The organism is Pseudomonas sp. GW822-FHT04C11, assembly GCF_058800905.1.
The window spans coordinates 1-114,016 of record NZ_JBXAMS010000001.1 but is presented as its reverse complement, the minus strand read 5'-3'; the positions used below and the strand labels follow the sequence as shown (position 1 = coordinate 114,016).

At 58.8% G+C, this 114,016-nt stretch carries 109 protein-coding genes, 2 tRNA genes and 3 pseudogenes (1 of these 114 cut by a window edge); 61 read left to right on the top strand and 53 right to left on the bottom strand.

The genetic code is table 11. The features are described from left to right. The 9 genes from argS to AC1RJ3_RS00530 form a co-directional block, all read left to right on the top strand. Positions 1–1,100: the 3' portion of an arginine--tRNA ligase gene (gene argS, locus AC1RJ3_RS00570; protein WP_493076943.1), read on the top strand. 637 nt of this gene lie to the left of the window's left edge; only the last 1,100 of its 1,737 coding nucleotides appear in the window; its start codon lies off the left edge, out of view; the stop codon is at positions 1,098–1,100. 1 nt (position 1,101) lies between these two features. Continuing rightward, the gene (locus AC1RJ3_RS00565; RefSeq protein ID WP_054595220.1) at positions 1,102–1,803 is read left to right on the top strand and encodes an SPOR domain-containing protein; all 702 of its coding nucleotides are present in this window, start codon (positions 1,102–1,104) and stop codon (positions 1,801–1,803) included. Between the two features lie 287 nt (positions 1,804–2,090). Beyond that, positions 2,091–2,621: an ATP-dependent protease subunit HslV gene (gene hslV, locus AC1RJ3_RS00560; protein WP_054595219.1), complete on the top strand. Its 531-nt coding sequence runs from the start codon at positions 2,091–2,093 to the stop codon at positions 2,619–2,621. A gap of 57 nt (positions 2,622–2,678) precedes the next feature. Next, positions 2,679–4,019, top strand: a complete 1,341-nt coding sequence (gene hslU / locus AC1RJ3_RS00555; RefSeq protein WP_054595218.1) for an ATP-dependent protease ATPase subunit HslU — start codon at positions 2,679–2,681, stop codon at positions 4,017–4,019. Positions 4,020–4,237: 218 nt separating this feature from the next. After that, the gene (locus tag AC1RJ3_RS00550) at positions 4,238–4,618 is read left to right on the top strand and encodes a gamma-butyrobetaine hydroxylase family protein (protein WP_493076940.1); all 381 of its coding nucleotides are present in this window, start codon (positions 4,238–4,240) and stop codon (positions 4,616–4,618) included. A gap of 259 nt (positions 4,619–4,877) precedes the next feature. After that, the gene (phaC, locus tag AC1RJ3_RS00545) at positions 4,878–6,557 is read left to right on the top strand and encodes a class II poly(R)-hydroxyalkanoic acid synthase (RefSeq protein ID WP_347928670.1); all 1,680 of its coding nucleotides are present in this window, start codon (positions 4,878–4,880) and stop codon (positions 6,555–6,557) included. 112 nt (positions 6,558–6,669) lie between these two features. Further along, a complete protein-coding gene (phaZ, locus tag AC1RJ3_RS00540) occupies positions 6,670–7,527 on the top strand; it encodes a poly(3-hydroxyalkanoate) depolymerase (RefSeq protein WP_054595215.1) in 858 nt (285 codons plus the stop codon). A 114-nt stretch (positions 7,528–7,641) separates the two neighbouring features. Further along, positions 7,642–9,324, top strand: coding sequence for a class II poly(R)-hydroxyalkanoic acid synthase (gene phaC / locus AC1RJ3_RS00535; protein WP_493076937.1), 1,683 nt, complete (start codon positions 7,642–7,644; stop codon positions 9,322–9,324). 62 nt (positions 9,325–9,386) lie between these two features. Then, positions 9,387–10,007, top strand: a complete 621-nt coding sequence (locus AC1RJ3_RS00530; RefSeq protein ID WP_145016640.1) for a TetR/AcrR family transcriptional regulator — start codon at positions 9,387–9,389, stop codon at positions 10,005–10,007. Positions 10,008–10,241: 234 nt separating this feature from the next. Here AC1RJ3_RS00530 and AC1RJ3_RS00525 read toward each other — a convergent pair whose 3' ends face one another. The 3 genes from AC1RJ3_RS00525 to AC1RJ3_RS00515 all read right to left on the bottom strand — a co-directional run bounded on the left by AC1RJ3_RS00525 (position 10,242) and on the right by AC1RJ3_RS00515 (position 11,969). After that, on the bottom strand, positions 10,242–11,042 hold the full coding sequence (locus AC1RJ3_RS00525; protein ID WP_054595212.1) for a phasin family protein: 801 nt from the start codon (positions 11,040–11,042) through the stop codon (positions 10,242–10,244). A gap of 10 nt (positions 11,043–11,052) precedes the next feature. Next, on the bottom strand, positions 11,053–11,475 hold the full coding sequence (locus AC1RJ3_RS00520) for a phasin family protein (protein WP_054595211.1): 423 nt from the start codon (positions 11,473–11,475) through the stop codon (positions 11,053–11,055). Positions 11,476–11,693: 218 nt separating this feature from the next. After that, complete coding sequence (locus AC1RJ3_RS00515) at positions 11,694–11,969, bottom strand: polyhydroxyalkanoic acid system family protein (protein WP_427529255.1); 276 nt, start codon at positions 11,967–11,969, stop codon at positions 11,694–11,696. A 155-nt stretch (positions 11,970–12,124) separates the two neighbouring features. Here AC1RJ3_RS00515 and ubiE point away from each other — a divergent pair, with 155 nt between their 5' ends. The 11 genes and pseudogenes from ubiE (at position 12,125) to AC1RJ3_RS00460 (ending at position 20,331) form a co-directional block, all read left to right on the top strand. After that, complete coding sequence (gene ubiE, locus AC1RJ3_RS00510; RefSeq protein WP_007989286.1) at positions 12,125–12,895, top strand: bifunctional demethylmenaquinone methyltransferase/2-methoxy-6-polyprenyl-1,4-benzoquinol methylase UbiE; 771 nt, start codon at positions 12,125–12,127, stop codon at positions 12,893–12,895. After that, positions 12,895–13,518, top strand: a complete 624-nt coding sequence (locus tag AC1RJ3_RS00505) for a ubiquinone biosynthesis accessory factor UbiJ (protein WP_216742883.1) — start codon at positions 12,895–12,897, stop codon at positions 13,516–13,518. Before ubiE ends, AC1RJ3_RS00505 begins: the two co-directional genes overlap by 1 nt. Further along, positions 13,515–15,119 (top strand): ubiquinone biosynthesis regulatory protein kinase UbiB, encoded by a 1,605-nt coding sequence (gene ubiB, locus AC1RJ3_RS00500; protein WP_054595208.1) that lies wholly within the window; start codon positions 13,515–13,517, stop codon positions 15,117–15,119. Before AC1RJ3_RS00505 ends, ubiB begins: the two co-directional genes overlap by 4 nt. Positions 15,120–15,200: 81 nt before the next feature. Next, positions 15,201–15,599: a phosphoribosyl-AMP cyclohydrolase gene (gene hisI / locus AC1RJ3_RS00495; protein ID WP_054595207.1), complete on the top strand. Its 399-nt coding sequence runs from the start codon at positions 15,201–15,203 to the stop codon at positions 15,597–15,599. Further along, positions 15,592–15,924 (top strand): phosphoribosyl-ATP diphosphatase, encoded by a 333-nt coding sequence (locus AC1RJ3_RS00490; RefSeq protein WP_018929162.1) that lies wholly within the window; start codon positions 15,592–15,594, stop codon positions 15,922–15,924. The genes hisI and AC1RJ3_RS00490 overlap by 8 nt, the downstream gene beginning before the upstream one ends. Before the next feature lie 25 nt (positions 15,925–15,949). Then, positions 15,950–16,231 carry a twin-arginine translocase TatA/TatE family subunit gene (locus AC1RJ3_RS00485; RefSeq protein WP_054595206.1) on the top strand — a complete coding sequence of 94 codons (282 nt, stop codon included), beginning with the start codon at positions 15,950–15,952 and terminating at the stop codon, positions 16,229–16,231. Between the two features lie 10 nt (positions 16,232–16,241). Beyond that, positions 16,242–16,688: a Sec-independent protein translocase protein TatB gene (gene tatB / locus AC1RJ3_RS00480; protein ID WP_103317086.1), complete on the top strand. Its 447-nt coding sequence runs from the start codon at positions 16,242–16,244 to the stop codon at positions 16,686–16,688. Next, positions 16,685–17,479: a twin-arginine translocase subunit TatC gene (gene tatC / locus AC1RJ3_RS00475; protein ID WP_054595204.1), complete on the top strand. Its 795-nt coding sequence runs from the start codon at positions 16,685–16,687 to the stop codon at positions 17,477–17,479. The genes tatB and tatC overlap by 4 nt, the downstream gene beginning before the upstream one ends. Then, the gene (locus tag AC1RJ3_RS00470; protein ID WP_054595203.1) at positions 17,476–18,183 is read left to right on the top strand and encodes a 16S rRNA (uracil(1498)-N(3))-methyltransferase; all 708 of its coding nucleotides are present in this window, start codon (positions 17,476–17,478) and stop codon (positions 18,181–18,183) included. Before tatC ends, AC1RJ3_RS00470 begins: the two co-directional genes overlap by 4 nt. 231 nt (positions 18,184–18,414) lie before the next feature. Then, a pseudogene (locus AC1RJ3_RS00465) lies at positions 18,415–19,473 on the top strand (methyl-accepting chemotaxis protein); the annotation flags it as partial. Next, positions 19,459–20,331 carry a methyl-accepting chemotaxis protein gene (locus AC1RJ3_RS00460; protein WP_371917726.1) on the top strand — a complete coding sequence of 291 codons (873 nt, stop codon included), beginning with the start codon at positions 19,459–19,461 and terminating at the stop codon, positions 20,329–20,331. The pseudogene AC1RJ3_RS00465 and the gene AC1RJ3_RS00460, both read left to right, overlap by 15 nt. A gap of 154 nt (positions 20,332–20,485) precedes the next feature. Here AC1RJ3_RS00460 and AC1RJ3_RS00455 read toward each other — a convergent pair whose 3' ends face one another. The 19 genes from AC1RJ3_RS00455 to hutC all read right to left on the bottom strand — a co-directional run bounded on the left by AC1RJ3_RS00455 (position 20,486) and on the right by hutC (position 44,315). Beyond that, a complete protein-coding gene (locus tag AC1RJ3_RS00455) occupies positions 20,486–21,220 on the bottom strand; it encodes an amino acid ABC transporter ATP-binding protein (protein WP_054595201.1) in 735 nt (244 codons plus the stop codon). Further along, on the bottom strand, positions 21,213–22,172 hold the full coding sequence (locus AC1RJ3_RS00450) for an amino acid ABC transporter permease (RefSeq protein ID WP_493076930.1): 960 nt from the start codon (positions 22,170–22,172) through the stop codon (positions 21,213–21,215). Before AC1RJ3_RS00450 ends, AC1RJ3_RS00455 begins: the two co-directional genes overlap by 8 nt. 195 nt (positions 22,173–22,367) lie before the next feature. Next, a complete protein-coding gene (locus AC1RJ3_RS00445; protein WP_493076928.1) occupies positions 22,368–23,165 on the bottom strand; it encodes a transporter substrate-binding domain-containing protein in 798 nt (265 codons plus the stop codon). A gap of 212 nt (positions 23,166–23,377) precedes the next feature. After that, positions 23,378–25,948 (bottom strand): glucans biosynthesis glucosyltransferase MdoH, encoded by a 2,571-nt coding sequence (mdoH, locus tag AC1RJ3_RS00440; protein WP_054595198.1) that lies wholly within the window; start codon positions 25,946–25,948, stop codon positions 23,378–23,380. After that, positions 25,941–27,716 (bottom strand): glucan biosynthesis protein G, encoded by a 1,776-nt coding sequence (locus AC1RJ3_RS00435; protein ID WP_493076926.1) that lies wholly within the window; start codon positions 27,714–27,716, stop codon positions 25,941–25,943. The genes mdoH and AC1RJ3_RS00435 overlap by 8 nt, the downstream gene beginning before the upstream one ends. Before the next feature lie 435 nt (positions 27,717–28,151). Continuing rightward, positions 28,152–28,589: a D-aminoacyl-tRNA deacylase gene (gene dtd / locus AC1RJ3_RS00430; RefSeq protein ID WP_427529238.1), complete on the bottom strand. Its 438-nt coding sequence runs from the start codon at positions 28,587–28,589 to the stop codon at positions 28,152–28,154. Further along, positions 28,586–29,557, bottom strand: a complete 972-nt coding sequence (gene pip / locus AC1RJ3_RS00425) for a prolyl aminopeptidase (protein WP_054595195.1) — start codon at positions 29,555–29,557, stop codon at positions 28,586–28,588. Before pip ends, dtd begins: the two co-directional genes overlap by 4 nt. Positions 29,558–29,661: 104 nt before the next feature. After that, positions 29,662–30,597 carry an alpha/beta hydrolase gene (locus AC1RJ3_RS00420; protein WP_493076923.1) on the bottom strand — a complete coding sequence of 312 codons (936 nt, stop codon included), beginning with the start codon at positions 30,595–30,597 and terminating at the stop codon, positions 29,662–29,664. A gap of 235 nt (positions 30,598–30,832) precedes the next feature. Beyond that, positions 30,833–31,780: a choline ABC transporter substrate-binding protein gene (locus AC1RJ3_RS00415; RefSeq protein ID WP_493076921.1), complete on the bottom strand. Its 948-nt coding sequence runs from the start codon at positions 31,778–31,780 to the stop codon at positions 30,833–30,835. Positions 31,781–32,058: 278 nt separating this feature from the next. After that, on the bottom strand, positions 32,059–32,859 hold the full coding sequence (gene hutG, locus AC1RJ3_RS00410; RefSeq protein ID WP_054595192.1) for an N-formylglutamate deformylase: 801 nt from the start codon (positions 32,857–32,859) through the stop codon (positions 32,059–32,061). A 10-nt stretch (positions 32,860–32,869) separates the two neighbouring features. After that, positions 32,870–34,075: an imidazolonepropionase gene (gene hutI, locus AC1RJ3_RS00405; RefSeq protein ID WP_103317063.1), complete on the bottom strand. Its 1,206-nt coding sequence runs from the start codon at positions 34,073–34,075 to the stop codon at positions 32,870–32,872. A gap of 16 nt (positions 34,076–34,091) precedes the next feature. Then, a complete protein-coding gene (locus AC1RJ3_RS00400; RefSeq protein ID WP_493076918.1) occupies positions 34,092–35,498 on the bottom strand; it encodes an amino acid permease in 1,407 nt (468 codons plus the stop codon). A 107-nt stretch (positions 35,499–35,605) separates the two neighbouring features. Beyond that, positions 35,606–37,138: a histidine ammonia-lyase gene (gene hutH, locus AC1RJ3_RS00395; protein ID WP_347928657.1), complete on the bottom strand. Its 1,533-nt coding sequence runs from the start codon at positions 37,136–37,138 to the stop codon at positions 35,606–35,608. Between the two features lie 217 nt (positions 37,139–37,355). Further along, complete coding sequence (locus tag AC1RJ3_RS00390; RefSeq protein WP_054595188.1) at positions 37,356–38,180, bottom strand: quaternary amine ABC transporter ATP-binding protein; 825 nt, start codon at positions 38,178–38,180, stop codon at positions 37,356–37,358. Further along, positions 38,177–39,028 (bottom strand): ABC transporter permease, encoded by an 852-nt coding sequence (locus tag AC1RJ3_RS00385; protein ID WP_145016663.1) that lies wholly within the window; start codon positions 39,026–39,028, stop codon positions 38,177–38,179. The genes AC1RJ3_RS00390 and AC1RJ3_RS00385 overlap by 4 nt, the downstream gene beginning before the upstream one ends. 170 nt (positions 39,029–39,198) lie before the next feature. Continuing rightward, complete coding sequence (locus tag AC1RJ3_RS00380) at positions 39,199–40,665, bottom strand: purine-cytosine permease family protein (protein ID WP_493076915.1); 1,467 nt, start codon at positions 40,663–40,665, stop codon at positions 39,199–39,201. Positions 40,666–40,816: 151 nt separating this feature from the next. Further along, on the bottom strand, positions 40,817–42,520 hold the full coding sequence (gene hutU, locus AC1RJ3_RS00375) for a urocanate hydratase (RefSeq protein WP_347928656.1): 1,704 nt from the start codon (positions 42,518–42,520) through the stop codon (positions 40,817–40,819). 529 nt (positions 42,521–43,049) lie between these two features. Further along, entirely contained in the window at positions 43,050–43,622 is a 573-nt protein-coding gene (locus AC1RJ3_RS00370; protein ID WP_054595184.1) for a HutD/Ves family protein, read from the bottom strand. Positions 43,623–43,646: 24 nt separating this feature from the next. After that, the gene (gene hutC, locus AC1RJ3_RS00365) at positions 43,647–44,315 is read right to left on the bottom strand and encodes a histidine utilization transcriptional repressor HutC (protein WP_232252242.1); all 669 of its coding nucleotides are present in this window, start codon (positions 44,313–44,315) and stop codon (positions 43,647–43,649) included. A 187-nt stretch (positions 44,316–44,502) separates the two neighbouring features. Between hutC and AC1RJ3_RS00360 the strand changes: the two genes are divergently transcribed. After that, positions 44,503–45,867 (top strand): formimidoylglutamate deiminase, encoded by a 1,365-nt coding sequence (locus tag AC1RJ3_RS00360; protein WP_216742862.1) that lies wholly within the window; start codon positions 44,503–44,505, stop codon positions 45,865–45,867. 160 nt (positions 45,868–46,027) lie between these two features. Here AC1RJ3_RS00360 and AC1RJ3_RS00355 read toward each other — a convergent pair whose 3' ends face one another. Beyond that, entirely contained in the window at positions 46,028–46,597 is a 570-nt protein-coding gene (locus AC1RJ3_RS00355) for a lipocalin family protein (protein ID WP_054595182.1), read from the bottom strand. A 31-nt stretch (positions 46,598–46,628) separates the two neighbouring features. Continuing rightward, positions 46,629–46,883: a hypothetical protein gene (locus AC1RJ3_RS00350; protein WP_054595181.1), complete on the bottom strand. Its 255-nt coding sequence runs from the start codon at positions 46,881–46,883 to the stop codon at positions 46,629–46,631. Positions 46,884–47,164: 281 nt separating this feature from the next. On the opposite strand from AC1RJ3_RS00350, the pseudogene AC1RJ3_RS00345 reads away from it, so the two are divergent. From AC1RJ3_RS00345 to AC1RJ3_RS00330, 4 genes and pseudogenes are all read left to right on the top strand, one after another. Further along, positions 47,165–48,199: pseudogene (locus AC1RJ3_RS00345) on the top strand (HAMP domain-containing protein); the annotation flags it as partial. 93 nt (positions 48,200–48,292) lie between these two features. Further along, entirely contained in the window at positions 48,293–49,057 is a 765-nt protein-coding gene (locus AC1RJ3_RS00340; protein WP_371917725.1) for a methyl-accepting chemotaxis protein, read from the top strand. A gap of 99 nt (positions 49,058–49,156) precedes the next feature. Next, entirely contained in the window at positions 49,157–49,429 is a 273-nt protein-coding gene (locus AC1RJ3_RS00335) for a type II toxin-antitoxin system Phd/YefM family antitoxin (protein ID WP_103320423.1), read from the top strand. Continuing rightward, positions 49,426–49,758 (top strand): type II toxin-antitoxin system RelE/ParE family toxin, encoded by a 333-nt coding sequence (locus tag AC1RJ3_RS00330; RefSeq protein WP_103320421.1) that lies wholly within the window; start codon positions 49,426–49,428, stop codon positions 49,756–49,758. Before AC1RJ3_RS00335 ends, AC1RJ3_RS00330 begins: the two co-directional genes overlap by 4 nt. 14 nt (positions 49,759–49,772) lie before the next feature. Here the strand turns inward: AC1RJ3_RS00330 and AC1RJ3_RS00325 are convergent, their stop codons facing one another. The 5 genes from AC1RJ3_RS00325 to AC1RJ3_RS00305 all read right to left on the bottom strand — a co-directional run bounded on the left by AC1RJ3_RS00325 (position 49,773) and on the right by AC1RJ3_RS00305 (position 59,437). Next, positions 49,773–50,375, bottom strand: coding sequence for a DUF924 family protein (locus AC1RJ3_RS00325; protein ID WP_347928653.1), 603 nt, complete (start codon positions 50,373–50,375; stop codon positions 49,773–49,775). A 3-nt stretch (positions 50,376–50,378) separates the two neighbouring features. After that, entirely contained in the window at positions 50,379–51,389 is a 1,011-nt protein-coding gene (locus AC1RJ3_RS00320; protein ID WP_054595177.1) for a class 1 fructose-bisphosphatase, read from the bottom strand. 299 nt (positions 51,390–51,688) lie between these two features. Next, on the bottom strand, positions 51,689–53,053 hold the full coding sequence (locus tag AC1RJ3_RS00315; protein WP_347928652.1) for a DUF3999 domain-containing protein: 1,365 nt from the start codon (positions 53,051–53,053) through the stop codon (positions 51,689–51,691). Continuing rightward, positions 53,050–56,643, bottom strand: a complete 3,594-nt coding sequence (locus AC1RJ3_RS00310) for a DUF2339 domain-containing protein (RefSeq protein WP_493076910.1) — start codon at positions 56,641–56,643, stop codon at positions 53,050–53,052. Before AC1RJ3_RS00310 ends, AC1RJ3_RS00315 begins: the two co-directional genes overlap by 4 nt. 343 nt (positions 56,644–56,986) lie before the next feature. Next, entirely contained in the window at positions 56,987–59,437 is a 2,451-nt protein-coding gene (locus AC1RJ3_RS00305; RefSeq protein WP_347928650.1) for a glycogen/starch/alpha-glucan phosphorylase, read from the bottom strand. A gap of 253 nt (positions 59,438–59,690) precedes the next feature. Between AC1RJ3_RS00305 and AC1RJ3_RS00300 the strand changes: the two genes are divergently transcribed. Then, the gene (locus AC1RJ3_RS00300; protein ID WP_019691319.1) at positions 59,691–60,128 is read left to right on the top strand and encodes a YkgJ family cysteine cluster protein; all 438 of its coding nucleotides are present in this window, start codon (positions 59,691–59,693) and stop codon (positions 60,126–60,128) included. Positions 60,129–60,353: 225 nt separating this feature from the next. On the opposite strand, the gene typA is transcribed toward AC1RJ3_RS00300, so the two are convergent. Together typA and thiI are read right to left on the bottom strand one after the other, a co-directional pair. Then, complete coding sequence (gene typA, locus AC1RJ3_RS00295) at positions 60,354–62,174, bottom strand: translational GTPase TypA (RefSeq protein ID WP_054595173.1); 1,821 nt, start codon at positions 62,172–62,174, stop codon at positions 60,354–60,356. A 139-nt stretch (positions 62,175–62,313) separates the two neighbouring features. Beyond that, the gene (thiI, locus tag AC1RJ3_RS00290; protein ID WP_054595172.1) at positions 62,314–63,768 is read right to left on the bottom strand and encodes a tRNA uracil 4-sulfurtransferase ThiI; all 1,455 of its coding nucleotides are present in this window, start codon (positions 63,766–63,768) and stop codon (positions 62,314–62,316) included. Between the two features lie 330 nt (positions 63,769–64,098). On the opposite strand from thiI, the gene glnA reads away from it, so the two are divergent. The 6 genes from glnA to ntrC all read left to right on the top strand — a co-directional run bounded on the left by glnA (position 64,099) and on the right by ntrC (position 70,235). Further along, positions 64,099–65,505: a glutamate--ammonia ligase gene (gene glnA / locus AC1RJ3_RS00285; RefSeq protein WP_019691316.1), complete on the top strand. Its 1,407-nt coding sequence runs from the start codon at positions 64,099–64,101 to the stop codon at positions 65,503–65,505. Between the two features lie 135 nt (positions 65,506–65,640). Continuing rightward, entirely contained in the window at positions 65,641–66,219 is a 579-nt protein-coding gene (locus AC1RJ3_RS00280; protein ID WP_493076906.1) for a chorismate mutase, read from the top strand. Positions 66,220–66,335: 116 nt separating this feature from the next. Next, positions 66,336–66,842: a DUF4124 domain-containing protein gene (locus tag AC1RJ3_RS00275; RefSeq protein ID WP_493076904.1), complete on the top strand. Its 507-nt coding sequence runs from the start codon at positions 66,336–66,338 to the stop codon at positions 66,840–66,842. Further along, positions 66,839–67,465, top strand: a complete 627-nt coding sequence (locus AC1RJ3_RS00270; protein ID WP_493076902.1) for a DUF4124 domain-containing protein — start codon at positions 66,839–66,841, stop codon at positions 67,463–67,465. Before AC1RJ3_RS00275 ends, AC1RJ3_RS00270 begins: the two co-directional genes overlap by 4 nt. A 251-nt stretch (positions 67,466–67,716) precedes the next feature. After that, the gene (gene glnL, locus AC1RJ3_RS00265) at positions 67,717–68,802 is read left to right on the top strand and encodes a nitrogen regulation protein NR(II) (RefSeq protein ID WP_054595169.1); all 1,086 of its coding nucleotides are present in this window, start codon (positions 67,717–67,719) and stop codon (positions 68,800–68,802) included. Beyond that, positions 68,799–70,235 carry a nitrogen regulation protein NR(I) gene (gene ntrC / locus AC1RJ3_RS00260; RefSeq protein WP_054595168.1) on the top strand — a complete coding sequence of 479 codons (1,437 nt, stop codon included), beginning with the start codon at positions 68,799–68,801 and terminating at the stop codon, positions 70,233–70,235. Before glnL ends, ntrC begins: the two co-directional genes overlap by 4 nt. A 476-nt stretch (positions 70,236–70,711) precedes the next feature. Here the strand turns inward: ntrC and AC1RJ3_RS00255 are convergent, their stop codons facing one another. Next, on the bottom strand, positions 70,712–71,152 hold the full coding sequence (locus AC1RJ3_RS00255) for a hypothetical protein (protein ID WP_103320401.1): 441 nt from the start codon (positions 71,150–71,152) through the stop codon (positions 70,712–70,714). Between AC1RJ3_RS00255 and AC1RJ3_RS00250 the strand changes: the two genes are divergently transcribed. Continuing rightward, the gene (locus AC1RJ3_RS00250; RefSeq protein ID WP_054595166.1) at positions 71,151–71,606 is read left to right on the top strand and encodes a tRNA (cytidine(34)-2'-O)-methyltransferase; all 456 of its coding nucleotides are present in this window, start codon (positions 71,151–71,153) and stop codon (positions 71,604–71,606) included. The genes AC1RJ3_RS00255 and AC1RJ3_RS00250 overlap by 2 nt on opposite strands. An 81-nt stretch (positions 71,607–71,687) precedes the next feature. Here the strand turns inward: AC1RJ3_RS00250 and secB are convergent, their stop codons facing one another. Genes secB through AC1RJ3_RS00235 form a run of 3 tightly spaced genes read right to left on the bottom strand, consistent with a single transcriptional unit; the run spans position 71,688 to position 72,896 of the window. Then, complete coding sequence (secB, locus tag AC1RJ3_RS00245) at positions 71,688–72,170, bottom strand: protein-export chaperone SecB (RefSeq protein WP_493076899.1); 483 nt, start codon at positions 72,168–72,170, stop codon at positions 71,688–71,690. A 56-nt stretch (positions 72,171–72,226) separates the two neighbouring features. Next, entirely contained in the window at positions 72,227–72,481 is a 255-nt protein-coding gene (grxC, locus tag AC1RJ3_RS00240) for a glutaredoxin 3 (protein ID WP_019691307.1), read from the bottom strand. A 1-nt stretch (position 72,482) separates the two neighbouring features. Continuing rightward, positions 72,483–72,896: a rhodanese-like domain-containing protein gene (locus tag AC1RJ3_RS00235; protein WP_054595164.1), complete on the bottom strand. Its 414-nt coding sequence runs from the start codon at positions 72,894–72,896 to the stop codon at positions 72,483–72,485. A 151-nt stretch (positions 72,897–73,047) separates the two neighbouring features. On the opposite strand from AC1RJ3_RS00235, the gene gpmI reads away from it, so the two are divergent. The 4 genes from gpmI to AC1RJ3_RS00215 all read left to right on the top strand — a co-directional run bounded on the left by gpmI (position 73,048) and on the right by AC1RJ3_RS00215 (position 78,263). After that, the gene (gpmI, locus tag AC1RJ3_RS00230; RefSeq protein ID WP_493076896.1) at positions 73,048–74,577 is read left to right on the top strand and encodes a 2,3-bisphosphoglycerate-independent phosphoglycerate mutase; all 1,530 of its coding nucleotides are present in this window, start codon (positions 73,048–73,050) and stop codon (positions 74,575–74,577) included. Between the two features lie 255 nt (positions 74,578–74,832). Further along, a complete protein-coding gene (locus AC1RJ3_RS00225; RefSeq protein WP_347928644.1) occupies positions 74,833–76,128 on the top strand; it encodes a murein hydrolase activator EnvC family protein in 1,296 nt (431 codons plus the stop codon). 34 nt (positions 76,129–76,162) lie between these two features. Continuing rightward, the gene (locus tag AC1RJ3_RS00220) at positions 76,163–77,482 is read left to right on the top strand and encodes a S41 family peptidase (protein ID WP_054595161.1); all 1,320 of its coding nucleotides are present in this window, start codon (positions 76,163–76,165) and stop codon (positions 77,480–77,482) included. A 1-nt stretch (position 77,483) separates the two neighbouring features. Then, positions 77,484–78,263: a divergent polysaccharide deacetylase family protein gene (locus AC1RJ3_RS00215; RefSeq protein WP_054595160.1), complete on the top strand. Its 780-nt coding sequence runs from the start codon at positions 77,484–77,486 to the stop codon at positions 78,261–78,263. A gap of 164 nt (positions 78,264–78,427) precedes the next feature. Here the strand turns inward: AC1RJ3_RS00215 and AC1RJ3_RS00210 are convergent, their stop codons facing one another. From AC1RJ3_RS00210 to AC1RJ3_RS00180, 7 genes are all read right to left on the bottom strand, one after another. Beyond that, entirely contained in the window at positions 78,428–79,183 is a 756-nt protein-coding gene (locus AC1RJ3_RS00210; RefSeq protein ID WP_347928642.1) for a substrate-binding periplasmic protein, read from the bottom strand. Positions 79,184–79,249: 66 nt separating this feature from the next. Beyond that, a complete protein-coding gene (hisF, locus tag AC1RJ3_RS00205) occupies positions 79,250–80,020 on the bottom strand; it encodes an imidazole glycerol phosphate synthase subunit HisF (protein WP_054595158.1) in 771 nt (256 codons plus the stop codon). Positions 80,021–80,029: 9 nt separating this feature from the next. Continuing rightward, on the bottom strand, positions 80,030–80,767 hold the full coding sequence (gene hisA / locus AC1RJ3_RS00200; RefSeq protein ID WP_054595157.1) for a 1-(5-phosphoribosyl)-5-[(5-phosphoribosylamino)methylideneamino]imidazole-4-carboxamide isomerase: 738 nt from the start codon (positions 80,765–80,767) through the stop codon (positions 80,030–80,032). 42 nt (positions 80,768–80,809) lie between these two features. Next, positions 80,810–81,067 carry a DUF2164 domain-containing protein gene (locus AC1RJ3_RS00195; RefSeq protein WP_046815284.1) on the bottom strand — a complete coding sequence of 86 codons (258 nt, stop codon included), beginning with the start codon at positions 81,065–81,067 and terminating at the stop codon, positions 80,810–80,812. Further along, positions 81,067–81,705 carry an imidazole glycerol phosphate synthase subunit HisH gene (gene hisH, locus AC1RJ3_RS00190; protein WP_347928641.1) on the bottom strand — a complete coding sequence of 213 codons (639 nt, stop codon included), beginning with the start codon at positions 81,703–81,705 and terminating at the stop codon, positions 81,067–81,069. Before hisH ends, AC1RJ3_RS00195 begins: the two co-directional genes overlap by 1 nt. Continuing rightward, the gene (gene hisB / locus AC1RJ3_RS00185) at positions 81,705–82,298 is read right to left on the bottom strand and encodes an imidazoleglycerol-phosphate dehydratase HisB (RefSeq protein ID WP_019691294.1); all 594 of its coding nucleotides are present in this window, start codon (positions 82,296–82,298) and stop codon (positions 81,705–81,707) included. Before hisB ends, hisH begins: the two co-directional genes overlap by 1 nt. A 239-nt stretch (positions 82,299–82,537) precedes the next feature. Then, positions 82,538–84,199 carry an OFA family MFS transporter gene (locus AC1RJ3_RS00180; protein WP_054595155.1) on the bottom strand — a complete coding sequence of 554 codons (1,662 nt, stop codon included), beginning with the start codon at positions 84,197–84,199 and terminating at the stop codon, positions 82,538–82,540. A 272-nt stretch (positions 84,200–84,471) separates the two neighbouring features. Here AC1RJ3_RS00180 and AC1RJ3_RS00175 point away from each other — a divergent pair, with 272 nt between their 5' ends. The 5 genes from AC1RJ3_RS00175 (at position 84,472) to AC1RJ3_RS00155 (ending at position 88,696) form a co-directional block, all read left to right on the top strand. Further along, positions 84,472–84,870: an acetyl-CoA sensor PanZ family protein gene (locus AC1RJ3_RS00175; protein WP_054595154.1), complete on the top strand. Its 399-nt coding sequence runs from the start codon at positions 84,472–84,474 to the stop codon at positions 84,868–84,870. 82 nt (positions 84,871–84,952) lie between these two features. Continuing rightward, positions 84,953–87,184, top strand: coding sequence for an AsmA family protein (locus AC1RJ3_RS00170; protein WP_493076891.1), 2,232 nt, complete (start codon positions 84,953–84,955; stop codon positions 87,182–87,184). Further along, positions 87,181–88,248 (top strand): A/G-specific adenine glycosylase, encoded by a 1,068-nt coding sequence (gene mutY, locus AC1RJ3_RS00165; protein ID WP_493076889.1) that lies wholly within the window; start codon positions 87,181–87,183, stop codon positions 88,246–88,248. The genes AC1RJ3_RS00170 and mutY overlap by 4 nt, the downstream gene beginning before the upstream one ends. Beyond that, complete coding sequence (locus tag AC1RJ3_RS00160) at positions 88,245–88,517, top strand: oxidative damage protection protein (RefSeq protein ID WP_054595151.1); 273 nt, start codon at positions 88,245–88,247, stop codon at positions 88,515–88,517. The genes mutY and AC1RJ3_RS00160 overlap by 4 nt, the downstream gene beginning before the upstream one ends. 103 nt (positions 88,518–88,620) lie before the next feature. Further along, positions 88,621–88,696: transfer RNA gene (locus AC1RJ3_RS00155), tRNA-Phe, on the top strand. 80 nt (positions 88,697–88,776) lie between these two features. Here AC1RJ3_RS00155 and AC1RJ3_RS00150 read toward each other — a convergent pair. Next, the gene (locus tag AC1RJ3_RS00150) at positions 88,777–89,232 is read right to left on the bottom strand and encodes a carboxypeptidase regulatory-like domain-containing protein (RefSeq protein WP_493076887.1); all 456 of its coding nucleotides are present in this window, start codon (positions 89,230–89,232) and stop codon (positions 88,777–88,779) included. 244 nt (positions 89,233–89,476) lie between these two features. Between AC1RJ3_RS00150 and AC1RJ3_RS00145 the strand changes: the two genes are divergently transcribed. The 5 genes from AC1RJ3_RS00145 to vapC all read left to right on the top strand — a co-directional run bounded on the left by AC1RJ3_RS00145 (position 89,477) and on the right by vapC (position 92,185). Further along, on the top strand, positions 89,477–90,442 hold the full coding sequence (locus AC1RJ3_RS00145; RefSeq protein WP_493076885.1) for an alpha/beta hydrolase family protein: 966 nt from the start codon (positions 89,477–89,479) through the stop codon (positions 90,440–90,442). A gap of 37 nt (positions 90,443–90,479) precedes the next feature. Beyond that, positions 90,480–90,896: a hypothetical protein gene (locus AC1RJ3_RS00140; RefSeq protein ID WP_493076883.1), complete on the top strand. Its 417-nt coding sequence runs from the start codon at positions 90,480–90,482 to the stop codon at positions 90,894–90,896. A gap of 6 nt (positions 90,897–90,902) precedes the next feature. Beyond that, positions 90,903–91,355 (top strand): hypothetical protein, encoded by a 453-nt coding sequence (locus AC1RJ3_RS00135; protein ID WP_493076881.1) that lies wholly within the window; start codon positions 90,903–90,905, stop codon positions 91,353–91,355. Between the two features lie 192 nt (positions 91,356–91,547). Further along, positions 91,548–91,778 (top strand): type II toxin-antitoxin system VapB family antitoxin, encoded by a 231-nt coding sequence (vapB, locus tag AC1RJ3_RS00130; protein WP_054595147.1) that lies wholly within the window; start codon positions 91,548–91,550, stop codon positions 91,776–91,778. Next, positions 91,778–92,185 carry a type II toxin-antitoxin system tRNA(fMet)-specific endonuclease VapC gene (vapC, locus tag AC1RJ3_RS00125; protein ID WP_054595146.1) on the top strand — a complete coding sequence of 136 codons (408 nt, stop codon included), beginning with the start codon at positions 91,778–91,780 and terminating at the stop codon, positions 92,183–92,185. Before vapB ends, vapC begins: the two co-directional genes overlap by 1 nt. A gap of 69 nt (positions 92,186–92,254) precedes the next feature. Here the strand turns inward: vapC and gabP are convergent, their stop codons facing one another. Next, a complete protein-coding gene (gabP, locus tag AC1RJ3_RS00120) occupies positions 92,255–93,646 on the bottom strand; it encodes a GABA permease (protein ID WP_347928635.1) in 1,392 nt (463 codons plus the stop codon). Between the two features lie 556 nt (positions 93,647–94,202). Here gabP and AC1RJ3_RS00115 point away from each other — a divergent pair. The 7 genes from AC1RJ3_RS00115 (at position 94,203) to AC1RJ3_RS00085 (ending at position 99,718) form a co-directional block, all read left to right on the top strand. After that, a complete protein-coding gene (locus AC1RJ3_RS00115; protein WP_103319701.1) occupies positions 94,203–94,976 on the top strand; it encodes an ABC transporter ATP-binding protein in 774 nt (257 codons plus the stop codon). Positions 94,977–94,989: 13 nt separating this feature from the next. Next, the gene (locus AC1RJ3_RS00110) at positions 94,990–95,745 is read left to right on the top strand and encodes an ABC transporter substrate-binding protein (RefSeq protein ID WP_103319702.1); all 756 of its coding nucleotides are present in this window, start codon (positions 94,990–94,992) and stop codon (positions 95,743–95,745) included. A 78-nt stretch (positions 95,746–95,823) separates the two neighbouring features. Beyond that, complete coding sequence (locus AC1RJ3_RS00105; RefSeq protein WP_347928633.1) at positions 95,824–96,519, top strand: ABC transporter permease; 696 nt, start codon at positions 95,824–95,826, stop codon at positions 96,517–96,519. Further along, positions 96,516–97,205, top strand: a complete 690-nt coding sequence (locus tag AC1RJ3_RS00100) for an ABC transporter permease (RefSeq protein WP_071552393.1) — start codon at positions 96,516–96,518, stop codon at positions 97,203–97,205. Before AC1RJ3_RS00105 ends, AC1RJ3_RS00100 begins: the two co-directional genes overlap by 4 nt. Next, on the top strand, positions 97,186–98,415 hold the full coding sequence (locus tag AC1RJ3_RS00095; RefSeq protein ID WP_493076877.1) for a methyltransferase: 1,230 nt from the start codon (positions 97,186–97,188) through the stop codon (positions 98,413–98,415). Before AC1RJ3_RS00100 ends, AC1RJ3_RS00095 begins: the two co-directional genes overlap by 20 nt. Positions 98,416–98,977: 562 nt before the next feature. Further along, positions 98,978–99,505 (top strand): serine acetyltransferase, encoded by a 528-nt coding sequence (locus tag AC1RJ3_RS00090; RefSeq protein WP_493076875.1) that lies wholly within the window; start codon positions 98,978–98,980, stop codon positions 99,503–99,505. A 137-nt stretch (positions 99,506–99,642) separates the two neighbouring features. Further along, a tRNA-Thr gene (locus tag AC1RJ3_RS00085) sits at positions 99,643–99,718 on the top strand. A gap of 59 nt (positions 99,719–99,777) precedes the next feature. Here AC1RJ3_RS00085 and AC1RJ3_RS00080 read toward each other — a convergent pair. Next, complete coding sequence (locus tag AC1RJ3_RS00080; protein WP_493076873.1) at positions 99,778–100,008, bottom strand: tyrosine-type recombinase/integrase; 231 nt, start codon at positions 100,006–100,008, stop codon at positions 99,778–99,780. 171 nt (positions 100,009–100,179) lie between these two features. Between AC1RJ3_RS00080 and AC1RJ3_RS00075 the strand changes: the two are divergent. Beyond that, positions 100,180–101,076 (top strand): annotated as a pseudogene (locus tag AC1RJ3_RS00075) (phage baseplate assembly protein V). A gap of 98 nt (positions 101,077–101,174) precedes the next feature. After that, the gene (locus AC1RJ3_RS00070; protein ID WP_493076871.1) at positions 101,175–102,263 is read left to right on the top strand and encodes an acyltransferase family protein; all 1,089 of its coding nucleotides are present in this window, start codon (positions 101,175–101,177) and stop codon (positions 102,261–102,263) included. On the opposite strand, the gene AC1RJ3_RS00065 is transcribed toward AC1RJ3_RS00070, so the two are convergent. The 3 genes from AC1RJ3_RS00065 to AC1RJ3_RS00055 form a co-directional block, all read right to left on the bottom strand. Next, complete coding sequence (locus tag AC1RJ3_RS00065) at positions 102,229–102,534, bottom strand: hypothetical protein (protein WP_493076869.1); 306 nt, start codon at positions 102,532–102,534, stop codon at positions 102,229–102,231. The genes AC1RJ3_RS00070 and AC1RJ3_RS00065 overlap by 35 nt on opposite strands. 719 nt (positions 102,535–103,253) lie before the next feature. Further along, positions 103,254–104,003: a hydroxypyruvate isomerase family protein gene (locus AC1RJ3_RS00060; RefSeq protein ID WP_347928630.1), complete on the bottom strand. Its 750-nt coding sequence runs from the start codon at positions 104,001–104,003 to the stop codon at positions 103,254–103,256. Further along, the gene (locus AC1RJ3_RS00055) at positions 103,996–104,697 is read right to left on the bottom strand and encodes an arylsulfatase (RefSeq protein WP_347928629.1); all 702 of its coding nucleotides are present in this window, start codon (positions 104,695–104,697) and stop codon (positions 103,996–103,998) included. The genes AC1RJ3_RS00060 and AC1RJ3_RS00055 overlap by 8 nt, the downstream gene beginning before the upstream one ends. 154 nt (positions 104,698–104,851) lie before the next feature. On the opposite strand from AC1RJ3_RS00055, the gene AC1RJ3_RS00050 reads away from it, so the two are divergent. The 5 genes from AC1RJ3_RS00050 (at position 104,852) to AC1RJ3_RS00030 (ending at position 110,928) form a co-directional block, all read left to right on the top strand. Next, positions 104,852–105,754: a GntR family transcriptional regulator gene (locus AC1RJ3_RS00050; protein ID WP_493076866.1), complete on the top strand. Its 903-nt coding sequence runs from the start codon at positions 104,852–104,854 to the stop codon at positions 105,752–105,754. Between the two features lie 230 nt (positions 105,755–105,984). Continuing rightward, positions 105,985–108,441 (top strand): membrane-bound PQQ-dependent dehydrogenase, glucose/quinate/shikimate family, encoded by a 2,457-nt coding sequence (locus AC1RJ3_RS00045; RefSeq protein WP_493076864.1) that lies wholly within the window; start codon positions 105,985–105,987, stop codon positions 108,439–108,441. Between the two features lie 326 nt (positions 108,442–108,767). Continuing rightward, positions 108,768–108,932, top strand: coding sequence for a hypothetical protein (locus tag AC1RJ3_RS00040; protein ID WP_347928626.1), 165 nt, complete (start codon positions 108,768–108,770; stop codon positions 108,930–108,932). A gap of 274 nt (positions 108,933–109,206) precedes the next feature. Beyond that, complete coding sequence (locus AC1RJ3_RS00035; RefSeq protein WP_347928625.1) at positions 109,207–109,944, top strand: TSUP family transporter; 738 nt, start codon at positions 109,207–109,209, stop codon at positions 109,942–109,944. A gap of 30 nt (positions 109,945–109,974) precedes the next feature. Further along, on the top strand, positions 109,975–110,928 hold the full coding sequence (locus tag AC1RJ3_RS00030; protein WP_347928624.1) for a TauD/TfdA family dioxygenase: 954 nt from the start codon (positions 109,975–109,977) through the stop codon (positions 110,926–110,928). 205 nt (positions 110,929–111,133) lie between these two features. Here AC1RJ3_RS00030 and AC1RJ3_RS00025 read toward each other — a convergent pair whose 3' ends face one another. From AC1RJ3_RS00025 to AC1RJ3_RS00005, 5 genes are all read right to left on the bottom strand, one after another. Continuing rightward, positions 111,134–111,379, bottom strand: coding sequence for a hypothetical protein (locus AC1RJ3_RS00025; RefSeq protein ID WP_347928623.1), 246 nt, complete (start codon positions 111,377–111,379; stop codon positions 111,134–111,136). Between the two features lie 43 nt (positions 111,380–111,422). Then, positions 111,423–111,821, bottom strand: coding sequence for a carboxymuconolactone decarboxylase family protein (locus tag AC1RJ3_RS00020; RefSeq protein WP_054595137.1), 399 nt, complete (start codon positions 111,819–111,821; stop codon positions 111,423–111,425). Between the two features lie 248 nt (positions 111,822–112,069). Then, the gene (locus AC1RJ3_RS00015) at positions 112,070–112,780 is read right to left on the bottom strand and encodes an SDR family NAD(P)-dependent oxidoreductase (protein WP_493076861.1); all 711 of its coding nucleotides are present in this window, start codon (positions 112,778–112,780) and stop codon (positions 112,070–112,072) included. Between the two features lie 59 nt (positions 112,781–112,839). After that, a complete protein-coding gene (locus AC1RJ3_RS00010; protein WP_493076859.1) occupies positions 112,840–113,478 on the bottom strand; it encodes a DsbA family oxidoreductase in 639 nt (212 codons plus the stop codon). Beyond that, positions 113,475–113,690, bottom strand: coding sequence for a tautomerase family protein (locus AC1RJ3_RS00005; RefSeq protein ID WP_019691259.1), 216 nt, complete (start codon positions 113,688–113,690; stop codon positions 113,475–113,477). Before AC1RJ3_RS00005 ends, AC1RJ3_RS00010 begins: the two co-directional genes overlap by 4 nt. Positions 113,691–114,016: the final 326 nt, after the last annotated feature.

Sequence of the window (114,016 nt, the reverse complement as noted above, 5' to 3'; positions counted from 1 at the left end):
GTGGCCTGGTGGTCAAGCTGCAAGCCGGTGACCCGGACTGCCTGGCGCTGTGGACCAAGTTCAAAGACATTTCCCTGTCCCACTGCCAGAAAATCTACGAACAGCTGAACGTCAAACTGACCATGGCCGACGTGATGGGCGAAAGTGCCTACAACGACGACCTGATCAACGTGGTCAACGACCTCAAGGCCAAAGGCATGCTGGTCGAGAGCAACGGCGCCCAGTGCGTGTTCCTCGACGAATTCAAGAATGCCGATGGCGACCCGCTGCCGGTAATCATCGTCAAGGCTGACGGCGGCTACCTCTACGCCACCACTGACCTGGCGGCCGTGCGCTACCGTAACGGCGTGCTGAAAGCCGATCGAGTGCTGTACTTCGTCGACCAACGTCAGGCCCTGCACTTCCAGCAAGTATTCGAAGTGGCTCGCCTGGCCGGTTTCGTGACCCATCCGATGGAAATGGAGCACATGGGCTTCGGCACCATGAACGGCGCCGATGGCCGTCCGTTCAAGACCCGTGATGGCGGCACCGTGAAGCTGATCGACCTGCTGAACGAAGCCAAGGAACGCGCCTACACGCTGGTGAAGGAAAAGAACCCCGAGCTTGCCGAAGCCGACCTGCGCAACATCGCCAAAGTCGTGGGCATTGGCGCGGTGAAATACGCCGACCTGTCCAAGCACCGCACCAGCGACTACAGCTTCAACTTCGACCTGATGCTGAACTTCGAAGGCAACACCGCGCCGTACCTGCTGTACGCCTACACTCGTGTGGCCGGCGTGTTCCGCAAACTCGGCAAGGACTTCAGCGAAGTCGAAGGGCAGATCGTCCTCGAGGCCACTCACGAACACGAACTGGCCGCCAAGCTGGCACAGTTCGGTGAAGTGCTGAACAACGTCGCCGAAAAAGGTACGCCGCACATCCTCTGCACCTACCTGTACGATGTTGCCGGCCTGTTCTCCAGCTTCTACGAGAACTGCCCGATCCTCAGCGCCGAAACTCCGGCACAAATGCAAAGCCGCTTGCGCCTCGCCGCATTGACCGGTCGCACCCTCAAGCAAGGCCTGGAACTCTTGGGTCTGGAAACTCTGGAGCGTATGTAAGTTGGCTGCCAAGAAAAAACCAGCACCAAAGCGTGGCGCCAGCCGTTACCAAGCTCCTGCAAAAAAGCCGATTCCGGGATGGCTGTGGATGGCCATCGGCCTGACCGTGGGCGCCTTCATCGTGTTCTTGATGAAGCTGGAGCCGGGTAAAGGCAGCGAAAGCGTCAAGCGCGAGAAGGTCGAACAACAGAAAGCCAGCAAGATCGCCGAGGCCAACAAGACCCCGCCGAGCCCGACGCAACCGGTGAAGCCGAAATACGACTTCTACACCTTGCTGCCGGAATCGGAGGTCATCGTGCCGCCGGATGCCGTGCCGGAGAAAACCCTGCCGACGCCGCAGACTGCCCCCGTTGCACCGGTAACCCCGGCAGAAGCGGCGAAGATCGACACCGCGCGTGCGCAGGCAGCCCTGAGCGGCGTTACCCCGCCGCCAGCGCCACCCGTGGCGAAAGCGGCGCCGGTGACCAAGTTCTTCCTGCAGGCTGGCTCGTTCCGCAAGGAAGCCGACGCCGACAAGGTTCGTGCGCAGATCATTCTGCTCGGCCAGGCAGTTTCGGTGGAGTCCGGCACGGTGAAGGACGAGACCTGGTACCGCGTGCTGGTCGGCCCGTTCAGCAACCGCGAACAGCTGACCACCGCCCAGAAACAACTGGCTGGCAGCGGTTTCAGCAACCTGTTGTTACAACAACGCCAAAGCCGCTGACTTCTGATGATTGCTCCCCCATTTGCGGGAGCAATCTGCTTTTGTGGCGAGGGGGCTTGCCCCCGTTCGGTTGCCAAGCGACCGTAAATCGCTATCCCGGCTCGACCTGAAACGGCGTGGTGGCTGATTACCGGGCCGCTTCGCGCCCCAACGGGGGCAAGCCCCCTCGCCACACGCTTGATGTACACCGCTCATCCCCTCCTGCGCCCCGCAGTTGAAAAACGCCTCACCACCCCCATATGAGTTGGGATAAGGCATTTTCGCCCCGCTGCGTGGAGACTCTTCCCTTGACCACCATCGTTTCAGTTCGCCGCCACGGCAAAGTCGTCATGGGCGGCGACGGCCAGGTTTCTCTCGGCAATACCGTGATGAAAGGCAACGCGAAGAAAGTTCGCCGCCTGTACCACGGTCAGGTCATCGCCGGGTTTGCTGGCGCCACCGCTGACGCCTTTACCCTTTTCGAACGTTTCGAAGGCCAGCTTGAAAAGCACCAGGGCCACCTGGTTCGCGCCGCCGTCGAACTCGCCAAAGAATGGCGCACCGACCGCTCCCTCAGCCGCCTCGAAGCGATGCTTGCAGTCGCCAACAAAGACGCCTCTCTGATCATCACCGGTAACGGCGATGTGGTCGAACCCGAAGAAGGCCTGATCGCCATGGGTTCCGGCGGCGGTTACGCTCAGGCCGCGGCCAGCGCCCTGCTGAAGAAAACCGATCTGTCGGCCCGTGAAATCGTCGAAACCGCTCTGGGCATCGCCGGCGACATCTGTGTTTTCACCAACCACAACTTCACCATTGAGGAGCAGGATCTCAGCGAATAAGCCTGTTTCGGCCATCACGCCACGGCATTCATTTTTGCTTGAGGACCACCCATTACCATGCCAATGACTCCCCGCGAAATCGTCCATGAACTCAGTCGCCATATCATCGGCCAGGACGATGCCAAGCGCGCCGTCGCCATCGCCCTGCGTAACCGCTGGCGCCGGATGCAACTGCCTGAAGAGCTGCGCGTTGAAGTAACACCCAAGAACATTTTGATGATCGGCCCGACCGGTGTCGGTAAAACCGAAATCGCCCGTCGCCTGGCCAAACTCGCCAATGCGCCATTCATCAAGGTTGAAGCGACCAAGTTCACCGAGGTCGGCTATGTCGGCCGTGACGTCGAGTCGATCATTCGTGACCTCGCCGATGCAGCGATCAAGTTGCTGCGCGAACAGGAAATGACCAAGGTTCGCCATCGCGCCGAAGATGCCGCCGAAGAGCGCATCCTCGATGCACTGCTGCCACCGGCACGCATGGGCTTCAGCAACGAAGACTCCGCGCCGGCCCAGGATTCCAACACCCGCCAGCTGTTCCGCAAGCGCCTGCGCGAAGGTCAGCTGGATGACAAGGAGATTGAAATCGAAGTCGCCGAAGTGTCCGGCGTCGATATCTCCGCGCCACCGGGCATGGAAGAAATGACCAACCAGTTGCAAAGCCTGTTCGCCAACATGGGCAAGGGCGCGCGCAAGAGCCGCAAGCTCAAGGTCAAGGAAGCGCTGAGACTGGTGCGCGACGAAGAAGCCAGCCGCCTGGTCAATGATGAAGAACTCAAGGCCAAGGCGCTGGAAGCGGTCGAACAGCATGGCATCGTGTTCATCGACGAAATCGACAAGGTCGCCAAGCGCGGCAATACCGGCGGCGTCGACGTATCCCGCGAAGGCGTACAGCGCGACCTGCTGCCGCTGATCGAAGGCTGCACGGTCAACACCAAACTGGGCATGGTCAAGACCGACCACATCCTGTTCATCGCTTCCGGTGCGTTCCACCTGAGCAAGCCAAGCGATCTGGTGCCCGAGCTGCAAGGCCGCCTGCCGATCCGCGTCGAACTCAAGGCCCTCACACCGGAAGACTTCGAGCGCATCCTCAGCGAGCCGCATGCCTCGCTCACCGAGCAGTATTGCGCCCTGCTGAAAACCGAAGGCGTGACGATCGAGTTCCAGCCGGACGGCATCAAACGCGTGGCGGAGATCGCCTGGCAGGTCAACGAGAAGACCGAGAACATCGGTGCCCGTCGCCTGCACACCCTGCTTGAGCGTCTGCTCGAAGAGGTGTCGTTCAGCGCCAGCGATCTGGCCAGCACCCACAGCGAAGAGCCGATCCGCATCGACGCTGACTACGTCAACAGCCACCTCGGCGAATTGGCGCAGAACGAAGACCTGTCCCGTTATATCCTGTAGGTCACATTCTGTGTGAGCGGGCCCCTGTGGCGAGGGAGCTTGCTCCCGCTGGGTCGCGAAGCGACCCCAAAATCAGCGAATGCGGTCTGTCAGGCAGACCCCATTCGCCGGTTTACGACTGCTGCGCCCGAGCGCGGACCGGCCGAGCGGGAGCAAGCTCCCTCGCCACAGGATCACCCGCCGACACAGGGCCTTCATATAGACGGACGACCGGCCCCATGACGACTCCACTCCCCACCGCCATCAAACTGCACAAAGCCTCGAAAACCCTGGAGCTGCAATACGCGCCCGATGAGGTCTATCACCTGAGCGCAGAATTCTTGCGCGTGCACTCTCCTTCCGCCGAGGTCCAGGGCCACGGCAAACCCATCCTTCAATTTGGCAAGATCGGCGTAGGCCTGACCAAGGTAGAACCGGCCGGTCAGTACGCACTGAAATTGACCTTCGATGACGGCCACGACAGCGGTCTGTTCACCTGGGAATATCTCTATCAGTTGGCGCGACGATATGACGCACTCTGGGACGATTATCTTGCCGAGCTCAAAGCCGCCGGAAAGACCCGCGATCCAAACGAGTCTGTCGTCAAGCTGATGCTCTAGCTCAAGGCCCGCGCTCTTTAGAGGGCATTTTCTAATTTCATCTGTTTGAATGCTGGGCTGCGGTGCCGAGGATCGGCCTGCTTGCGAAAAAAATTAAACTCGGGTAACCAATGGATCTGGCAAGTTCTGTGCAGCGCGCCTCCTGAATGAAAAAGTCAGCGATGTACAACTAACGGTCACCCGAGCGTGTACCCGGCATTTGCTGTGTGACTACACAGCAGGACTCAGGTACTCGCCTCAGGACAATGGAGCGTCGTAGATGAGTAACAAGAATAACGATGACCTGAAACTTCAAGCCTCGGAAAATACCCTGGGGCTTAATCCGGTCATCGGCTTGCGTCGAAAGGATCTGCTTACCTCTGCCCGCATGGTGCTGACCCAGGCCATCAAACAACCCATCCACAGCGTCAAGCATGTCGCGCATTTTGGCATTGAGCTAAAGAACGTGATGCTCGGTAGATCCGAGCTGCAACCGGAAAGCGATGACCGTCGTTTCAACGATCCGGCGTGGAGTCAGAACCCGCTCTACAGACGTTATCTGCAAACCTACCTGGCGTGGCGCAAGGAACTCCACGACTGGATTGGCGAAAGCAATCTGTCCACCCAGGACATCAGCCGCGCACACTTCGTGATCAACCTGATGACCGAGGCCATGGCCCCGACCAACAGCGCAGCCAACCCTGCTGCCGTCAAACGCTTCTTCGAAACCGGCGGCAAAAGCCTGCTCGATGGCCTCTCGCACCTGGCCAAGGATCTGGTGCACAACGGCGGCATGCCGAGCCAGGTCAACATGGGCGCCTTCGAAGTCGGCAAGAGCCTGGGCACCACCGAAGGCGCGGTGGTTTTCCGCAACGATGTACTGGAGCTGATCCAGTACCGGCCAATCACTGAACAAGTGCACGAACGCCCACTGCTGGTGGTGCCACCACAGATCAACAAGTTCTACGTTTTCGACCTGAGCCCGGACAAAAGCCTGGCGCGCTTCTGCCTGCGCAACAATGTGCAGACCTTCATCGTCAGCTGGCGCAACCCGACCAAGGCCCAACGCGAATGGGGCCTGTCGACCTACATCGAAGCACTCAAGGAAGCGGTCGATGTGGTTACCGCGATCACCGGCAGCAAAGACGTGAACATGCTCGGCGCCTGTTCCGGCGGCATCACCTGCACCGCGCTGCTGGGCCACTACGCGGCGATTGGCGAGAAGAAGGTCAACGCCCTGACGCTGCTGGTCAGCGTCCTCGACACCACCCTTGATTCCCAGGTCGCGCTATTCGTCGACGAACAAACCCTGGAAGCCGCCAAGCGTCATTCCTATCAGGCCGGTGTGCTTGAAGGTCGCGACATGGCCAAGGTCTTCGCCTGGATGCGCCCCAACGACCTGATCTGGAACTACTGGGTCAACAACTACCTGCTGGGCAACGAGCCGCCGGTCTTCGACATTCTGTTCTGGAACAACGACACCACCCGCCTGCCGGCGGCGTTCCACGGCGACCTGATCGAACTGTTCAAAAACAACCCACTGATCCGTCCTGATGCACTGGAAGTGTGCGGTACGCCGATCGACCTCAAGCAGGTCACGGCAGACGTCTACTCCCTGGCGGGCACCAACGACCACATCACACCGTGGAAGTCGTGCTACAAATCGGCGCAGCTGTTCGGTGGCAAAGTCGAATTCGTGTTGTCCAGCAGCGGCCATATCCAGAGCATCCTGAACCCGCCGGGCAACCCGAAATCCCGTTACATGACCAGCTCCGACATGCCGGTCCATGCCAACGACTGGCTGGAAAACTCAACCAAGCACACTGACTCCTGGTGGCTGCACTGGCAGGCCTGGCAGGCCGAGCGTTCGGGCAAGCTGAAAAAAGCCCCGACCGTGCTCGGCAACAAGACCTATGCGGCAGGTGAGGCATCACCGGGGACTTATGTGCATGAACGTTAACTGACCACAAACCTGCAGAAGCCGAGCCTGCTCGCGATGGCGACCTCAAGAACGCCATCGCCGGCAAGCCGTGCTCCTACAGGGATAACGATCCACCCACAGGGCTTGAAGCATGCCGCAACCGTTCATATTTCGTACTGTCGACCTGGATGGTCAAACCATCCGCACCGCGGTACGCCCCGGCAAGCCTCACTTGACGCCCCTGCTGATTTTCAACGGCATCGGCGCCAACCTTGAGCTGGTGTTTCCGTTCGTCCAGGCGCTCGACCCGGACCTGGAAGTGATCGCCTTCGATGTCCCCGGTGTCGGCGGTTCATCGACGCCTACCCACCCTTACCGCTTTCCCGGACTGGCCAAGCTGACCGCTCGGATGCTCGACTACCTCGATTACGGGCAAGTCAACGTGGTCGGTGTTTCCTGGGGCGGGGCACTCGCCCAACAGTTCGCTTTCGACTACCCCGAGCGCTGCAAGAAACTGGTGTTGGCGGCGACGGCGGCGGGCATGGTGATGGTGCCGGGCAAACCGAAAGTGCTGTGGATGATGGCCAGCCCCAGACGCTACATCCAGCCATCCCACGTGATTCGCATTGCGCCGCTGATTTATGGCGGTTCGTTCCGTCGTGATCCGAACCTCGCGGCGGAGCACGCCAGCAAAGTGCGTTCGGCGGGCAAGCTTGGCTACTACTGGCAGCTGTTCGCGGGCCTGGGCTGGACCAGTATTCACTGGCTGCACAAAATCAATCAGCCGACCCTGGTGCTGGCCGGTGACGATGACCCGCTCATTCCGCTGATCAATATGCGGGTACTCGCCTGGCGTATTCCCAATGCCCAGCTACACATAATCGACGACGGCCATTTATTCCTGATCACTCGGGCTGAAGCCGTCGCTCCGATCATCATGAAATTTCTCCAGGAAGAACGCCAACGGGCGGTGATGCATCCGCACCCGGGGTCGTTCGGCGGCACATAACGTACTGCGTATGTCGACAGGCGTGTCGAAAGCCGCAAGGGAGGTCCGAAGCGACTATGGTGTCTATTCGGAATTGATGTACTTGTTGATGGCTTGACGAAGGAGTGTTGACTCATGCGAGACAAAAAAGCGCCGGGCGCCTTTCCTCCACCCGCCGCATTCATCAATGCCCAGAGTGCGATCACCGGTCTGCGCGGCCGGGATCTGTTCTCGACTCTGCGCAGTGTCGCCGCTCACGGCTTGCGTCACCCGGTACAGAGTGCCAAGCACGCACTGGCGTTGGGTGGCCAGCTGGGCCGGGTACTACTGGGCGAGACCCTGCATCAGCCCAACCCTTCGGACAACCGCTTTGCCGACCCGAGCTGGGCCCTCAATCCGTTTTACCGACGCGGCCTTCAGGCTTACCTGAGCTGGCAGAAGCAGATCAAAAAATGGATCGATGAAAGCGGTATGCCCGCCGATGACCGTGCACGTGCGCACTTTGCCTTTACCCTGCTCAACGACGCCGTCTCGCCGTCCAACACTTTGCTCAACCCGCTGGCGATCAAGGAGCTGTTCAACACCGGCGGCCAAAGTCTGGTGCGTGGCCTCAGCCATCTGTTCGACGATCTGATGCACAACAATTGCCTGCCCAGCCAGGTGACCAAGCACGCCTTCGAAGTCGGCAAAACGGTAGCCACCACCACCGGTGCCGTGGTGTTTCGCAACGAACTGCTGGAGCTGATGCAGTACAAGCCGATGAGCGAAAAGCAGTACGCAAGGCCGCTGCTGGTGGTACCGCCGCAGATCAACAAGTACTACATTTTCGACTTGAGCCCGCACAACAGCTTCGTCCAGTTCGCGTTGAAGAACGGCCTGCAGGTGTTCATGGTCAGCTGGCGCAACCCGGATGTCCGTCATCGCGAATGGGGTCTGTCGAGTTACGTCGAGGCCGTGGAAGAAGCGCTGAACGTCTGCCGGGCGATCAGCGGCAGCCGCGAGGTCAACCTGATGGGCGCCTGCGCCGGCGGCCTGACCATCGCCGCCCTGCAAGGACATCTGCAAGCCAAGCGGCAATTGCGTCGGGTCTCGAGCGCGACCTATCTGGTGAGCCTGCTCGACAGTGAACTGGAAAGCCCGGCAACCCTGTTTGCCGACGAACAAACCCTCGAAGCAGCCAAGCGTCGCTCCTACCAGAAAGGCGTGCTCGAAGGTCGCGACATGGCCAAGGTATTCGCCTGGATGCGCCCCAACGACCTGATCTGGAACTACTGGGTCAACAACTACCTGCTGGGCAAAGAGCCGCCTGCCTTCGACATTCTCTACTGGAACAACGACAACACCCGCCTGCCAGCCGCTTTTCATGGCGACCTGCTGGACTTCTTCAAGCACAACCCGCTGACCCATCCTGGCGGACTGGAGGTCTGCGGCACGCCGATCGACTTGCAGAAGGTCAACGTCGACAGCTTCAGCGTCGCCGGGATCAACGATCACATCACCCCTTGGGATGCGGTGTACCGCTCGACACTGCTGCTGGGCGGTGAGCGGCGCTTCGTGCTGTCCAACAGCGGCCACGTGCAGAGCATTCTCAACCCACCGAGCAACCCCAAGGCCAACTATGTCGAGAGCCCGAAACTGAGCAGCGATCCACGCGCCTGGTACTACGACGCCAAACACGTCGACGGCAGTTGGTGGAACCAGTGGCTGAGCTGGATTCAGGAACGTTCCGGCACTCAGCGCGAAACGCTGATGGCCCTTGGCAACCAGAACTATCCACCGATGGAGGCGGCGCCAGGCACCTACGTGCGCGTACGCTGAACTCTCCCCGCGCCACGGCCGGAAGTGTCGGCCGTGGCCTGACGAATCACTAAGAAGACTGGATGAAAACCCGCGACCGGATTCTTGAATGTGCCCTGCAGTTGTTCAACCAAAAGGGCGAGCCCAATGTCTCTACCATGGAAGTTGCCAATGAGCTGGGGATCAGCCCCGGCAACCTCTACTACCACTTTCACGGCAAGGAGCCGCTGATTCTCGGGTTGTTCGAGCGCTTCCAGAGCGAATTGACGCCCTTGCTCGATCCGCCGTCGGACGTGCAACTGGCACCGGAGGATTACTGGCTGTTCCTGCACCTGATCGTCGAACGCCTGGCGCACTACCGCTTCCTGTTCCAGGACCTGTCGAACCTGGCCGGACGTTTGCCGAAACTGGCCAAGGGCATCCGTAATCTGCTCAATGCCCTCAAGCGCACATTGGCCTCGTTACTGGCGCAGCTGAAGGCTCAGGGGCAACTGGTCAGCGATACCCAGGCACTCGGGCAACTGGTGGAACAGATCACCATGACCTTGCTGTTTTCCCTGGACTATCAACGGATTCTCGATCGCGAAGGCGAAGTGCGAGTGGTGGTCTACCAGATCATGATGCTGGTGGCGCCGCATCTGCCGCCGTCAGCGAAACTCGCAACCGAGCAGTTGGCGTTGCAGTATCTGGAAGAACACGACTGAAGGAGCAACACCGAGCCTGTAGCGGCTGACGAAGCCTGCGTTCGAGTGCGCAGCAGTCGCAATCCGGATAGCACAACCTACCTGATAAAACCGGGTGACCGATTTACGACGACTTCGTCGCCGAACGCAGCCTTCGGCAGCTGCTACACCGGTTGGCGAACCACTCAGTTTTTGCGGCACAAACAAAAACGCCCGACCTTCGCAGGCCGGGCGTTTTTGCGTGCCCTGGGTTAATCAGGACTGACTGGTTGGCGCCGATGGGGTTGGCGCTACAGTCGGGGTCACAGCAGGGGTTGGCGCCGCGGCGGAGTTCGCCGGGCTGACCGGTGCTGCCGGTTTGGCGGCAGCCACTGCCGGTTTCGCTGCGGCCACTTTCGGGGCTGCAGGCTTTTTGGCTACTGGCTTCTTCGCAGCAGCAGGCTTGGCGGCGGCTTTGGCAACTGCCGGTTTGGCTGCTGGCTTGGCCGCTGCAGGTTTGGCTGCCGCGGTTTTAGCTGCCGGCTTGGCTGGCGCTTTAGCCGCTGGTTTGGCAGCCGTTTTTGCGGCAGCTTTGACCAGGGGTTTGGCGGCAGTTTTAGCGGCCGGTTTGGCTGCTGCCGTTTTAGCGGCAACAGGCGCAACCTTGGCACCGGTGAGTTTTTCAATTTGCTTGGTCAGGGTATCGACCTTGCTGTGCAGCGCTTTGACTTCATTGCGGCTTGGCACGCCAAGACGCGAAATCGCGCTGTTCAGACGCTTGTCGAAAGCCCCTTCCAGTTCATCCCACTTGCCCAGCGCACGATCTTTGACACCACTGATACGCGACTTGGCCGACTGAGCGGAGTCTTTGGCAGCGTCGACAGTTTTGCCGACAGCGCTCTTGGTGAGCTTCTCGGCTTTCTCGCCATCTTTGACCAATGACTCGAAGAGTTTGCTGCCGTCAGTGTCGATCTTCGAGTACACGCCTAAACCAGCAAGCCAGATTTTGCGGGAGTAGTCTTCGACTTTCCCAATCCACGAGCTGCCTTCTTTCTCGGTGTTCTTTTTGCCAGCCATCCCGTTCTCCTTAATGTTTACGCGCGACGCGTTCGAGCAATGCCGTCAGCTCATCGAGCTTAGCAGAGAGTGTCTCAACGTCATGTTTAGACGGAATGCCGATACGATTCAAGGCACTTGCGACACGCGTGTCGAAAGCCTTCTCGACTTTGTCGAGCTGAACTTCGACTTTGCCTTTGAAGGTACTGACTTCACTCTTGGCTTCATCAATCTCGGCGTTGGCCGCTTCAAGCTTCTCGGCAACGACTTTTTTGCCTTTCTTTTCAACAGTTTGACCAGCCTTGATCAACTCCTGAAAGTACTCACTGCCTTCCTGACCGACCTTGGTGTAGGCACCCAGGCCTGCCAGCCAGATCTTGCGGGCATAGGATTTCACTTCGTTCAACGCAGTCGGCTGAACGTCAGTTTTTTTCTTCAAAGTAACTTTGGCCATGGTGCACCTCACGCGCAGAAGGTTTGAGGAACTGCCCGTCAAGCGTCGGGCTCAGGCACAACGTAGTGAGAAAAATTAGAAACAGCACCCTAACAACCGCAACAATTGAGTGGTGCCTCAAACCTGTAGGAGCAAAGATTGCTCGCGATGAACGATAACGTGGCGTGCCTGGTATACCGACTCGCGGGCAAGCCTTGCTCCTACAAAAACAAGGGCGATCAGACCAGTGCTTTATCGAGGGCTCTTTCGATTTCCGACTTGATGGTGCCGCTCATGGCTGACATCAACAGGCCGAGTTCGACATCGACCCTGATCGAGGTGTCGCCCACATACACCGCGCCTTTTACTCCGGAACGCTTGAGGTTCAGGGTGTCGCCCGACCACTGAGGTTCCAGGCCATATTGCGCCGCCAGTTTTTCCGCCAGTTTGTCCGCCTTCTCGCGGGCTGCTTCCTTACCCAGGCCGTGGGTACGCTCAACACTAATATGGGCCACTGAATGACTCCTGTTTTATCGGGACTTGCCTCACGCATTCTGACCCCTGCTGCGTCAAAACGTCCGGGCGGTTGCCTATCTTACCTTCAGCCTTGCCAAGACAAAGCATGCCTGCGGGATTAGAATGTCGCGCATTCTCTTTTGGTGACAGCGATATGACTGATCAGCGCAAAGGCAGCGATGCCGAACCCACCACTCACTTCGGCTTCAAAAACGTTCCGGAAAGCCAGAAAGCGGAAAAAGTCGCTGAGGTTTTCCACTCGGTAGCCGCCAAATACGACCTGATGAACGACCTCCTGTCGGGCGGCATGCATCGTTTGTGGAAGCGTTTCGCGATCGAACTGTCGGGCGTTCGCACCGGCAACCGCGTGCTGGACATCGCCGGTGGCACCGGCGACCTGACCAGAAAGTTCTCGCACCTCGTCGGTCCGACCGGCCAGGTCGTGCTCGCCGACATCAACGAATCCATGCTCAAGGTCGGTCGTGACCGCCTGCTGGATCTGGGCGTGGCCGGCAACGTCGAGTTCGTTCAGGCCGACGCTGAAAAGCTGCCGTTCCCGGACAACCACTTCGACTGTGTGACCATCGCGTTCGGCCTGCGCAACGTCACCCACAAGGAAGACGCCCTGCGCTCCATGCTGCGGGTGCTCAAACCGGGCGGGCGCTTGCTGGTGCTGGAATTCTCCAAACCGACCAACGCACTGATGTCCAAAGCCTACGACGCCTACTCGTTCGCCTTCATGCCGTTGATGGGCAAGCTGATCACCAATGACTCGGAAAGCTATCGCTACCTGGCCGAATCGATCCGCATGCACCCGAACCAGGAAACCCTGAAGTCGATGATGGTTGAAGCCGGTTTCGACCGCGTGACCTACCACAACATGACCGCAGGCATCGTCGCCCTGCACCGCGGCATCAAACCCTGATGTTGCTCGCCGGCCTGCTCGCCAGCGTCGAACTCGGCCTCAACCGGGTGTTGCGGCTCGACAGCACGGCGCTGCCGCGCCTGGCGCATTTGAGCGGCAAGGTGATTGCCGTCGATTGCCGCAGCCCGGCGTTGCAGATGTTCATTGTGCCCAGCGACGAAGGCCTGATGCTGGCAGCACACTGGGCCGCGGACGCCGACTGCACCTTGCGCGCACCGGCGGCAAGCCTGCTCAAGCTGGCCCTGAGCAAGGACAAGACGGCGGTCCTGCATGCTCCTGAAGTTGAACTCGACGGCGACAGCGGCGTGCTGCTGGAACTCGCGGCAGTCCTTCAGGACCTGGAGCTGGACTGGGAATACGAACTCTCGCGCTGGCTGGGCCCGGTCGCCACGCAACTGCTGGGCGGTCACTTGCGCAGCCGCGCACGCTGGTATCAGCAAGGTTTCGCCAGCCTGAACCAGAATCTTGCCGACTACCTCGCCGAAGAATCGCGGGCCCTCGTCGGCCAGCGCGAAGCCGAAGCGCGGTTTAGTGAACTGGACCAGATCAAACTTGATCTGGAACGTCTTGAGGCGCGCTTCGAGCGTCTTTCCCGATCCCTTGATTCAAGCGATAACGCATGAAGCTGCTTGCCGTCCGCCGTTTGTTGCGCATCCAGCGCGTCGTGATCCGCTACCGCCTCGATGACCTGCTGTTCGCCCTGCCACTGCCGTGGTTCCTGCTGGGGCTGCGTTATGCGCTGCCATGGCGCTGGTTTCCGCGTAAAACCCTGGACTTGAGCCGGGGCGCGCGCCTGCGGCTGGCCTTGCAGGACCTGGGACCGATTTTCATCAAGTTCGGACAGATTCTTTCGACCCGCCGCGACCTGCTGCCCGAAGACATCGCCGATGAGCTGATGCTGTTGCAGGACCGCGTGCCGCCGTTTGACTCGCAGGTAGCGGTCAAGCTGATCGAAGAACAGCTGGGCAAGAAAATCAGCGATGTGTTCAGCCGATTCGACATCGAGCCACTGGCTTCGGCTTCGGTGGCGCAAGTTCATGCGGCGCAGTTGAAGAGCGGCGAAGAAGTGGTGGTCAAGGTCATACGCCCGGGCCTCAAACCGGTGATCGCGCAAGACCTGGCCTGGCTGTTCATCCTCGCCCGTGCAGCGGAAAAACTCTCCGCCGACGCCCGCCTGCTGCACCCGGTGGAGGTGGTCAGCGACTACGAAAAGACCATCTTCGACGAACTCGACCTGTTGCGCGAAGCGGCTAATGCCAGCCAACTGAGGCGCAACTTCGACGGCTCGCCGTTGTTGTACGTGCCGCAAGTCTACTGGGACTGGTGCCGACCAAAAGTGTTGGTGATGGAGCGCATCTACGGGATTCAGGTCACGGACCTGGCGACCCTCGCCGACCAGCGCACCGACATGAAAATGCTCGCCGAACGTGGCGTGGAGATCTTCTTCACCCAGGTGTTCCGCGACAGCTTCTTCCACGCCGACATGCACCCCGGCAACATCTTCGTCAGCACCGTGCAGCCGTGGAGCCCGCAGTACATTGCGATCGACTGCGGGATCGTTGGCAGCCTGACGCCTGAAGACCAGGACTATCTGGCACGCAACCTGTTCGCCTTCTTCAAGCGCGACTATCGCCGGGTCGCCCAACTGCACATCGATTCGGGCTGGGTGCCGGCGGAAACCAAACTCAACGAATTCGAAGCGGCAATCCGTACGGTCTGCGAGCCGATCTTCGAAAAACCGCTAAAGGATATTTCCTTCGGCCAGGTGCTGATGCGCCTGTTCCAGACGGCGCGGCGCTTCAACATGGAAGTGCAGCCACAACTGGTTCTCTTGCAGAAAACCCTGCTCAACATTGAAGGCCTGGGCCGTCAGCTGTACCCGGAACTGGACCTGTGGAACACCGCCCAGCCGTTCCTCGAACGCTGGATGCGCGAGCGCGTCAGCCCGAAAACCTTGCTCGGCAACCTGCACAACCAGGTCGAGCAACTGCCGCACCTGGCCAACATGACCCGTGACCTGCTCGAACGCATGTCGCAGCCGCACGTCGTTAACTCGCCAGCGGCCTGGCATCGCCGCTCGGACGACTGGTTCCTGCGCCTGCTCGGCACCGCGCATCTGGCGGGTGGCGCGATCCTGCTGGCCGGCGGCCCTCTGGACGGACTGGGCCATTGGCCCGGCGCGATCATGGTGGCCGTGGGCTTGTATCTGATCGTTCGACGATAGCCAGCCGCGCTGCACGCTGGCACACTGTTCCAACGCCAGGGTTCCACTACTGAAGTGTCGAGCCCGCTGTCGGAGTCGAAGATGAAAGATTGGCTGGACGAGATCAAATGGGACAGCGACGGCCTGGTGCCGGCGATCGCCCAGGACCATAAAACCGGGCGCGTGCTGATGATGGCCTGGATGAACCGCGAAGCGCTGGAACTGACCGCTGCCGAGAACCGCGCCATCTACTGGTCACGTTCGCGTGGCAAGCTGTGGCGCAAGGGCGAAGAGTCCGGGCATGTGCAAACCCTGCATGAGATGCGCCTGGACTGTGACGCCGACGTGATCATTCTGATGGTCGAGCAGATCGGCGACATTGCCTGTCACACCGGCCGCCAAAGCTGCTTCTACCGCGTCTATGAAAACGGCGACTGGAAAACCGTCGACCCGGTGCTCAAGGACCCGCACGCCATCTATTCGGACCACAAACATGACTGACACCCTGACCCGTCTGGCCCAAGTGCTGGAAGAGCGTAAAGGCGCTGCCGCCGACAGCTCCTATGTCGCCAGCCTTTACCACAAGGGCTTGAACAAGATTCTGGAAAAAGTCGGCGAAGAATCGGTCGAGACGATCATTGCCGCCAAAGACGCTGCCATCAGCGGAGATTGCAGTGATGTAATCTACGAAACCGCTGACCTGTGGTTCCATAGTATGGTCATGCTCGCCCAACTGGGGCAGCATCCGCAGGCTGTCCTCGATGAGCTGGACCGCCGCTTCGGCCTGTCCGGTCACGTCGAGAAAGCCTCGCGCCCGTCCGCCTGAATAACGATTAGAGAGGAGCAGCAACATGGGCATTTTTGACTGGAAACACTGGATCGTCATCCTGGTGGTTGTGGTACTGGTGTTCGGCACCAAGAAACTGAAAAACCTCGGCACCGACGTCGGTGAATCGATCAAGGGCTTTCGCAAAGCCATGAACGATGAAGAGAAGCCTGCCGAACCCGTCGTGCCGCCGACCACTGCACAGCCAACAGCGCCGGTGCAGCCACAGGCCTCGACACTGAACGAGCCGCACACCATCGACGTGCAGGCCCATAAAGTCGAAGAGCCGACCCGCAAAGACTCGTGAGCGCAGACTAATGTTCGGTATCAGCTTCTCTGAACTGCTGCTTGTCGGCCTCGTTGCCCTGCTGGTGCTGGGCCCTGAGCGTCTGCCAGGCGCTGCGCGCACCGCCGGCCTGTGGATCGGACGCCTGAAGCGCAGCTTTAACGCGATCAAACAGGAAGTTGAACGTGAAATCGGGGCCGACGAGATTCGCCGGCAACTGCACAACGAGCACATTCTGTCGCTGGAACAAGAGGCGCGCAAAATCCTCAATCCAGCCCAGCAGCCGACGCCAGTCGAGACGGTAGCCGAGCAGACGGTCCAGGCGCCTGCGCCTGCTGCCGAAACTGCAGCTGTCGCAACACCGGTCGAGCCGCCTCCAGCGGTCGTTGCCGCACCACCGACAGCCCCTGTTACTCCTGCGGCGGCAACCACTGCGCCGGCTCCCCACGACCCAACACTGCCGCCGCGAGCCCCATGAGCGATATTCCAGAGAACGACCAGCACATGCCGCTGGTTTCGCACCTCACCGAGTTGCGTACTCGCCTGCTGCGCTGCGTCGCGGCGATTTTCCTGATCTTCGCCGGGTTGTTCGCCTTCACCCAGCAGATCTACACCTTCGTCTCGATACCGCTACGCCAGTATTTGCCGGCCGGCGCGACGATGATTGCCACCGACGTGTCCTCACCATTCCTGACGCCGTTGAAGCTGACCATGATGGTCTCGCTGTTCCTGGCGATCCCGGTGATCCTGCATCAGATCTGGGGCTTCATCGCGCCGGGCCTGTACAAGCATGAAAAGCGCATCGCGGTGCCGCTGCTGGTCTCCAGCATCCTGTTGTTCTACACCGGCATGGCGTTCGCCTACTTTCTGGTGTTCCCGCTGATCTTCAAATTCTTCGCCTCGGCCACTCCGGCGGGCGTGGAAATGATGACCGACATCACCAGTTACCTGGATTTCGTCATGACGCTGTTCTTCGCCTTCGGCGTGGCGTTCGAGATCCCGGTGGCCGTGGTGCTGCTCGTGTGGATCGGCGTGGTCGACGTCAAATACCTGAAGAAGATCCGCCCGTACGTGGTCATCGGCTGCTTCGTGGTCGGCATGATTCTGACCCCGCCGGACATCTTCTCGCAGACCCTGCTGGCCGTGCCGATGTGGCTGTTGTTCGAGATCGGCATAGTGTTTGGCAGCCTGGTCAGCAAACGCGAAAAACCGGCGGATGACCAGCCGGCGGACGATCACAACGACCAGCCGCCAGCGACTCAACCGTGAACCTGCTGCTCCTCGAAGAGGCCGACTTCATTGCGGCCGACCGGGTGATCCTGCGCGATCGCCGACTCACTCACATGCAGGAAGTCCACCGCTGTGAAGTCGGCGACAGCCTGCGGGTCGGGCGGATTGGCGGATTGATGGGCTCGGCCGAAGTGCTGCGCCTGGAAGCCACCGAAGCCGAACTGCGCGTCACCCTCGACCAGCCACCACCGGCCAAGCTGCCGCTGACCCTGCTGCTGGCCCTGCCACGGCCGAAGATGCTGCGCAGAGTGTTCCAGACGGTCGCCGCAATGGGTGTGCCGCGAATCGTGCTGGTGAACAGCTATCGGGTCGAGAAGAGCTTCTGGCAGACGCCGTTCCTCGAACCCGAGGCCATCCGTGAGCAACTGATCCTCGGTCTCGAACAGGCTCGCGACAGCGTGTTGCCCGAGATCGTTATCGAGAAACGCTTCAAGCCCTTCGTCGAAGACCGTCTGCCGGCCATTGCCGACGGCACCCTTGGGCTGGTCGGCCACCCCGGCCAGTACCCGCCCTGCCCTCGAGGGCTGGACGAACCGGTAACCCTGGCGATCGGCCCGGAAGGCGGCTGGATCCCCTACGAAGTCGACCTGCTGAGCAAGGCCGGCCTGCAACCGGTACAGCTCGGCGACCGCATCCTGCGGGTCGAAACCGCCGTCACGGCCCTGCTGTCACGCCTTTTCTAACACAGCCCTGTGGCGAGGGAGCTTGCTCCCGCTTGGGCGCGAAGCGGCCATCGCTTTTTTCGAGCAAGAACGCATCCACCGACTTTACGACTGCTTTGCAGCCGAACGGGAGCAAGCTCCCTCGCCACAAGTGACTGCCGACCCAGACATTGCGGCGGCCTACAGATCTCCATCTTCCGGCCGATAGTCTCTCTATAAATCCAATTAACGTGGTCGTAGGGAGTCCGCAGCATGTACCGATGGTTAGCCGAACACCTGGGAAATGTGAGCGTCAATCGCAAGCTTGGCATCGGCTTTGGCCTGGTGTTGCTCCTGACCCTGCTGATCACTGTGGATGGCTGGACGGGCATGAGCGGCATCATCAGTCGCGGCGACAAGCTCGGGTATATTTCCAGCCTCAATGAGCTGACCAAAGACCTGCGTATTGCTCGCCTGGACTATGAAATGCGTCGCGGTGAACAAGGCCCGGCGGCGGTCAGCGACTTGTTGGGCAAGCTCGACTCAGGCCTGCAAGGCGCCCTCAAGATGATCGAGCAGCCAGCCGATGTGGCGATGCTCAATCAGCAGATTGAAGCCGTCAGCAAGTACAAGCACGCCTTTACCGACATGACCCAGGCTACCGCCAACCGCGAAGCGGCCCGTGCCAAACTCGGTGCCAGCGCCGACAACGCCGTAGCCCACGTGGCGGAAGTCGAAGCCGCCCTGCTGCAAGGTGACAGCGTCGCCCGGTTCAACAGCGTCATCGAGCTGAGCAAGTTGATCCAGCAGGCACGCTTCCAGGTGCGCGGCTACACCTACAGCGGCAAGGTCGAGGCTGAGCAACCGGCGCTGGACGCCATCGACAACGCCTTGAAGTACCTCAAGACCCTGCCGGAAAAACTCCCGGAACAGCACACCGCCAACCTGCAACAAGCCACCGACATGTTGATCGCCTACCGCGCTGCCGTCAGCCAATACCGCGATTCCCAGGTGGCCAGCGCCACCGCCCTCAAGGACATGGCCCAGCAAGGCGACCTGCTGTTCGACCTGAGCAAGAAACTCACCACCGCCCAAACCGTCGTGCGTGATAGCGATGCCACCGCAGCCAAAAACACCTTGCTGCTGGTGACCGCGCTGGCACTGGCATTCGGTCTGCTCGCTGCCTGGGCAATCACCCGGCAGATCATCATCCCGTTGAACCAGACTCTTAAAGTTGCTGAACAGGTGGCTGCCGGCGACTTGACTCACAACCTCGTTTCCCAGCGACGCGACGAACTCGGCCAGCTGCAACGCGCGATGCAGAGCATGACCGTCGGCCTGCGCGAACTGATCGGCGGCATCAGCGAAGGCGTGACACAGATCGCCAGCGCCGCCGAAGAACTTTCAGCCGTGACCGAGCAGACCAGCGCCGGGGTCAACAACCAGAAAATTGAAACCGACCAGGTGGCCACCGCCATGAACGAAATGGCCGCCACCGTACAGGAAGTCGCACGCAACGCCGAGGAAGCATCGGAAGCCGCCGTCGCCGCTGACCAGCAGGCCCGCGAAGGCGACAAGGTGGTCGGCGAAGCCATCGCCCAGATCGAACGCCTGGCCACCGAAGTCGGCAACTCCACTGAAGCCATGGGGCATCTCAAGCGTGAGAGCGACAAGATCGGCAGCGTGCTGGATGTGATCAAGTCCGTGGCCCAACAAACCAACCTGCTGGCCCTCAACGCGGCCATCGAGGCTGCACGGGCCGGTGAGGCCGGACGTGGTTTTGCCGTGGTTGCCGACGAAGTGCGCAGCCTGGCGCAACGCACCCAGAAGTCCACCGAAGAGATCGAAGAGCTGATTGTCGGCCTGCAAAGCGGTACTCAACAGGTCGCCAGCATCATGGACAACAGCCGCAGCCTGACCGACAGCAGTGTTGAACTGACCCGCCGCGCTGGCGGTTCGCTGTCCAACATCACTCGCACTGTCTCGGCAATTCAGGCGATGAACCAGCAGATCGCCGCAGCCGCCGAACAACAGAGCGCCGTGGCCGAGGAAATCAACCGCAGCGTGCTGAACGTGCGCGACGTTTCCGACCAGACCTCGGCCGCCAGCGAAGAGACCGCGGCCTCCAGCGTCGAGCTGGCGCGGTTGGGCACCCATTTGCAGATGCTGGTGGGCAAGTTCAGGGTTTGAGGTGATGCAGATACCTCGGTTCGCTTGGGACCGAGGCGATGCCATCGCGGGCAAGCCTTGCTCCTACGAACCCATGTTTGCCACAAGATTCGGGCACAACATAAATCTGTAGGAGCAAGGCTTGCCCGCGATAGCGGTCTGACAGGCGCTGAAGTTATAAAACCTGCCGCAAAAACGCCTGTGCTCGCGGGTCCTTCGGCGCATCGAAGAATTCGGCCGGCGAGGCGTCTTCGAGCAATTTGCCGTGATCGAAGAACAGCACCCGATCCGCGACTTCCCGCGCAAAGCCCATTTCGTGGGTCACGCAGACCATGGTCATGCCTTCCACGGCCAGGGTCTTCATCACGTCCAGCACTTCGCCGACCATTTCCGGGTCCAGCGCCGACGTCGGCTCATCGAACAACATCACCTTAGGCTCCATGGCCAGCGCCCGGGCAATCGCTACGCGCTGTTGCTGACCGCCGGAGAGGCGTGACGGAAACTCGTGGGCCTTCTGCGCGATGCCGACCTTTTCCAGCAGTGCCAGAGCCTTGGCCTCGCGCTCCTGCTTGCCGCGCTTGCGCACGACTTTCTGCGCCAGGCAGAGGTTTTCCAGCACGGTCATGTGCGGGAACAGGTTGAAGTGCTGGAACACCATCCCGACTTCACGGCGGTAAGCGTTGACGTCGGTTTTCGGGTCCGCCAGTTGCAGACCGTCGATGCTCACCGAGCCCGAGTCGAATGCTTCCAGACCATTCAGGCAGCGCAGAAAGGTCGACTTGCCGGAACCCGACGGCCCAATCACCACCAACACTTCGCCCTTGGCCACTCGAGTGGTGACGTTATCCACCGCACGGACCACTTGGCCGCGGGTGTCGAAGACTTTTACCAGATCGCGGACTTCAATCACTTTGCGCGAGCCTCCGCTCAAGCCGGCTGGCGATTTTCGACAGCGGCAGGTTGATCAACAGGTACAGACCCGCCACGCAGAACAGGATTTCGAACGGCGAGAACGAGGTGGTGATGACTTCACGGCCACTCTTGAGCAACTCGGTGATGGCGATCACCGACACCAGCGAGGTGTCCTTGACCAGACTGATGAATTGCCCGGCCAACGGTGGCAGCACGCGCTTGAACGCTTGCGGCAACACCACGTGGCGCATCGACTGACCAGCGCTCAAACCCAGCGAACGGGCGGCTTCGTTCTGCCCACGGGCAATCGATTGCACGCCAGAACGAATGATCTCGGCCACATAGGCACCGGTGAACAGCGACAGTGCGGCGATCCCGGCAAATTCGCGGGACAGGTTGAGCACCGTGCCGATGAAGAAGTAGAAGATGAATATCTGCACCAGCAGCGGCGTACCGCGCACCAGCTCGATGTAGACGGTCGACAGATCACGCAGGGTCGGGTTATTCGACAGCCGGCAGAGGCCGGTCGCCAGGCCGATCAACAGCCCGAGCACGCCCGACACCAGCGACAACCACAACGTTGTCCACAGGCCCCACAACAGCGGTCCTGCCGCCCAATGCCGGGTCACGCCGACCACATCGCCTTCCGCCACGTCGTCGCCACGGGCCACTTGCAGGCTGTTGTCATCAACGCTCAGCAGCTGTTCGACACCGGCGTCATTGCGCAGAGTCACTTCAGCCTTGCTGCCAGTGCGCACCAGCTCACTGACGGTGGAAATGTCAGCGGCACGCTGGGTTTCTTCGGCCTGATAGGCGAAATACTGCGGCACGCGATTCCAGCGCCATTCGTAAGACATCAGCGAGGTGGCGTAATACAACGCACCAGCCATGCCGATCAGCACCAGCACGGTCAACACGTGCCAGGGCCATTGGGCTTTTTTCTGTTTCATTTGTCAGCAAATCCATAACGATCAGGGCGCGCGCTCCCCCTGTGGCGAGGGAGCTTGCTCCCGTTGGGGTGCGAAGCAGCCCTGAAATCAGCCACCGCGCATCTTCGGGTAAAACGTGTAAAGCGGTTTACGGCTGCTGCGCCCGAGCGCGGACCGGCCGGCGGGAGCAAGCTCCCTCGCCACAAAAGTCAGGTGTTATTCCATGTCCTTGAGCCAGGCGGAGTCTTTGAACCACTTGTCATGGATGCGATCGTAGGTGCCGTCTTCGTGGATCTGGTGCAGGAAGTTGTTGATGAAGTTGATGCTGTCGTAGTCACCCTTCTTCAGACCGAAGGCCAGCGGCTCGTAGGTGAACGGCTTGTCGAGGAACACCAGTTTGCCGTTGCCGACCTTGTTCACCGCCACGACGTTGTAAGGCGCGTCGTAGATGAAGGCGTCAGCCTTGCCGTTGACCACGTCGAGCACGGCTTCCTGCTCGTTGTCGTAGCCGTGGTACTTGGCTTTCGAGATCAGCTTCTTCGCGACCATTTCGCCAGTGGTGCCGAGCTTGGAAGTAATGCGGTAGTCGGCAGTGTTCAGGTCTTTATAGGAGGTGATGGTGCCTTCCAGTTCCTTGCGGATCAGCAATGTCTGGCCGACCACGATGAACGGTTCGCTGAAATTCAGACGCAGGTTGCGTTCCTGGGTCAGGGTCATGCCACTGCCGATTATGTCGAACTTGTCGGTCATCAGGGCCGGGATGATCCCGTCGTAGCCGGTGGAGACCATCTCCAGCTTGACGCCCATGGCCTTGGCCATGGCTTTGAGGATGTCGACTTCGAAGCCGATGATCTCGCCGCGCTTGTTGGTCATTTCAAACGGCATGTAGGTCGGGTCCATGCCGACTTTCAGCGTGCCACGCTTGACTGCGTCGTCGATGGCGCCGGCGTGCGCCGCGTTGAGGGCAACCAGTGCCGTGACGCCGAGCAGCAGCCTCGAGAGATACTTCTTCATCATCAACTCCCCTAACCCATAGTGTTGTCAGGCGCGCAAAAAGCCGATTTTCTTTTTAAAACCGACAGTTACGGACAGAAAGTTGTCCGGGCGCACCAAAGAGGGGAGCGATGCTAACGCACTCGTCCGTTTGCACAAGGGGGTGGCAGGGGATTTGTTGTTTGCTGATCACTCACGCAAAAAAAGCCCCGCTCGGTAGCGGGGCTTTTTCATCAGGCCGGTTGTGCCTGTGTGCTCAGTGGTTTGAGCGGCAACAACGGTGCGTGAGGATCGGCTTTCACCGACGCTCGCCAGGCATCCAGCCACTCGGCGTGACTGTCGCTCCAGACCTGCTCATGCAGGCGACCCAGTGCTACAGGGTCGCTCAGCAGTTGCAGACGCTCATGGTTGTTCAACCCGGCAGGGCCGGCTTTCAGCGCATGACGAACCCGTTCGATACGCAGCCACTCAATCGGCTCGGCCTGACCGTGACGCGAAGTCGCCAGCGCGCACGCCAGGGCATTCTGCTGCGGATCGACCACGGCGCGGATGAAGCCGTCGTTCAGTGCGTGCCAACGGTTTTCGTGGGTGTACTGATCGGTTGCCAGCAAGGCCTGCGGCGGTGCGTATTCCTCAGGGATCAGGAACAGGCTTTCGTCGCGGGACTTGAGGCCCAGCTTCACGCGGCTGGAGATCACCGACACCGGGATCGACAGCATCAACGAACCGACGATCGGTACCAGCCACCAGAGGAAACTCGGGTTCAGCCAGACCACCAGCAAAGCCCAGAAAAAGCCCAGCAAGGTTTGCGGACCATGGCGGCGTACCGCTTCGCTCCACGGTGTCGAGTCGTCGTCACGTTGTGGCGAGTTCCAGGTCGCTGCCCAGCCGAGGAACGCGGCGAGTACGAAACGGGTGTGGAAGATCATCCGCACCGGCGCCAGCAGCATGGAGAACAACATCTCCAGCAGCATCGACAGGGTCACCTTGAACTTGCCACCGAACTCTTTCGCGCCCTTGGCCCAGATCAGGATGATGCTCAGCAACTTCGGCAGGAACAGCAGCACGATGGTCGTCGAGAACAGCGCAACGGCCTTGTCCGGATGCCATTGCGGCCACAACGGATACAGCTGTCGTGGCTCCATGAAGTACTGCGGTTCCATCAGCGTGTTGACCGCCAGCAGCGCCGTCGACAGCACCAGGAAGAAGAACCACAGCGGCGCCGACAGGTACGACATCACGCCGGTCAGGAACACCGCGCGGTGCACCGGGTGCATGCCCTTGACCAGGAACAGCCGGAAGTTCATCAGGTTGCCGTGGCACCAGCGACGGTCACGCTTGAGCTCGTCGAGCAGGTTCGGCGGCAGTTCTTCGTAGCTGCCGGGCAGGTCGTAGGCAATCCACACGCCCCAGCCGGCTCGGCGCATCAGCGCCGCTTCAACGAAGTCGTGGGAAAGGATCGCCCCCGCAAATGCGCCTTTACCGGGCAACGGCGCCAGGGCGCAGTGCTCGATGAACGGCTTCATGCGGATGATCGCGTTGTGGCCCCAGTAGTGGGATTCGCCCAACTGCCAGAAGTGCAGGCCGGCGGTAAACAGCGGACCGTAGACCCGTGTGGCGAACTGCTGCATGCGCGCATACAGCGTGTCCATGCCCGAGGCACGTGGCGCGGTCTGAATGATCCCGGCATCCGGCGTAGCTTCCATCAAGCGCACCAGACTGGTCAGGCATTCGCCACTCATCACGCTGTCGGCGTCGAGTACGACCATGTACTTGTAATCACTGCCCCAACGACGGCAGAAGTCGTCGAGGTTACCGCTCTTGCGTTTCACCCGACGGCGACGACGGCGATAGAAGATCTTGCCAAAGCCCTTGGCTTCGCGGCAGACGTCCAGCCAGGCTTGCTGCTCGGCAACGCAGATATCGGTGTCGTTACTGTCACTGAGGACAAAGAAGTCGAAGCGATCCAGGTCACCGGTGGCGGCGACCGACTCGAAGGTCGCGCGCAAGCCGGCGAACACCCGCGGTACGTCTTCGTTGCAGATCGGCATCACCAACGCGGTGCGAGCGTCCTTGGGAATCGGCTCGTTGCCGGCGCTGGCGCCGGAAATGCGGTATTTGTCGTGCCCGGTGAGCAACTCGAGGAAGCCCATCAGTGCGGTCCAGAAACCGGCCGATACCCAGCAGAACAGAATCCCGAACAGAATCAGGATGCTGGTTTGCAAGGCATAGGGCAGCACTTGCGTGGCCGTCTGGAGCAGCGGTTGGTGCAGGACTTCGTTGAGGTCGACGAACGACCAGCCCTGGTACGGCATGATGCCTTTCATGTACCAGCCCGCGACGATGGTCTGGCCCAGCATCAACACCAGCAGAATGTAGCGGCGGATCGAACCGACGGTGCGCCAGCGAGCCGCCGGCAGCACGCGCTCATCCTTCGGCGGTGCCGGAGGATTGGTGCGACCGGTCAGGCGACGCCAGCCACGCACCAGGATATTGGTACGCCATGGCTCGGGCACGACCTTGGTTCGACGAATCGGCGGGGTTGCCTTCAGGCACACCCGACCGCTGGCGTCGAGCGCCAACATCTCGGCCTCCTCCAGCTCCTCGGCGGAGTTGAGGGTCAGCCGGCGACCGACCGAAGCCTGGTTCGCTTCGCCCGGTGCGTCGAAGGTCTTCGACGACAGGCGCTCATGCAGTTCGCTGAAAGATGTGCAGCCCGCAAGTTCTGCGCGCTGCTCATCGGTCATTGGCAGGTGCGCCAGATACTCGTTGAGAGTTTCTGGCTGTACTTGGGAATTACTCATCGGCTGGCAACTGGTAGCTCCAGGTCTCGGTCAGCACTTGTTCAGTCTTGGCTGCATCCGGGGCAGGAGGTGTGGCAGGGGCTGCTTCGGCAGCGGCAGGCTGCTTGGCATCTTTGTCTTTCGCGTCCTTGGATTCCTTTTCTTTCTTCTCGAGTTGCTTGGCGGCGATCTTGTCGGCCTTGGCAATGGAAGAATTGGCGTATGGCACCGAGGCCTTGGCCGGCTCAGGGGAGGCGATGTCCTTGACCAGCGCAGCACGCATTTCGGTGGATTTGCCTGGGTCCTTGATCTTCATGCGCAGGGTCAAACGCCAGCCCTGGGTTTCAGGGTTGTAGCGCACGCTGTTCTCGACCACTTCGGCGTTGTCGCCAACGCTGACCTGGCTGTGAACCGGTGCATCTTCCGGCAGTGCCTTGAGGGACGGGCCGGTGAAATCCACCAGGTAGGCAACGCTGCCATCTGGCTGACGAATCAGGTTGGACTGTTTCACGTCACCGGTGGAACGCAGGGTCTGTTGAACCCAGGCGCTGTCTGCCGAATGCAGGGCTGCTTCGTCGATGGTCCAGTGCAGACGGTAGGCGAAGTCCAGCGGCTGACCAGGCTCAGGCAGTTTTTCCGGGCTCCAGAAGGCAACGATGTTGTCGTTGGTTTCGTCGGCAGTCGGGATCTCTACGAGGTCGACGGTGCCTTTGCCCCAGTCGCCCTGTGGCTCGATCCAGGCGCTTGGACGCTTGTCGTAGCGGTCATCGAGGTCTTCGTAGTGGCTGAAGTCACGACCACGTTGCAGCAGGCCGAAACCACGCGGGTTCTCAACCGAAAAGTTGCTGACAGCCAGGTGTTTCGGGTTGTTCAACGGGCGCCAGATCCACTCGCCATTACCGGCATGGATCGACAGGCCGCTGGAGTCGTGCAGTTCGCGACGGTAGTTGAGCACTTTCGACGGCTGGTTGGCGCCGAACAGGAACATGCTGGTCAGTGGCGCGATGCCCAGTTTGCTGACCTTGTCACGCAGGAACATCTGCGCCTTGACGTCGACAATGGTGTCGCTGCCTGGACGCAGGGTCAGGCGGTAGGCGCCGGTGGCACGCGGCGAGTCCAGCAGGGCGTAGATCACCAGGTGCTTGTCGGTCGGCTTGGGTTGCTCGATCCAGAACTCGGTAAAGCGCGGAAACTCTTCACCGGACGGCAACGCAGTGTCGATCGCCAGGCCACGGGCGGACAGGCCATAGGTGTGGCCTTTGCCGACGACGCGGAAGTAACTCGCGCCGAGCATGGTCATGATTTCGTCTTGCTTGTCGGCCTTGTTGATCGGGTACAGCACGCGGAAGCCGGCATAACCCAGCTTTTCGGTGGATTTAGGATCGAACTTCACGTCGCCGAAATCGAAACGACTTGGGTCGTACTTGATCTCTTCAACGTTGTTGGCGGTGATTTCGTTGATCTTCACCGGCGTGTCGAAGTGCATGCCCTGGTGATAGAACGACAGCTTGAACGGGGTTTTCTGGTCGGCCCATTCGGCTTTTTCGGTCAGGAAACGAATTTTCTGATAATCCGCGAATTTCATCTCACGGAATTCGTTCGGCAGATTGCTGCGCGGAGCTTCGTATTTCTGCCCGGCCAGCTCTTTTGCCTTGACCGACACATCATCCAGATTGAATGCCCAAAGCTGGCCAGCGCTGAGCAGGCAAAGCAAAGCAGAGCCCGTCACCAGTGCGTTTCGTAACCGTTTGGCAGACAATTTTGGTGCATTACAGGGACTAACAATCACGAGCAACCCTCGCCGAAAACAGATCAAAAAACCAACGGCCAGACTAGGCGGTCTGTGTGGTCGGTTTTGTGAGCTTACTTCGGCGTCAGGTAACCAGATACTGCGTTGCTGCTTCTCGCCATAGCGGGCTATGACTCGTCGCAGCGCCTTGTTTCTGGCTACCTGACATCCGAAATAATGCTCACAAAACCAACCGTACAGACCACTCATGCCAGGTTGGCGAGCATTGTTCCGACTCCGATGGGGCTAAATGATTCCCCAAACGGTTGCGGACAAGTCTCTACCTAAGTCAAAAATGGGCCAACGAACGCTGATCCCCGTAGCGCGGGATTATCTAGTAGGCCGCGTTACAACGCATCAGGGGTAACAAAGTATTTATCGCGAAAAACCCCTGTTTTCGACCGAAACACGCCTGAAAAGATGTTTCAAGCGTCTTCAGGTCTGTAACAGGAAGGTTACCGGGCCATCATTGACCAGATGCACCTGCATGTCTGCGCCAAATCTACCTGATGCCACTTTGCCATGTAACTGCTGCGCTTTGGTCAATATATAGCCAAAAAGCTCTTCTCCGAGTGCCGGTGGGGCCGCGGTAGAAAAGCTCGGACGCAAACCATTTTTGGTATCGGCGGCCAGGGTGAACTGCGAGACCAACAGCAAACCACCGCCGACATCGGCCAGGGACAGATTCATCTTGCCCTCGGCGTCACTGAATACCCGATAGTTAAGCAGCTTATGCAGAAGTTTGTCGGCACTGGCCCGTGTGTCTTGCGGCTCGACCGCCACCAGCACCAGCAAACCCTGGTCTACAGCGCCAACAACCTCCCCCGCCACTTCGACGCGTGCACTTCGCACGCGTTGCAACAGGCCCTTCATGCTTCTTCAGGCGGCAGATCAAGCAAACGCCGGGCCATCTGGCTGGCCGCACGCACCAATGCATCGGTGATACCCGGCTCGGACGCCGCGTGCCCGGCATCGCGGATCACCTGCAGTTCGCTGTTCGGCCAGGCCTGATGCAGTTCCCAGGCATTATCCAGCGGGCAGATCACATCGTAACGGCCGTGGACGATGACGCCAGGCAAATGGGCGATCTTGCCCATGTCGCGAATCAGTTGGTTCGGCTCCAGGAACGCGTTGTTGGTGAAGTAGTGGCATTCGATCCGGGCAATCGACAGCGCGCGCTGTGGCTCGGAGAAGCGGTCGACCACCATCGGGTTCGGCCGCAAGGTAGCCGTGCGGCCTTCCCAGGTCGACCAGGCCTTGGCCGCGTGCATCTGGGCAATCTGGTCGTTGCCGATCAGGCGCTTGTGGAATGCGCTGAGCAGGTCGTCGCGCTCGTCCAGCGGGATCGGCGCGATGTAGTCCTGCCAGTAATCCGGGAACAGACGGCTGGCGCCAGCCTGATAGAACCATTCGATTTCCTGAGGGCGGCAGAGAAAGATCCCGCGCAGGATCAGACCGTGCACACGCTCCGGGTGGGTTTGTGCGTAGGCCAGGGCCAGGGTCGAACCCCAGGAGCCGCCGAACAGCACCCATTTGTCGATCCCCAGGTGCTGGCGAATCCGCTCAAGGTCGGCGACCAGATCCCAGGTGGTGTTGTTTTCGAGGTTGGCGTGGGGCGTGGAACGACCGCAGCCGCGCTGATCGAAGGTAACGATGCGGTACAGGTTCGGATCGAAGTAGCGCCGACTCTGCGCATCACAACCGGCCCCCGGGCCGCCGTGAATGAACACCACCGGCAAACCTTCCGGTGAACCACTTTCGTCGACGTACAGCGTGTGTATTGCATCGACGGCCAGATCGTGCCGGGCGTAGGGTTTGATCTGCGGGTACAAAGTCTGCATTGCGCGCTCCGTAAGGGGTCGAGTTCATCCCTGGGGGGACTTCAATTATTCTGCCGTCCGGCATCATAAACCCGAATTACCTGAATGAGCATGCCCACAAAAAATCAGACTTCGCTTACAAGAAACCGATGCAAATATGCCAACAGGTTTTCATAGAGCAGATCCACTTCCGCGACCTCGCCCCGGCCCCGCAAACACCCGTGAATCAGCCCTTTGCCTGAATACAGGTTGACCTCGCCCCCGGCGGCTTCAAGTCGCCGGGCATAACTGACGCCGTCGTCGCGTAGCGGGTCGAACTGTGCGACGGCGATCATTGCCGCTGGCAAACCGCTGAAATCATCAGCGAGCAATGGCATGGCGTAGGCCGGCGGCTGCCGCGTACCGCGCAGGTACAACGCGTGATAGCAGTCCAGGTCGCTGCTGCTGAGTAGCGGCGCATCAGCACATTCGCTGCGCGATGGAAGACTGGCGTCACCGCCCAGTCCTGGGTAAATCAAGACTTGTGCGCAGGGCAAGCGCTCGCCCCGGTCACGCAATGCCAGGCACAACGCGGCGGCAAGATTGCCGCCGGCGCTGTCACCGGCCACCAGCATCCGCGTCGCGTCCAGCGCAAACGGGCTCGCTCCCGCGCACAACGCTCGCCAGACGCTCAGGCAGTCATCGAACGCCGCCGGAAAGGGATGTTCCGGTGCCAGTCGGTAATCGACGGCTATCACCAGCACGCCCAAAACCGCCGACAACTCGGTGCAGATGAAGTCGTGCGAGTCCAGATCCCCCACCACCCAGCCACCGCCGTGCAGATAAAGGATGCACGGCCAACCCGAATCCGGCGGTGCCACCGCTGGCTGGTAGGACCGGGCACGAACGCCTTCCAGCGTGAAGTCGGCGACCTCCAGCCCGTCCGGGCGAGCTGGGGTAAATGCCCGGCACATTTGACTGTAAGCCTGACGCAGCCCGTCCAGGCTGCTGTCAGGGCTGTTGAAGCTGAGGGTTTTCTCGACAAAGGCCGAGAGCTGCGGTGAAAGCGGGTATTCGGACATGCTGGGAAGGCCTGGGTAGCAACGGGTTCAGACGATTCAGACGATTCAGCGTCTGCGCGTACCCTGTGGCGGGCGGGCTTGTCAGAACGCCGCACCGCCCCGCTCGGCTGCGTAGCAGTCGTAAAACCAACGGATGCGTTCTGTCTGAAAGACCACGATTGCCGGTTTCAGGGTCGCTGCGCAACCCGGCGCGGGCAAGCCCGCTCGCCACAGGTTCTTGTGTTGGCCTTGAGGCCTATTTCAGGCTGGCTTGTACCGCCGCCACTCCATCCTTCTTGCCATCGAAACTGCTGACTCCCGCCAACCAGCGCTGAAGATCCTCGGGATGGTCACGCAGCCATTGGCGGGCAACTTCCTGTGCGGTCTTGCGCTCCATGATCGGCACCATCAACTGGCTTTCCTGAGCGGCGGTGAACGTCAGGTTTTCCAACAGGCGGTTCACGTTCGGGCAACGTTGGGCGTAGTCAGGCGCGGTCACGGTCGATACCGTCGCCGCACCTTCGTTAGGACCGTAGACATCTTCGCTGCCGGTCAGGTAGTTGATCTTCATGTTGATGTTCATTGGATGCGGGGTCCAGCCGACGAACACCACGAACTCCTTGCGATTGATTGCCCGCTGCACGGCGGCCAGCATGCCGGCCTCGCCGGATTCGATCAGCTTGAAGTCCTTGAGACCAAAGTGATTGGTCTCGATCATGGTTTTGATCGTGGTGTTGGCGCCGCTGCCCGGCTCGATGCCGTAGATCTTGCCACCCAGCTGGTCTTTGAATCTGGCGATATCGCCGAAGGTTTTCAGGCCCGCTGCCGCGACATAGTCAGGCACTGCGAGGGTCGCCTGCGCGTCAGACAGGCTGGGCTTGTCCATGACTTTGAGCTGATTGGCGGCGATGAACGGCGCGATGTTCTTGTCCATCGCGGGCTTCCAGTAGCCGAGGAAGATATCCAGGCGTTTGTCGCGGATGCCGGCGAAGATGATTTGCTGCACGGCGCTGGTTTGCTTGCTTTCGTAGCCAAGCCCGTTGAGCAAGACTTCGGCCATGCCACTGGTGGCGATCACGTCTGTCCAGTTGACCACGCCCATGCGCACGGATTGGCAGGACGCCGGTTCGCTGGCGAAGGTGTTGGCGCTCAGGAGTGCGGTGCCGGTAAGGATTAACAGACAGCGGTTGAACAGTCGTTTCATCGGGAAGGCTCGCTCGGCAGCTGGTTATTGTGGGCCCGGTGTCTTCGTGCACCGTGCCCACAACGTTACTCAGCGTCTGAGCGACAAAAACGCCCTGAGGCGACCGTGTCTTGCACGGTGGCGACCGCAGCGATCGTTGTGGCGAGGGGGCTTGCCCCCGCTGGGCCGCGAAGCGGCCCTGAAAACAGCCACCTCTCAGTATCTGCAAGATCCGACTGGCAGGCTTTGCAACTGCTGCGCAGTTGAGCGGGAGCAAGCTCCCTCGCCACAAGATAGTGTCAGGCGTAGTGTTTCTGCCCCCAGGCCAACAACCCTTGCAGCAACTCCTTGAGCACCACCTGCGTCGGTGCCGCCAGGTCAGGCCGATAGCGGAACGGTTCGACCTCTTCCATGTAAGTGCACTGCCCCAACTCCAGCTGCACCGCATGGATGTTTTCGGCCGGGTTGCCGTAATGACGGGTGATGTGGCCGCCCTTGAAGCGCCCGTTGAGCACATGGCTGTAATCCGTGTGCCGGGCGCAGATCGCTTCGAGCTGGCTGGCCAGCTGCGGATCGCAACTGGCGCCGTTGAACGTGCCGAGGTTGAAGTCCGGCAGCTTGCCGTCGAACAGGTGCGGGATCACCGAACGGATCGAATGCGCATCGAACAACAACGCATAACCGAACTCGGCCTTCAGCCGCGCCAGCTCTTGCTGCAGGGTGCTGTGGTACGGCGTCCAGACCTTTTCCAGGTAGCTCGCACGTTCCTCAGCCGACGGCTCCAGCCCTTCGCGGAACAACGGCACGCCGTCGAACAATGTCGCCGGGTACAGGCCCGTCGTGGCACCGACATACATCGGTTTGTCGTCAGACGGCCGGTTGAGGTCGATGACGAACCGCGAATACTCGGCGGCCAGGGTGCTGGCGCCCAGCTCGGCGGCGAACTCGTAGAGCGTGGGTATATGCCAGTCGGTGTCCGGCAGGCTTTTTGCCTCGGGAATCAAACCGGCTTCAACCGCAGGCGTCAGACGCACGCCAGCGTGAGGCATGCTGATCAGCAGCGGCACCCGGCCTTGTTTGAAGTTCAGAACCTTATCCACAACCGTTCTCCTATAACTCGACTTCAACGCCGTGACGCACGACGCGTTTTTCCAGGTCACCGCCCAACCAGTACGACAGGTCGGCTGGACGATCGATTTGCCAGGCCACGAAGTCGGCGACTTTGCCGACTTCAAGCGAACCGTGGGTACGCTCCATGCCCAATGCCGTCGCGGCGTGAATGGTCGCGCCGGCCAGGGCCTCTTCCGGGGTCATGCGGAAGCAGGTGCAGGCCATGTTCAACATCAACCGAACCGACAACGCCGGCGAAGTGCCAGGGTTAAGGTCGCTGGCGATGGCGATTTTCACCCCATGCTTGCGCAAGGCATCCATCGGCGGCAACTGGGTTTCCCGCAGGAAGTAGAAGGCTCCTGGCAGCAACACGGCAACGGTCCCGGACGCTGCCATGGCGATGGCGTCCTCTTCGGTCATGAACTCCAGATGGTCGGCCGACAGCGCGTGATAACGCGCTGCCAGGCTGGAGCCGTGCAAGGACGACAGTTGCTCGGCATGCAGCTTCACCGGCAAACCGAGCTTCTGCGCGGCGACGAACACCCGCTCGACCTGCGCTGGCGAAAACGCCAGGTATTCGCAGAACGCATCCACCGCATCCACCAGGCCTTCGGCAGCCAGCGCCGGCAGCATTTCGCTGCAGATATGTTCGATGTAGTCGTCGGCGCGGTCGACGTACTCTGGCGGCAAGGCGTGAGCGGCCAGGCAGGTGCTGCGCACACTGATCGGCAGTTCGGCGCCGAGACGACGGATCACCCGCAGGATCTTCCGCTCACTGGCGAGGTCGAGGCCATAACCGGATTTCATCTCGATGCTGGTCACACCGTCACGCATAAGGCTTTTCAGACGCTTCTTCGCACTGGCGAACAGCTCGTCCTCGGTCGCCGCACGCGTGGCGCGCACGGTGCTGGCAATGCCGCCACCGGCCGCGGCGATTTCTGCGTAGCTCACGCCTTGCAGGCGTTGCTCGAACTCGCCGCTGCGGTTGCCGCCGAACACCGTGTGGGTATGGCAGTCGATCAGGCCCGGGGTGACCCAGGCCCCCGCGAGGTCATGGACCTCGGGGTATTCACCGGACGGCAGCTCGCTACGTGGGCCGATCCACTCAATGTGCGCTCCTGACGTCACGATGGCGGCATCCTCGATGATCGAGTAAGTGCCCTGCGCCATGCTTGCAACGTGGCAGTGTTGCCAGAGAGTTTTCATCCGAGGCCTCCGTTAGTTATCGATTAGAAAAAGAAGGATCACGCGCGACCAGGGCCGCCTGCCCTGCCGCCGGTTTGACCCACATCAGATAGGCCAGTACCAGCAACACAATCCAGACCACGCCGACGATCAGCGCCGCTTGGGTATCCGGGAAATAACCCAGCACGCCGAAGACAAACAGCATGAAGGCAATCGCCGCCATCGGCGCATACGGCCAGAACGGTACCGGGAATTTCAGCTGCGCCACTTGCTCAGGCGTCATGGAACGACGCATCGCCACCTGAGTGAACAGAATCATCAGCCAGACCCAAACGGTAGCAAAGGTCGCAATGGACGCGATCAGCAGAAACACGTTTTCCGGGATCAGGTAGTTCAGCAACACGCCCAGCAGCAGCGCAACGCTCATCACCACCACGGTCATCCATGGCACGCCATTGCGCGACAGGTGGGCGAAGCCCTTCGGTGCGTGCCCTTGCTGGGCCAGACCGAACATCATGCGGCCAGCGCCGAAGATGTCACTGTTGATCGCCGAAATCGCCGCCGTAATCACCACAATATTAAGGATGGTGGCCGCCGAGCTGATCCCCAGCTTATCGAAGATCTGCACGAACGGGCTGCCCTGGCTACCGATCTGCTGCCAAGGAAAGATCGACATCAGCACCAGCATCGTCAGCACGTAGAACAGCAGAATCCGCAACGGTACGGCGTTGATTGCACGAGGCAGCACGTGCTGCGGGTCTTTGGCCTCACCGGCGGTGACGCCAATGATTTCAATACCGCCAAACGCAAACATCACCACTGCGAACGAAGCGATCAGACCGCCCATGCCATTAGGCATGAAGCCACCTTGGGTCCAGAGGTTGCTGATGTCGGTCACCTGGCCTGGGGCCGTGCTGATACCGAACAGCATGATGCCGAAGCCCCCGAGGATCATCGCAACGATGGCGGCGACCTTGAGCAGCGACAGCCAGAACTCCATTTCACCGAAGACTTTGACGTTGCACAGGTTCAAGCCGCCGACGATGGAAACGACGCCCAATACCCAAATCCAGCGAGAGACTTCCGGGAACCAGAAGCCCATGTAAATACCGAACGCAGTGACGTCGGCCATGCCGACGATGACCATTTCGAATGCGTACGTCCAACCGAGGATGAAGCCTGCCATCGGTCCCAGGTAAGTACTGGCGTATTGACCGAAAGAACCTGCGACCGGGTTGTGCACAGCCATTTCGCCAAGGGCGCGCATGACCATGAACACCGCTGCGCCACCAATCAGGTACGCAAGCAGCACCGCAGGACCGGCCATCTGGATGGCCGAGGCAGAACCGTAAAACAGCCCGGTGCCGATCGCCGACCCCAGTGCCATAAAGCGAATATGTCGGGCCGATAGCCCGCGTTTCAAGCCGTTTGCTGGCTTTTGCATTTCTCGTCCTTAGTTATTTTTATCGGCGGAAATGATTGTTCCCCCATGACACTGATCGTTCCCACGCGGGAGCGTGGGAACGATCAGTGTGGGAACGATCATCAGACTTACAGGCTAGGCAACAACTTCGCCATCACCAGCTCATTCAGGCAACGCGAAGCCAGCAGCTCGCTCGCGGCGTTGATGTCCGGTGCAAAGAAACGGTCCTTCTCGTAGAACGGTACTTTGGCGCGCAGGGTGCTGCGAGCTTTTTCCAGTTTCGACGAAGTCTTCAGACCGTCGCGCAGGTCCAGGCCCTGGCAGGCAGCCAGCCACTCGACAGCCAGAACGCCGCGAGTGTTTTCAGCCATTTCCCACAGACGCTTGCCAGCGGCCGGGGCCATGGAAACGTGGTCTTCCTGGTTGGCGGACGTCGGCAGGCTGTCGACCGAATGCGGATGCGCCAGTGCCTTGTTTTCGCTGGCCAGAGCCGCCGCAGTCACCTGAGCGATCATGAAGCCGGAGTTCACGCCACCGTTGGCCACCAGGAACGGCGGCAGTTGCGACATGTGCTTGTCCATCATCAGCGAGATGCGACGCTCGCTCAGGGAACCGATTTCAGCGATGGCCAGGGCCATGTTGTCAGCTGCCATGGCAACCGGCTCGGCGTGGAAGTTACCGCCGGAGATCACGTCACCTTCAGCCGCGAAAACCAACGGGTTATCCGACACGGCGTTGGCTTCGATCGCCAACACCTCAGCGGCCTGACGGAACTGAGTCAGGCAAGCGCCCATGACTTGTGGCTGGCAGCGCAGCGAGTACGGGTCCTGAACCTTTTCGCAGTTCTGGTGCGAATCGGAGACTTCACTACGCTCGCCCAGCAGGTCGCGGTAAGCGGCGGCGGCGTCGATCTGGCCTTTTTGACCACGAGCAGCGTGAATCCGCGCATCGAACGGCGAGCGCGAGCCCAGTACGGCTTCAACGGTCAGACCGCCAAGGGCCAGGGCGCCAGCGAACAGGTCTTCGCCTTCGAACAGGCCACGCAGTGCGTAAGCGGTGGACACCTGAGTGCCGTTAAGCAGCGCCAGGCCTTCTTTGGCCGCCAGGGTCAGCGGTTGCAGGCCTGCGACTTTCAGCGCTTCAGTTGCTGGCAGCCATTCACCTTTGTAACGGGCCTTGCCTTCGCCCAGCAGCACCAGCGACATGTGGGCCAGAGGCGCCAGGTCACCGGAAGCACCGACCGAACCTTTCAATGGAATGTGCGGGTAAACCTCAGCGTTGATCAAGGCGATCAGCGCGTCGATCACCACCCGGCGAATGCCGGAGAAGCCACGGCTCAGGCTGTTGACCTTGAGCACCATGATCAGACGCACCAGAGCGTCGCTGATTGGCTCGCCAACACCGGCAGCGTGAGACAACACCAGCGAGCGCTGGAGGTTTTCCAGGTCTTCGCTGGCAATGCGGGTCGAAGCCAGCAGGCCGAAACCGGTGTTGATGCCGTAGGCGGTACGGTTTTCCACGAGGATCTGTTCCACGCAGGCAACACTGGCTTCGATCTGGGCGGAGGCACTGTCGTCGAGACGGACGTTGACCGGTTGCTGATAAACAGCGCGCAGTTGGGCAAGACTCAGTTGGCCAGGGATAAGATTCAGAGCAGTCACATTTATTCTCCTTTTGAGAGTTTTTTATGCTCTTTATATAAGAGCAGTTAACTAACCAGACGCTCCGGATGATTCCGTTGTCCGTCGCTGCCCGCTTCTTGAGGGGGTGGCGCCTTGGCACGCTGGCTTTTGTAGAAATCAGTACAGCTTGGGTAACGCGGTTTACAGCAGTATCGGGTCTTTCAAAATCAATTCAGCCTGGAACAGGGCATCTCTCCTAAACCACCGCCGCACGCCGCTGGACAAACCGGTCGACGTATTCATCGGCCGGCGAGTGAAGGATCTCTTTCGGCGTGCCGACCTGAATCAACTGCCCATCCTTGAGAATCGCAATCCGGTTACCGATGCGCACGGCTTCATCGAGGTCATGGGTGATGAACACGATGGTCTTGTGCAAGGTCTGTTGCAGTTCAAGCAACTGGTCCTGCATCTCGGCGCGGATCAGCGGGTCAAGGGCACTGAAGGCTTCATCCATCAGGATGATGTCGGTGTCCGCCGCCAAGGCGCGAGCCAGGCCCACACGCTGACGCATACCGCCAGACAGCTGATGCGGGTATTTGTTTTCGTAGCCTTGAAGGCCCACGGTGTTGATCCAGTGCTGCGCGCGCTCGGCGCACACTTGCTTGCTTTCACCACGCACTTTCAAACCGTAGGCGACGTTGTCCAGTACGTTCTTGTGGGGCAACAGGCCGAAGCTCTGGAACACCATGCTGATCTTGTGCCGACGAAATTCGCGCAGGGCTTCCATGTCGTATTGCAGGATGTCCACGCCATCCACCAGGATCACGCCGCTGGTCGGGTCGATCAGGCGGTTGATGTGCCGTACCAGTGTCGACTTGCCGGAACCCGACAGGCCCATGATCACGAATATCTCGCCGGTAGCGATGCTCAGTGACAGATCATTCACGCCAATCACACAGCCGGTCTCGGCCAGTACCTGATCCTTGCTCTTGTTCTGTCGGATCATGTCCAGCGCGTCTGCCGAACGGTCACCGAAAATCTTGAAAACGTTTTTGACTTCGATCTTGGCGGCATTGCTCATTGGCTCACCTCATGCCGCGGACGACCGTAGGCCTGGGTAATGCGGTCAATGACCACCGCCAGAATCACGATCGCCAGACCGGCTTCAAGACCGCGTCCGACATTAAGGGTCTGGATCCCCACCAGCACGTCTTCACCCAGGCCACGCGCACCGATCATCGAGGCGATCACCACCATCGACAGGGCCATCATGGTGGTCTGGTTGATCCCGGCCATGATGCTCGGCAGCGCCAGCGGCAGTTGCACGCCGAACAGTTGCTGCCAGCGGTTGGCACCAAAGGCATTGATTGCTTCCATGACTTCGCGATCGACCTGGCGAATGCCCAGATCGGTCAGGCGAATCAGCGGCGGTACGGCGTAGATCACCGTGGCGAAAATCGCCGGGACCTTGCCCAGACCGAACAGCATCAGCACCGGGATCAGGTACACGAAGCTGGGCATGGTCTGCATGATGTCGAGCAGCGGCATCAACACTGAACGCAGGCGATTGCTGCGTGCCGACAAAATGCCCAACGGAATGCCGATCAACACCGAAATAACCGTCGCCACCAGCATCAGTGCCAACGTTTGCATGAGCTTGTCCCAGAGGCCGACAGCGCCCACCAGGAACAGCAAACCAACGATCACCGCCGTCGTCACCAGCTTGCGGGTCGCGTGCCAGGCAATGCCGGCAACGATCACCAGCATCAACCACCACGGCGCCGCGCGCAGCAGGCCTTCGAGGTTGACGATGGCCCAGAGCAAGGTGTCGGAGATGTGGCGGAACACATCCCCGTAGTTGACGACCAGCGAATCAACCCAGACGTTGACCCGGTCGGCGATGGAAAAGGTGAAGCTTTCGGGAAACATAAGAGACTCTCAATCAAGTGGATGTAGCGAACGTCCCGGCCAGCCTCTCGGTTAGCCGGGAGGTATCTGCCTACAGTTCCGCGTTGATTTTCCTGGCAGTGTCGGTGGTGACCCGCAACTGCCAGATCTCAGGATGTGCCTTCACGAAGATCTTCGCCAGTTTCGTCCAGTCAGATTGCTGCAACGCTATCCGCCCCGCTTGTTTTCACTTTTGCAGCCTCGTCCTGCTCTACCGGCAGTATCAGCCGATCAGGTACTGCGCTATGCCACTTCTTGGCTGCGAAGTAATACATCGCCGCCGGGACCACCAGGCCGATGATCCACGAGATGTCGGTATCACCGAGGCTCGCGACCAGAGGGCCGGTGTAGAAGTGAGTGGAAATGAACGGCATTTGAATCAACACGCCGAACACGTAAATGCTGATGCCCATGATGTTCCAGCGACCATAGCGACCCTCGGGGTTGGACAGTGCCGGAATGTCATAACGCTCTTTGGTGATGCAGTAGAAGTCCACCAGATTGATCGCGCTCCACGGCGTGAAGAACGCCAGCAGGAACAGGATGAACGCGGAGAATTCCTTGAGGAACGAGTCCTTGCCAAGCAATGCCAGAGCCGCGGCAAGCGACACCATGATGAAGATATACAGCAGGCGTACGCCGCTTCCAATGTGGCGGCTGCCACGGAAGCCGCTGATGATCGTCGCGATCGACATGAAGCTGCCGTAGGCGTTCAAGGTGGTCACGGTGACTTTGCCGAAAGCCACGGCGAAGTACAGCAGCGCCGCGACAATCCCGGTACCGCCCAGGCTGACGATGAACGACACCTCGTGGTGAGCGAACTGCGAACCGGCCAGGGCTGCGGCGAACACACCGAAGACCATCGACGCCTGCGCACCGATTACCGAACCCAGGCCAACAGCCCAGAAGGTTTTCTTAGCCTGCGTGCTGCGCGGCAAGTAACGCGAGTAGTCCGCCACATAAGGGCCGAACGCGATCTGCCAGGACGCCGACAGCGACACCGCCAACAGGAAACTCGCCACCGAGAAGTGCTTGTTGCCCAGCAATGCGCCGATGTCGTTACCGGCCAGCAGTTTGTAGAACAGGTAGATGAACGCCACCACGCCCAGCACACTGGCGACCCGGCCGATGCCGTGGATCACCCGATAGCCGAAGATGGTGAAGACCATGATCGAGCCGGCGAACAGCGTGATACCGACCCAGTCTTCGACGTGCAGCAACTGCGCAACTGCCTGCCCTGCCAGCAAGGATCCGCTGGCCGAGAAGCCGATGTACATCAGGCACACCAGCACCAGCGGAATCACCGCCCCATACACGCCAAACTGCACGCGACTGGAGATCATTTGCGGCAAGCCGAGTTGCGGACCTTGTGCGGCGTGCAGCGCCATGACGCCACCGCCGAGCAATTGGCCGATCAGCAAACCGACCAACGACCAGAACACATCCCCGCCCAGTACCACCGCCAATGCACCCGTCACAATCGCGGTGATTTGCAGGTTGGCACCCAACCACAGGGTGAACTGACTCAATAGACGACCGTGTCTTTCCGCTTCCGGGATGTAGTCGATCGAACGTTTCTCGATCAACGGCTTACTGCGTGCACGATCATCATTAGCCATGGGTCAACCTCTTTGGATTGTTCGTGGAATTCAATCTGTCCCTGTAGGAGCTGAGCTTGCTCGCGATGGCGATGTACCTGACACACCGCGTCATCGTTCATCGCGAGCAAGCTTTACTCCTACAGGTTCGCATCAGGCCGAGGCCCGTTTTTTATTTACCGGTGATCATCGGCAGGTTCAGGCCCTGCTCCTTGGCACAATCGATAGCGATCTGGTAACCGGCATCGGCGTGACGCATGACACCGGTGGCCGGGTCGTTGTGCAGCACGCGAGCAATACGCTCGGCCGCTTCGTCAGTACCGTCGCAGACAATCACCATGCCCGAGTGCTGGGAGAAGCCCATGCCGACGCCGCCGCCGTGGTGCAGGGAAACCCAGGTCGCGCCGCTCGCGGTGTTCAGCAGAGCGTTGAGCAGTGGCCAGTCGGACACGGCATCGGAACCGTCCTGCATGGATTCGGTTTCGCGGTTAGGACTTGCCACCGAACCGGAGTCCAGGTGGTCGCGGCCGATCACGATCGGCGCCGACAGCTCGCCGCTGCGGACCATTTCGTTGAACGCCAGGCCCAGCTTGGCGCGCAGACCCAGGCCCACCCAGCAGATACGTGCCGGCAGCCCCTGGAAGCTGATGCGCTCGCGCGCCATGTCCAGCCAGTTGTGCAGGTGGGCGTCGTCCGGGATCAGTTCTTTGACCTTGGCGTCGGTTTTGTAGATGTCTTCAGCGTTGCCCGACAGTGCAGCCCAACGGAATGGACCGATACCACGGCAGAACAGTGGACGGATGTAAGCCGGTACGAAGCCCGGGAAGTCGAATGCGTTCTCGACGCCTTCTTCTTGCGCCATCTGACGGATGTTGTTGCCGTAGTCGAACGTCGGGATGCCTTGCTTCTGGAAGTCGAGCATCGCTTTGACGTGCACGGCCATCGATTGCTTGGCGGCTTTGATCACAGCAGCCGGCTCGGTCTTGGCGCGAGCGCGGTACTCTTCCCAGGTCCAACCGGCTGGCAGGTAACCGTTGAGCGGATCGTGGGCGCTGGTCTGGTCGGTGACCATGTCCGGACGCACACCGCGACGGACCAATTCCGGCAGGATTTCTGCCGCGTTACCCAGCAGGGCGATGGAAATCGCTTTGCCTTCTTTGGTGTATTTGGCGATGCGCGCCAGCGCGTCGTCGAGGTCTTTGGCCTGCTCGTCGACATAACGGCTTTTCAGACGGAAATCGATGCTCACTTGTTGGCATTCGATGTTCAGCGAGCACGCGCCGGCCAGGGTCGCGGCCAGTGGTTGAGCGCCGCCCATGCCGCCCAGACCGGCGGTCAGGACCCAGCGACCGGTGAGGTTGTCGTTGTAGTGCTGGCGACCGGCTTCAACGAAGGTTTCGTAGGTGCCTTGAACGATGCCCTGGCTGCCGATGTAGATCCAGCTGCCGGCAGTCATCTGGCCGTACATGGCCAGGCCTTTGGCGTCGAGTTCGTTGAAGTGCTCCCAGCTCGCCCAGTGTGGTACCAGGTTGGAGTTGGCGATCAGCACGCGTGGGGCGTTGCTGTGGGTCTTGAAGACGCCGACCGGCTTGCCGGATTGCACCAGCAGGGTTTCGTCGTCATTCAGGTTGGTCAGGCTCTCGACGATCTTGTCGTAGCATTCCCAGTTACGCGCCGCGCGACCGATACCGCCGTAAACCACCAGTTCTTTAGGGTTCTCGGCAACTTCCGGGTCGAGGTTGTTCATCAACATGCGCAGCGGCGCTTCGGTCAGCCAGCTTTTGGCGGTCAGCTTGTTGCCGCGAGCAGCACGGATTTCAACGTCACGGTGCTTAGTAAAAGTAACGGGGGTCGGTTTCTGGGTATTGTCAGTCACGAAAAAAGCTCCTCAGCAATCAATCCAAACCAGCCCAGGCAGTGGGCGAGCAAGCCAATGTGCAGATGGTGCACACCGGCGAATCAGTGGACGATGGTCGAGTCTTCGTGACTCATACGCATACGTCTTTACTTGTACATACAAGCATATGCAATCAAGCGGCCAACTTTCTGGATGGCGCTTCAACAAAGTGCTGAACCTGGCTGAAAAGCCCTTGGGACAAGGGTTTTGCGGCTGTCGATATTTTTTGGGGAAGGATTTTTTCGAGGAGTGACAGTTGTTACCTGAGCGCGGTTTTGCGCCACGCTGGGGCGTTCGGTAACAAAACTGGTGCGCACAGGGAAACGCTGGAGGTTGGTTTTTGTGGCGAGGGAGCTTGCCCCCGTCGACCGGTCCGCGCTCGGGCGTAGCAGTCGCAGAATCGGAGATTCAATACAGGGGACAGGGTAGGCATGCAGCCATTGGGGCGGCTTCGCCACCCAGCGGGGGCAAGCCCCCTCACCACAGAAAAGCTCCCGGAATAGGGAGCTCAGAGTGCTGTCAGTTCAATCACGCAGCACTGGCCATTGACGGAAACATCCAGCAGCCCAGTGTTACCGCCCAGTTGCAGACAATCATGACGACCCAGCACTTGGGCCGCACTGCCATTGATTCGAACTTCAAGCGCATCAGCCACGCTGAAAACCAGCAGCGTTCCGGCAGAACTGAAAAACCGTTGCTCGCCCTTCAGCCACTGCAACCGCGCCTGGTAGCGATTTGGCGCATAAATCAGGTTGAAGTCGCGGATCGCACCGCCAAGCAGGGTGCAGGAAACATGGCTTTCGCCACTGAACGCAAACGGGTCCAGTGGTAACAGGGGCCGCGTGTTCTGGCCGTCGACCGTCAAGGTCATGCCTTCACCCTGCAGCACGGTGATGACCCGCTCGTAGCCTGCAAAGGTCGAGAACCCGCCCGACTCACCGATATCGGCAATCGACAGGCGCCAGCCAAAGCCATCCAGGCCGGTGCCTGCATCGCGGGTGATTTCTTCGGTGCTGCCGCCGCCGTTTTTCCACGGCATGCGCGGATAATTGGCCGCGCGCAAAACGTTCAACTGGCCCATTTATGTCTCTTTATTGATGGCTCTTTATTTGTGGAACCGCCCTTCCAGACGATGGCGGGAACCGGGATGAATCAGACGAGCGGCCGTCACTGGCTGACGTCCGGACCAGGTCCGACGACGGATCAGCAGGCATGGCTCGCCTTTTTCGATCTGCAGCAATTTGCATTCGGAAGGCTCGGCAAGAATCGCCTCGACCACGTGCTCGCCTTCGGTCAATGGCGCGACCTGATTCAGATAGGCATAAGGCGTTTGCAGGGTGAAGTCTTGCTTGAGGTATTCCGGCGCGACCAGGGCATTGACGAAACGGTCCTCGATTTGCACGGGAATATCGTTCTCGAAATGCACGATCAGCGAGTGGAAGACCTTTTGGCCTTCACGCATGTCCAGTGCCAGGGCGCGCTCGGAACCGGCGGCCTCTTCTTCCAGAGTAATCACCTTGCACGTGTGGCGATGGCCACGGGAGGCGATTTCGTCGGCAATGTTATGCACTTCGAACAACGCGGACTGGCTCTTGGGTTCGGCGACAAAGGTCCCGACGCCTTGCATGCGCACCAACAGGCCGTCAGCCGTCATCTCGCGCAGGGCGCGATTGATGGTCATGCGGCTGAAACCCAACTGACTGACCAGCTCGCTTTCCGACGGCACGCGGTAATGCGGCGGCCAGTTTCCACTGTCGATTTGCTGGGTGATCATCTGTTTGACGCGAGCGTACAAGGGCGCCGGACTGTCGCCCAGATTGGCACTCAGCGGTGAAACTACAGGCGGAGTCGGCACAGGAAATCCTTGTTCGTTGATGAAAGTCGCTAGCTTGCCGGAGTTTACCGAGCAGGCAAACGTCTGTATATGTATATACAAATAACACACGATGGGGTACTGAACCATGTCCGCCTTCTTTGCCGAACGCGCGCTTTTGCCTAGTGGATGGGCCAACAATGTACGTCTTGAGGTCAGTGCCGATGGCCTGCTGACCCACATCCAGGCCGATGCCAGCGCTGAAGGCGCCGAACGGCTGAGCGGTCCGCTGCTGCCGGGCATGCCGAATCTGCACTCCCACGCCTTCCAGCGGGCGATGGCCGGACTGGCCGAAGTAGCGGGTAATCCGAACGACAGTTTCTGGACCTGGCGCGATCTGATGTATCGCCTCGTCGGAAAAATCAGTCCGGAACAACTCGGGATCATCGCCCGTCAGCTCTACATCGAAATGCTCAAGGCCGGTTACACCTCGGTCGCCGAATTTCATTACGTGCACCACGACCACAACGGCCATCCGTACGCGGACCCGGCCGAACTGTCGTTGCAAATCAGTCAGGCCGCCAGCGCCTCCGGCATCGGCCTGACCTTGCTGCCTGTACTCTACAGCCACTCCGGTTTCGGTGGCCTGGCGCCCAATGAAGGCCAGCGACGCTTCATCAACAGCACTGAAAACTACCTGAAGCTACAAGCCCGCTTGCAGCCGCTGCTGGCGCAGCAACCGGCGCAACAACTGGGCCTGTGCTTCCACTCGTTGCGTGCCGTGACCCCGCAGCAAATCAGCGAAGTGCTGGCAGCCAGCGACAAGCACTGCCCGGTGCACATCCACATCGCCGAGCAACAAAAGGAAGTCGACGACTGCCTGACCTGGAGTGGTCGCCGTCCGCTGCAATGGCTGTATGAAAATACCGACGTCGATCAGCGCTGGTGCCTGGTCCACGCGACCCACGCCAACCCGGAAGAAGTCAGCCTGATGGCCAAGAGTCGCGCCATCGCTGGCCTGTGCCTGACCACGGAAGCTAACCTGGGCGACGGGATTTTCCCGGCCGTGGACTTCCTCGCCCAAGGCGGGCGCATGGGCATTGGCTCGGACAGCCATGTGTCGCTGAGTGTGGTGGAAGAACTGCGCTGGCTGGAATACGGCCAGCGCCTGCGCGATCAGCGACGTAACCGTTTGTATGGCGCCGATCAGCCGATGGTCGGGCGCACCCTGTACGACGCCGCACTCGACGGTGGCGCACAGGCGCTGGGCCAGCCGATTGGCGCATTGGAAGTCGGCAAACGCGCTGACTGGCTGGTGCTCGACGGCAACGACCCTTACCTGGCAACCGCCAGTGGCGACGGGATTCTGAACCGTTGGCTGTTTGCTGGTGGCGACCGCCAGGTGCGTGACGTGCTGGTGAATGGCAAGTGGGTGGTACGCGACGGGCATCACGCTGGCGAAGAAGACAGTAACCGGGCGTTCACCCAAGTACTGCGCGAGCTGTTGGGCTGATCACCGCTTCTGTGGCGAGGGAGCTTGCTCGCGCTGGGTTGCGAAGCGACCCCAAATCAGCAAATGAGCTCTTTCAGAAAGATCTCATCAGCTGAGTGACGACTGCTGCGCAGCCGAGCGGGAGCAAGCTCCCTCGCCACGGAGTCCAACCGCACGCCGCTTATTTCGAGGTCTGGGCCATTTTGGTGTCCGACACCCGCCAGATCAGGCGTGTGGTGTCGTAACCCTGCTGACGCGCCCTGCTCAGCAGTTCCTCGCGGGTATCGGCGTTGACTTCCGGCTTGCGTGACAGCAGCCACAGGTTGCGCCGATTGGGGCTACCGACTATCGCGGTCTGGTAGTCATCGCTGACATACAGCACCCAGTAATTACCCTTGCTCATGCCTGGCAACAACCGGGTAAACCAGTTATCGAAATTCACCCACAGCTTGTCGTTCTTGCCGGGAATCTGCGGCGTTGCCGTGCCCTTGGCCTCTTCCCATTTCCACTCTGGGGTCAGGCAACGGTTCAACACTTCCATGTCGCCATCGGTCTTGAGGGTGTAATGGGCTTCGGATTGCGCGCAGTTACGCTGGAAGTACATCGGCATGCGCGCCAACTCGTACCATTTACCCTGGTAACGCTTGAGGTTGACGCTATTGACCGTTTTCGGCGCGAGCGCATCATCGCCAGAAGTGGCGCAGCCGGCCAACAACAGACCGGCCAAAAGAACTATTACTAACCGCATCATTATTTTTCTCCCGAGGGCGTTTGGCCCCGGTTTACTTCAGGCCTTGCCCGGAAAACATCAGCACTTTGTCACCGGCGTACTGCACGCTGATAAAGCTGTTCTTGTCGCCCCAGGTACAGCTGGACATGCCCAACGCGCCTGAACAATCGGCAGGTTTACCCAACAAGGCTTCGACCTCGGCCTTGGGCATGCCCGTCGAGAGTTTCGAATAGTTTTCCTGGTTGATCTTGCTGCACGCAGCCAACAGCACGCAAAACGACAACAAGGCGATAGATCGCAGCGACATGGTGTAACTCCTGGTAAAGAGGGGGAGGCATGGCTGCCAACCAGAAGCTTAGAAGAGAAAACCCCCTTCTGGTTCCCACCCGTACCGGGTATTTCTTGAAGGGTAAAATCGACATTTCGCACCAAAATCAGGCATTTTTTTGCGCTGATCGGTATTTCGTCGGTTTTCGTCAAACCCGCCTAATCTTTGGCGCTTCCCTGTCGACATAGAAGCAGCGCCAAGCCTGCCCTGTGGCAATTTGACGCTCCTCGTTGATCAGTCCTCCCGCGGTAGCGCCTTTAATGACCAGAAACATGAAGTTCAGCCACAAGATCCTGCTCGCCGCTGCCCTTGTGGTCGCGGTAGCGTTCGCCTGTTTCATTCTGTTCAACGACTACCGTCAGCGCCAAACCCTGCGCAACAGCACCGAGTCCTCGATGCAGGAACTCGGCAGCCTGACCACCAGCAACATCCAGACCTGGCTGGAAAGCCGCATCCAGTTGCTGCAATCGCTGGCCCAGCAAGTGGCCGTCGACGGTCCGGCGCTGGACAACCTGAAACGCGCGGTCGGCCTGCCGGCGTACACCAGCAACTTTCAGTTGAGCTACTTCGGCGGTGCCGACGGCGTGATGTTCTCGGTGCCGGCCGGTAATCGCGCGGCGGACTACGACCCTCGTGCCCGTGGCTGGTACAAAGCCGCCAACAGTGCACAGCAGACCATCGTCACCGAACCCTACATTGCTGCGTCCTCAGGCAAGCTGGTGATCACCGTCGCTACCCCGGTGCAGCATCAGAACCAGATGATCGGCGTCGCCGGTGCAGACATCGACCTGAGCAGCATCAGCACCATCATCAACTCGCTGAACTTCGGCGGCCACGGCCACGCATTCATCGTCAGCAGCGAGGGCAAGATCCTCATTCACCCGGACAGCAAACTGGTGCTCAAAAGCCTCACCGAGGCTTATCCCGCGGGTGCGCCGAAGGTCAGCCCCGGCATGAAGGAAGTCGAGGTGGACGGCAAGACGCAGTTCATCTCGTTCACCCACGTCAACGGCGTGCCGTCGGCTGACTGGTACGTGGCCCTGGTGCTCGACCAGGACACCGCATTCTCGATGCTCAGTGAGTTCCGCACCTCGGCGATCATCGCCATGGTGATTGCCGTGGTGATCATCATCACGCTGCTCGGCATGCTGATCCGCGTCCTGATGCAGCCGTTGCTGACCATGGGTCGCGCCATGCATGACATCGCCGAGGGTGAAGGCGACCTGACCAAGCGCCTGACCATTCATGGCCAGGACGAATTCGGGGCGCTGGGCACTTCGTTCAACCGCTTCGTCGAGCGTATTCACACTTCGATCCGCGAAGTGTCATCGGCCACCGGCCAGGTCAACGAAGTCGCCCTGCGTGTAGTCAGCGCGTCCAACTCGTCGATGTTCAATTCCGACCAGCAGGCCTCGCGCACCAGCAGTGTGGCCGCGGCGATCAACCAGCTGGGCGCCGCCGCCCAGGAAATCGCCCAGAACGCCGCCCTCGCCTCGCAACATTCCAGCGACGCCCGCAGCCTGGCTGAAGACGGTCAGCAAGTGGTGGATAAGACCATCGCGGCGATGCAGCAACTGTCGGCCAAAATCAGCGACTCGTGCGGCAACATCGAAACGCTGAACAGCAACACGGTGAATATCGGGCAGATTCTCGAAGTCATCACCAGCATCTCGCAGCAAACCAACCTGCTGGCTCTCAACGCCGCGATCGAAGCGGCGCGCGCGGGTGAGGCCGGACGTGGTTTCGCCGTGGTTGCCGACGAAGTGCGCAACCTCGCGCATCGCACCCAGGACTCGGCGCAGCAAGTGCAGAAGATGATTGAAGAGCTGCAAGTCGGCGCCCGTGAGGCGGTCGCCATCATGACCGACAGTCAGCGCCAGAGCGAAAGCAGCGTCGGCATCGCCAACCAGGCCGGTGAGCGCCTGGGCAGCGTGACCCAGCGCATCGGCGAAATCGACGGCATGAACCAGTCGGTGGCCACCGCCACCGAAGAGCAAACCGCCGTGGTCGAATCGATCAACGTCGACATCACCGAGATCAACACCCTGAACCAGGAAGGCGTGGAAAACCTGCAATCGACCTTGCGCGCCTGTGCCGATCTTGAGCAGCAAGCGGCGCGGTTGAAGCAGTTGGTGGGTAGTTTCAGGATCTAAAACCAAACGGCGCACTTTGAGTGCGCCCGTCTGGTGAATCTGACGCAGGACTGAATTCAGACTAAACTCAGTCCTGCTCACCAGAAGGAGATCAATCTTATGAAGCTTTCCTCTCAAATCAAACCCATCAGCTACCTGAAAAGCCATACTGCCGAAATCGTCAAGACGATCACCGAAAGCCGTGAACCCTTGGTTATCACCCAAAACGGTGAAGCAAAACTGGTGGTCATGGATGTGAAAAGCTTCGAAGAGCAAGAAGACACAATGGCCCTTCTCAAGCTACTGGCAATGGGCAATCGTGAAATTGAGGAAGGAAAATTCCGGGGTGCGGAGGACGTCTTCGCAGAGCTTGACGAGGCCGAGCATCAATGAGCTTCAATGTCGTCATTCTTCAGTCCGCAGAAACAGACCTCAAAGAGCTCCGCAGCTACCTTACCCAACAGTTCTCTGCCCACACATGGCAAAACACCTATGCCACTTTGAAGGCAGCCATCCGTCATTTGGCGACACAGCCTTATGCAGGCTCAATCCCGGAAGAAATCAAGAGACTCAATATCAGCCAGTATCGGCAAGTCCTGTCAGGGATGAACCGGGTCATTTATGAAGTCAGGGAAAAGACTGTCTACATCCACATCATTGCCGACACACGAAAAAATCTGCCGACACTGTTGATGAAACGACTTCTGCAAGTGAACACATGAGATCAATGCCGTAGTTAAAACCGTGCGCCGGGCCCACTCAAAAATACCATCTCTTCAGGCGTACTTTCCCGCCCAAGAATCGCATTGCGATGGGGAAAACGTCCAAACCGGGCAATGATTTTCTGATGCCGTTCGGCGTAATCGAGGTTATCGGCAAACACCGCACGATCCGCCTCGGGTTGCTCAGCCAGCAAGTCGGCAAAACGTGAGACGGCTTCGTTTTGCACCGCCAGATGCTCGCAATGCTCGAATACCAGATAGATGAACACTCGCTGGATAGGCCGCAGTTGCCGATCGAAATCCGCGGCAATACCTTGCGCCACCAGCGCCTGGGCTCTCAAGTCGCCGGCAAAGGATTTGGGGGTTTCGCGAAAGATCATCCGCGGTAACTGATCAAGCAATAACACCAGGGCCAGCCAACCTTCGGGACATTGCGTCCACTCGGTCAATCCGCCGGCCAGTGCCTGTTCCACCAGATCCCCGAAACGCGTGCGCGCTTCGAGGTCCTGGCTGTCACGCTTACCGAACCATAACTTGCCCTTGTCAGCCGCTACGTCATTAGGTGCTTCGGCTGAACCGAACCACCATTCGAGTAACGGCTGCCAGGGCGCGGTCATGGTTTATTCCTTGTGGTAAGCCGTGGCGCGTTCGACTTCTTCTTTCGAGCCCAGGAACACCGCTACACGCTGGTGCAGGCCTTCAGGCTGGATGTCGAGAATACGCTGGTGACCGTTAGTGGACGCGCCGCCGGCCTGTTCAACCAGGAACGACATCGGGTTGGCTTCGTACATCAAGCGCAGTTTGCCCGGTTTGGAGGGCTCGCGGCTGTCACGTGGGTACATGAACAGGCCACCACGGGTCAGGATGCGGTGCACGTCGGCCACCATCGCGGCGACCCAGCGCATGTTGTAGTTCTTTTTCAGCGGGCCTTCTTCGCCAGCCAGCAGTTCGCCGACGTAGCGTTGTACCGGCGCTTCCCAGTGACGCTGGTTGGACATGTTGATCGCGAATTCCTGAGTGGAGGACGGGATCTTGATGTCTTCATGGGTCAGTACGAAACTGCCCATTTCACGGTCCAGGGTAAAGCCTTTCACGCCATCACCGAGGGTCAGCACCAGCATGGTTTGCGGGCCGTAGATGGCATAACCGGCGGCTACCTGTTGGGTGCCTGGCTGCAGGAACGCCTTTTCGTTCAAGGGTTCGTTCTGGCTCAGGTATTCGTTCGGGCAACGCAGCACGGAGAAGATAGTACCGACCGGCGCGTTGATATCGATGTTCGACGAACCGTCCAGTGGGTCGAATACCAGCAGGTACGCGCCCTTCGGGTATTTGCCCGGGATCTGGTAGGCGTTGTCCATTTCTTCGGACGCCATGCCGGCCAGGTGACCGCCCCATTCGTTGGCTTCGAGCAGGATCTCGTTGGAGATCACGTCGAGTTTCTTCTGGACTTCGCCTTGCACGTTTTCAGTGCCCATGCTGCCCAGAACGCCGCCCAGGGCGCCTTTGGAAACGGCGTGGCTGATTTCCTTGCAAGCACGCGCCACTACTTCGATCAGAAAGCGCAGATCGGCAGGAGTGTTGTTGCTACGGGTCTGCTCAATCAGATAGCGACTCAAGGTAACGCGGGACATGGAAGGCTCCGAAGGAATGGGGGCTAAAAACCCGCGCAGTTTAACGCGAGTCGGTGCGCAATTCCTCTTATCAGACGAGATTCACTGAATAGAGTTCATGCGCGAGGTTGAGCGTAGCTGCAAATGCACATAACTGTGGCGAGGGAGCTTGCTCCCGCTGGGGCGCGAAGCGGCCCCAAAACCATACGGCGCGGCGCTTCAAATAGATCGCATCCGTAGGTTTACGACTGCTACGCCCGAACGCGGACCGGCCGGCGGGAGCAAGCTCCCTCGCCACAAAAGAGAAAACTGCGCCAGCCTCAGGATTTGACGGGTGGCTTGCGCAGCAAACTGAACGCCATCCCTGCCAAGCCTGCCACTCCTAGCAAGAGCACCGCCCACAAGCCGATCTTCTTCCAGTTCATGCCCGGGACAATCGGCACCACTGCTGTCGCCGGCGAAGTCACCACCGCCGCACCATCGACCTTGGCCTGGCCTAACGTTGCCAGACGCTTGGGACTGTAATCGGGAATCAGCGTCGACAGCGGCAAACTCGCCGCTTTAACCGTCGCGCTACCCAGCGCCAGTGTGTACGGCCCCACCCCGCGAGCGAGGAACACCACTTGGGTCGAGCGCACGGCATAGCGCACTGTCGGAGCCTGTGCGCCCAAGCCGCCGCCACGCTCATCGACGGTCAGTTTCAACTGCTGCACCACATGGCCAGGCAGCTGCAATTGGTTCTGCACCACGTCCTGACCATTTTGCGTCAGCCGATAGAGCAAACCACTGCTCAAGGGCTGCCACGGCAAACTGCTTTCGCGACGTCCCGACAGGGTCACCGGCGCCAGGCTGTTGGCCTGGCTCAACTCGACCTGCAAGCGCTCCACGCTCAAACCCATCGGCAATTGCCAGGTGTATTCACCGGCCCTGGTGCTGCTGCCGGCCAACGGCTCGGACCAGACCAACGGCTGCGGCAGGTAGCTGGAACTGGTGCTTTGCAGTTGCGCCGAGGTCAGCGCGGGCGCCGCTTGCGGGGTTTTCCACAGCAAGCGCAGATAACGCGCGCTCTGCCCCGGCAAATCGACGTCATGCTGTTCGACGCGTTCGTCGGCAAACGACAGCCGCGCTACCTGACCTTCGCCCCAAGGCTGCCAATGCTGCAAATCATCACTGGCTTCGATGCTGAAACGCTGGAAGCCGTCGCGCTCGCTGCTCCAGTCGAGGATCAACTGCTGCAACGGCGCCTTGATCGCGCTGGCGTCCAGTAACCAGCCGCGCAGTACTTCTTTGCCAGCCTTGAGCGGATTCGATGGCTGGACCTCCACCAGCGTGCCGCTGGCATTCGACTGCACGCGCACACTTGGCACCGCCTCGCTGGCAGAGGCCGAGTCGTAAATCGGGAACCACTTGACGTTATTCACCACCAGACTTTCGCGACTCTGCGCCTGTTCCCGCGCCAGCGAATAGGCCTGCACTTCACCGGCTGCGTTGAATACCCGCACGTCGCTGAGATCGGTCTGGCGCGCATTCAATTGCACCGCCAGCGGCAATTCGAGGCGATACCACGGCCCCTCGCCGCTCAGGCTCAACGGCACCTGCGTGGTGAAGTCTGCCGGTGCTTCCTGAGCCGCGGCCGACAACGCCACACAGAGTCCAACAACGCCCAGCGACCACTTCCGATTCAAGATGACACTCCTTCAGATTCATTGGCCGGTTTCTCAGGCCCGGGCGTTGGTTCGGCGCGTTTGGGCGGCAGCGGTGCGAAATAGCCCACCACCAGCAGCAACACGCCCACACCGATAAACGACACGATCCGCGCCAGACCGCCACGGTTACTCAGTTCGACAAAGACCAGTTTGGCGACCACCAGCGCAATCAACCCTGCGCCGACCAGCCAGACTTCCCGACGATGGCGCAAATGCCCGCCGATCATCAGGCTCAGGGCAATCAGGGTCCAGACGATCGACAAGCCCGCCTGCACCAGCATCGACTCCAGCAACGCATCCAACTCAAACGGCACGCCAGCCCAATGGTGAGCGCTGCGCATCACCAGCGCGGTGAAGAAGGCAAACAGCGAGACTCCGGCCACGACTTGCGTGGCACCCTCAGCGTAATCGGCACGAATCGCCAATTGGCTGACTGCACTGCGCGACCACATATAAACGCCGAACAAGGCAAACAGCAGGCCGATGTCCAACGGGTTGAGCAACGGCAGATAAGGCAACGGTTCGGCGGTGCCGTCGCTGGCAATGTTCGCCAGCCAGAACCAGCCGAGCATCAACAGCGCCAGCGGTAGCGCGGCGTACACGCGGTACTCGCGGGCATACGTCGATACCGGCCACGGCCAGGCGCGCGGTGCGGCCATCAGCACCAGATACAGGCTCGGCAAGATCGCCCAACCCAGCCAGCGCCAAGCGTTGTATTGCTCGGACAACACCAGCAAGCCGTAACGCAGCTCCAGCGCCAACACGCCGATCAACAGCCAGCAACCCACCACGTGAGCAGCGCTCAATACTCGCGCGGGGAGCATCGGCGCCAGGCGCCGCAGCGAGATGAAATGCATCCCGAACACCATCGCCCACGCCAGCCAGCCGAAATTCGCTGCAGGGTGATAACGCGAATACCAGGCCGCGACCAATACCAGCGCCGCCGCTGGAATCAGCAACGTGCAGAGCACGCCCAGTGCCGGCCATTGCAGTCGTCGGGACAACAACGTCCACACTGCGACGCTCAGCGCTGCGAGGCCCAGCAACAGCGTGGCTTGCAGGTTCAGCGGTGCAAACCGCAGCACTTCGCTGATCAGCGCCAGCGCCCACCAGGCGGCGCCCCACACCAGCAGCAACTCGGACAAGCGCTGCAAACTCAAGGCATCGAACGCACTGGCATGATTGCCAAGCTGCAAGCGCCAGGCACCGACCATCGCCGCCAGCCCGAGCACCATCGGCGTCCAGAAACCGCTGTGGCCCAGTGGCCGCAGACCTTCGCTGGCGAGCGGCCCGAGCAGTTCGGGGCCAGCGATCAGGAACGCCGCGCCGCCGATCACCTGCAACAACAAGCCAAAGACAAAACTCACCCGCTGCTGCAAGTACAGGCTCAGCCAGATGATCAACAGACCGCTGGCCGCCCACACCGCGCTCGCCGTTTGCCACGGCAACACGAACAGCACCGCCAGATTGATCAGCACCAACCCGGCCAGCAACACCACCGACAACCCACGCAGCAATCGTGCGTCACTGCGCACCATGTCGTCGCGAGCGGCGAACAGCATTCCGCCGATCAACGCCAGGCCAATCAACGATGCGGTGAGCAAACCGCTCCAGCCAGCACTGAACACCGCCGCCTCCTCACCGCTGGCGCCTTGCAGCCGCAGCAGGAACAACACACCGCCCAGCAGTTGCACCCCAAACGCCGTAAACAGGAAGGTCCGCGATTGCAGGCGCAAGCCGACAAACAACGTCACCAAACCGGCCAGCGCCCAACTGATCGCAGTACCGTGGGTGAAGAAGGACAACGGCGCCAACAGATAAAGGAACGTCAGTCCTGCACAGGCCAACACCGGCAAGCCCTTGCGTTCCCAGGCCGAGGTTTGCTCAGGGGAAGCGTTGCGCAAGTGGTAGAAACTGAACAGCAACGCCACGCCGAGCATCAGCGCACCAAGCGCTGAACCATCGAGCAGACTGCTGTCGCCCAGGCTCAGTTTGCTGAGGAACGCCAGCGCCGAACCCAGCTGCAACAGCAAGGCAAAAGCCCGCGCCAACGGCCGATGCTGACGCAAGCCAAGCCAGAAGATTCCCGCGCCCTCCACCGCCCAGGCGGCCGCCGTCCAGCGCGCATCGAGACCCAGCGGGATCGCCAGGCTGGCGAAAATCACCCCCAGCGCCAGGCAGGTTTCCGCCAGCAGCAGGGCTCGACCGCCGCTGAGAAAACGCGCCAGGCCCATGTACACGATGCCCAACGCTAGCGCGCTGAACGCGGCAGCGAACTCAAAATGATGAATCAGCGCGAACTGCATGCCAAAGCCCACCAGTGGTGGACCGAAGAGCATCGTGCCGTCGACGTAGTCGCCCTTGCGCGCCGACCAGCGCAACAGCGCGTCACGGCTGTCATCCTCCGGCGCGTCAGTCATCTCGAGCAGTTTGCGGCGGGTGAACAACAAGCCGATCGCCAGGTACATGAGGAAGAACAGGATCAGGAACGGCTCGGTGCTCCACAGCAGTTCCGGCGTATAGGAACGCACGCCCCAGGCGAAACCGATGCCGAAGGTGCCGGCGAAGCCAATCAGGTTCAGCGGGCGCCAGGCCTTGAACCAGGCAATGGCGAGGATGCCGGTGTTGAGCAAGGCGAAGTAGCTGAACAGCGCGACATGGTTGCCGGCACCGGTGGAGGTCAGGATCGGCGCGGCGAACCCGCCCAATGCCGCCGCGCAGGCCAGCGCGAGCGAGTCCTGGGTGATCGCCAGAATCGCCGAGAAGATCGTCACCGCCACCAGCAAGCCCAACGCCGCCGTCGGGTCGAGCAACGGGTGCAGGCGCATGGCGGCGAACACCGTCAGGTACAGCACGGCAATGCCGGTCCCCTGCAGGATCAACGCGTAGTTGGTGTTGCGCAGTCGCAACCACCAACCCAGGCCCAGCAACGCCAACGCGGCCGCAGCGACCCCGGCGTAACGCAATTCAATTGGCACCACCATGCCTTCGGTGGCGTAGCGCAGCAAAAACGCCAAACCGAAGAACAACAGCACCACGCCGACCCGCAGTACGGTGTTGCCACCGAACAGCCAATTGCGTGCGGCGGTAATACCGCGCTCGATCAGATTCGGACCACGGGGTTCGGCCGGTTGTGGTGGTTCGCTGGGTTGCGGGGCCCAGAGATCAGCAGGCTCAGGTGTGATGCTCGCGTGTACCGGTTCGAATTCGGGCGGCAATTCCCAAACCAGTTCCTGCGCGGCAGACAACGGCGCCGGGCCAGGCTCGGGCGCTTGGTCAAAGACGATATCAGGAGAAATAGTCGGCTCGCTGGCCGTTGTCGACTCAGGGACCGGAGCTGCCTGGACGCCACGGGTTTCCAATAACGCCAGCCGCTGCTCGACCACGTCGAGGGCAACCTGCGCCTGCTCCAGTTGGCGACGCTGTTCGTCCGTTTGTGAATTCAGGCGCCTGAGCACAATCGCCTGCCCCGCACCCAGGCCGATCAACGCGCCAATCAGCGCATCACTGAATGACTCATCGAGCACCCAGCCCAGCACCAGCCCTATCAGCATGAACATCCATTGCATGGTCGATATCCCTAAGCGGTTCCCACAGTCCGTTGAAACCGAGCATATCTACCATTGAAAACACTGCTCTTCGTAGCAGCTGGCGAAACCTGCGTTCGGCTGCGAAGCAGTCGCAATCCAGACACCTCAGTCTCTCTTCAGAAACGAGGTATGGCATTTACGACCGCTGCGCGCTCGAACGCAGGCTACGCCAGCTGCTACGGACGGTGTTCCAACCTGACAGGGCAGATACCAAACGCACAGACGGACAGATCCGAGCCACTCATGGCCCGGTAAAACTGCTGCCTAGTATATCGATCCGGCCCTACAACCGCTGGGCCTTGCTCGCAATTATTGCTAAAAGTTACTCCAGCGCTTTCCAGATATCCGTGGCGTACTCGCGGATGGTCCGGTCGGACGAGAACCAGCCCATGCGCGCGCTGTTGAGCACCGCCGAGCGCCACCACTCCTTCGAGTCGTGCCAATGCTCTTCAACCCGCACCTGGGCATTCCAGTAGGAATCGAAGTCGGCGCAGACCAGGAAGCGGTCATATTCGATCAACGAATCGATCAACCCGGTGTAACGCGACGGCTCATCGGGCGAGAACACACCGCCACGAATCGCTTGCAGTACATCCCCCAATCGACGGGAGGCGGCGATGTCCGGTGCGGCATAGAACTCGTGATTCTGCTTGCGCGCCTCAACCTGCTGCGCGGTCAGTCCGAAAATGAACATGTGCTCGACGCCAATGCGCTCGCTCATTTCCACGTTGGCACCGTCCAGGGTGCCGATGGTCAGCGCGCCATTGAGGCCAAACTTCATGTTGCTGGTACCGGAAGCCTCAAAGCCAGCCGTGGATATCTGCTCCGACAGGTCGGCCGCCGGAATGATGCTCTCCGCCAGGCTGACGTTGTAGTTGGGCAAGAACACCACTTTCAGTAAACCGCGCACGGTCGGGTCATTGTTGACCACCCGGGCGATGTCGTTGGTCAGTTTGATGATCAGCTTGGCCTGGTGATAACTCGCGGCAGCTTTGCCGGCAAAGATCTTCACCCGCGGCACCCAATCGACTTCCGGCTCGGCGCGGATCGCCTGATACAGCGCCACGGTGTGCATCAGGTTGAGCAACTGGCGCTTGTACTCGTGAATCCGTTTGACCTGCACGTCGAACATTGCCGCCGGATTGACCGCGATCCCCAATCGTTCATGAATCAGATAGGCCAAGGCTTTTTTACTGTGCAAGCGCTGCTCGGCGAACTTGTTGCGGAATGCCGCTTTCTCGGCAAACGGCTCCAGGCCGATCAGTTTCTGTTCCGGGTTATCCAACAGATCCGGGCCCAGCGCATCGACCATCATCGAGGTCAGTTCCGGGTTGGCCTGATAGAGCCAGCGGCGGAACGTAATGCCGTTGGTCTTGTTGTTGATTCGCTCCGGATACAGCTTGTGCAGCTCGGAAAACACCGTGCTGCGCATCAGCTGGGTGTGCAGGGCGGACACGCCATTGACACTGTGGGAACCCAGAAACGCCAAGTTGCCCATGCGCACCCGGCGACCGTTGTCTTCCTCGATCAGCGACACCGCGCGCAATACGTCAAAGTCATGCATGCCTTTGGCGCGCAGCGAATCGATGTGATGGGCGTTGATCAAATAGATGATCTGCATGTGCCGTGGCAGCATCCGCTCCATCAAACCGACTGGCCAGGTTTCCAGCGCTTCGGGCAAGAGTGTGTGGTTGGTGTAGGAAAGCGTATCGACGGTGATCTGCCAGGCCGCGTCCCACGCCACGTCGTACACATCGACCAGTTGCCGCATCAATTCGGCCACGGCGATCGAGGGGTGCGTGTCGTTGAGCTGGATCGCTGCGTGATCGCCCAGGGTCAGCACCGAGGTGTGCATATTGCGGTGACGGCGCAGCAGATCCTGCAAGGACGCCGCGACGAAGAAGTACTCCTGACGCAGCCGCAGTTCCTGACCGGCCTCGGTGCTGTCGGCGGGATAGAGCACGCGGGAGATGCTTTCCGCGCGGGCCACTTCGGCCACCGCACCCAAGTGGTCGCCGGCGTTGAAGCGCTCCAGGTGCAAATCCTCCATGGCGCGTGCACGCCAGAGGCGCAAGGTGTTGACGCTAGCGCCACGCCAGCCGACGACTGGCGTGTCGTAAGCAATCGCTCGAACGGTTTCCGCCGGCGACCAGACTTGTTTGGAGCTGCCGGTCTCATCGGTCACGGTTTCAACGCTGCCGCCAAAGCCGATCGGGTAAGCCACTTCCGGCCGCTCGAATTCCCAGGGGTTGCCGAAATCCAGCCAGTTTTCGGTTTGCTCCTGCTGCCAGCCATCGACAACCGCCTGGCGGAACAACCCGTGTTCATAACGAATACCGTAGCCATGGCCGGCGATGCCGAGCGTCGACATGCTTTCCATGAAACACGCTGCCAGGCGACCGAGGCCGCCGTTACCCAGTGCGGCGTCCGGCTCCAGCAGGCGTATGCGTTCAAGGTCGACGCCCAGCTCGGTCAGCGCTTCACGAGCCACGTCGAGCAGGCCAAGGTTGCTCAGGCTGTCGTAGAGCAGGCGGCCGATGAGGAATTCCAGCGAGAGGTAGTAAACGCGCTTCTGGCCTTTGCGGTAGATCTGCCGCGTGTGGTCCATCCAGTGCTCGACCATGTGATCGCGCGCCGCCAAGGCAATGGCTTCAAACCAGTCATGGTCAAAGGCGTGATCCGGATCCTTGCCCACTGCATAGGTAAGTTTGGTCAAGACGGCGTCGCGAAATGCGGCCACTTCAGCTTCGCGAACTAGTGGTTCTTGAGTCATCGATAGGACCTCGGACGAGCATGAAATTGACTGAGCCTAGTCGGTCTGACATGAGATAAATGCACTCGTTCGGCGTTTTTTTCAATCGCCTGAATCGAGCCTATCCCCTTGCCGATACACGCTGAAAAGATGCAGATGCCATGCCGATCCCTCGAAAAATTCAGTGTAGCCATAAAAAAACCGGCAAATGGTCGTTCAAAAAATCACCAGTCCCGGTATGATCGCGCGCCCTGATGCACGCTGGTAATTCCACATGATGAAGCCGAACCTGATCGCCGCCGCGGAGATCGACCGTCTCGATACCTGGGCCAAGTACTCCGCCCCGATGTGCGGCTCGTGCGTGTCCAGCTGCTGCACGCTGCCGGTCGAGGTCAAGATCAAAGACCTGATCCGCATCGGCATCGTTGACGAATTCGAACTGGGCGATCCGCCCAAGAACATCGCCAAGCGCTTGCAGAAGGAAGGGATTGTCGAGCGCTACAACCAGAAGTCCGAGATCTTCACGCTCCAACGCATGAGCAACAACGATTGCCTGTATCTGGATCGTAAGAGCCGTTTGTGCACTATTTATGAAAAGCGCCCGGATACTTGCCGCAACCACCCGAAAATCGGTCCGCGGCCTGGGTATTGCGCGTACAAGCCGAAAGAAGTCGTGCGCGAGAGCAATCCGCGGACCCTCGACAAGTTCTGATCAAAGCCACTATTTCGTAGCAGCTGCCGAGCCCGCGAGGCTGCGTTCGGCTGCGAAGCAGTCGTGAATTCAAACACCGCAGTGCATCAGATACACCATATTTACCGGACTACGACTGCTGCGCAGCCGAACGCAGCCTCGCGGGCTCGACAGCTGCTACAGGCAGACAAACAAAAACGCCCCCGGCCTTTCGACCGGGGGCGTTTTCATTCAGCCTGAGTTAACTCAGTTCTTGGCTTTCTTGGCAGCGCGGGTACGCTCGCCTTCGTCCAGGATCTTCTTACGCAGGCGGATCGACTTAGGTGTCACTTCGCACAGCTCGTCGTCCTGGATGAATTCCAGAGCCTGTTCCAGGGTGAAGCGAACAGGTGGAACCAGGGCGATGGTTTCGTCTTTACCCGAAGCACGCATGTTGTCGAGCTTCTTGCCTTTGGTTGGGTTGACGCCCATGTCGTTGTCACGGCTGTTCAGACCAACGATCTGACCGTTGTAGATCTCTTGACCGTGTTCAACGAACAGCTTGCCACGCGCCTGCAGGGTTTCCAGGGAGTAGGTCAGCGCCTTGCCGGTTTCTACCGATACCAGAACACCGTTCTGACGGCCGGACATGTCGCCGGACTTCATGGTGTCGTAGCGATCGAAGATCGAGGTCAGGATGCCAGCACCGTTGGTCAGGGTCAGGAACTGGTTACGGAAACCGATCAGACCGCGAGCAGGGATGTTGTATTCCAGACGAACACGGCCTTTGCCATCCGGCACCATGTTGGTCAGGTCGCCTTTACGCAGGCCCATCTCTTCCATGACCTTGCCCTGGGATTCTTCAGGGGTGTCGATGGTGACGTTTTCGAACGGTTCCTGCTTCACGCCGTCAACCTGACGGATGATCACTTCCGGACGACCAACGCCCATTTCGAAGCCTTCGCGACGCATGGTTTCGATCAGTACCGAGAGGTGCAGCTCACCACGGCCGGAAACCTTGAACTTGTCAGCCGAGTCGCCTTCTTCAACGCGCAGTGCAACGTTGTACAGCAGCTCTTTGTCCAGACGTTCCTTGATGTTACGGGAAGTCACGAACTTGCCTTCTTTACCGCAGAAAGGCGAGTCGTTTACCTGGAAGGTCATGGAAACGGTTGGCTCGTCAACGGTCAGAGGCTTCATCGCCTCGACAGTGTCCGGGTGGCACAGGGTGTCGGAGATGAACAGCGAGTCCATACCGCTGATGCACACGATGTCGCCTGCCGCAGCTTCTTCAACGTCGATACGGTGCAGACCGTGGTGACCCATCAGCTTCAGGATACGACCGTTACGCTTCTTGCCGTCGGCGCCGATAGCCACGACCGGAGTGTTCGGCTTGACGCGACCACGAGCGATACGGCCAACGCCGATAACACCCAGGAAGCTGTTGTAGTCCAGTGCCGAGATTTGCATCTGGAATGGACCGTCACGGTCAACTTTTGGAGCTGGAACGTGGTCAACAATCGCCTGGTACAGCGGGGTCATGTCTTCAGCCATGTCGGTGTGGTCCAGACCGGCAATACCGTTCAGGGCCGAAGCGTAGACGACTTGGAAGTCCAGCTGTTCTTCGGTAGCACCCAGGTTGTCGAACAGGTCGAAGATCTGGTCCAGAACCCAGTCCGGACGTGCGCCTGGACGGTCAACCTTGTTGATGCACACGATCGGACGCAGGCCGGCTTCGAAGGCCTTCTTGGTCACGAAACGGGTTTGCGGCATAGGGCCGTCTTGAGCGTCAACCAGCAGCAGAACGGAGTCAACCATCGACATTACGCGTTCAACTTCACCGCCGAAGTCGGCGTGGCCCGGGGTGTCCACGATGTTGATGTGGTAGCCGTTCCAGTTGATGGCGGTGTTTTTCGCCAGAATGGTAATACCGCGCTCTTTCTCCTGGTCGTTGGAGTCCATCACGCGCTCGTCGTTGAGCTCGTTGCGCTCCAGGGTGCCGGATTGACGCAAGAGCTTGTCTACCAGGGTGGTCTTACCATGGTCAACGTGAGCAATGATGGCGATGTTGCGTAGATTTTCGATCACTTGTGTATCTCGATCAGAGGATTCGGTGTGCTGACAAGTCTTGGCAGCGATTTACAGTAGAGTCAGGCCTTGCCGTTACAGCTTGACGGCGGCGTCGGGGGGCCGGTGACGCAGGCCACAGGCAAACAGCCCCGGGCTCTTAGCTCGGTCGATAAACGCGCACATTGGCATGCCCCTCACTGAGCAAATGGTGGGCATGCAGGCGACTCATCACGCCTTTGTCGCAATACAGCAGGTACTGGCGAGTAGGGTCCAGTTCCTTGAAACGAGCGTTCAGAGCATAAAACGGCATCGCTTGTACCTCGATGCCAGCAAGCTCCAGCGGGTCGTCTTCGGCGGCATCCGGGTGACGGATGTCGATGATGATCTGACCGGCCAGCGCCTCACTGACTTCTTCAACCTGCACATCCTGGCCCAATTCGTCGATCACCCGATCGATCGGCACCAGCTTGGCGTTCTCGAGCGCACGCTCGAGCACTGCCATATCGAATTCTTTCTCTTCATGCTCCACGCGCGGACGCTTGGCGTGGGTCTTGGGGTTCACCGAAATGACCCCGCAGTACTCCGGCATGTGCTTGGCGAAATCGGCGGTGCCGATTTCGTTGGCCAGGTCGATGATGTCCTGCTTGTGACTGGCGATCAGCGGACGCAACACCAGCTTGTCGGTCACGCAGTCGATCACGGACAGGTTCGGCAGCGTCTGGCTGGAAACCTGGGAAATCGCTTCGCCGGTGACCAGCGCCTCGATGTCCAGTCGATCAGCGATCCGGGACGCAGCGCGCAACATCATACGCTTCAATACTACGCCCATATGACTGTTATCGACTTTGCCGAGAATTTCTCCCAGCACTTCCTCGAACGGCACACTGACAAATAACACGCGCTGGGAGCTGCCGTACTTCTTCCAGATGAAATGCGCGACTTCCATTACGCCCAATTCGTGGGCACGCCCGCCGAGATTGAAGAAGCAGAAGTGGGCCATCAGCCCGCGGCGCATGATCTGGTAAGCCGCGACGGTGGAATCGAAACCGCCGGACATCAGCACCAGGGTCTGTTCCAGCGCGCCGAGCGGGTAGCCGCCGATGCTGTTGTGCTGGCTGTGAATCACGAACAACCGTTTGTCGCGAATTTCGATGCGAACTTCGATTTCAGGCTGTTTAAGCGAAATCCCGGCGGCGCCGCACTGACGACGCAGCTGGCTGCCGACGTATTTCTCGACGTCCATCGAGCTGAATTCGTGCTTGCCGGCACGCTTGCAGCGCACCGAAAAGATCTTCCCGGCCAGCGAATCACCATAGTGCTGCTTGCACTTGGCAACGATGTCGTCGAAGTCGCCCAGCGGGTACTCGTCGACCTGCAGGAAATGCGCGATGCCCGGCATGCAGCTCAGGCGCTCGGTCATGTCCTTCAAGGCCTTGGGGTCACTGACGTGCGTTTCCAGCTCGAGGTTGTCCCACACGCCGTTCACCACCACGGCCGGGTCCAGGTCGCGGAGCACAGCACGGATGTTCTTGGCCAATTGACGGATGAAACGCGTCCGTACCGGGCGGCTCTTGATGGTGATCTCGGGGAAGACTTTTACGATTAGTTTCATGAAAACAGCGCGCGCAGGGCCAGCCGAAAAAGGGGGGCGCGGATTATAGCGGAAATTGCTCAAGGTTTAACCAGTTAATGTGCAGATGGTTTTCAATGCACCAAAACAGGTCATTTTTGAAATTGAACGCTACATTAAGGGGCGAGATTTCCTGTTTTAAAGCGCGTTACACCTTTATAAGCGTGATATTGGGGCAATAAACCCAAGTCGGGGCACTGGCATGCAATTTGCTCCCTTGTGAGGCAGGTTGCCAAGGCAGAGTATTCGCGCCGGCATCACCCACATTCTAAGGGCATCCATTACTAAGCCCGAAGCCACCCGGAGGACACTATGTCGAAGTCGGTTCAACTCATCAAAGATCATGACGTCAAGTGGATTGATCTGCGCTTCACGGACACAAAAGGCACTCAGCACCACGTGACCATGCCGGCTCGCGATGCGCTGGATGAAGCTTTCTTCGAAGAAGGCAAAATGTTCGACGGTTCCTCCATTGCTGGCTGGAAAGGCATCGAAGCTTCCGACATGATCCTGATGCCGGACGACACCACTGCCGTTCTGGACCCGTTCACCGAAGAGCCGACCCTGATCCTGGTTTGCGACGTGATCGAGCCTTCGACCATGCAAGGCTATGACCGTGACCCACGTGCCATCGCCAAGCGCGCCGAGGAATACCTGAAGTCCACCGGTATCGGCGACACCGTTTTCGTCGGTCCAGAGCCTGAGTTCTTCATCTTCGACGAAGTGAAGTTCAAGTCCGACATCTCCGGCTCGATGTTCAAGATCTACTCCGAACAAGGTTCGTGGATGTCCGACCAGGACGTGGAAGGCGGCAACAAAGGCCACCGTCCAGGCGTCAAAGGCGGCTACTTCCCGGTTCCGCCGTTCGACCATGACCACGAAATCCGTACCTCCATGTGCAACGCCATGGAAGAAATGGGCCTGGTCATCGAAGTTCACCACCACGAAGTGGCGACTGCCGGCCAGAACGAAATCGGTGTGAAGTTCAACACCCTGGTCGCCAAGGCTGACGAAGTTCAGACCCTGAAGTACTGCGTACACAACGTTGCCGATGCATACGGCCGCACCGCGACCTTCATGCCTAAGCCGCTGTACGGCGACAACGGTTCGGGTATGCACGTTCACCTGTCCATCGCCAAAGATGGCAAGAACACCTTCGCTGGCGAAGGTTATGCCGGCCTGTCCGACACCGCCCTGTACTTCATCGGCGGCATCATCAAGCACGGTAAGGCCCTGAACGGCTTCACCAACCCGTCGACCAACTCCTACAAGCGTCTGGTCCCAGGCTTCGAAGCTCCAGTAATGCTGGCTTACTCGGCTCGCAACCGTTCCGCTTCTATCCGTATTCCTTACGTGTCGAGTCCTCGCGCTCGCCGTATCGAAGCACGCTTCCCGGATCCGGCAGCCAACCCATACCTGGGCTTCGCTGCACTGTTGATGGCTGGCCTGGACGGCATCCAGAACAAGATCCACCCAGGCGATGCGGCTGACAAAAACCTGTACGACCTGCCGCCTGAAGAGGCGAAAGAGATCCCACAAGTTTGCGGCAGCCTGAAAGAAGCCCTGGAAGAGCTGGACAAAGGTCGTGCGTTCCTGACCAAAGGCGGCGTTTTCAGCGACGACTTCATCGACGCTTACATCGCCCTGAAAAGCGAAGAAGAAATCAAAGTACGCACCTTCGTACACCCACTGGAATACGAGCTGTACTACAGCTGCTGATCCAGTAACGCCCGCGCAAGCGGCGTAACAAAAAAGAGGCCTCCTTCGGGAGGCCTTTTTTGTGGGCGAACACTTATTATCAGGCCTACTGTTATAGGCATCATGCCCTTCCACGGAATGAAGAAGAGACGTCCCATGTACCTACGCTTGAGCCTTGCACTGTTCACCGTCCTGCTCGCCAACACTGCCTGCGCTGCCACCACTGCCACTCATGCTCCAGCTCCAACCCCGGCACCCGCGGCCCTCGCCCCGCTGCTCAGCACCATTCAGGAGCGACTGGTGATTGCTGACAAGGTCGCGCTGAGCAAGTGGGACAGCGGCAAGCCTGTCGAGGACCGTCAGCGTGAACGTGAAGTCATTGCCGATGCTATTGCCGAAGCGCCCTACTATAAATTGAGCAATGAAGCCGTTGAGCAGTTCTTCTCGGCGCAGATCGAAGCCAACAAGTTAGTGCAGTACGCGCATTTGTCCGACTGGCACGCACAAGGCAAAGCGCCCAACGACCCTCGCCCCGACCTCGTTGGCCTGATCCGCCCGCAACTCGACCTGCTGCAAACACGCCTGCTGCAGCAATTGGCCGATTTCACCCCGTATCGCAATGATCCGCACTGCCCGTCATGGCTGGCCAAAGCCAATAAAGCCGCGACCCAAGTGCCGCTGCGTGAGCTTGCGCTGGTACGCGCCACTGCCGAATTGTGCGGCGCCCATCCGTAGGAGCCGCATTTGAGCGAGATTTATTGATCTTTCGTGTCAGGGTGTTAGTGAATTGGGCCAACACTTAACCCTGGCCTATGCTGCAAACCAACGTTATCGATTATTGGGCGTTTTTCATGGGTCGTGGTTTTCTGTTCATCTTGTTGCTGATCGCCCTGCCCGCCCCCGCGCAGATCTACCGCTACACCGACGCCAGCGGCAATACCGCCTACAGCAATCAGCCGCCCGATGGCGTGAAGAGCCAGGCCGTCGAGTTGCCGCCACTCAACAGCATCGAACACCAACCACCGATGACGCCCGAACAACCACCCTCGCACGCAGACAAAAACGCCGTGTATTCAGTGCTGGAACTGACCGATCTGCCCAGCGATGAAGCCCTGCGCGCCAATAACGGCACCTTCACCGTCGGCGTGCAGATTCAGCCACGACTGCAAGGATCACATGTATTTAGATTGCTGCTGGACGACCAACCCTACGGCGAGCCAAGCAACGTGCCGCGCTTGCAACTGGTGAACATCGATCGCGGCGAACACCATCTCGCGGTGCAGGTGCTCGCCGGAGAAAGCCTGGTGCAGCAAAGCCCGACTCTCACCTTCACCGTGCAGCGGGTACACCTCCCGTGAGGTGCTGGATAATCACCCTGTGCCTGTGGCTGATCGCTGTGCCGGCGCAGGCCGAGGTCTATACCTACATCGACGCCCAAGGCAATCGGGTCTTCACCGATCAACCCCGCCCCGGAAACGCCAAGCGAGTCACACTGGCGCCAGGTAATCGCATGTCGGCCAATCCCGGCGGGGCAATATCGCAAGCAGCCCCCAAGAAGCCTGAGGAAAAACCACTGTTTCACTACGACATGCTTCGCGTACTCGTACCGGAACCGGACGCTTCGGTGCGCAGCAGCGCGGGGGAAGTGATCGTCAGTGTCACCAACGAACCCACCTTGCAACGCGGCCATCGCTATCGGTTGTTACTGGACGGCCAACCGACTGCCGATCCCGGCCCCAGCCCGGTGTTCGCCTTGAGCAATATTGATCGCGGCCCCCATCAACTGGCAGTGGAAATCCTCGACGAACACGGGCGGATTGTCGAACGCACAGCCAATCAGCCATTCCATATGCTGCGTATCTCCCTGGCGCAGAAGCGCCAGATCAAGCCCTGCACCCTGACCGATTACGGCCAACGCCCGGAATGTCCGCTCGCGGATAAGCCAGAAGAAGAAAAAGTCGGGATTTTTTCTTTCTTCTGAACCTTGTTCAGGTTTACGCACTATATTGGTGCATTCGGCTGCACCCTACCCATATTCCAACCCATTTTGGTTCGAAAATACCCGCAAAGGCCGGCAGAACGCCACGCAATCGCGCTTAAAACGCCTGTTTCAGGGCCTGAACGCTTCTTTTCGGAGCCTTGGTTTGGTTTTTGCATTTTCCTCGTATCAGCGCCCAGTTCACGCGCGCGATTCAGCCCCGCCTGAGCCGCCACGCTCCAAAAGAGGTCCTAATGACCATCAGCGACGCACTGCACCGCTTGCTACTCGACAACCTGACGACCGCCACCATTCTGCTCAACGCCGACCTGCGCCTTGAGTACATGAACCCCGCGGCGGAAATGCTCCTGGCCATCAGCGGCCAGCGCAGCCATGGGCAATTCATCAGCGAGCTGTTCACCGAGTCGACCGAAGCCCTTAACTCTCTGCGCCAGGCGGTCGAACAAGCGCACCCGTTTACCAAGCGCGAAGCGATGCTCACCGCGCTGACCGGCCAGACCCTGACCGTCGACTATGCGGTGACGCCGATCCTTAGCAACGGCGACACGCTGCTGCTGCTCGAAGTCCACCCGCGGGATCGCTTGCTGCGCATCACCAAAGAAGAAGCGCAGCTCTCCAAGCAGGAAACCAGCAAGATGCTGGTGCGCGGCCTCGCTCACGAGATCAAGAACCCGCTCGGCGGGATTCGCGGCGCCGCTCAGTTGCTGGCCCGCGAGCTGCCGGAAGAAAGCCTCAAGGACTACACCAACGTCATCATCGAGGAAGCAGATCGCCTGCGTAATCTGGTTGATCGCATGCTCGGCTCGAACAAACTGCCGTCGCTCGCCCTGTGCAACGTCCACGAAGTGCTGGAGCGCGTCTGTCATCTGGTGGAAGCCGAAAGCCAAGGTTGCATCACTTTGGTGCGCGACTACGACCCAAGCATTCCGGACGTGTTGATCGACCGCGAGCAAATGATTCAGGCCGTGCTGAATATCGTGCGTAATGCGATGCAGGCCATCAGCACCCAGAACGAGTTGCGCCTGGGCCGCATTACCCTGCGCTCGCGTGCCATGCGCCAGTTCACCATCGGCCACGTGCGCCATCGCCTGGTGACCAAGCTCGAGATCATCGACAACGGCCCGGGGATTCCGGCAGACCTGCAGGAAACCATCTTCTTCCCCATGGTCAGCGGCCGCCCGGACGGTACCGGGCTCGGCCTGGCCATTACCCAGAACATCATCAGCCAGCACCAGGGCCTGATCGAATGTGACAGCCATCCAGGCCACACCACATTCTCGATCTTTCTGCCACTGGAACAAGGAGCCACATCGACATGAGCCGTAGTGAAACCGTGTGGATCGTCGATGACGACCGTTCTATCCGTTGGGTCCTGGAAAAAGCCTTGCAACAGGAAGGCATGACCACGCAAAGCTTCGACAGCGCCGATGGCGTGATGAGCCGCCTGGCGCGCCAACAACCGGACGTGATCATCTCCGACATCCGCATGCCCGGCACCAGCGGCCTGGACCTGCTGGCACGGATTCGCGAGCAACACCCAAGGTTGCCAGTGATCATCATGACCGCGCACTCCGACCTGGACAGCGCTGTCGCGTCCTATCAGGGCGGTGCGTTCGAGTACCTGCCCAAGCCGTTCGACGTCGATGAAGCAGTGTCGCTGGTCAAGCGCGCCAACCAGCATGCCCAGGAACAGCAAGGCCTGGAAGTGGCGCCAATCCTGGCCCGCACCCCGGAAATCATCGGTGAAGCGCCGGCGATGCAGGAAGTGTTTCGCGCCATTGGGCGTTTGAGCCACTCCAACATCACCGTGCTGATCAACGGCGAATCCGGTACCGGTAAAGAACTGGTGGCCCACGCCCTGCACCGCCACAGCCCGCGCGCGGCGTCGCCGTTTATTGCGCTGAACATGGCGGCAATCCCCAAGGACCTGATGGAGTCCGAGCTGTTTGGTCACGAAAAAGGCGCGTTCACCGGTGCGGCCAACCTGCGGCGCGGACGGTTTGAACAAGCGGATGGCGGCACACTGTTCCTCGATGAAATCGGCGACATGCCGGCCGACACCCAGACGCGCTTGCTGCGGGTACTGGCCGATGGCGAGTTCTATCGCGTCGGCGGTCATGTGCCGGTCAAGGTCGATGTGCGCATCATTGCCGCGACCCACCAGAACCTGGAAACCCTGGTGCACGCCGGGAAATTCCGTGAAGACCTGTTCCACCGCCTGAACGTGATCCGTATCCACATTCCGCGCCTGTCAGACCGTCGCGAAGACATTCCGACCCTGGCCAAGCATTTCCTCGCCCGCGCCGCACAAGAACTGGCGGTGGAGCCGAAGCTGCTGAAAAGCGAAACCGAGGAATACCTGAAGAACCTGCCATGGCCAGGCAACGTACGGCAGCTGGAAAACACCTGCCGCTGGATCACGGTGATGGCGTCGGGCCGCGAAGTGCACATCAGTGACCTGCCGCCAGAGCTGCTGAGCTTGCCGCAGGATTCGGCACCGGTGACCAACTGGGAGCAAGCGCTGCGTCAGTGGGCCGATCAGGCGTTGGCGCGTGGTCAGTCGAGCCTGCTCGACAGCGCCGTACCGAGCTTCGAGCGGATCATGATCGAAACCGCCCTCAAACACACCGCCGGACGCCGTCGCGACGCTGCCGTATTACTGGGCTGGGGCCGCAACACCTTGACCCGCAAGATCAAGGAACTGGGGATGAAGGTCGATAGCGGCGATGACGATGAAGGGGATGAGGGTTAAGCCGCCTATAGATCTTCGCTGATCTGCAGATCCAATCGCGGGCAAGCCTTGCTCCTACCGTTTTGTGGTGAATCACACATCGATGATTCAACCCCGAACCTGTAGGAGCAAGGCTTGCCCGCGATGCTTTTAGAGGCTGCGTGCACCGCCTCAATGCACCGTGAACCGCAATCGCGCACTCCACGGCAAGCAAAATCCCGCCTCCAGCAACACGAAAAACCATTGCACAAAAAACACAAAGCCCCGGAATACGGGGCTTTCAGCGCTTCATGCGGGCTTTTTGTTGCTACCTATAAAAACCTGGCACGCCCCCTGCAATGGTCCAATCAGTGATTCGATTCACTACCCAGTTTCGGGGGCCTTGGTACAGGCAGGCCGGGGATTCCCCTCTTTACATCCGGGTTCATCACGCAGACCGCGACGAACCCCTCCCGTTTTGGGGAACCTTGGTACAGGCAGGCCGGGGATTCCCTCTTTTATTGCTCCTGGAGATGGACCTCCAACCGCCAGCGGTCATTGACCTCGCTACCGGCCCACTCCCCCTTCAAGGGGCGGGCCGCCACCAGCGTCAGCAACAAGCCCTTATCACTCAATCGCACCCGCCAGTTCACGTCCTTGCCGTTGAGCTTCAACTGGCCGTTTTGCGCCTTGCCCTCAGCCTCGAACAGCAACGCGACGCTACCGTCGATGAACTCGCCGTGGGTCTTCGGTTCATTGTTGAACCACACCACCAAACCATCCGGTTCGACCTCAACCTGCTGTAATACAGTAGGGTCCGGCTCGGTCAGGCGACCGATCATCATCCCGACCATGACGCCGACAATCGCCAATGAGGCCATCACCCGAGGGAATAGCTTCGGTCTCGGGTCCTCTTCAGGCGTAGAATGCCGTCCATCTTTACCTTCGGAGCCGTGCATGTTTCACGTCATCCTTTTTCAACCAGAAATTCCGCCGAATACCGGCAACGTTATCAGGCTGTGCGCCAACAGTGGCTGCCACCTGCATTTGATCGAACCGCTGGGCTTCGAGATGGACGACAAGCGCCTGCGCCGGGCCGGCCTCGATTACCACGAGTATGCCACTTTGCAGCGCCATGCTGATCTCCCAAGCTGCCTGGAAAGTCTTGGTCATCCGCGCGTGTTCGCCTTCACCACCAAGGGCTCCCGGCTGTTCCACGACGCCAGCTTCGCCGAGGGTGATGCCTTCCTGTTCGGACCGGAAAGCCGTGGCCTGCCAGCCGAGGTGCTGGACGCCCTGCCTGCCGAACAGCGCCTGCGCCTGCCGATGCGCGAAGGGTGCCGCAGCCTGAATCTGTCCAACACCGTGGCGGTGGCCGTGTACGAAGGCTGGCGCCAGCTAGGCTTCAAATAACCCCACTCGGCAGCTGCTACGACTCGACAACCATAAAAAAAGCGCCTGTTACGGCGCTTTTTTCGTTGCGGCATCGAACGCTTATTGAACGGTCTGTACGCCGTCTTGCTGCATGCGTTGCATTTCTTGCGCGTACAGGGCGTCGAAGTTCACCGGGGCCAGCATCAGGGCCGGGAACGAACCGCGGGTCACCAGGCTGTCCAGGGCTTCGCGAGCGTACGGGAACAGGATGTTCGGGCAGAAAGCACCGAGGGTGTGGCTCATCGAGGCTTCGTCGAGGTTCTTGATCAGGAAGATACCGGCCTGTTGAACTTCAGCGATGAACGCCACTTCGTCACCGTTTTTCACGGTAACCGACAGGGTCAGCACCACTTCGTGGAAGTCGGCTTCCAGCGATTTCTGACGGGTGTTCAGGTCCAGACCAACGCTCGGCTCCCACTGCTGGCGGAAGATCGCCGGGCTTTTCGGAGCTTCAAAGGACAGGTCACGCACATAAATGCGCTGCAAGGAGAATTGCGGTGCAGTTTCTTCTTCAGTAGCAGCAGTGTTCTGTTGGTCAGTCATCTCAGATCCTTTCTGATCTTGGGGTCTTGTAGGGTTTGCTGATCTTAAGGGTTCAGTCAGGCCGTGAGCAGCGCGTCGAGCTTGCCGGCGCGGTCCAGGGCAAACAAATCATCACAACCACCAACGTGGGTGCTGCCGATCCAGATCTGCGGCACGGACGTACGTCCGGCTTTCTGGGCCATCTCGGCACGCACCTGCGGCTTGCCATCGACCTTGATCTCTTCGAAGGCTACGCCCTTGTTCTCGAGCAGGTACTTGGCTCGGGAGCAGTAGGGGCAGTAATCGCTGGAGTAGACGACGACGTTTTTCATATCACTTCACCAGCGGCAGATTGTCGGCTTTCCAGCTGGAGATCCCGCCGGACAGCTTGGCTGCGGTAAAACCGGACTTCAACAGCTCGCGAGCGTGAGTACCGGAATGCTGGCCCAGGGCGTCGACCAGAATGATGGTCTTGGCCTTGTGCTTTTCCAGTTCGCCAACGCGAGCGGTCAGTTTGTCCTGCGGAATGTTCAGCGCGCCAACGATGTGACCGGCGGCGAAATCCTTGGTGGTACGGATATCGACAACCACGCCCTGGTCCTTGTTGACCAGCGCAGTCAGCTCAGCGGTGCTGAGGCTACGGCCGCCACGGCTCATCTCGCGAGCGATCAACAACGCCAGCAGTACGACGAAGATACCGACGAGCAGATAGTGGTTAGTGGCAAATTCAATCAGGTGAGCAACCATCAAGGAGGTTCCAGGGCGTTAAAATGTCGGCCAGTATACACAGCCACTATGGTGGGCCAAACCCCGTCCGGCGGTGACGCGGTCTGAACTTCGCTTTAAACTGCCACTCCCTTTTTCCATCGCACCTTTAACTTAAGCCAGAGTGGAATCCATGACTACCACGCCTAAACCTTTGGTCCTGATTATTCTCGACGGCTTCGGTCACAGTGAAAGCCAGGAATCCAACGCCGTGTTCACGGCCAAAAAGCCGGTCCTCGACCGTTTGTACGCCACCGTACCGAACGGCCTGATCTCGGGTTCGGGCATGGACGTCGGCCTGCCGGACGGGCAAATGGGCAACTCGGAAGTCGGCCACATGAACCTCGGCGCAGGCCGCGTGGTGTATCAGGACTTCACCCGCGTGACCAAAGCGATCCGCGATGGTGAATTCTTCGAGAACCCGACCATCTGCGCTGCCGTGGATAGAGCCGTTGCTGCCGGCAAAGCCGTGCACTTCATGGGCCTGCTGTCCGAAGGCGGCGTGCACAGCCACCAGGATCACCTGATCGCCATGGCCGAACTGGCCTTCAAGCGCGGCGCCGAGAAGATCTACCTGCACGCCTTCCTCGACGGCCGCGACACGCCGCCAAAAAGCGCACAGTCGTCGATCGAGCTGCTGGATGAAGCGTTCAAGACGCTGGGCAAAGGCCGGATCGCCAGCATCATTGGCCGTTACTTCGCCATGGACCGCGACAACCGCTGGGATCGCGTGTCCCAGGCCTACAACCTGATCGTTGACGGTAACGGCGAATTCAACGCCGCCACCGCCCAGCAAGGCCTGGAAGCCGCTTACGAGCGTGGCGAAAGCGACGAATTCGTCAAAGCCACCACCATCGGTGAACCGGTCAAGGTCGAAGACGGCGACGCCGTGATATTCATGAACTTCCGCGCCGACCGCGCCCGTGAGCTGACCCGGGTATTCGTCGAAGACGATTTCAAGGATTTCGAGCGCGCGCGCCAGCCGAAACTGGCCGGCTTTGTCATGCTGACCCAATACGCCGCCAGCATTCCTGCACCGGCAGCCTTTGCGCCGGGCAGCCTGGAGAACGTGCTGGGCGACTATTTGGCGAAAAACGGCAAAACCCAGCTGCGCATCGCCGAAACCGAAAAATACGCTCACGTGACCTTCTTCTTCTCCGGTGGTCGCGAAGAGCCGTTCCCGGGCGAAGAACGCATCCTGATCCCGTCGCCGAAAGTCGCCACCTATGACTTGCAGCCAGAAATGAGCGCACCGGAAGTCACCGACAGGATCGTCGACGCGATCGAAAACCAGCGCTACGACGTGATCGTGGTCAACTACGCCAACGGCGACATGGTCGGCCACAGCGGCGTGTTCGATGCCGCGGTGAAAGCCGTCGAGTGCCTGGACCTGTGCGTCGGTCGCATCGTCGATGCCCTGGAAAAGGTCGGCGGCGAAGCGCTGATCACCGCCGACCATGGCAATGTCGAGCAAATGTCCGACGAATCCACCGGCCAGGCGCACACCGCTCACACCACGGAACCAGTACCGTTCATCTACGTCGGTAAACGCAACCTCAAGGTTCGCGAAGGCGGTGTACTGGCGGATGTGGCACCGACCATGCTCATGTTGCTGGGCCTTGCGAAGCCTGCCGAAATGACGGGTACGTCGATTCTGGTGTGATCAAGGCTTTCAAACGCTGCTAAACCTGTGGGAGCAGCCGGGCGACGTTCGCCTGATCGCGATAGCAATCTGACACCAACTTCACAGTTGAATGTTAAGGCGCCATCCCGAGCAAACGAACGTCGCCCGGCTGCTCCCACATTGGTTTTCGGCGTTTTTCAGTCCAGTTATCACACAGCCAGAAATGGACGTTTTTTTTACAGCCTTGGCCGGGCATACTAGGCTGTCCTTTTTCCCCTGGTGTCGCCCGCCTTTATGCTTCGCGCCCTGATTGCCCTTGCCCTGACCTGCCTGCTCCATCCGGCGTTTGCCGATGAACGCGCGCAAACCCAACAACAGTTGGACGCCACGCGTCAGGATATTGCCGAGCTGAAAAAGCTGCTGGGCAAGTTGCAGGAAGAAAAGTCCGGCGTGCAAAAGGACCTCAAAGGCACCGAGACCGAGATGGGCAAGCTCGAAAAGCAGGTCGATGCACTGCAAAAAGAGCTGAAGAAAAGCGAATCCGAGATACAGCGACTCGATGGTGAGAAAAAAAAACTCCAGAGCGCGCGCATTGAACAGCAACGACTGATCGCCATTCAGGCCCGCGCGGCCTATCAGAACGGCCGTCAGGAGTACCTGAAGCTGCTGCTCAACCAGCAGAACCCGGAAAAATTCGCCCGCACCCTCACCTATTACGACTACCTGAGCCAGGCACGCCTGGAGCAGTTGAAGAATTTCAACGAAACCCTGCGCCAGCTGGCCAACGTCGAGCAGGATATCGCCCAGCAACAAGCCCAGTTGCTGGTGCAGAAAAGCAGCCTCGACAGCCAGCGTGACGAACTCGACAAAGTCCGCAAGGAGCGTCAGCAAGTCCTGGCCAAGCTCAACGACGACGTGAAAGCCCGCGACCAGAAGCTACAAGCCCGCGAGCAGGATCAGGCCGATCTGTCTAAAGTACTCAAAACCATCGAGGAAACCCTGGCCCGCCAGGCCCGTGAGGCAGAAGAAGCGCGACAAAAAGCGCTGATCGCCCAGCAGGAAGCCGAAAAAAAGCGTTTACGTGAGGCTCAGGCCCGGGCTGAGGCCCCTACTGATGCCCCACGCAAGCCCGTCAAGTCGACACCCGGCGCACTGGTTTCAAGTGCCGGCGAGTCCTTCGGCGGGCCCTTTGCTTCCGCCCGCGGAAAACTTCCGTGGCCTGTCGATGGTCGATTGCTTGCGCGTTTTGGTGAAACCCGTGGTGACGATGCCCGAACCAAGTGGGACGGCGTGATGATCAGCGCCTCTGCAGGCAGCCAGGTGCATGCCGTACACGGCGGTCGCGTGGTGTTTGCCGACTGGTTGCGCGGTGCCGGTTTGCTGGTGATCCTCGACCACGGCAATGGTTTTTTGAGTTTGTACGGCCACAACCAGACGCTGCTTAAAGCGGCCGGTGATGTGGTCAAGGCCGGTGAATCCATCTCCACTGTCGGTAACAGTGGTGGCCAGGACACACCTGCACTGTATTTCGCTATTCGTCAGCAGGGTCACCCGAGTGATCCAGCACAATGGTGCCGCGCGCAAGGATAGGCGTTGAGTCACCTACATTAGGAGTTCGTTCGACATGCTGCATTTGTCCCGCCTCAATTCGCTGGCCCTGACGATCGCTCTGGTGATCGGTGCGCCGTTGGCGTTTGCCGCTCAACCGGCCCCGGCGGTTGCGCCTGCGGGCACTGCTGCGACCACCAAGGCGCCATTGCCGCTGGAAGAGCTGCGCACCTTTGCCGAGGTCATGGACCGGATCAAGGCTGCCTATGTCGAACCGGTTGACGACAAGACCCTGCTGGAGAATGCCATCAAGGGCATGCTCAGCAACCTTGACCCGCACTCCGCCTACCTCGGCCCGGAAGACTTTGCCGAGCTGCAGGAAAGCACCAGCGGCGAGTTCGGCGGCCTGGGCATCGAAGTCGGCGCCGAAGACGGTTTCATCAAAGTCGTTTCGCCGATCGATGACACCCCTGCCTCCAAGGCCGGCATCCAGGCGGGCGACTTCATCGTCAAGATCAACGGCCAGCCAACCCGCGGCCAGAGCATGACCGAAGCCGTGGACAAGATGCGCGGCAAGATCGGCGAGAAGATCACTCTGACTCTGGTGCGCGACGGTGGTGCACCGTTCGACGTGACGCTGACCCGCGCGACCATCCAGGTCAAGAGCGTGAAGAGCCAGTTGCTGGATTCGGGCTACGCCTACATCCGCATCACCCAGTTCCAGGTCAAGACCGGTGAAGAGGTCTCCAAGGCCCTGGCCAAGTTGCGCAAGGACAATGGCAAGAAGCTCAGCGGCATCGTGCTTGACCTGCGCAACAACCCGGGCGGCGTGCTGCAAGCAGCGGTCGAAGTGGTCGACCACTTCATCACCAAAGGCTTGATCGTTTACACCAAGGGCCGTATCGCCAACTCTGAGCTGCGCTTCACTGCCACCGGCAAGGACGAAAGCGAAGCGGTGCCAATGGTCGTGCTGATCAACGGCGGTAGCGCCTCGGCCTCGGAAATTGTCGCCGGCGCCCTGCAAGATCAAAAACGCGCAGTGGTCATGGGCACCACCAGCTTCGGTAAAGGCTCGGTGCAAACCGTGCTGCCACTGAACAACGACCGTGCGCTGAAGATCACCACCGCGTTGTACTTCACGCCGAACGGGCGCTCGATCCAGGCCCAGGGCATCGTTCCGGACATCGAAGTGCGCAAGGCCAAGATCACCAACGAGCAGGACGGCGAATACTTCAAGGAAGCCGATCTGCAAGGTCACCTGGGCAATGGCAACGGCGGCGCCGACAAGCCAACCAAGTCCAGCGGCAAAGCCAAACCGATGCCACAGGACGACGATTACCAATTGGCCCAGGCCCTGAGCCTGCTCAAAGGCCTGAGCATCACCCGCGGCCACTGAGATGCGCTTGCGGGTCATCCTCAGCCTGCTGTGTTGTCTGGCGGGTGCTGCTCACGCGGCGCCTGCCGAGACGGCGGCACCACACAAGGCCTACCTGAGCCTGATCATCGATGACCTCGGGCAAAACCTGCCGCGCGACCGCCGTGTGCTGGCGCTGCCCGGGCCGGTGACCACGGCAATCATGCCCGACACTCCCCACGCTGCCGAATTTGCCCGCGAGGCCCACCACGCCGGCAAGATCGTCATACTGCACATGCCCATGGACCCGGCCACCGGCCCGTTCGCCTGGCATCCCGAACTCCCCATCGAAGAGCTGGAAAAACGCCTGAGTGCGGCGTTCAACGCCGTGCCCTATACCAGCGGCATCAACAACCACATGGGCAGCCGCATGACCGCCCAGCAACCGGCCATGACCTGGCTGATGGCCGAACTGCAACGTCGGCACAAGTTCTTTGTAGACAGCCGTACCAGCGCCCAGACCGTCGCCGCCGCCGAGGCGCAGAAGATCGGTTTGGCGAGTGTTTCGCGAGATGTGTTTCTCGATGACGAGCGCACCGAGGGCGCAATCTTCACTCAGCTACAGACCGCCATCAGCCTGGCCCACAAGCAAGGCTCTGCGGTGATGATCGGCCACCCCTATCCACAAACCCTGGCGGTGCTTGAGCGCGAACTGCCCAAGCTCAAGGCCCAGGGCATCGACTGGATCGATATCAAGTTGATGATCAGCGTGCGCAGCAACAAGGCGATGGTTGGGCACGGGAAGGATGGGGTTTACCGCTGAAAAGGATTCGCTCTTGTGGCGAGGGGGCTTGCCCACGTCGGCCGGTCCGCGCTCGGGCGAAGCAGTCGTAAAAGATACCCACTCGTTCTGTCTGAATCACTGCGGTGCTTGGTTTTAGGGCCGCTTTGCGCCCAAACGGGGGCAAGCCCCCTCGCCACAGGACCTTACAGATACCGCGCCATGATGTCGTCCACCACGCCTTCCTTGCGCAACTGATCCAGCGCGGCCTGAAGCCTGGCGACGATTTCGTCGGACACGTCTTTGTTCAGCGCCAGATAAAGCTGGGCACTGTTGAAACGCAGCACGGTCTTGAGGCCCGTCACGCCATCCTGCCGAGCGAGGTAACGGCCAGCAGGATCTCCCGTCGCCCAAAGGTCGATCTGGCCATTGACCAGCTTCTTCGCGTTGTCCTGATCGCGCAGCACCACGATCGGTTTCAGACCCTGCTTGGCCAACGTTTCGGCGATCGCATCACCTTTGTAGGCGCCGATCTTGTATTTGCGCGCCTGCGCCAGCGACTCGAGGGTGATCTTGCTGTCAGCCTTGGCCAGCATGATCCAGTCGTCCGGACCAATCGGGCCGACCCATTTGAAGAGTTTCTCGCGGTCCGGCAGTCGCGCCATGACGAACACGCCATACCCGGGTTTCTCCAGGGCGAGTTTGTAGATCCGCTCCCAAGGGAAACGCAGTGTCAGGCTGTAAGTGATTTCGGCGCGCTTGAACATCTCGCGGACGATGTCCACGGCGATGCCATCGATGTTGTCTTCCTGAGCGAAGTTCTTGCCGTTCTTCGCCATGTTGTACGGCGGGAAGTTTTCCGTCAGCAGCACCAGATCGGGGCCGGTTTTTTCTGCAGCACGTGCAGCGCCAGCCAGTAGTAACGAGGCGCTGGCGAGTACCAGGAGAAGACGTTTGAGCATGACGGTTTACCGGAATCCATGGCGTGCCCAAGCTTGCCCTGAGCCCGCCATGCTGTCCACTGGCCTTTATCGGACGCAGATACCGCGTTGCGCCATGTAGGCCTTGGCTTCCGGTACGGTGTATTCGCCGAAGTGGAAAATACTCGCTGCCAGCACCGCACTGGCGTGGCCTTCAAGAATGCCGTCAGCCAGATGCTGCAAATTGCCGACGCCGCCCGAAGCGATCACCGGAATCCCCAGCGCATCGCTGATGGCACGCGTGACGCCCAGGTCGAAGCCGTTTTTCATGCCGTCCTGGTCCATGCTGGTCAGCAGGATTTCGCCGGCTCCCAGACCTTCCATCTTCTTCGCCCACTCCACCGCATCCAGCCCGGTAGGTTTGCGACCGCCGTGGGTGAAGATCTCCCAGCGCGGGGTTTCACCCGGCAGTGAAACCTTCTTGGCGTCGATGGCGACAACGATGCATTGCGAGCCGAAATGCTGTGCTGCCTCGCCGACAAACTCTGGATTGAACACCGCCGCGGTGTTGATCGAGACCTTGTCTGCGCCGGCATTGAGCAGGTTGCGGATGTCTTGCACGGTGCGCACGCCACCGCCAACGGTCAGCGGGATGAACACCTGGCTGGCCATGCGCTCGACGGTATGCAACGTGGTATCGCGGCCATCGACGCTGGCGGTGATGTCGAGAAAAGTAATCTCGTCGGCACCCTGCTCGTCGTAGCGACGGGCGATTTCCACCGGATCGCCGGCGTCACGGATGTTCTCGAACTTCACACCTTTGACGACCCGGCCGTTATCCACGTCCAGGCAAGGAATGATGCGTTTGGCCAGCGCCATGGTAAGTCCTCAGCCTTTGTACGAATCGCAGAAAGCTTGCGCTTCAGCGACGTCGAGGGTGCCTTCGTAAATCGCCCGGCCGGTGATGGCGCCGATGATCCCCGGCGCCTTGGCGTCGAGCAGCGACTTGATGTCACCGAGGTTGTGAATACCGCCGGACGCAATCACCGGAATCCGCGTGGCGGCGGCCAGTGCTGCGGTGTACGACACGTTGCAGCCTTGCATCATGCCGTCTTTGGCGATGTCGGTATAAACGATCGCAGACACGCCGTCGGCTTCAAACTGCTTCGCCAGGTCGATAACCTGCACAGTGCTGATTTCAGCCCAGCCATCGGTGGCGACAAAACCGTCCTTCGCATCCAGACCAACGATAACTTTGCCCGGGAAGGCGCGGCAGGCTTCGGCGACGAAGGCCGGGTCTTTAACGGCTTTGGTGCCGATGATCACGTAGCTCACGCCCGCTTTCACGTAGTGTTCAATGGTTTCCAGCGAGCGGATACCACCACCGATCTGAATCGGCAGGTTCGGGTAGCGCTTGGCGATCGCAGTGACCACTTCGCCGTTGACTGGCTGGCCTTCGAAGGCGCCGTTCAGGTCGACCAGATGCAGGCGACGGCAACCGCCCTCCACCCACTTGGCAGCCATGCTCACCGGGTCATCGGAGAACACTGTGGAATCTTCCATGCGGCCCTGGCGCAGACGTACGCAGGCACCGTCTTTAAGATCGATAGCGGGAATAATCAGCATCTGGCAAACCTTTAAATTCGATTTTTCAGCGTTGCTCGGAAATCAGTTTTTCTCGAGCGCCCACAGGTCGCTTTCGATGCTTTCGAACCTCTCCTTGAGGTGCGCCTGCACATCGAAAATCGCCCTGTTGTAATAGTGCGGAGCAATTTCGCGGGTAAACAGCTCAAGAATTTCAGCTGCCTCGAACGAGCCAAGGTCAAGTTCGAAGCGGTCTTCCATGAAACGCTTGATCTTGCTGTTGGCCTCGTTCTCTTGCTCGGGTGTGAGCGTGAGGATCGGCGGCTTTTTCTTGACGGCCATTACCAGCGACCGTCCCACGCAGCGAAGTTCTGCAGCAATTGCAGGCCATGGGTATGGCTCTTCTCCGGGTGGAACTGCACAGCGAAACGCGAACCTTCGGCCAGCGCTGCGGCGAAGTCGACGCCGTAGTGACCACTACCCACGACCTGACGCGGATTGCCGGCGGCGATGTAGTAGCTGTGCACGAAGTAGAAACGCGCCAGGTCCGGAATGTTGTGCCACAGCGGATGACTCACCGTCTGCTTCACTTCGTTCCAGCCCATGTGCGGGACTTTCAGGTGTTCGCCGTCTTCATGCAGACCTTTGCCGAAGAACTTCACCTGGCCGGGAAACAGGCCGATGCAGTCGACGCCGTCGTTTTCTTCACTGCGTTCGAGCAAGGCTTGCATGCCCACGCAGATGCCGAGGAACGGACGGTCCTGGCTGACTTCACGCACCAGCGAGTCGAAGCCCAGGCGACGGATCTCCGCCATGCAATCGCGAATCGCGCCCACACCGGGGAAAACCACCCGGTCGGCTTCGCGAATCACGCTGGCATCGCTGGTGATCAGCACCTTGCCGGCACCGACGTGCTCGAGGGCCTTGGCCACCGAGTGCAGGTTGCCCATGCCGTAATCGATAACCGCGACCGTCTGCATTACAGAACGCCCTTGGTCGAAGGCATTTGCCCGGCCATGCGCTCATCAAGCTCGACGGCCATGCGCAATGCGCGACCGAAGGCCTTGAACACGGTTTCAATCTGGTGGTGGGTGTTGTGCCCACGCAGATTGTCGATGTGCAAGCTGACGTTGGCGTGGTTGACGAAGCCCTGGAAAAACTCCTGGAACAGGTCGACATCGAAGCCGCCGACAGTGGCGCGGGTATACGGTACATGCATCTGCAGGCCAGGACGGCCAGAGAAGTCGATGACCACGCGCGACAGCGCTTCATCGAGCGGCACATAGGCGTGGCCGTAACGACGGATGCCTTTTTTGTCGCCGATGGCTTTGGTGAAAGCCTGACCCAGCGTGATACCGACGTCTTCCACCGTGTGGTGGTCGTCGATATGCAGGTCACCCTTGCACTCGATATCCAGGTCGATCAGCCCGTGACGGGCGATCTGGTCCAGCATGTGCTCAAGGAAGGGAACACCGATATTGAATCGGGCCTTTCCGGTGCCATCCAGGTTGATCGAGGCTTTGATCTGGGTTTCCAGAGTGTCGCGCTCGACTGACGCCTTACGTTCGGCCATCACCAGCTCCGCAAAATCATTGGGCGAAAAAGGCAACCATTATAGGGGCGCGGACGCCAAACAGAAACACGCGAGGTGATATCCCTGACGGGCTGAACCCAATGCCGCCGGGGACATACCTGTCATGACATGTAGGAGCGTGGGGACGCCGAGTCCTTGCCCGCGATGACAGTACGCCTGACACACCGCGTTATCGTTCATCGCGAGCAAGCTTTGCTCCTACAAGGGGAGTCATGCGTTTAGTGGAACAGGACGGCAGTCTTCTGCAACGTCACCCAAACGCCCCACGCCAGCGGAATGCCCACCACCAGCCATGCGGCAATGGCCAACGGCACGCTGCCCGAGGAAGCTTTCCACTCCAGCACGGTGGTGCTGTCCGCGCCTTTGTCGTGACCCAGCGCCTGTTCGACGGCCAGCTCGGCATCGCTCATGAAGTATTTATCCGCCACCGGACGCACCAGCAGGTTGCAGAGGAAACCCAGCACCAGCAGGCCCGCAAGGATGTACAGGGTGATGTCATACGCAGCCGCGCGTTCGACGCCGATGCTCAACTGGTACTCACGCAGGTAGTTCACCAACACCGGGCCGAGCACGCCGGCAGCGGCCCAGGCAGTCAGCAGACGACCGTGGATCGCACCGACCATTTGCGTACCGAACAGGTCCGCCAGGTACGCCGGAACCGTCGCAAAACCACCGCCGTACATCGACAGGATGATGCAGAACGCCGCCACGAACAGCGCGATGTTGCCCAGATGGCCAAGGTTCGGGATCAACGCATACAGGGCAAACCCCAGGGCGAAAAACACGAAGTAGGTGTTTTTGCGGCCCAGGTAGTCGGAGAACGACGCCCAGAAGAACCGTCCACCGATATTGAACAGGCTCAGCAAGCCAGTGAAACCGGCAGCGATTGCCGCGATCGACGCCAATTGCGAAGCATCCAGCTGACCAAAGGTCAGATCGTTGCCGAGTAATTTACCGGCGAATACTTCCTGCAACAGCGGCGACGCCATGCCGAGGATGCCGATACCCGCCGACACGTTCAGGCACAGCACCAGCCATACCAGACGGAACTGCGGGGTTTTCCACGCGACGTTAACGTGCACATGGCGGTGAGTGATCATCGCGTTCGCGGCTTTTTTCGCTGGTGCGGTCCAGCCCTCAGGCTTCCAGCCGGTCGGCGGAACGCGGTACGACAGCGCACCGCCGATCATGAACACAAAGTAGATCGCAGCCATCACCAGGAAGCTCTGCCACACACCGACGCCAGCCGGCGAAGCGAAATGGCCCATCAGCGCAGCCGCCAGCGGAGCACCAACCATCGCACCACCGCCGAAGCCCATGATCGCCATGCCGGTCGCCATGCCGCGCTTGTCCGGGAACCACTTGATCAAGGTCGAAACCGGCGAGATATAACCCAGCCCCAGGCCTATCCCGCCGATGACGCCGGAGCCGATCCACATCAGCCAGATCTGGTGGGTATACACCCCCAACGCGGAAATCAGCAGACCGCCGCACCAGCACAATGCCGATACAACACCGGCCTTGCGTGGCCCGGCATGTTCCAGCCAGCCACCCCAGATCGCTGCCGAGCAGCCGAGGAAGATGAAGAACAAGGTGTAGATCCAACCGAGCATCGAAATCGGCCAATCACACTGGGACGAGAAAATCTGCGCAATGAAGCTCATGTCTGGCGCGCAGGCCACCGGCGCGGTCACGCCGAGGGCTTTGGACAACGGCAGCCAAAACACCGAAAAACCATAGGCCATGCCGATGCACAGGTGAATGGCCAACGCGGCCGGTGGAACCAGCCAACGGTTGAAACCGGGCTTGGCGATGATCCGCTCCTTGGACAGGAACGCTGACTGGGCGGGAATAATCCCCGCCTCGGTACTCGTGCTCATTTGTGTTTCCCCCAATTATTAGTATGGTTCGCCAGACACTCTTCACTCTCGGCCTTGTTGCACGCAGGCATGACCGTTTTATCGAGTAGAGCTCCGCTCGGCGCGACGACAGGTCGCAGAAGGACCGACGAACGGCAAAGATTACCATTTGCCCGTGACAGAAAAACCAAACTGATATCACCTTTTGTGTGACATCTGTTCCGATCACACACTAAAAAACCGTTTCACCCATTGACGGGTATTACCCGGACAACTCTTTCACAGGAAACCCTATGCCCATCGTCGTCGAATCGCTGAACGAACCCAGCTATCAGGATCAGCAGGATCTGCAGAAGATCTACCACGATGCTCCGCGCTGGCTGATTGCGCCGTTCAACGATGAACTGCAATTGATTGAACACAGCCTGCGCGACGGCTCGCTGATCGCTGGACGCTTCAATGACCGACTGCTTGGCGCGGCACGCCTGCACCGACAGCAGGACATCTGGCAGCTATCCCATTTGTGCGTGCGAAAAATCACCCGGCGCCGTGGCGTGGCTGAACGCCTGGTCAGCGAAGCGCAAAAAATGGCCGAACTCGCGGGGGCCAAATTGCACTTGCAGGCTCCGGCCGGGCACCTCGAAGCCCAGGCACTGGCTGCCAAGCTCAAACTGCCGCTGGACCAGCTCTAGAGCGATCACTGACCAGTCGTCGGTTTCGGGGCGCTATACTCCCTGGCTAAATTCGACATTGACTCATTACAAGGACTCGCCCATGAAAGCGTTCGGCAAAATCCTGGGTTTGGTACTTCTCGGGTTGTTGCTGATCATTGTGGCGCTGGGCTTTGCCCTGACCCACTTCTTCGATCCCAACGACTACAAAGACGAGATCCGCCAAATTGCCCGCGACAAGGCCCACATCGAGCTGACGCTCAATGGCGATATCGGCTGGAGCCTGTTCCCCTGGCTCGGACTTGAGCTGCACGATGCCGGTGTCGCGACCCTGGCCAATCCGACCCAGCCGTTTGCCGACCTGCAAATGCTTGGCCTGTCCGTGCGGGTGCTGCCGTTGCTGCGCCGTGAAGTGCAGATGAGCGATGTCCGCGTCGAAGGCCTGAACCTGCGCCTCAACCGTGACAAGAATGGCCACGGTAACTGGGAAGACATCGGCAAGGTCCCGCCCGTCGCCGCCAAGGCGGATGCGCCAGCTACCGGCAGCACCAGCGAACCGGTTGCCGAAGTACCCGCCACTGCGGAAAAACCGGCCCAACCGATTCGTCTCGACATCGACAGCCTGACCGTGAACAACGCCCGGGTTGAATACAACGATGAGCAAACCGGCAAGCAATTCAGCGCCGAAAGCATCCAGCTGAGCACCGGCCCGGTGCACGACGCGACCAACATTCAGGTCAAGCTGACCGCGTTCCTGGCCAGCAACCAGCCGGACGTACGGGTGCGCACTGAACTCAATGGCGAGTTGCGTTTCGAACGCGCCCTCCAGCGCTACCAGTTCGAAGACATGAAACTGGCAGGCGAAATCTCCGGCGAACCGCTGCAAGGCAAGATCGTGACCTATGCCGCTCAAGGTCAACTGTTGCTGGATAGAGCAGCGAACGTCGCCGAATGGACCGGCATCAAGATCTCTGCCAACCAGTTGCGTGCGCTTGGCGAGCTGAAAGTCAACAACCTGGACAAAACCCCGCAAATCAGCGGCGGAGTGTCGATTGCGCAATTCGACCTGGCGAAGTTTGTCGACAGCATCGGCCAGAAACTCCCGGCCATGGCCGAGGGCAGCCTGAGCAAAGTCGAACTGGTCAGTCGTCTCGCGGGCACCCCGAGCAGTGTGGTGCTGGACGATCTCAACCTGAAAGTCGACGACAGCAGCTTCAGCGGGCGTATCGCCGTCGAGGATTTCGCCAAGCAATCATTGCGCGTGCAGCTCAAGGGCGACACCTTCAACGCTGATCGCTACCTGCCGCCAAAATCCGCCGAAGCCAACAGCGCTGCAGTGGCTCGTCAGTCGGAAGTCAGCAGCACCGAGACCAACGCGCTGGCCGGCGCTGGCAGCACACCACTGCCGAACGCCCCGACCAAAGGCGCCTGGAGCAGCGACAAACTGATTCCGTCAGAACGCCTGAGCAAGCTTGATCTGGACGCCGACCTGACCTTCGGCCAACTGACCCTCGACAAGCTGTCGATCCAGAACGCCGCGCTGAAAGCCACTGGCCAGGGCGGCCTGCTGACTCTGGAAAACCTGCGTGGCGATCTCTACAACGGCAACTTCGCTGCCAAGGGCACGCTCGATGTTCGTCAGCCCGTGCCGGTGCTGAGCCTGCAAACGCAGATCAGCAAAGTCCCGGTGGAGAACATTCTCGAAAGCCAAGGGAAAAAACCGCCAGTCAAAGGCCTGGTCACGCTCAACAGCAACCTGACCGCCAGCGGCAACAGCCAGAAAGCACTGATCGACAGCCTCAACGGCACGGCCAGTTTCGTGCTCAATAACGGCGTGCTGCTCAACGCCAACCTTGAGCAACAACTGTGCAAAGGCATCGCCACCCTGAACCACAAAACCCTCAGTGGCGAACCGCATGGCAAGGACACCCCCTTTCAGGAACTCAAGGGCAACCTGACGTTACGCAATGGCGTGGCCAGCAATCCAGACCTGAAAGTCCGCATCCCGGGCATGACCGTCAACGGCAACGGTGACGTCGACCTGCGTGTGCTGGGCATGGATTACCGCATCGGCATCATCGTCGAAGGCGACAAGAGCGACATGCCGGACCCGGCCTGCCAGGTCAACGAGCGTTACGCTGGCATCGAGTGGCCATTGCGCTGCCGTGGCCCGCTGGAACTCGGTGCCAAGGCCTGCCGCCTGGATAACGAGCGTCTCGGCCAGGTTGCGGGCAAGTTGGCGGGCGACAAGCTCGGCGAAAAAATCGATGAGAAACTCGGCGACAAAGTCAGTCCGGAACTGAAAAACGCCCTCAAGGGGTTGTTCAAGCGATGAAAGTCGAGCAGTTCTCAACCGCGGTGCTGGACTGGTATGACCGCCACGGCCGCCACGACCTGCCCTGGCAACAGGGCATCACCCCGTATCGGGTGTGGGTCTCGGAAATCATGTTGCAGCAGACCCAGGTCAGCACGGTGCTGAACTACTTCGATCGGTTCATGGCGTCGCTGCCAACGGTCGAAGCCCTGGCCGCCGCGCCGGAAGATGAAGTGCTGCACCTGTGGACCGGACTGGGTTACTACACCCGTGCGCGCAACCTGCAAAAAACCGCGAAGATCGTCGTTGCCGAGTACGGCGGCGAGTTTCCCCGGGATGTCGAAAAACTCACTGACTTGCCTGGCATTGGCCTGTCCACCGCGGGCGCCATCGCCAGCCTGAGCATGGGCCTGCGCGCGCCGATCCTCGATGGCAACGTCAAACGGGTGCTGGCACGCTTTACCGCGCAAGAGGGCTACCCCGGCGAACCAAAGGTTGCCAAACAGCTGTGGGCCAACGCTGAGCGCTTTACACCTTATGATCGAGTCAACGCCTACACCCAGGCGATGATGGATCTGGGCGCGACGCTCTGCACCCGCAGCAAGCCAAGTTGCCTGCTGTGTCCGCTGGAAAAGGGCTGCGAAGCGCACATGCTCGGCCTGGAAACCCGCTACCCGATCCCCAAACCGCGTAAAACCGTGCCACAGAAGCGCACACTGATGCCGATGCTCGCCAACCGCGACGGCGCCATTCTGCTTTACCGCCGCCCTTCCACGGGCTTGTGGGGCGGTTTGTGGAGCCTGCCGGAACTCGACGACCTCGGCGATCTGGAACATCTGGCACTGCAACACTCGCTGGAACTGGGCAAGCACGTTGAGCTGCCGAGCCTGGTCCACACCTTCAGCCATTTCCAACTGGCTATCGAACCCTGGCTGGTCCAGGTCCAGGAGGCTGGCCATCACGTGGCCGAGGCCGACTGGCTCTGGTATAACCTCGCCACCCCGCCGCGCCTGGGCCTTGCCGCCCCGGTGAAAAAACTGCTGAAGCGCGCGGCCGATGTATTGAACGCAGGAGAGTCGTCATGACCCGCACCATCATGTGCCGCAAGTACAAAGAAGAACTGCCAGGCCTGGAGCGCGCCCCGTTCCCGGGCGCCAAAGGTCAGGACATTTTTGACCACGTCTCGGCCAAGGCCTGGGCCGACTGGCAAAAACACCAGACCCTGCTGATCAACGAAAAACGCCTGAACATGATGAACGCCGAAGACCGTAAATATCTTCAGGGCGAGATGGACAAGTACTTCTCCGGCGAGGAATACGCCAAGGCCGAAGGCTACGTTCCACCCGCCGAGTAATCCCGTAAAAACGGGGGTTGGATCGTAAGCGACGGTAATAATTAAATATTTTTTGAAAACTTGCTTGACGACCCCCTGAAAAACCCGTTTAATGCGCCCCGTTGCCCAGATAGCTCAGTCGGTAGAGCAGGGGATTGAAAATCCCCGTGTCGGCGGTTCGATTCCGTCTCTGGGCACCAAATACCGAAAACCCTGAATCGCAAGATTCAGGGTTTTTTTATGCCCGCGATTTAGTGGCACCGCGCAAAAGCCGTCATCCCTAACTATTACTGTTGCCCTTCCAGTGGAAGACCAGATTGCGTGCAGCACCGTTGCCGACGTCGGCGGTATCACGCAGCACTTCACCATTACGCGTCGCGACAACGGTGTACTTGCCAGCGGGTAGCTGAACGTAAACCAGAGGACCGGCCTGACTCAGGGTCAGCACGGTTTTCCCTGGGGCGCTCTGAATGACCAGATCTACGTCGGGAACATATTTATTCTCCGCCCCGGTGGAAAAGGTCATGTGCAGGTTGTAGCCCTTGGTTTGCTGAATGGCCTTTGACTCATCCTCGCCGATACCACCGGACAGGTAGGTGATCCCGTTTTGCTGTTGCTGCTGGACTTGCACGGCTGAACTGTCGATCGGCTCAACACTGGCAGCCCGCGACACGACGGGAAGCATCAGTAAGCCGGCAGCCGCAAGGGGCAGCATAAGTGAATGAACGTACCTCATGATGACGACTCCCGGGCTCCACAGAACCCTATCTGTTACACCTTTTTTGATTGCTGACCGAGGATCAGGGTTTTAGATCGATTCGGACTTGAGCTCAGTGCAAAACGGACCAAACGCTCAGTACACCCGAACCAGATCCTCCGTACGTGACGCACGGCATCGCCCGTGACCGCCGACTCCAAAACATTGCAAAACGCCAACGTTGAAGTTCATTCTTGGGCTCGTCATCGTCAGGGCTCAGCCGATGAATCTACAAAGCGTACCTTCCACGCTCAGGCCAGAATCGTCAGCCGCAGAAACGCAAAGCAAGTCCTTCAAGGAGCCTGCCGCCGACGGCTTCATCCTTGGCGGCCTCACCTGGCGACACGCCCTCGTGGACGCAACGCGGCCGGTCGTCATCATCAACGCCGCCACCTCAGTCCGCTGCCGACACTACTCGCGCTTCGCCGATTACCTGTTCGCCAATGGCTTCGACGTCATCACCTATGACTACCGCGGCATCGGCGAATCTCGGCCGGCATCGCTGAAAGGACTTCAGGCTTCATGGACCGACTGGGGCGCGCTGGATTTCGAAGCGATCCTCAAACGCGCCCAGCGGGAGTTTCCCGGCCAGCCCATCGATGTGGTCGGCCACAGTTTCGGCGGCTGTGCAGCGGGGTTGGGCGCTTCAGGGCACGTGATCCGGCGCCTGGTGACCGTCGGCGCGCAGTTCGCCTACTGGCGCGACTATGCGCCAGCCCATCGCTGGCGGATGCTCGGCAAGTGGCACCTGCTGATGCCGTTAGTGACGCGGGTCTGCGGCTACTTCCCCGGTAAGCGCCTCGGCTGGCTGGAAGACACTCCCGCCGGCGTGGTTCGCGACTGGAGCACGCCCACCGCCCGCTACGAGAAGCGCCCCAGCGGTCGCGCCATCCACACCAGAAACGGCCGGCTGCCCTTCGCCAGCGTCACCGCACAAACCCTGGCCATCAGCCTCATCGACGATCCCTACGGCACAATTGCTGCCATCGAACGCCTGCTCAGCTACTTCACCAGCAGTACAAACACCCACCTGCGAATCGCCCCAGAAGACATCGGCGAAGAAGAAGTCGGACATTTCGCCTTTTTTCGCAGCCCATACCAAGCCACACTATGGCCCATCGCATTGTCATGGCTGCAAAACGGCGAGCTGCCCCCCGACACCCCCGGGCGGCGAGTGCCACGCAGCTGAGTGGCCTGCCCTCTCAACGAAATACGGAACGACGCCCATGGCATCCGCGAACAAACAACACAAACGCGCTACCCGCGCTAAAGCGAAGGCCAAGCAGAACCGCACTCAACGGGCCGCCGCACCGGTCGAGCTGGATCCGAACGACGATCGCATCGACTTCGAATCGGTGGACCTGACCGAACTGTTCAAAAAAATGATCGACGCCGAAAAAAACAGCCAGCAAGCAATGTGCGCGGCCTTCCTGGAAGACCCGTTGCTGGAGCTTGTGTACGAACAGGAAGGCGAGGAAGGCGCGATGGACTTCATCCTCGCCGCGCTGATCGAGTATCGCCAATGGTCCACCGAGACGGACGAAGCCGGCGCCCTGGCGTGGATCGAATCACCAGCCTTCCAGGCAGACTACGTGGCGGCGTCCGACGCCATCGCGGCCCAAACCCAACAGAAACCGAACTGAGTTCCCATGGCATCCCTGAACAAGCAACAGAAACGCGCCAAACGCGCCAAGCTCAAAGCCAGGCAAATCAATATTCACGGCAGAAAGCCCGCTGCGCTCGACAATGACCTGGGCGAACTCGGCGCACCGATTCCCGAGTACACCCTGGCGATGTTCAGCAAAATGCGTGAGGCCGAGGCCATCAGCCGCAACGACATGCTGCTGACCCTGCTGTCGAACCTCAGCGAAATCATCAACGACCACCCAGAACTGCTGGACATGGAAAACGCCGAGAACGAAGCCATGGCCGCCACTCACCTGGCCGCCGACATGCTGATCGACTACCGCATGTGGACCGATGGCATGGACCGTGAAGCCGCCCAGGCCTGGCTGACAGACCCGCAGTTCATCACCGACTTCGGCAATGCGCTGGACAGCTACCGAGAGTCGCTGGAAGAACCTGAGGCAAAAGCCGAATAACCCCCCCTGAAGAAGCTTGCGAAAACAAAAACGGCCGCTGTCATTCCTGACAGCGGCCGTTTTTTTTGAAGGTCATCACCCTATCGAAGAGCTGGCACTACCCTTCATCAGCCCCCGCGTATATCCCGTTGACATATCCCCGACACAACCTATCCTTGGGCTCTAAGCGCACCAAAAGCGGAGGACACCCCAATGGAACAGACCACCCTTTTCATGAGCAATCGAAGCCAGGCCGTCCGCTTGCCCAAAGCCGTGGCAATGCCTGAAGACGTCAAGCGCGTCAACGTTGTAGCCATTGGCCGCGCTCGCATCATCACGCCGGCCGATGAAGCCTGGGATAGCTGGTTCGATGGCGATAACGTCACTGCCGATTTTATGGCCGACCGCGAGCAACCGGCCGATCAGGAGCGCGAGTCGTTCTGATGATCAAATACATGCTCGATACCAACATCTGCATTTTTACCATCAAGAACAAACCACAGGTCGTACGCGAAGCATTCAATCGCCATCACGGCCAGCTGTGTATAAGCGCAGTCACGCTGATGGAATTGATTTACGGCGCTGAAAAATCGGCGGCGCCGGAAAAGAACCTGGCCGTCATCGAAGGTTTTGTAGCTCGTCTTGAAGTCCTGCCCTTCGACTACGAAGCCGCTGCCCACACCGGAATGATTCGCTCGGAACTTGCAAAGGCGGGCACACCGATAGGCCCTTACGACCACATGATTGCAGGACACGCGCGCTCACAAGGGTTCATTGTGGTGACGAATAATCTTCGGGAATTTGAGCGTGTTCCCGGATTGCGCGTAGAGGATTGGGTACACCTCGATTGAACTCGGCATCAGAAACAAAAACGGCCGCTGTCATTCCTGACAGCGGCCGTTTTCATTACGCGGAACCAATCAGCTCAACACGACCGCGCCACGCTGTTCCAGCTTGCGACGGCGAGCCACAAACAAACCGGCCGCCACCACCAAAAGACTCAACAGTCCCGTGGCGAGGATTTCCACGCGATGGGCATCCTGAAACAGCATGATGGTCAGGGCCGCCACGATGAATACGATCACCGCGTAGGTCAGGCCCGGAAACAGCCACATGCTGAAGGCGATTTTTTCACCGCGGGCCATGCGCTGTTTGCGCATGCGCAGTTGCGAAATCGCGATCACCAGGTACACCAACAGCGCAATAGCGCCGGAGCTGGCCAGCAGGAATTCGAACACCGCAGCCGGGGCCACGTAGTTGGCGAACACCGCGAGGAACGCCGCACAGGTCGACAACATGACGGCCCAGTACGGCGTGCCGCTCTTGTTGGTGCGCTGGGAAACGGCCGGTGCATCACCGCGCTTGCCCAGGGAGAACATCATGCGGGATGCGGTGTACAGCGCCGAGTTCAGGCAACTGGTCACAGCAACCAGCACCACGAGGTCGACGATCAGCTTGGCATTCGGGATGCCCATGCGCTCAAGCACGGTCTGATAGGAACCGACGCTGGCCAGAACCGGGTCGTTCCATGGCACGAGGGCCACAACGATGAAGATCGATACGAGGTAGAACAAGCCAATCCGCCAGATCACCGAATTGGTAGCCTTGGAGATTTGCTGGCCAGGGTTCTTCGACTCCGCGGCCGCGATGGTCACGATCTCGGTGCCCATGAAGGAAAACATGGTGGTCAGGATCGCGCCCAGTACAGCGCCCATGCCGTTTGGCAAGAAGCCCTGGGTGTCGAACAAGTGCGAAACGCCGCTGACCTGGCTGCCTGGCAGGAAGCCGAAGATCGCCATGACACCGAGGACAATGAAACCGATGATCGCCAGGACTTTGATCAGAGCGAACCAGAATTCGAACTCACCGTAGTTCTTCACGCTGAACAGGTTGGTCACTGTCAGCAGCAACGTGATGATCAGGGTAAATGCCCAGATGGCCACATTAGGGAACCAGGCATGCAGGATAGTCGCGGCAGCGTTGGCCTCCAGCGGGATTACCAGCACCCAGAACCACCAGTAGAGCCAGCCGATGGTGAAACCGGCCCAGTGACCGATGGCGCGATCGGCGTAGGTCGAGAAAGAGCCCGTGTCTGGAGAAGCAACGGCCATTTCGCCAAGCATGCGCATGACCAGCACTACCAGCATACCGGCGGCGGCGTAGGCCAACAGCACGGCCGGGCCTGCGGCGGCGATGGCGTGACCCGAGCCAACGAACAGGCCGGCGCCGATAACACCGGCAATCGACAGCATGGTCACATGGCGCGGTTTGAGCCCCTGTTCGAGGCCATTAGAGCTTTGGGTGCTGCTCATTGAAACTACCTTTGTAAGGAAAAGCGATTGCCTCCATCCCGCTTGGCATCCTTCTCGTAAAAAGAAGCCAACGGGGCGTTCTGGATTCTGCACGCAATAATTGCGCCAAAATGTTTCATACGCCTCTATCCCGGCGATCTCGCCTTTACCGGACAGTCATCGCAAGCCATTGAAATTAATGGCACTTCGCCAGAGCGTTACCCTGCCACCCACTTCACAAACGAATTCACGCACCAGAAACACACCAGAAAAACGGCTCACGCACAATAAAAGTGCGGATCGGGAACGTTTGTCCGGTTAGCGCTTCCAACACCCGGCCAAAGCTGGCACCATCGCGCCTTTTTTTACGCGACACCCACACAGACATGGCTTCAAACGTGGGATCGGTTGTTGATGGCGCGACAGTCTGCTGCGCTGAAGCGACAACCGGTCACGCACTGCCCGTCTACGCCCCGTGGGGCTGTTGGCCGCCATTCGACCGCTATGCTAGCTTGGCGCTTCGATAGAAAAGCCCGCCCAACAGCAGGAGCACAACAGAACTCAATGAGGACCGCACATGGCTGAGGCCACGCCCGCGCTTGAAATCCGCAACTTGCACAAACGCTACGGGACGCTTGAGGTGCTCAAGGGCGTCTCGCTGACCGCACGCGACGGCGATGTGATCTCGATCCTGGGTTCCTCCGGTTCCGGCAAGTCCACGTTCCTGCGCTGCATCAACCTGCTCGAAAACCCGCACCAGGGCCAGATTCTGGTGGCCGGCGAAGAGCTCAAGCTCAAGCCTGCGAAAAACGGCGAACTGGTCGCCGCCGACGGCAAGCAGATCAATCGACTGCGCAGCGAAATCGGTTTTGTATTTCAAAACTTTAACCTGTGGCCGCACATGAGCGTGCTCGACAACATCATCGAAGCGCCGCGCCGCGTCCTTGGGCAAAGCAAGTCCGAAGCCATCGAAGTGGCAGAAGCCTTGCTGGCCAAGGTCGGCATCGCCGACAAACGTCACGCCTACCCTGCAGAACTTTCCGGTGGCCAGCAGCAACGCGCCGCCATCGCCCGCACCTTGGCAATGCAACCCAAAGTTATTCTGTTTGACGAGCCGACTTCCGCGCTTGACCCGGAAATGGTTCAGGAAGTACTAAACGTGATCCGCGCCCTGGCCGAAGAAGGTCGCACCATGCTGTTGGTCACCCACGAAATGGGCTTCGCCCGTCAGGTGTCCAGTGAAGTGGTGTTCCTTCACCAGGGGCTCATAGAAGAGCAAGGATCGCCCCAGCAGGTGTTCGAAAACCCGCTTTCGGCGCGCTGCAAACAATTCATGTCCAGCAACCGCTAACGGAGCTACCTACATGCAGACTTACAAAAAACTCCTCCTGGCCGCGGCCGCCACACTGGTGTTTTCGGCCAATGCAATGGCTGCTGAAAAACTGAAGATGGGCATCGAAGCGGCTTACCCACCGTTCAACAATAAAGATGCCAGCGGCCAGGTGGTCGGCTTCGACAAAGACATCGGCGACGCCCTATGCGCCAAGATGCGGGTCGAATGCGAAGTCGTCACCTCTGACTGGGACGGCATCATTCCGGCACTGAACGCCAAGAAATTCGATTTCCTGATTTCCTCGCTGTCGATCACAGACGATCGCAAGCAGGCCGTTGATTTCACCGACCCGTACTACTCGAACAAACTGCAATTCATCGCACCGAAGAACGTCGACCTGAAAACCGACAAGGACTCGCTCAAAGGCAAGATCATCGGTACTCAGCGCGCCACCCTGGCCGGCACCTGGCTTGAGGACAATTACGGCAACGACGTCACCATCAAGCTGTATGACACTCAGGAAAACGCCTACCTGGACCTGACCTCCGGGCGCGTCGATGCGATCCTCGCCGACAAATACGCCAACTACGACTGGCTGAAAAGCGACGCCGGCAAAAACTACGAGTTCAAAGGCGAACCGGTGGTAGCCAGCGACAAAATCGGCATCGCCGTGCGCAAGGGTCAGGACGAACTGCGTAACAAGCTGAATGCCGCATTGAAAGAAATCGTCTCTGACGGCACCTACAAGAAGATCAACGACAAGTACTTCCCGTTCAGCATCTATTGATTCTGACTGGCCTGACCGGCACCGCTTTCTGACGGTGCCGGTCCTTGGCAATGCCTGCGGCAACTTGAATAGAAATCCATGACTATCGACCTCTACGGATTCGGCCCGGCGCTCGCCGCTGGTGCGCTGATGACCGTCAAACTGGCCCTCTCGGCGTTATGCCTGGGACTGGTGCTCGGCCTGCTCGGCGCCTTGGCCAAGACTTCCCCGTATAAGCCGTTGCAATGGCTTGGCGGCACCTACTCGACCCTGGTTCGCGGTATCCCGGAATTGCTCTGGGTGCTGTTGATCTACTTTGGCACGGTCAACCTGATGCGTGCCTTGGGCGAGTTTTTCGGCAACCCCGATCTCGCGCTCAATGCCTTCGCCGCCGGCGTGATTGCCCTGGGCCTGTGCTTCGGCGCCTATGCCACCGAAGTCTTTCGCGGGGCGATTCTGGCGATCCCCAAGGGTCACCGTGAAGCCGGCGTGGCACTGGGCTTGTCAAAGTTGCGGATTTTCACCCGGCTGATTCTGCCGCAGATGTGGCGCATCGCCCTGCCGGGCCTGGGCAACCTGTTCATGATCCTGATGAAGGACACCGCGCTGGTGTCGGTGATCGGCCTGGAAGAAATCATGCGTCATGCGCAAAACGGCGTCACCATGACCAAGCAGCCGTTCACCTTCTACATGGTCGCAGCCTTCATGTACCTGGGCCTGACGATTCTGGCCATGACCGGCATGCACCTGCTGGAAAAACGCGCCGCTCGCGGCTTCGCGAGGAGCACACAATGAACTGGGAAGTCATCATCAAGTGGCTGCCGAAACTGGCGCAGGGCGCGACCCTGACCCTGGAACTGGTGGCCATCGCCGTCGTCCTCGGCTTGCTGCTGGCGATTCCGCTGGGCATCGCCCGCTCGTCGCGCCTGTGGTACGTGCGCGCACTGCCTTACGCGTACATTTTCTTCTTCCGTGGCACGCCGTTGCTGGTGCAGCTGTTTCTGGTCTATTACGGCCTGGCGCAGTTCGATGCGGTCCGCGCGAGCGCAATGTGGCCATACCTGCGCGATCCGTTCTGGTGTGCCACCGCCACCATGACCCTGCACACTGCGGCCTACATCGCAGAGATCCTGCGCGGGGCGATCCAGGCCATCCCGAAGGGCGAGATCGAAGCCGCACGGGCACTGGGCATGTCGCGCCCCACGGCGCTGTTCTACATCATCCTGCCGCGTGCCGCGCGCATTGGCCTGCCGGCCTACAGCAACGAAGTGATCCTGATGCTCAAGGCCAGCGCCCTGGCCAGCACCGTGACCTTGCTGGAACTGACCGGCATGGCCCGCACCATCATTGCCCGGACCTACCTGCCCGTGGAGATCTTCTTCGCGGCCGGCATGTTCTACCTGTTGATGGCCTACATTCTGGTGCGTGGCTTCAAGCTGCTGGAGCGCTGGTTGCGCGTCGATGCCTGCCAGGGACGCTGATCGGCCGGTGCTTGCGGGCGAACAGTTGCTCGCCCGCTTCAAAGCGCTGGACGAGTTCCTGAGCGAACACCAGGCACTCTGGCGACCGCGTCCGTTTACCCATCGGCAACTGCCGTGGGAAACGGCCTATCCCGAACTGGCAGATTGGCTACGCCAGCGTTCGCTGGAAGACGCGGAAAACAGCCATAACCATCCTGAGCACCTTCTGGCGCCCGCACCTTTTCCAGGACTGGCCGCGCGGGCCATTGCCCTCAGCGCTGTAGGCAACCTTCCCGTTCATACGACTGAGCCTGCAACCCGACGACTGAATGTCGACGTGCCCGGTCGCAAATGGCAGCAGATCGAAGCCTTCGCCGGTTGCCTGCAATTTGCCGAAAAAACCCGACACTGGCTGGACTGGTGCTCGGGCAAGGGTCATTTGGGCCGACGCCTGCTGCAAGCCGACCAACAACTGACCTGCCTGGAATATGACCCGGCGCTGATCGCCAGCGGTCAGGCGCTGAGTCAACACCATCACCTCGCAGTCAATCATCTTCAACAAGATGTGATGGCCGCCGATGCGGCGGCGCGTCTGAGCACCGATCAGACACCGGTCGCCCTGCACGCCTGCGGCGATCTGCATGTACGATTGATGCAACTGGCCAGCGCGACCGGCTGTAAACAACTGGCCATTGCGCCGTGCTGTTATAACCGCATCAGCGCTCGCCAGTACCAGCCGCTGTCCGACGCAGCTAAAGGTTCCGACCTACAGCTTTCCCTCGACGATCTGGCCCTGCCGCTGAGTGAAACCGTCACCGCCGGTGCCCGCGTCCGACGTCAACGCGACACGTCCATGGCCCGCCGACTGGCATTCGACCTGCTGCAACGGCAACTGCGCAGTTGTGACAACTACCTGCCCACACCGTCGTTGCCCAGCGCCTGGCTGGATAAACCCTTCGCCGATTACTGCCGCGACCTCGCGGCGCTAAAAGACTTATCCACAGTCCCAGCGCAGGATTGGGTGGCGCTCGAAGCCTCTGGTTGGGAACGCCTGGCCCAGGTGCGTAATCTTGAACTGCTACGCGGCCTGTTCCGACGCCCCCTGGAGCTGTGGCTGGTACTCGACCGAGCGCTGTTTCTCGAAGAACAGGGTTACTCGGTGCGCCTGGGATTGTTCTGCGAAACCCCACTGACACCGCGCAATCTGATGCTGCTCGCCGAGCGTCGATAACCCCCTCCATTTCGATCAACAGCCTGTGGATAAGTCTGTTGATGAAACTTGATAAAAGCCTTTGGATCCATGGCTTATAGGCCATAAAAGCGCTTGGTCATTTTTTGTTCACATTAAAAAACAGGCGAAAAAACAGCCAGTTGCGATTTGTTGAGAACTGCTCCACAAAATAGGCCGTAAACGCAGCGAAACCACCTCCCGCTGTGCATAAGCATTAATCCGAAAGGTCATAACCAACCTCCACATTCTGAACTATCGTTGCCAGGCGCCAGAAATCTCTGGCGCGTACGGCTCCACCATGGAAGGCCCCGTGCCGCAAAGCTACCCGTCGCCCCCTCGACAGGCCTGCCAATCCCTCCCGTACTTGGCTGCTATGCCCACACACTTTCTGATTGAAGATCGCTACACTCCGCCATCTTGCACGCTGCGACAAACAACCCACGCAACGAGGCCGAGCTGCACGCTCTGCGCAACAGCCGCTCGTGGCGGGCAATTCAGACACTCAAAAATGTGCTGGTTCGCACCTGACGCTTCAGACCTCACATCGGGCGGAAACAACGCAATGACTCTCGACACCTTGATCCTGCACTGGCGCTCAGAAGTCTCGAACAAGAAAAAGCCCGGAAGCCGCATCGGGCTGATCAGCAACATCTTCAGAAGAATCAGAAGGAACAACACTCTCAGGTATTTGTTCTGGTTCAGGCTTGCCCAGTATCTGAATAGCGGAAATGCGTTCGCGCGGCTCTATGCCAAACGCATGGAGAGGAAAATCAACCTCAAGTACGGGGTCGACATCAGCATTGATGCCGAGATAGGGCCAGGTTTTCGCATCGGCCACCTGCCTGGCGTCGTCATCACCGGTTACATCAAAATCGGGCGGAATTTCTTCATTCGCCAAAACACAACGATTGGCATAAAAACCATGGGCCTGGACGAGTACAACCTGGTGATTGGCGACAACGTCAGCGTCGGGGCGAACAGTTGCATCATCGCCGACAGCCTCTCAATCGGTGACAACGTCACAATCGGAGCCATGTCATTCGTCAACAAAAGCATCCCGGCGGACAGCACTTTTTACAATGCACGATAACCACAGGCTGATCGAAAGCAGCCCCGGAGCGCTCAAGCACACACAAGGGCGCGAACCTTGTCAGAGTCCTGCTGAAAAATAGTCAGTAATCAGGGGTTTACAGAACCACGCCAATCGCTATAATCGTCGCCCAACACGCCGGTATAGCTCAGTTGGTAGAGCAACTGACTTGTAATCAGTAGGTCCCGGGTTCGACTCCTGGTGCCGGCACCACATTCAAAGCCCCGCAATGCGGGGCTTTGCTGTTTCTGGGGCTTATTCAAGCCCCTGCTTCACTTCTTCGAAATGTCCACAAAGTGTCCACACCCAACCGCCAAAGGGTTGAGATTGACCACTTCCGCAAGGTGGCCAGGGCTGAAGTGCGCGTATTTCATCGTCATTGCCAACGAGGCATGCCCTAGCACCCGTTGCAACGTCAGGATATCCCCACCGTTCATCATGTAGTGACTGGCGAAGGTATGGCGTAACACATGGGTCAACTGGCAGATCCAATGCCACCGCATCAACGGACTCGCCAAACTTCTTGTAGCAATCACCAAAGGGCATCGCCTTCTTGATTTGCTTTTGCAACTCTTCAGAAATCGGCACAGCTCGATTCTTTGACGACTTCGTGCGAGTGAAGTGAATGCGGCAATCACGGACCTGTCGGGCAGTGAGACTTTCAGCTTCCGACCATCGAGCTCCTGTCGCCAAGCACATCCGACGCGCCAGCCGGCGCGGGAATCTGCGAAGACTTCCGGCTGCGCTATGCCGTGGACATTGAAGTGCTAGGGCCAGCCGGTGAACCCGATCCGCAACTGCCCCAGCTCGACGGCGTGCCGCTGCCCACCGGTGGCGAAGAAATGGGCATGTATGCCTTTCCGGAGGAAGGTACTCAGGTGGTGGTGTGCTTTCCCTACGGCCTGCCGAACAAGCCCTACATCCCGACGATCCTGCCTCACGGCCTGAGCTTGCCTAAGGTGCCGAAGTGTGATCAGGTCTGGCGGCACAGCGAAGCCGCCCAACAGCGCGTCGACGCCGATGGTAACTGGCTACGCCAGACAGACGGCAAGATCACCGACAAGGCGATCGAGCGCGACGTGGAAGCCCTGGAGAACCGCGAGCAGTATCAGAGCCACACCCAGACGATTGACGACCATTCGACCGAGTCGGTGGGTGGGGTTAAAAAGATTGAAGACCTGGGTGCGCTGAAGCTGCTGTCGGGCGGCTCCTCGAGCCTAGCTGCGGTGGATGATCTGCACCAGGCGACCGGTCGGGATTTAAACCTGGTGGTGGGGCAGAAACACAACGCCACGGTGGGTGGCGATATGCAGGAGCGGATTCAGGGCCTGCGCAAGAGCGTGACCCGGATCAGCCAGCAGATACAGGCGCCGAAAAGCTGGATCGGGTCCGGTGGTGTGAACCTATTTTAGATCGTGTGCGACATGCTTGATCTGTTGCAACAGATGAACACGCAACTCGCAGCACACACCCATGGTCCTACTCCTGTTTCTGGGAATGCGGCTGCGTTCACTGTCAACTCGGGCACTTCGTTGCAGCTCGCTGGCAAGCTGAAACCCATCACTCTGTAGCGAAATGTCTCTGTCCATGGCTCTGTGCTTGCAACGAAAGTGCGTTACTTTCAAAATGCCAGCACAGGATAGCCAGTTGGCTCTAGGGACAAAAATTCGTGTACAAACTCTCCTCGTTACAAGCTGCCAGAGGTTTGGCAGCTCTAATTGTCGTTGCTTTTCACTCACTATTTATCAATGCCAAGTATGTAGAAGGCGAGAGCCTGTTGCCCGAAATATTCATATTTGGGCAAACCGGCGTTGATCTATTTTTTGTAATCAGTGGCTTTGTAATGATTGTCGCCTTCCGTAATAAATTCGGATTAAAGGGTGAAGCGCTTAACTTTCTGAAAGGCCGTTTCTTTCGTATATATCCAACTTACTGGGTTTACTTTCTTGCCCTCTTTCTTGTGTTCCAGATCAAGCCTGAAATGGTGAATGGTTCTCAGGGTGGCAAATTTGACATTACTTCATCGTTGCTGCTGCTTCCTCATTCGGCGTTGCCGTTACTGATGGTTGCTTGGTCATTAATCCATGAAGTGTGGTTCTATCTGGTCTTCGCCGTGATTCTGCTGCTGCCGTCGAACTGGGTTCTGCGTGCCTTTGTGCTGTGGTTTGTTGCGATTGTCTGCGCTTCCGCCTTCATGGATACGCCTGAGAACCCTTACCTGCGTGTGATGGCCCATGAATTTTCGCTGGAGTTCATCTTTGGCGCACTGGCTGGCATCGCCTTCCTGAAGCTTTCGCAACGGCCTTCAACGGTATCTGTCACGGTCGCCACGATGGCACTGGTGGGGGTGGGCGGCCTTGCGTATGCATTGAGCGCAGGAGTGGTAGACGGCTCTGATGTGATTCAATCCATATCCTTGGAACGAGCCTTCTCAGTCGGTGGGGGCTATACGCTTTTACTATTGGCATTTGCGTTGCTGGAATCGAAAAGTAGGTTGAAGGTATTCGGCTTTTTAAAATCAGTGGGTGATATGTCTTACTCACTTTACCTCTCGCACATTCTGACACTAAGTATTTGCGGTCGAGTTTGGCTATCATTGGGGTATGCAGGAGGTGGGGTATGGAGCTCAGTGTTGTTTTGGATTGCTTCTTACGCTTCTGTACTTGTGGTGGCGTATCTAAGTTATCGCTTTATTGAGCAAAATTTAGTTCGGATGTCGCGCACTATTCCAATATCTGCAATTCGCCAAAAAAAATAGTTTGACAAATTCGACGTAATAAGAAGCGGTCGTATATCGAGCCGCCTTTTTTATTTTTCTCTGCACCACTGGGGACGTCGCGTTGCGTCTGCCTGCGCTGACAGGAGCAAAGGTTGCGCTGTGGAATACGCTCTTGGAATCTGGAGTGAGCAAAGCCGTATTGACGCTCCACCTGGATGTGTAGCAACTCCAGGTAGATCGCCTGGTCAACGTCCTGCACCATTCCAAAATTGAGAACGTAGAGCGCGCTTTGCAACAGCTTGGGCGCCAAATCTCGCTCTCGGTGGAAGTCCGCCTAAGTCCAGCGACAACTCGTTGACGACAAGCCTCCACAGCCCTGGCTAGTGGGTGCCTTGGGAAGAGCCCTATGGAACGATAGTGGGAAGCTTCGATATAAATGGTGTGTCGGTTCTCCTTGATGGTGAATGCGGCACCGTCGTCAGAGTTCGGCCTGAAGACATCGACGACGAGTAGAGCATGTCCACAAAACTCCACACCGTGCGATGAAGTGCGCTGAATATCTCCCGTATGAGCCTGATAAAACTAGCTATTGCTGGTAGGCCCAATGAACACTGGGCCATAACTTGGACTTGTAATCAGTAGGTCCCGGGTTCGACTCCTGGTGCCGGCACCATACAAAACGAAGCCCTCGTAGAAATACGAGGGCTTTGTTGTTTCTGGCATCCAGAAATCCAACTGCCACACACCCCTCTGCACGAGCCGCCGAAGGCTGCGATCTTTTGATCTTCAACGCAGATCTGCTTGCCCTTGGAAAAGATTGCAAGCTGCGCCCCCCAGAATCATCTATCCGGCCTCCCCACCTCACGGAGGTGGGGAGGCCGGCTAATGGGCGCGCCCTTTTCCCCTGCCGTAATCAACAGACTCTGTTGAAAAAGTCGCTACGGCTCGACACCAGCCAAAATGGGTTCAAAAGTCGGTCGCATGGACGCTCATACGTGAACTCCGAATCCCGTTCGAGCGTCGCAAACACTAAGCACTTAGCTGCTTAATCCAATCAAGGCTCGCAACGGTAGAACCGGAAGGATGGTATTCACACCCGATCCATCCTGTGTAGCCACGCTGCTCCAGCGCCGCGAATAAGTCAGCAAAGTCGATGCTCCCCGTTCCCGGTTCGTGACGACCCGGGCAGTCGGCAATTTGTACATGGACGGTTCTGTCATAAAACCGGGCCAGAACATCTGCTGCGTCTGCGGTCAGAAGCTGGGCATGGTAAAGGTCGAGAATCAGCCCAACACTCGGGAAGGTCTCCAGCACCTGTTGCGCCTTGCTAAAGTCAGACATGTAATAGCCCGGCATCGCCTGCGAACTGATCACCTCAATAAGCGGCCGCAAACCCTGATCTTCGAAATACTTGACGGCATACTCCAGGTTGCCCCCGAAGATAAGCGCTGCCTCATCCTGCGTCGTAACCCCGGACATGATGTGGACATCCGAACACGCCAGCGTCTTTGCATAGCTGGCGGCCTGGACCAACCCGTTGCGAAACTCTTCCTCCTTGCCCTGCAAGGCAGCGATGCCTTTGGTAACGCCAGCTGGTGCGGCGAACTGAATCAACGGCAGACCGTATTGAGCCAGGTTGTCGGCCAGGAGACTCGCGTCGAATTCATAGGGCGACGGGAACTCCACCGCCCGAAAACCAGCTGCGGCAGCGGCTTCGATGCGTTGCAGAAAAGGCAACTCATTGAATTGAAAACCGAGATGAGCATTGAACTTAAGCATTGGGTAACCATCCATCCTGGAAAGAAACAAAATCATCAGCCTGGAACATCTTTCGCAGCTCCAGCACTGCACTATCGGGAGTGGTCAATACAGGTAGACCCGATCGAGCCTGTGCTTGCCCTGCGGCGCTCGTCATCGAAAACTGTGCGAAACAGATCAGATCGCAGGCTCCGACCTGAGCAGCCATTTCCGCGATGGCGGTATCGTGACCGTCTTTGTTCCCTTCACTCAATGCCTGCATTGCACCAGGGACAAAATAGGGCACCACCTCCATCGCCCGACCACTACGCTCAGCCACTTGCTTGAACTCGGTGATTATCGAGGTGATGGTAGGCTCGAACGTCGCCAGCACGGCAACACGCGATGCTTGCGTTAGAGCCAGGTTGATCATAGCTTCGTTCGGCTTGAGTACTGGAATGGCAATGTCAGGCTTGCAAAGGTCGATGGCATCGCCAAAAGCCGAGCAGGTAAAAAGTATGGCGTCCGCTGCGCATTGTACTGCGTACTGGGAAAGTGTCAGAAAACGCGCCTTCATACTCGTGGTTAATTCTCCCTCCTCCACTCGGTCTCGGGACAACGAGTCTTCGAGCAGATTGATGATCTGTGCCTCCGGCCATTGCCGGGCAAAGGCCGCCATGATGGGATCGATCGCCAACGCGGTCGCGTGGATCAGAAAAATGCGTGGAGCCTTCATGCTCATGTGCCTCGACAAGGTTGTTCGACAAGTCCACCAACGCTCTTTGTACAGACACCCACATCCTCTTCGTATGGTATTTTCCAACTCCAGTCCGATGGGGGTATCTACCCCAACGGGAACGGACTGAAGCTAACCATTCGAGATAGAGCCTGTGATCAAGAAAGACCTCGCCTTGCAGTTGGCCCCACGCGTCATCGACATGGTTCGCGCCCGGTCGATGAAAGCCGGTGAGCCGTTGCGCGAGCAGACGTTCGCACAAGCGCTTGGTGTTTCGCGCTCGCCTATTCGGCGGGTTTTTGCCTTGCTCGCCGAGTGGGGTCTCGCCATCCAGGAACCCAATCGTGGCTACTTTCTGAAACAAGGCGCTGGGCAGATTCAGGAAACAACATTCCCTCTCGCCAGTGATCCTTTCGAAGACTTTTACCTTCGTGTAGTCGACGACATTCTTGGCGGCGAAATACCGGCCCACTTTTTCGAAGCGCAGTTGTTGCGCCGTTACGAAGTGCCCCGTGGACAATTGCTCAAGGTATTGAACAGGCTGGCCAGCGAAGCCATGGTGGAGCGCAAGCCAGGGCAAGGATGGGGTCTCAAGGACTTCGTGCATAACGCCCAGACATACATCCAAAGCTACCGCTTCCGTATGGCCATCGAGCCGGCCGCTCTGCTTGAGCCCGGTTATCAGATCAATCACGCCGCGTTTGCCAAGGCCAGGCAGCAACAGCAGGCCATGCTCGATGGGGATATCCACACCTTGTCACGTGCCCAACTGTTCCAAGTCGGCGCCCAGTTTCACGAACTGATCGTGCAGTGCTCCGGAAATGTCTTTTTCATCGATGCCATCCGCCAGCAAAACCAACTCAGACGTTTCGTGGGCTACAAAGCCAACGTCGATCGCACGCGTCTTATGGCGCAATGCCAGGAACACATCCATTTGCTCGACCTCATCGAGTCTGATCGCCGTGAAGAAGCCGCGCAATTTCTCTGGAGGCATCTGGACGAAGTGGGCCGACTCAAGACCCATCAGGACGTCATGCCAGAAGATGATGGGATATAGAGCGCACCACTAGCCCCCTATTACTGATCGAAGCTTCGTCAGCGCGCGCTCCAATAGTTCTCTGATCAGCTTGGCACGATTGTTTTTCATCGACGTAATATACAGAAACACATTTCATCCGCACTAAATAGTTAATATTAACTTCGGATATTGTATTTCATTGCAACAATGATCAATTATGCGCACCGCTCGGACGCGAAGCCATATCCAAACGCACAGGGATGATCGTAATGAACGGAAGGACGTTGAGTAGAGGAGCGGGAGTCTCGAACCTTCTGTTCGGTGTGTACACAATATGTGTTGCCCTGCTTGGAGTGACACTGGCCTATCAAGGGGGCGCTCTGGTGGCAGCAGGCGGGTCACCCTATTACGCCATGATGGGCACCGCCCTGTTGCTATCGGCCATTCTCATTGGCCTGAAACAGTCTCTCGGCATCTACCTCTATGGTGCGGCCTCCCTGGCCACCTACGCTTGGGCGATCTGGGAGTCCGGGTACGATGGTTGGGCCTTCATTCCACGCTTAGCCTGGCTGGCTGTTCTCAGCGTTCCATTTCTGGCTTTTTGGCCCTTGGTGCATCGTGACTTTGCAAACGCCAGAAGAAGTCATTACTTCACCATCATGGGTCTACTGCCGATACTCATGGCAGTCACCATCCTGGTGCCCCTGTTCTTCCCGACAGCCGTTCACCTTGCCGACTCGACGCTTGCAACGACGCGCCCCGAACAACCCTTCAGTCGCAACACGGTGACGTCACCGGACGGTAATGTTGCCGCGTCACACGACGAAACCAACTGGACCGCTTATGCAGGCTCCAACTTGGGCAACCACTATTCCGCAGCATCGCAAATCACTCCTTCGAATGTGTCGGGCTTGGTGAAAGCCTGGGAATACCACCACGGCGACGTGAAGCAACCAGGTGAAAAAACCAAATACTTGAACGAGGCCACTCCGATCAAGGTGGGTAACTCGCTCTATACCTGCACCCCAAAGCAAATCATCATTTCTCTGGATGCCACCACCGGGAAGGAAAACTGGCGGTTTGACTCCAAAGTCGACCCAGCCTACTTCGACAATGGCGGCGCATACTGTCGCGGTGTCTCCTATTTCGAAGTGCCAAATGCCAGTGGCCTGTGCGCTTCGCGCATTATCTGGGGCACCAACGATATTCGCTTGGGAGCGGTAGACGCCTTGACTGGCCAAACGTGCCCCGGCTTCGGCAATGCAGGTTTTGCGGATTTGAAAGACGGGTTAGGCACCTTCAGAAAAGGGTCGACCGGTATTACCTCCGCCCCCATTGTAATCCGCGGGGTGGTGATCACCGGAGGCCGAGTCCTTGATTCAGATGTGCGCCCAGCACCCTCGGGAGTGGTTCGTGCCTACGACGCGGTTACCGGCAAACAAAAATGGGCTTGGGACTTAGGCCGTCCAGACACCAATGCCCCCGCTCGCGACGACGAAACCTACACGCTCAGCACACCCAACTCCTGGGCACCGCTATCCGCCGACGATGAACTGGGATTGGTGTATGTCACCACCGGCAACGCTGCCGGCGACTTCTATGGGGGTACTCGCACGGAACAAGAAGACACGTTCAGCTCCTCCCTGGTTGCACTGGATGCGGCCACAGGCAAGGTCAGATGGCATTTCCAGACAGTTCACCACGATCTATGGGACTACGACCTGAGCCCACAACCCAATCTGATTGATTTCCCCACATCAACGGGCACACGCCCCGCCGTCATTCAAGCTACCAAATCCGGCCAGCTGTTCGTACTTGACCGCGCCACCGGCGAGCCTTTGGTGGATATCGTGCAATCTCCCGTCCCACAGGGAACCGCTCCTGGAGACTACACTTCGGCCACCCAGCCGCTTTCGCCCAATATGCCGAGCACCATGGGACGCCCTTCGAAAACGCCGGAAGTACTGACGGAGGCAAATGCCTGGGGCTTAACTCCATTCGATCAGTTGCAGTGTCGCATCGAGTTTCGCCAGGCACGCTACGAAGGGATCTTCACACCGCCAGTCGTAGGCCAACAAAGCCTGATTTTCCCCGGCCATCATGGCGGCTTGAACTGGGGAGGCGTGATGGTAGACCTCAAACGAGGCCTACTGATCATTAATAACCAGCGGATCCCTTACATGCAGGGGCTAGTTCCTCGCGAACAACTCGACGCCATCAATGCCAAGTCATTCCAAGAAGCGCCGGGTAAAAGCCAAGGCTTTCGCGTCCAGGCCGGACTGCCTTACGGCGCCATCAAAGATCCATGGATGTCATCCCTTGACCAACCATGCATTGCGCCACCTTGGGGCTTCATTGCTGGCATAGACCTGCGTACACGCGACGTAGTCTGGAGTCGTCCGTTCGGTACGGGGTACGACAGCGGGCCTTGGGGAATCGCCTCTCGTACGCGCTTCGAAATCGGCACGCCGAGTGACGCAACAGGTGTGACAACCGCTGGGGGCGTGACGTTCATCGGTGCCGCCATTGATCGTTTCATGCGGGCTTACGACAGTGAAAGTGGAGAACTACTGTGGGAAGAACGCCTTCCCGCGGGCAATCAGGCTTCACCCTTGACCTACATGAGCCAGGGCCGACAGTACGTCGTGGCAGTAGTCGGCGGTCATGACCGAATTCCAACCAAGTTGGGTGACAGCATCATCGCTTGGGCCCTGCCCGAGAAGTAAATCGCACTCCGCCTGAAAAGACTCTCCGTAACACTGTCGGACAGGGAGGTAAATATATGGATATTCGAATAGCCTCGCCTGGTAACGAGGAAAGCTTCAGTGATGGTGGAGAGCCTGGTAACACCTCAAGAACTTTCGAAGGCAAGCTCTCCAACACCTTGACCCTCATGCATCAACGCCCTTACCAAATTATAAGAACTGGCACACTATCACGCCGGCATTCAGAAACTTTTCGCAAAGAGCGATAGCAACTACCAAAAATCCAATAGTGTCCTAGACACCGTCTCCCAGCAACTTAAACAGCAGACGGCGCCTCGGCGAACTGGATGGATATTGATATAAAGGAGATCATGACCCGCAAGGGGAGTCAGCTCTTTAGCGCTTCACTGCAGCGCACCACCGGCCTAATTATTTATGACATCAAAATTTTCCCTATGAAAGAAGTGATCGGCCAGCTGTTTATTACACCAGCCCCAGCACTCACGTACTAGCCCGACTTTACTCATTGTTATCTACGAGCCCTTGAGCAGGGGCAGAATTTTATCACCCTTGAAAAAGCATGCAGCTCAAATGGTGAGACGGATGATCTGTGCACGCGTGATCATCTTATTGCCTTTAAAAGCAATGACGACTGAGGCCAACTGAAAACTCATCATTATGTTATGACCGTCCACAGACACTTATGCAGTGAAAAAACAGCCATGCGAGAAGCCACCGCACCGAGATACACATTGTAATTTTAAGAAAACTCAACAGGAATTAAAAATGATTGAACACTTTTCCAGCTTATATGTCTTGGTGGGCGTCAGCTTTATAACTTCATTTATGACTGCCGCCATTGGCGTTGGTGGCGGAATTGGATTGCTTGCAGTGATGCCTCAATTTTTACCTATATCAGCGGTTGTACCGGTTCACGGTTTAATTCAAATGGTGAGCAATGCCAGTCGATTTGCTTTTGATTACAAGAGTGCAAAAATAGAAATTCTTCCTAAATACATCATCGGCTGTCTGGCGGGAGCACTCATTGGATATTTCTTTATAGGGAAATTCCCTGAGAAATATCTATCACTCGCGCTTGGTTTTTTCATTCTGGCAATAACATGGACCAAGATCGTGTCACACCTGGGGTTCATATTTAAAAACTTTGCAATCGTTGGGTTTGTTCAAACATTTCTTTCACTCTTTGTGGCTGTAACCGGTTTGATATCACAGCCTATTTTGATGAGGATGAATATTAAAAAAGATGAAGTGATCGTCACCCATGCAATGCAAATGAGTGTACTGCACGGTTTGAAGGTCGCTGCTTTTGTTATGGCTGGCTTTGCATTCATGGACTACGCATACCTCATCACCATCATGATCATAGCCTCCACTGGCGGCTCGTATTTCGGTGGATTTCTTAGAGATCGAATATCGCAGCGTGTAGGCGCCATGCTTTTGAAAGTTGGCGTTACGTTTTTTGGTTTTAAAATGATTCTGGATCATTTCATTCAGAGCGTTTGAAATTTATCTCATCACAACAAGGAGTGTGAAATGGCGAAAAGCAAAAAAATCGATTGTTCTGACATCAAAGGAATCTCAGCTTTTCTTAATGAGCATGGATATTGTGTTGTCAAACCTCAAGATAACTCTTTGGAGGCATTTAGGGATATCGCCGGCAAGTTTGGATCAATTCAATTCCATACAAAATCCGATAAAAATGGAGTGGTGGGAGGTGGAGAATCAATAAACAAGGACTGGCAAAACTTCAAAGATGATTACCACGGTGAATTATCAAGTGATTTTTTTCCTCATACTGATGGGTCTTTTTTGAATGGGATGGCTTACGTTGGCGGCGTGGCAAGAAAAATCACACCTCCCAAATTTGTAATTCTCCAATGCGTATCAAAGCCGGAGACTGGCGGAGATAATTTTTTGATTGACGGGCAAAAAATCTACAATGATTTGCTTGCAAATCAAGCTGACATATTAAAGGTATTGATGACCAGCGGCAGTGTCACCTACTGTCGAGACGACTTATTATCCATGGATTGTTCTGTATTCGAAAAAATTAATGATAACCGGTTAAGAATTCGTTATAGATATGACAGCACTGCCTTTATTCCTCAGTGGGCTAGCGCTGCATTCAATTACATCCAAAACAATTACTCCACTAACGAGAACTACATCATTAATATAAGCCTTGACCCTGGGGACATTCTGGTCATGGATAACCTTAGAGTTTTACACGCACGCCATCAGTTCGTTGATGGCAGCAAGAAAAGAAAAGTAAGAAGACTTTGGATTGCTGATGATTCACAAGTCACATTTAAAAACATATTGAATCAGTCACCTGTGCGCAGAGCAATGTTCCCCTTTCAAAAATATAATATTGCCCAACAAGAAAATTCAGAGCATTTGCTTATTGACTATACATGCGGCATTCACTACCCGCCGAGTAAGCCTCTATCAAAAGCTCACAACGAGCTTGATATGATTGTCGAGTGACACTCACTATGGACACCTCCTTGACAATGCTCCTGATTGACGAGTAATTCGGAGACAGACCACGATTTCTGACTTAAATGAATATGCAGATGCTGAATAAATCGTGGTCTGTCCCAATTTTTTCTTCCGCCTCCTACAAACAAAGCCCCCGCAGCGATGCGAGGGCTTCGTTGTTTCCGGGGTTTGGAAAAACCCGCGCTCCCGCCTAGACCCCTTTGCCAAGAAAAGGCGCAGTTTCCACTTCCAGCATCAGCAACACCATTTCCGTCAATTCGGCGTCGGACTTCTGTCCCGCATAGAGGTCATGCAGTGCTTTGGCGAAGGGAATGCGCAAGTCCTGGTTTTCTTCGTGGGCGCTGTCGCTGTATTGCATGAGTTCGCTGATGGCGCGCATCACTGCCGCTTGCCACCGAGCGGTGGTCCTAAGACCATCGCCGGTGATTGCAATCAACTTATCCTCCGTCAGTTGGCGAAGGGCGGGTTCCCGCAACGGCTTATGCGGCTTTGGGTTGCGAGTGTTCTTTGACATACCGGACGATACTCAGCGTTTCCTGCCGGAACTGCTCGTAGTCGATCTGCTGGGCGTTAATAAAGGTGCTGCCCATCATGGTCAGCGACCCCATAAAGCTGGCTTCGGAAATTTCCTCGTCAGTCGCGCCAAACAAGCGCGCGGCTTCGGTATGGAACAGGGCGCAATACTTACAACGAGTCGCCCCGGACACTGCCAGACCTATCAACTCCTTGTACTTGTTAGGAATCTTGGTTTCTGCCAGCCAGAAATCCTTGGCTACGACCCAGAATCCGTTCGCTGCACCTTCCGGCATCTGCTTGATCCACTCCGGTACCTGACCCAGGGTCTGCTCAATTTCCCGATAGGTATCACGAATGGCCATTTGGCACCTCCTTACCTCTCTGGAGACATCTACACCAGAGGTACAACTTAGTTTAGTTCGCTGGCGGCCATGCCAGAGCCGGCAGCAGGACAACTCCAGGCAAGGAATCCTTAAATATCGTAGAAACAACAGGATGGATTTAGACTTTTTTGGCGCAATGACAGACCACTAAATGCTTGGAGTTATCAAACAAAGCCCCCGCAGTAATGCGAGGGCTTTGTTGTTTCCGGGGTTTGGAAAAGCAGGTCTTAGTGACCGGCACTCTGACCGCCATCGACGTGCAGGATTTCGCCGGTGACGAATCCGGCGGAGTCCAGATACACAACGGCCTGGGCGATGTCGCTGATCTCGCCCATGTGCCCGACCGGGTGCAAATTGCCCAGCGCTTCGTGGGTTTCTTCGGCGTGCATTGGCGTTTTGATGATGCCGGGGCTGACCGCGTTCACGCGAATGCCACGCTTGGCGTATTCGATGGCCAGGGATTTGGTTGCGGCGTTGAGGCCACCTTTGGTCAACGACGCCAGTACCGACGGCACGCCGTCGACGGCGTGGTCTGTCAGGCTGGTGGTGATGTTGACGACGTGGCCGCGGCCTTGTTTTTCCATCTCGGCGATGGCGAGTTGGGTGATGTAGAAGAAACCATTCAGGTTCACCGACAGCACAGCAGCGTAGTCTTCGTGGGTATAGGCGGTGAACGGCTTGGCGACGAAGATCCCGGCGTTGTTGACCAGGGTGTCGACACGGCCAAAACGTGCGATCGCTTCACGAATCACGCGCTCGGCAATCGCCGGGTCGCCGATATCGCCCGCCACGGTGAGGATGTCCGGATCGGAGGACGGTTTGATCGAGCGTGAGGTGGCAACCACTTGGTAATCGAGATCACGGAAAGCCTTGACCATGCCTGCGCCGAGACCTTGGGATGCGCCGGTAATAACAATGACTTTTTTCGAATTGCTCATGATGAACCTCTACAAAATAATGGAGTTTTAAACGTGATCAATCAGGCTTCAGCGGGGGCCTACGCCATTTGCCTCAGCATCTGTTCGTAGTACTCGACCGATTGCGAACCGGACACCAGGTGACGACCGTTGAGGATCATGGCCGGTACCGAATTGATGCCGTGATCGCGGTAAAACGCTTCAAGCTCACGCACCTCCGTGGCAAACGCTCCGGACGCCAACACCTCACGCGCACGGGCCGCAGTCAGACCCGCTTCAGCCGCCAGGCGGACCAGCGTCTCGCGATCGCTCGGGTTCTGGCCGTCGCTGAAGTAAGCGCGCAGCAAGCCTTTCTTCAGTTCAATCTGCCGCCCTTCCTGCAATGCCCAGAACAACAGGCGGTGAGCATCAAAGGTGTTGTAGAAGTGGCTGCGTTTCTCCAGATCGAACGTGAAACCGATGGCTTGACCACGGGCGATCTGCATCGCTTTGCCGGCCGCGATGTCCTCGGCGCTACGCCCGTATTTGCGCATCAAGTGCTGGACTGCGTTCTCACCTTCAGCCGGCATGTCCGGGTTCAACTCAAAAGGCTTGAAGGTCAGCTCGACCGGAACTTCCCCAGCCAGATTCTCGATGGCTTGTTCCAGCGCCGTCACACCCAAGGCGCACCACGGGCACACCACATCGGAGATGAAATCGATGGTGACGGGGCGCCTCATGACTGCCCCTCTGCCAGTTGTTTTCGGTACTGGGTGGTGGTGATCCCGGCATAGCCCCAGTTATCGGTGTCGACTTCTTCGATCACGATGTGAGTCAGGTCCGGGCGTTTGTTGAGGACCCGCTCCAGGGTTTCAGTGATTTCGGCGATCACCTGAGCTTTCTGCTCCGAGGTAACGCCATCGCGGGTAATGCGTACGCTGACGAAAGGCATGACGACTCTCCAGTGACCTTCCCTTCGGGATGATGGGCAGGTGGTGGAGTCGACTGTATGGCGTTGCCTTGGCGGGATAAAGATGGGTTCAAGCACATCATTAGTGACGTGATGTAATGAATATAGGCAGGATATTGATATGTCTAAACCAACTTTCCGCCCCTGAAAACCCCTGGAAGAACGCTGATTTTGAGCGTGTTTATGGGCCATATCCAATGCCCGGTTTACTCGCACTGATAAGGTCGTCGCCGGGACTGTCAGATATTTTGTGTGCGGGCCGGTAACGGCCTGCCGTCAGGCAGGCCGTGCTTTTACCAGGTCGACCT

Coding starts and splice junctions, on each gene's coding strand:
- hslU (WP_054595218.1), top strand. CDS start 2,679: ATGCCAATGACTCCCCGCGAAATCGTCCATGAACTCAGTCGCCATATC.
- AC1RJ3_RS00550 (WP_493076940.1), top strand. CDS start 4,238: ATGACGACTCCACTCCCCACCGCCATCAAACTGCACAAAGCCTCGAAA.
- phaC (WP_347928670.1), top strand. CDS start 4,878: ATGAGTAACAAGAATAACGATGACCTGAAACTTCAAGCCTCGGAAAAT.
- phaZ (WP_054595215.1), top strand. CDS start 6,670: ATGCCGCAACCGTTCATATTTCGTACTGTCGACCTGGATGGTCAAACC.
- phaC (WP_493076937.1), top strand. CDS start 7,642: ATGCGAGACAAAAAAGCGCCGGGCGCCTTTCCTCCACCCGCCGCATTC.
- AC1RJ3_RS00530 (WP_145016640.1), top strand. CDS start 9,387: ATGAAAACCCGCGACCGGATTCTTGAATGTGCCCTGCAGTTGTTCAAC.
- AC1RJ3_RS00525 (WP_054595212.1), bottom strand. CDS start 11,042: ATGGCTGGCAAAAAGAACACCGAGAAAGAAGGCAGCTCGTGGATTGGG.
- AC1RJ3_RS00520 (WP_054595211.1), bottom strand. CDS start 11,475: ATGGCCAAAGTTACTTTGAAGAAAAAAACTGACGTTCAGCCGACTGCG.
- ubiE (WP_007989286.1), top strand. CDS start 12,125: ATGACTGATCAGCGCAAAGGCAGCGATGCCGAACCCACCACTCACTTC.
- AC1RJ3_RS00505 (WP_216742883.1), top strand. CDS start 12,895: ATGTTGCTCGCCGGCCTGCTCGCCAGCGTCGAACTCGGCCTCAACCGG.
- ubiB (WP_054595208.1), top strand. CDS start 13,515: ATGAAGCTGCTTGCCGTCCGCCGTTTGTTGCGCATCCAGCGCGTCGTG.
- hisI (WP_054595207.1), top strand. CDS start 15,201: ATGAAAGATTGGCTGGACGAGATCAAATGGGACAGCGACGGCCTGGTG.
- AC1RJ3_RS00490 (WP_018929162.1), top strand. CDS start 15,592: ATGACTGACACCCTGACCCGTCTGGCCCAAGTGCTGGAAGAGCGTAAA.
- AC1RJ3_RS00485 (WP_054595206.1), top strand. CDS start 15,950: ATGGGCATTTTTGACTGGAAACACTGGATCGTCATCCTGGTGGTTGTG.
- tatB (WP_103317086.1), top strand. CDS start 16,242: ATGTTCGGTATCAGCTTCTCTGAACTGCTGCTTGTCGGCCTCGTTGCC.
- tatC (WP_054595204.1), top strand. CDS start 16,685: ATGAGCGATATTCCAGAGAACGACCAGCACATGCCGCTGGTTTCGCAC.
- AC1RJ3_RS00460 (WP_371917726.1), top strand. CDS start 19,459: ATGCAGAGCATGACCGTCGGCCTGCGCGAACTGATCGGCGGCATCAGC.
- AC1RJ3_RS00450 (WP_493076930.1), bottom strand. CDS start 22,172: ATGAAACAGAAAAAAGCCCAATGGCCCTGGCACGTGTTGACCGTGCTG.
- AC1RJ3_RS00445 (WP_493076928.1), bottom strand. CDS start 23,165: ATGAAGAAGTATCTCTCGAGGCTGCTGCTCGGCGTCACGGCACTGGTT.
- mdoH (WP_054595198.1), bottom strand. CDS start 25,948: ATGAGTAATTCCCAAGTACAGCCAGAAACTCTCAACGAGTATCTGGCG.
- dtd (WP_427529238.1), bottom strand. CDS start 28,589: ATGAAGGGCCTGTTGCAACGCGTGCGAAGTGCACGCGTCGAAGTGGCG.
- pip (WP_054595195.1), bottom strand. CDS start 29,557: ATGCAGACTTTGTACCCGCAGATCAAACCCTACGCCCGGCACGATCTG.
- AC1RJ3_RS00420 (WP_493076923.1), bottom strand. CDS start 30,597: ATGTCCGAATACCCGCTTTCACCGCAGCTCTCGGCCTTTGTCGAGAAA.
- AC1RJ3_RS00415 (WP_493076921.1), bottom strand. CDS start 31,780: ATGAAACGACTGTTCAACCGCTGTCTGTTAATCCTTACCGGCACCGCA.
- hutI (WP_103317063.1), bottom strand. CDS start 34,075: ATGAAAACTCTCTGGCAACACTGCCACGTTGCAAGCATGGCGCAGGGC.
- AC1RJ3_RS00400 (WP_493076918.1), bottom strand. CDS start 35,498: ATGCAAAAGCCAGCAAACGGCTTGAAACGCGGGCTATCGGCCCGACAT.
- AC1RJ3_RS00390 (WP_054595188.1), bottom strand. CDS start 38,180: ATGAGCAATGCCGCCAAGATCGAAGTCAAAAACGTTTTCAAGATTTTC.
- AC1RJ3_RS00385 (WP_145016663.1), bottom strand. CDS start 39,028: ATGTTTCCCGAAAGCTTCACCTTTTCCATCGCCGACCGGGTCAACGTC.
- AC1RJ3_RS00380 (WP_493076915.1), bottom strand. CDS start 40,665: ATGGCTAATGATGATCGTGCACGCAGTAAGCCGTTGATCGAGAAACGT.
- AC1RJ3_RS00370 (WP_054595184.1), bottom strand. CDS start 43,622: ATGGGCCAGTTGAACGTTTTGCGCGCGGCCAATTATCCGCGCATGCCG.
- hutC (WP_232252242.1), bottom strand. CDS start 44,315: ATGATCACCCAGCAAATCGACAGTGGAAACTGGCCGCCGCATTACCGC.
- AC1RJ3_RS00360 (WP_216742862.1), top strand. CDS start 44,503: ATGTCCGCCTTCTTTGCCGAACGCGCGCTTTTGCCTAGTGGATGGGCC.
- AC1RJ3_RS00355 (WP_054595182.1), bottom strand. CDS start 46,597: ATGATGCGGTTAGTAATAGTTCTTTTGGCCGGTCTGTTGTTGGCCGGC.
- AC1RJ3_RS00350 (WP_054595181.1), bottom strand. CDS start 46,883: ATGTCGCTGCGATCTATCGCCTTGTTGTCGTTTTGCGTGCTGTTGGCT.
- AC1RJ3_RS00340 (WP_371917725.1), top strand. CDS start 48,293: ATGTTCAATTCCGACCAGCAGGCCTCGCGCACCAGCAGTGTGGCCGCG.
- AC1RJ3_RS00335 (WP_103320423.1), top strand. CDS start 49,157: ATGAAGCTTTCCTCTCAAATCAAACCCATCAGCTACCTGAAAAGCCAT.
- AC1RJ3_RS00330 (WP_103320421.1), top strand. CDS start 49,426: ATGAGCTTCAATGTCGTCATTCTTCAGTCCGCAGAAACAGACCTCAAA.
- AC1RJ3_RS00325 (WP_347928653.1), bottom strand. CDS start 50,375: ATGACCGCGCCCTGGCAGCCGTTACTCGAATGGTGGTTCGGTTCAGCC.
- AC1RJ3_RS00320 (WP_054595177.1), bottom strand. CDS start 51,389: ATGTCCCGCGTTACCTTGAGTCGCTATCTGATTGAGCAGACCCGTAGC.
- AC1RJ3_RS00310 (WP_493076910.1), bottom strand. CDS start 56,643: ATGCAATGGATGTTCATGCTGATAGGGCTGGTGCTGGGCTGGGTGCTC.
- AC1RJ3_RS00305 (WP_347928650.1), bottom strand. CDS start 59,437: ATGACTCAAGAACCACTAGTTCGCGAAGCTGAAGTGGCCGCATTTCGC.
- AC1RJ3_RS00300 (WP_019691319.1), top strand. CDS start 59,691: ATGATGAAGCCGAACCTGATCGCCGCCGCGGAGATCGACCGTCTCGAT.
- thiI (WP_054595172.1), bottom strand. CDS start 63,768: ATGAAACTAATCGTAAAAGTCTTCCCCGAGATCACCATCAAGAGCCGC.
- glnA (WP_019691316.1), top strand. CDS start 64,099: ATGTCGAAGTCGGTTCAACTCATCAAAGATCATGACGTCAAGTGGATT.
- AC1RJ3_RS00280 (WP_493076906.1), top strand. CDS start 65,641: ATGTACCTACGCTTGAGCCTTGCACTGTTCACCGTCCTGCTCGCCAAC.
- AC1RJ3_RS00275 (WP_493076904.1), top strand. CDS start 66,336: ATGGGTCGTGGTTTTCTGTTCATCTTGTTGCTGATCGCCCTGCCCGCC.
- glnL (WP_054595169.1), top strand. CDS start 67,717: ATGACCATCAGCGACGCACTGCACCGCTTGCTACTCGACAACCTGACG.
- ntrC (WP_054595168.1), top strand. CDS start 68,799: ATGAGCCGTAGTGAAACCGTGTGGATCGTCGATGACGACCGTTCTATC.
- AC1RJ3_RS00250 (WP_054595166.1), top strand. CDS start 71,151: ATGTTTCACGTCATCCTTTTTCAACCAGAAATTCCGCCGAATACCGGC.
- AC1RJ3_RS00255 (WP_103320401.1), bottom strand. CDS start 71,152: ATGCACGGCTCCGAAGGTAAAGATGGACGGCATTCTACGCCTGAAGAG.
- secB (WP_493076899.1), bottom strand. CDS start 72,170: ATGACTGACCAACAGAACACTGCTGCTACTGAAGAAGAAACTGCACCG.
- grxC (WP_019691307.1), bottom strand. CDS start 72,481: ATGAAAAACGTCGTCGTCTACTCCAGCGATTACTGCCCCTACTGCTCC.
- AC1RJ3_RS00235 (WP_054595164.1), bottom strand. CDS start 72,896: ATGGTTGCTCACCTGATTGAATTTGCCACTAACCACTATCTGCTCGTC.
- gpmI (WP_493076896.1), top strand. CDS start 73,048: ATGACTACCACGCCTAAACCTTTGGTCCTGATTATTCTCGACGGCTTC.
- AC1RJ3_RS00225 (WP_347928644.1), top strand. CDS start 74,833: ATGCTTCGCGCCCTGATTGCCCTTGCCCTGACCTGCCTGCTCCATCCG.
- AC1RJ3_RS00220 (WP_054595161.1), top strand. CDS start 76,163: ATGCTGCATTTGTCCCGCCTCAATTCGCTGGCCCTGACGATCGCTCTG.
- AC1RJ3_RS00215 (WP_054595160.1), top strand. CDS start 77,484: ATGCGCTTGCGGGTCATCCTCAGCCTGCTGTGTTGTCTGGCGGGTGCT.
- AC1RJ3_RS00210 (WP_347928642.1), bottom strand. CDS start 79,183: ATGCTCAAACGTCTTCTCCTGGTACTCGCCAGCGCCTCGTTACTACTG.
- hisF (WP_054595158.1), bottom strand. CDS start 80,020: ATGGCGCTGGCCAAACGCATCATTCCTTGCCTGGACGTGGATAACGGC.
- hisA (WP_054595157.1), bottom strand. CDS start 80,767: ATGCTGATTATTCCCGCTATCGATCTTAAAGACGGTGCCTGCGTACGT.
- AC1RJ3_RS00195 (WP_046815284.1), bottom strand. CDS start 81,067: ATGGCCGTCAAGAAAAAGCCGCCGATCCTCACGCTCACACCCGAGCAA.
- hisH (WP_347928641.1), bottom strand. CDS start 81,705: ATGCAGACGGTCGCGGTTATCGATTACGGCATGGGCAACCTGCACTCG.
- hisB (WP_019691294.1), bottom strand. CDS start 82,298: ATGGCCGAACGTAAGGCGTCAGTCGAGCGCGACACTCTGGAAACCCAG.
- AC1RJ3_RS00180 (WP_054595155.1), bottom strand. CDS start 84,199: ATGAGCACGAGTACCGAGGCGGGGATTATTCCCGCCCAGTCAGCGTTC.
- AC1RJ3_RS00175 (WP_054595154.1), top strand. CDS start 84,472: ATGCCCATCGTCGTCGAATCGCTGAACGAACCCAGCTATCAGGATCAG.
- AC1RJ3_RS00170 (WP_493076891.1), top strand. CDS start 84,953: ATGAAAGCGTTCGGCAAAATCCTGGGTTTGGTACTTCTCGGGTTGTTG.
- mutY (WP_493076889.1), top strand. CDS start 87,181: ATGAAAGTCGAGCAGTTCTCAACCGCGGTGCTGGACTGGTATGACCGC.
- AC1RJ3_RS00160 (WP_054595151.1), top strand. CDS start 88,245: ATGACCCGCACCATCATGTGCCGCAAGTACAAAGAAGAACTGCCAGGC.
- AC1RJ3_RS00150 (WP_493076887.1), bottom strand. CDS start 89,232: ATGAGGTACGTTCATTCACTTATGCTGCCCCTTGCGGCTGCCGGCTTA.
- AC1RJ3_RS00145 (WP_493076885.1), top strand. CDS start 89,477: ATGAATCTACAAAGCGTACCTTCCACGCTCAGGCCAGAATCGTCAGCC.
- AC1RJ3_RS00140 (WP_493076883.1), top strand. CDS start 90,480: ATGGCATCCGCGAACAAACAACACAAACGCGCTACCCGCGCTAAAGCG.
- AC1RJ3_RS00135 (WP_493076881.1), top strand. CDS start 90,903: ATGGCATCCCTGAACAAGCAACAGAAACGCGCCAAACGCGCCAAGCTC.
- vapB (WP_054595147.1), top strand. CDS start 91,548: ATGGAACAGACCACCCTTTTCATGAGCAATCGAAGCCAGGCCGTCCGC.
- vapC (WP_054595146.1), top strand. CDS start 91,778: ATGATCAAATACATGCTCGATACCAACATCTGCATTTTTACCATCAAG.
- gabP (WP_347928635.1), bottom strand. CDS start 93,646: ATGAGCAGCACCCAAAGCTCTAATGGCCTCGAACAGGGGCTCAAACCG.
- AC1RJ3_RS00115 (WP_103319701.1), top strand. CDS start 94,203: ATGGCTGAGGCCACGCCCGCGCTTGAAATCCGCAACTTGCACAAACGC.
- AC1RJ3_RS00110 (WP_103319702.1), top strand. CDS start 94,990: ATGCAGACTTACAAAAAACTCCTCCTGGCCGCGGCCGCCACACTGGTG.
- AC1RJ3_RS00105 (WP_347928633.1), top strand. CDS start 95,824: ATGACTATCGACCTCTACGGATTCGGCCCGGCGCTCGCCGCTGGTGCG.
- AC1RJ3_RS00100 (WP_071552393.1), top strand. CDS start 96,516: ATGAACTGGGAAGTCATCATCAAGTGGCTGCCGAAACTGGCGCAGGGC.
- AC1RJ3_RS00095 (WP_493076877.1), top strand. CDS start 97,186: ATGCCTGCCAGGGACGCTGATCGGCCGGTGCTTGCGGGCGAACAGTTG.
- AC1RJ3_RS00090 (WP_493076875.1), top strand. CDS start 98,978: ATGACTCTCGACACCTTGATCCTGCACTGGCGCTCAGAAGTCTCGAAC.
- AC1RJ3_RS00080 (WP_493076873.1), bottom strand. CDS start 100,008: ATGCGGTGGCATTGGATCTGCCAGTTGACCCATGTGTTACGCCATACC.
- AC1RJ3_RS00060 (WP_347928630.1), bottom strand. CDS start 104,003: ATGCTTAAGTTCAATGCTCATCTCGGTTTTCAATTCAATGAGTTGCCT.
- AC1RJ3_RS00055 (WP_347928629.1), bottom strand. CDS start 104,697: ATGAAGGCTCCACGCATTTTTCTGATCCACGCGACCGCGTTGGCGATC.
- AC1RJ3_RS00045 (WP_493076864.1), top strand. CDS start 105,985: ATGAACGGAAGGACGTTGAGTAGAGGAGCGGGAGTCTCGAACCTTCTG.
- AC1RJ3_RS00040 (WP_347928626.1), top strand. CDS start 108,768: ATGGATATTGATATAAAGGAGATCATGACCCGCAAGGGGAGTCAGCTC.
- AC1RJ3_RS00035 (WP_347928625.1), top strand. CDS start 109,207: ATGATTGAACACTTTTCCAGCTTATATGTCTTGGTGGGCGTCAGCTTT.
- AC1RJ3_RS00030 (WP_347928624.1), top strand. CDS start 109,975: ATGGCGAAAAGCAAAAAAATCGATTGTTCTGACATCAAAGGAATCTCA.
- AC1RJ3_RS00020 (WP_054595137.1), bottom strand. CDS start 111,821: ATGGCCATTCGTGATACCTATCGGGAAATTGAGCAGACCCTGGGTCAG.
- AC1RJ3_RS00015 (WP_493076861.1), bottom strand. CDS start 112,780: ATGAGCAATTCGAAAAAAGTCATTGTTATTACCGGCGCATCCCAAGGT.
- AC1RJ3_RS00010 (WP_493076859.1), bottom strand. CDS start 113,478: ATGAGGCGCCCCGTCACCATCGATTTCATCTCCGATGTGGTGTGCCCG.
- AC1RJ3_RS00005 (WP_019691259.1), bottom strand. CDS start 113,690: ATGCCTTTCGTCAGCGTACGCATTACCCGCGATGGCGTTACCTCGGAG.